Raw genomic sequence first — 114960 nt, forward strand, 5'->3', positions numbered from 1 at the left:
GGTTTCAGGCCTTTCGCCCCGGTCAGGAAGAAATCGTCCGCGCGGTGATTGCCGGGCGCGACACCCTGGCGATCATGCCCACGGGCGGCGGCAAGTCGCTGTGCTTCCAACTGCCCGCGCTGTGCCTGCCGGGGCTGACGGTCGTGATTTCTCCGCTGATCGCCCTGATGCGCGATCAGGTGCGCGCGCTGCGCGAGGCGGGGGTCGAGGCGGGCGCGCTGACCTCGGGCAATACCGAGGAGGAAACCGAGGCCGTCTTTCAGGCAATCGACGACGGGCGGCTGAAGCTGCTGTATATGGCGCCCGAACGGCTGGCATCGGGGGCGGCCACGGCGCTGTTGCGGCGCGCGGGCGTTGGCCTGATTGCGGTGGACGAGGCCCATTGCGTCAGCCAATGGGGCCATGATTTCCGCCCCGACTACCTGCGCATCGGTGAATTGAAGCGCGCGCTTGGCGTGCCATTGGCGGCCTTCACCGCCACCGCCGATGAAGAAACCCGCGCGGAAATCGTTACCCGGCTGTTTGATGGCGGCACACCCGAAACCTTTCTGCGCGGCTTCGACCGGCCTAATATCCATCTGGCGTTCGAGCCCAAGGACCAGCCGCGCCAGCAGATCCTGGCCTTTGCCGCCGCGCGCAAGGGCCAGTCGGGCATCGTCTATTGCGCCTCGCGCGCAAAGACCGAGGCGCTGGCCCGCGCCCTGTCCGAGGCCGGGCATTTGGCCTGCCATTACCACGGCGGGATGGAGGCCGAGGATCGCCGCATCGTCGAGGCCCGGTTTCAGCGCGAGGACGGGCTGATCGTCGTGGCCACCGTCGCCTTCGGCATGGGCATCGACAAGCCCGATATCCGCTGGGTCGCGCATGCCGATCTGCCGAAATCCATCGAGGGCTATTATCAGGAAATCGGCCGTGCCGGGCGCGATGGCGCGCCTGCCGAAACGCTGACCCTGTTTGGCCCCGAAGACATCCGCCTGCGCCGCACCCAGATCGACGAAGGCCTGGCGCCGCCCGACCGCAAGGCCGCCGATCACGCGCGGCTGAACGCTCTGCTGGGTCTGGCCGAGGCGACCGGCTGCCGCCGCCAGCAATTGCTGGGCTATTTCGGGGAAAAGGCCGAGCCCTGCGGCAATTGCGATCTGTGCGACACCCCGCCGGAACTGTTCGACGCCACCGACGCCGTGCGCAAGGCACTGTCGGCGGCCCTGCGCACCGAGGAAAGTTATGGCGCGGGGCATCTGATCGAAATCCTGCTGGGGGCGGCAAATGACAAGATCCGCGCGCGCGGTCACGACCGGCTGCCCACCTTCGGTGTCGGGCGCGATCTGACGCGGCAGCAATGGCAGGCGGTGTTCCGGCAGATGATGGGGCATGACCTGATCCGCCCCGAAGCCGCACGCCACGGTGCGCTGGTGATGACCGAACGCGCCCGCCCGATCCTGCGCGGCGAAGAACCAATCACGCTGCGCCTTGATCTGATCCGCAAGGCCAAGGCCCGGCCCGTCGTGCGCGCGCTGGTCTCGGACGAAGACGCGCCGCTTCTGTCGGCACTGAAGGCCAAGCGGCGCGCGCTGTCCGAAGCTGCGGGCCTGCCCGCCTATATGATCTTCCCCGACCGCACCCTGATCGAAATGGCCGAGGTGCGCCCCGGCACGCTGGACCAGATGGCGCGGATCACCGGGGTCGGCGCAAAGAAGCTCGACAGCTACGGCGCGGCCTTTCTGGAGGTGATCGCCGGGGCCGGGGCCGCGCAGCCAATGCACCCGGCGCGCAAGGCACTGGCCGGGCGCGAGGCCGGCGATCTGTTCGACCGGCTGGAGGCGGCGCAACTGGAACTGGTGCGCGGCCCCGAGGGGCACGACCGCTACCTGAGCTGCCCGCAAACCACCCTGCGCCGGATTGCCGAGGCAAAACCCCGCACGCTGGCCGATCTGGAACGGATCGGCGGGATGGGCGCGCAAAAGGTCGAACGCTTCGGCGCGGCCTTTCTGGAGGTGATCGCCGAGTTCTAGGCCCGGTCAGAGCGCGCCAGCTGCGCCCGCGGCCAGACCCCGCCCAGGGCGATCAGCGTCAGCACGACGATATTCATCACCACCGCATAGATCAGCCCCGGAATGGCCAGTTGCGGATCGTGCAGCAGGCTGCCCGCCACGAACAGCGTGATCGCGACGTTCTGCAGCGACACCTCGGTCAGGATGGTGCGCACGCCCGCAGGCTCGATCCCCATCGCCCGCCCGACCAGAACCGCCAGCACCGGCCCCGCAACCGCCAGCGCGATAACCGCCAGCCCGACCTCGGCAAAGGCACCCTGCATCGCGCCCCAGTTCTGCACGAAGGTCGCCAGCGCCATCAGCACGAACAGCGCCTTGGCCACCGGGGCCAGAACGCGCGCCAAGCCCGCCATCGCCCGCGGTGCCAGACGCGCCGCGCCCATCCCCGCCAGCATCGGCACGATCGCCACTGCCACCATGCCCAGCGAAATCTTCAGCAACGCGCCGGGCTGTGGCGCGGCCACCCCCGCCAGCGCCAACACCAGCGGCAAGGTCAGCGGCGCCAGCAGGCTCGTCGTCAGGGTCATCGCCACCGACAGGCCGACGCGTCCGCGCATCAGCAGCGTGGCGTAATTCGAGGTGACCCCGCCGGGCGATGCCGCCACCAGCATCAGCCCCGCCATCATCACCGGCGACAGACCGAAGCCGCGCCCGATACCATAGGCCAGAAGCGGCAGACCCACCACCTGCACCAGCAGCCCCGCAGGATAGGCGCGCGATGCGCGCAGCGCGCCGCCCAGAACCCGCCGGCCAAGCCCCAGCCCCAGCGTGAACATCAGCACCATCATCGCCACCGGCAAAAATGCCGCAAGGATCGCCGCCATCGTAACCCCCGTCTGTTTCGCACCTAGATGCGGCTTTCAGCCCGCGGTTTCCCTGATCAAAGTCAAGGCCCCCGCCGCCGCACCCCGCTAGGGTCGCGCAAAACAGACAGGATATGTCATGCTCACCCGACGTTTGCTTCTTCTGGGGTCCGTGCTGGCCCTGCCGCTGTTGCCCGCGACCATGGCCCTGGCCGATCACGCCGATCTGGAGCCCGCAGCCGACGCCCCCGTCGATCCGATGCCGCGCCGTTACATGATGGAAGACCTGTATGGCAATGTGACCACCAACGAGGATCTGCAGGGCAAATTCGTGCTGCTGTATTTCGGCTATACCGGCTGCCCCGACGTCTGCCCGACCTCGCTGTCGACGCTGGCCGATACGCTGGATCTGCTGGGCGATGCCGCCGAACAGGTCACGCCGGTCTTCGTGACTGTCGACCCCGAGCGGGATACCGCCAAGCTGATGCGCGACTATCTGGCGTTTTTCGACGAACGCATCATCGGCCTGCGCGGCCCCAAGATCTATACCGATCACATGGTGAAGGCGTTCAACGCGCGCTATGAAAAGCATGTCCCCGATCCGGCGCAGCCCGATCGTTATGCCATCGACCATACCGCCTCGATCGCGTTCCTTGATCCGCAGGGGGTGCTGATCAAACGCTATCCGCACGGCACCAGCGCCGAGGACATCGCCACCGACATGCGCGCCATCATGGACGCGACGCCGCAGTGAACGGACGGCCATCCCGGCGCGGGTTCCTGCTGGGCGCGGCGGCGCTGGCCCTGCCGATCCGCGTGCGCGCCGAAGCCGCCTTTGCCCCATCCGCCGCCACGCTGGCCCGCCCCGCCGCGCCGATCCGCGACGCGAACGGCCTGCAGATGCGTGACGGCGACGGCAGCCCGCGGCAGATTGACGAATTTGCCGGCAAGATCGTGGTGCTGAGCCTGTGGGGCCCGTGGTGCCTGCCCTGCCGGCGGGAAATGCCGTCGCTTGCCCGGCTGGCCGACCGGCTCGATCCGGGGCGGGCGGTGGTGCTGCCGCTGGCCTTCGACTGGCGGGGCGCGGCGGGGGTGCGGCGCTTCTATCGCGAAACCGCCATCACCAACCTGCCGATTCTGGTAGGCGAGGGCGACAATCTGAAGGCGGTTCTGGGGATCGAGAACCTGCCGACGACGGTCCTTCTGAATGCCACAGGCCAGATGATCGCCCGGGTCGAGGGCGAGGCGCATTGGGACGATGACGCCACGCTGGACTGGATCAGCGGCCTTGGCTAAGCGCCGCGGCGCTCAGACCAGATCACCGCGCGAAAACCGCCAGTATCCCAGGGCCGCCATAGCCAGCCCCAGCACGGTCGGATAGGCCATCGCCCAGGCGACATAGCCCGTCACCCCGAAATGATCGAGGATCACATAAGACGCCGGTCCCAACAGGATCAGCTGCGGGTCGAACAGGATCATCGACGCCGTGCGGAAACTTTGCAGCGGATTGGCCAGCGCAATGCCGATCACGAATTCGGGCACGAAATTCTGCTGGATCAGGATCGACAGCAGCAGCAGGTCCAGAAAGGCTACCAGTGCCAGCCAGATCAGCAGGCTTGCGCCCAGGGCGACCTCGGTCGAGCGGGACACGGCCGAAATCAGAAACCCGATCCCCAGGAAACAGGCGCTGAGCGCCGCGACCAGCCCGGAATACAGCCCGACATGCGCCCAGGGCACTGCGCGCCCCATCGCCACGCCATAGCCCGCCGCCAGTGCCAGCGCCACGCCGATCGGCGCCAGCACCAGCATCAACCGCGCCAGAAACCGGCCCCAATACCAGACCCGCAACGACACCGGGAAGGCCAGCATGTATTCCAGATTGCCCGCCTCGCGGTCGCCGACCATGGATCGCGCTGTGGTCACCACGATGAACAGCGGCAAAACCGCCATCATAATCTGGATATAGGTCACCAGCAGGCGCGACAGGCCAGTGAAGCCCAGCACACGGCTTTCGGAAATTCCGGTCACGATCAGCAGAAGCATCAGCCCGATCGCGACCACCGAATAGAAATGGAACCAGCGCGAGCGCAGCGATTCCGACAGCTCCAGCCGCAGCATCAGGCCAAGCCCCGTGCGGGCGGGCGCGACAGGGCGGGCGACCTGCGCCGGGGCGGTATCGCGCGTCACGGGGTCAGAGGTCATCGCGTTCATCCTTGCTGTCCTTCCGTCTCATCGCCCGGGTGGCACCGCCATGTCAAACCGCGCGCCAGAACCGCCACCCGCATCGCGGCAAAGTCAATGGTGTCAGACGCCGGATAGGCCACCGCCGCAAAGCCGTAATCCATCGGCGAAACCACCCCGGCGCGGTAATAGGCCTTGCGCGCATCAAGCCAGGCATCGCCCTTCATCCCGCTGTCGTAATCCATCACCCAGAATTCGACATCGGCGGCGTCTTTCCAGCCCTGTTCTTCCAGCCAATGCACCGCATCGCCGATGTCGTCGAATTTCACCAGCCTGCGGTCGGGGCCGCCGCGCACCTCGGCGGCGAAGTTCGGTTCGGAAATGATCATGCCGCAGATCTCGCAGGTCTCGCGGCCCCAGCGGATCGGCTCGGGGCCCTCGGTCTGCGGCTTGCAGGCGGCCAGCAGCGGCGCGGCGGCCAGCAGCGCGATCATCTGGCGGCGGTTCGGGCCATGGCAGCGGCGGCACATCTCAGTTCACCCTTTCCGGCGTCTGATCCAGCGAAAGGCTTTCGATCAGGCTGCCATAGCGGGCCAGCAGGCCCAGAAAACGGAACGTCTCGGCGGCGGGGACGGGGCCGGTGAACCGGGTGCCGGCGCCGTTGGCCGCGAACCCCCAAGCGGCCAGCGCCAACGCGAACGGGGCATGCGGCGCGTTCAGCACGATTTCGGCGCGGCGGAATTCGCCCGCCTTCAGTCGGTCCATCACCGCATCGTCCAGCACGACACGGCCACGGTCCATCTCGATCACGCGGTTGACCAGCGGCGCCACCTCTTCCAACCGGTGACTGGCGATCAGCATCGAGGCATCGCGCCGTTCCGCCAATAGGTCGATGAACACCGCCCGCGCCGCCGGATCGAGGTTGGCCGACGGCTCGTCAAAGATCATCAGATCGGCATTGCGCCCCAGGGCGACGGTCACCAGGATCTTCTGCTTCTGCCCGCCCGACAGGCGGTAGAACGGGCGCTTGCGCACCTCGTCCAGATCAATCCCCATCCGCTCGGCGATCTGGCCCATCAGCGCGCGGTCGGCCCCCGCGCCCTTTTCGGCAAAACTCAGCAATTCGCCCACCGGCATGCGCAGCGGCGGCGGCAGTTGCGGCACGAAGGCGATCCGCGACAGCGCCGTCGCATCGCGCCGCCCGCTTGCGGCACCGTCAAACCCCACCCGCCCTTCGTGGCGGTAATGGCCCAGCAGGCAACGAAACAGCGTCGTCTTGCCCGCCCCGTTCGACCCGATCAGCGCGATCCGGTCGCCCGCCGCGATCGACAGCGTCAATTCGTCCAGCACCGCGCGGCGGTCGAAGCGTTTGGTCAGGCGCTCGATGGTAATCATGATGCCCCCTCAGATGATCTTGTCGATGCCGCGCACGGTGAAGCTCAGCGCGTTCTGCGGACAGACATCGACACACAGCCCGCAGCGGGTGCAGTCGGGCCCGATATATTCGGTGGTGTCGGACGCATAGCCCATCTTGGTGATATCCAGCACATGAGGCACCAGGCACACCGCGCGGCATTCGCCCTCGTGGACGCATTTTTCCAGATCGTATTTGATCTGCACGGGCGCCACCGCCCCGGTGATGCCATAGGTCAGGCCGATCGGGCAGACATAGCGGCACCAGAACCGGCGCGAGAAAAAGATCTCGATCCCCAGCAGGAAGATCACCCAGACCACCGCCACCGTGGGCCCGTAGATCAACGCCCGGCTGACGATGCCGACCGGGTTGATGTATTCAAACACGGTGTAGCCGGTCAGGAAGGCCAGCGCCATGAACACGAACCACAGCACCAGGCGCAGCCCGCGGTGGAACGGGTGATCCTTGACCCAGCCGCGCCGCGCCAGAAACAGGTGGATCGCCTCGGCCCATTCGGCCAGCAGGTGATAGGGGCAGGCCCAGCTGCAAAAGGCGCGCCCGCCCACGACCCACCACAGCAAGATCACCGTGACGGTGCCGATCACCAGATTGAGCACCAGTTCCTTGAAGGCCAGAAACACCTGCAGCGCGGCGTTGGGGTCGGCCATGTGGAACCCTAAAAACCGCGAGGCGGTGAGCGAGCCTTCGACCAGTTGCACATCCCAGGCGAAGGACACGATGAACATCGCGTTGATCAGGATGATCGAGGCCCACCGCAGGTTGCGCCACTTGTGCCGCACGAGCGGAAATTCCAGTTCGTGTTCGATGATTTCCTTGCGCTTCTTGACCTGCTCGGGGGTTTTCTTGAGCTTCTTCATCGCGCGGGCGGCGTCGGTTTCCTCTTCCGGCGTGGCCTTGCGGCCTTCGGCGCCAAACATCATCGCCAGCTTGTGCAGGAACCACTTCATGCCTGTGCCTCCTTGGCAAATTCGGTGTCGATGACGATGGCGGCAGGCTCTGTCGGGCAGATCATCTCGCAGGTGCCGCAGCCGACGCAGGCGGGGTGCACCGTGGGCATGCGCCGCATATCGGCCGGATCATCGGACAGGGGTTCAAGCGTGATCGCGCCGCTGATCGGGCATTCGCGGACACACAGATCGCAAATTTCCAGATCATAGGGATAAGATGCCACGGGCTGCGGCTCCCAGCGGTCGATGTCTTCGTACCTCAGCAGGCCCTCGAAGTCATAACCGCGCGCCAGCCCGGTGAAGCCCTGCCCCTGCATCGCCAGACAGGCCTCGGGGCGGGCCAGCCGGGCGATGCCCATGGTGACCTCTTCCTTGGTGGCGATCGCGTGGCTCAGCGCGCCGGTCGGGCAGGCCAGAACGCATTGCACCGCATCGCAGGAAAAATCGCAGGCCTGCGCGCGCGCGTCGATATAGGGCACGCCCAGACCATAGCCTTCGTCGCCATCGGCCAGCTTGATCGCCTGCACCGGGCAGACCTGCACGCATTGCCCGCATTTGATGCAGGCGGCCAGGAATTCATCCTCGTCCAGCGCGCCGGGCGGGCGCAGGTGGTCGAACAGGCGGCGATAGACCGGATACCAGCCCACCAGCCCGGCGGTGACCGCCGCCACGCCCAACCCAAGGGTGCGCAGCAACAGCCGTCGGCGTTCCAGCTCGCGCCGGGACAGGCGGGGTTTTTTCGGGGTTTCGGGGATCGGGGTGTCGGAGGCATCGGTCATTGCGTCAGCATCTCCAGTGCGGATTTGGGTTTGTCGCTGCTGCGGGTCGCGGTCTGGGCGCGGGCCGCGTCATGGATGACGGGAGCCTCGAACGGGCGCTCTTCGCGCAACAGCAGTTGCGGTTCGGTGAAGGGGGCCAGCCGCTCGACGAAATCCAGCGCGGCCAGCGCGAACCCGCCGCGGAAGAACGACGCCGAGGGCACGTCCATCCACAGCCGGTCGGCATAGGTGTAAACTTCATAAGGCGCGTCACCGATGCCGTCGCCGTCGCGGTCAAAGCCGGCGTAGTCATCCCAGTAATTGCCGTGCCAGCCTTCTTTCAGCGCCGTGCCCCGCCCGCGCACCGAGACCTGCGTGAAGTTCGACAGGAAGTTGTTGTCCGAGAAATTGTTGCCCTGCCATTCGGTGTGGAACTGCACGCCGATGCCGTTATAGGCCACCTGGTTGCGGTGGAATTCATTGGTGGTGTCCGGGTCCCAAGGCGAGGGGTCAAGATAGATCCCCACCGCATTGCCCAGGATCACGTTATCCTCGACCACGGCGCTCGAGGTTTCCTTGAAGCCCACGCCCATGCCCGCCGCCCCCCAGGCGCGCAGGATCTGGTTGCCGCGCACGGTGATGTCATTGGCATACATCAGGAACACGCCCACCACGCAGTCCGAAATCTCGTTGCGTTCGACCGTGTTGTGATGGGCATACATGAAATGGATGCCATAGCGGCCGTGCTGGATGCGGTTGTCGCGGATCTGGTTGCCGCTGGAATACCACACGACGAAATCGCGGCTGTGTTCGATGTGGTTCTGTTCAAAGATATTGTCGTTCGAATACCAGATCCGCACGGAATCGCCGCGCATTTCCAAAGGCATGTCCTTCGAACTGATGTAGTTGCGGCGCAGCACGTTGTTATTGGCCTGCGTCAGATCCATGCCGAACAGGCTGTTTTCGATGCGCACATCGCGCACCACGTTGAAATTTCCCTTGATCCGCAGCCCGGCATCGACCTGATTGTGCAGCCGCCCCGAATTGCGGATCGTCAGGTTTTTCAGGGTCACGCCATCGGATTCGATCAGCACGACGGTGCCCTGCCCGCCGCCGTCCAGCACCGCCGCGCCCTGCCCGTCGATCACCACCGGATGACGGATCACAACCGGCCCGTAGGTGCCGGGATCAAGCACGATCTCGGCCCCGTCGGGGGCGGCGTCGATCCGCTCTTGCAGGGTCTGGGACAGGCCCGGCCCCGCAAGCGCGATCAACGTCAGGACAAGCGGCAAAAGGCGCATCACCGGCCTCACATCTTCGCCGCGGCGTCACCCGCAAGGCGCAACTGCTTGAACCGGATCAGCGCGGCCAGCGCCAGCAGCGCAGACGAGGCCACCATCAGGCCAAAGCCGATGGCAGGGTAGCTGTGCGTGGTGAACTGGGCGACCTTGCCGTCGCCGAACACGGTGGGCATGAAGGGCTTCAGCGTGAAGGCCCCCATCGCGTTCAGGCTGTGCCCATACCACCAGAGCCAGCCGGCATATTCCGCAAGAAACCCGATCGGCAGTGCCATCGGCACCAGCACCAGCAACCAGTAAAAGATCGACCGCGCCGAGAAGGCGGCAAACACCATCAGCGCCATGAACGCCAACACCACGACATACAGGACCTGCGCGACCGATGACATCGTGGCGACAAGCGGATCGTTGCGGGCGGGTTCATTGAACCAGCGCGCCAGCGACTTCGCGTAATGCCATTTGAACACCTGCATGATGGAGCCATTCCAGGCCACCTGCTCGTGCATCGGCTTCTTGCGCTCGTCGATGCCGTAATTGGCCTCCAGGTTGGCGATCAGCGCCGCGCGGTCATCTTCGCCGGTCACGGTCGGCTGTTCCTGCTGGGCACTTTCGGCCAGCGACTGTTTGAGCATCTTGACGATGGGTGAAAGGTTCTGGTCGTCCTCGACCTTGTCGGCGGTGCTGCCACCAAGCGAAACAACCAGCCCCTTGAGATAGCCAGTCGTGGTATAATTGATGCCGTTCTGGCCATACATCGCCAGCGTCATCCAGGCGGCGATCGCGCCATAGCCCACGACCGACACGGCGATCCGCGCGGTGCGGCCCGGGGCGGCGAAGGCCAGCGCCATCACGCCCAGCATTGCGAACAGGAAGGGCGAGAAGGCCTTTTCCACCGGCCCGCCCGAGGCGATCGGATACATGCCGACGTAATGGTTGATCGTGTCCATCTCGTGGACGCAATCCAGCGCCTCGTTTTCCTCGACTTCCTGGCTGGCGCGGATGTCGCAGCCGTTGCGCACCGAATCCATGTGAAACAGGATGCGGATGCCCTGCGGGAAGGTCGCTTCGGGATAGTTCGGCGCGGTCAGCGACACCCACCAGCCGGGGCTGACGAACGACGCGGCAATCAGACAGACGGAGATAAGCGTAAGCACGCGATACACGATACCGCGTTTGTCAGAGGGGGCCTTGTCCATGGGTGAGGTCCTGTAAGGCTATGATGTCGTGCCCGGGCGGGGAAAGCGTCTCCGCCCGGGACTGGCAGGCTTATTGATAATCCGGGTTTTCCCAGCCGGGTTCGGCCACCATCTCGGCCGGCGGCCGCAGCCGCGAGACATAGTCCAGCACCGCCGAGGTATCCTTGTCGGTGAAGCCCTGGATCTGCTGCACCATGTCGGGGTTGGCGTTGCGCCGCTTGCCTTCCTTGATCCACTGATATTGGCGCATCAGATAGTTGTAGTGCTGGCCGTGGATGCGCGGATAGAACTTGTCGTTGTCGCCCTCGCCGGTCTCGCCGTGGCAGCGCACGCAGTTCTCTTTATACAGCTGCTCGCCATGGGCCAGATCGTCGCCCGGACCGACCCCGTTTTCAGGGTTCATCGGCAATTTCGAGATGTATTCGGCCACATCGGCAATCGACTGCGAGCCGCCGATTTCCGAGGGCAGCGCGAAGGGATACATCGTCGGGTTATCGCGGTTGAGCGCGCGAATATCGGCCAGCTGCTTGATGATGACGGTGTAATGCTGACCTGCGATCTGCGGGAAGGTGCCGTCCGTCAGACCCCAGCCGTTCAGCTGGTGGCAGGCCGAACAGACCTCGTAGGTCTCGACCCCGTTTTCATGGTCGGGCGTCAGGTGCAGCGCCTCGTCCTGTTCGCCCCCGCCCTGGTTCCAAGACGAGGTGTCGACCGTGCCCTCGGCCAGCGCGGGCAGTGCCAGTGCGACCAAGGCTGCGGAAAGAAGCGTGATTTTCATGTGAGAATCCTTTCGTTATTCGGCAGCACGGTTGAGCTGCGACAGCCACGCCGACATCGCGATGATGTCTTCGTCGCTGGCTTTCTTGATCGTTCCGAACATCAGTTTCGACTGGCCGTTCACGCGCACCTTGTCGCGCATCTCGGTCATCTGGCGGGCCAGATATTCGGCATTCAGCCCGGCGATGAACGGGTAATTCTTGGCCGTGGGCTTCATGCCGTCCTTGCCGTGGCAGGACTTGCAGCCCAGGCTGTTATAGGCCTTTTCTCCGGCGGCCAGCAGGTCGGGCGCGGGCGGCGGGTCCATCGCCTTGGGCTTGCCGGGCGGCAGCTGCGACAGGTATTTCGCCACGTTTTTCAGGTCGTTGTCGTCGACCAGATGCATGATGTCGACCATGCCCTGAACATAGGGATGCCCCGTATCCGGGTCGTTCGAACCGACCCGCTTGCCCGCCTTGATGTCTTTCAGCTGGGTCAGCAGGTATTTTTCATTCTGGCCAGCCAGCATCGGATAGCTCAGCACCGGGCGGGCGCCCTTGATGCCGTGGCAGGCCATGCAGGTCTTGGTTTTATAGACTTTCTCGCCATCTTCGACGGCATCGGCCAGCGCGGGCAGAGCCGCGAGCGTCACGGCCGCAACGAGAAGGCTTTTGAAGATCGGGCGCATCGCGCGTTCCTTGCGAATAAAAGCTGGGATCGGGAAGCAGGGGCGGCGGCACAGGCCACCGCCCCCGGCGCGTGGTTACTGTTTCACAGCGCCATGCTCATCCAGGAAGGTCTTGGCACGCAGACCGATGTCGGCGGCCTTGACCTGATACTGCCACCACTGACCGGCCCAGAGGGTCGCGTTCTGCCAGTCTTCCTTGCCGGCGGCATCCTCGGCCTTGGCCTTGGCGTCGGCCGCAAAGTTCAGCTGGTCGGTCGCGTCTTCCACCAGCGACACAACTTCGGGGAAGTCCTTGAAGTTGCGTTCGGTGATGTAGGTCACGACCGAGTCGATGACTTCCTGCGTCGCCACGTTGTTCGCGGTCTGCTTGTCGTAGTCATCCTTGCTGTAGGTCTGGCCTTCTTCCGCCGTGCCCGCCTCTTCGACGTAACCCTTCGGCTTGACCGCGAGGAAGCCCGTCATCTCGAGGTGCAGCGCCGAGCAGAACTCGGTGCAGTAATACGAGAACACGCCGGGCTTGTCGGCGACGATCTTGGCCGTTGCGGTCTTGCCCGGTTCCAGCGACAGGTTGACGTTGTAGGTCGAGACCGAGAAGCCGTGGGTTTCGTCTTCGGCACGTTCCGAGTTGGTGATGATGAATTCGACCGTGTCGCCTTCGTTCACCTCGACGATTTCCGGCGTGAAGTGCGACCGGATCGCGGTCATGTAGACCTTCACGTTGGTGCCGTCGCGCTCGATCCGCTCTTGCCCCGGACGCACCGCGCCTTCGTGCTTCTCGCCGGTGCGCGAGTTGGTGCCGTATTTGTAACGGACCAGCGGCTGCAGTTTCTCGGCGGCGATGGCGGTCACATAGTGGGGCTCGCCCAGCGGGACCGGCATGTCATACAGCAGTTCCATCTTGTCGCCGGAAATGTCGATCAGCTGGTGGTTCTGCGGATGCAGCGGGCCCACCGGGTTGAACCGGTCGATCGCCAGCTTGTTCAGCGAAATCAGGTATTTGCCTGCCGGGTGAACCGACTCGCCTTCCATCGCGACCAGGTGGCCGACGTTGTAGTGGATCGACAGCTTGTCCAGAACCTTGCCTTCGCAATAGTCCCATTTCGCGATCTGGCTGTCGACGTAAAGCGAGGTGTAGACAACGCAGGGCTTGCTGTCGAACTGGTTGTGCAGCGGCCCGAGGCCAAGCGCGACCTGCGTATGGATCGCGTCTTCCATCGAGATCACCGGAATCCCGTAGGGATCGGTGCCGACGAATTTCTTGTCGGCAATCGCCTTCTGGATCTTCTCGAAGGAATAGACCGAGGCCTGAGTGTCGAGCTTGCCGCCGACCACGATATATTTGCCATCGGGCGAAACATCGACGCCGTGAGGCGATTTCGGCTCGGCGATCAGATAGACCAGACCTTCGTCGATCGCGGTCTGCATCGAGATCACCGGATGGTCGTTGATCATCGTGACCTTGCCGGCCTTGTAGACCTCTTCGGCCTTGCGCCAGTTGATGACGTGCAGATAGTCGGTGTCGTTTTGCGAACAGCCTGCCTCGAACGGCGGGCGGCCCGATTCAATGCCGCCGACATAACGCTCGGCGCAGAACGAGTTGGTGAAGGACCAGCCGTCCGACACCAGTTTGCCGGCATCCGACAAGTCCTGGCTATAGGGCGGCAGTTCGATCGAGAACGAATTCTCGGGTTCGATCCGGCCTTTTTCGCGGTTGAATTTCCAATAGGTCACGGCCCCGCGGAATTTCTCGTTGAACTGCGACAGCGGCGCGTAGCCGCGGCCCAGAACGCCCGGATATTGCGCGGCTTCGATCACATATTCCGAGTTCGGCGTGACGAAGGTGCCGCCGTGTTCGGATTGCAGGATCGGGTTCACGACGATCTGCTGGGTTTCGAAGTCATGCAGCGACACGACACCCACGCGCGGCGCGGATTTATCGTTGATGAACAGGTATTGCCCGTCCAGATCGCCGTTGGTTTCGGTGATTGCCGGGTGGTGGGTATCGCCCCACTGCAACTCGCGCCCGTCGATCTTGCCCTGATCCAGAACCGCTTTCGATTCCTCGTCGAAACCGAAGCCCTGCCACGGCTCGGGGGTGAACACCGAAACGTATTTCAGAATACGCATGGACGGCACGCCGTAGACCATGATCTGGCCCGATTGGCCGCCCGAGGAGAAGGCGATGAATTCATCGCGCCCGCCGGTGGGGGTGTAGGTTTTTGCCGCAGCGACCAGATCCTGCTGGGTCAGGCCGCGCCGTGCCATCACCTCGTCGAGCGATTCTGCAGAAGCGCTCATCGCCATGCCGAACGCCACGATTCCCGTCGTGGCCAGCAGGCGCTTGTGAATGGTCTTGACCATTTTTTGCCCTCGCTTATGGGCCGTTTTCGCAACATGCGTTTCCCGATGACGCAGACGGCCCTCAAGCTGCGCCGCGCCTGTCATCACATGTCGGTGAGGGGCACGCCTTGACATTTGTTAAGGCTGCCGCCGCGGGAATGTCGGAGTGTTCCGCAGGCCCGGCAGGGCATCGAAATAATGTTCCGCGAAAGGCTCAAGACATGAAACGTCGTTCTGTAATTCTGGGAATCGCGACGATGGCCGCCCTGAGCGCCACATCGCTGCAAGCCCAGCAGGCACAGGCCCCCGGGCTGGAGATCAGCGGGGGCTTTCTGCGTGCGGCGCCGATGGTATCGCGCACCGGGGCGGGGTTCATGATTATCCGGTCAACCGGGCCTGCGGACAAACTGCTCGCATTCCGGTCACCGGCCTGCACCCGGCCCGAACTGCACACCCATATCAACGACAACGGGATCATGCGAATGCGCGAGGTGCCCGAGATCGACGTGCCCGCAGGGGGCGAGGCACGGCTGCAACCCGGTGGCCTGCACCTGATGTTCATCGACCTGACGGCCCAGTTGACCGAGGGCGAAATGGTCCCGGTGACCCTGATCTTCGAGAAGGCAGGCGAGGTGCAGATCGAATTGCCGGTGAAAAGCCCCGGCGCGATGAACTGAGCGCTTCCAAGGACAACGGCCGCCGAAAACGGCGGCCTTTTTCATGCGGCAGGCTCAGCCCGCGACGACACCCACCAGAAGCAGCATCTGAAACAGCGCGGTCTGCGCCAGCAGCCGGTTCAGCCGCACCGACACCGGCCAGTGCCACATCGCATGCCCCAGCCACAGCGCCAGCACCGCCGCAGGCAGCAGCGCCACGCCGGGCGCCAGCCGGAATGCGACCGCCAACGCCCCCAGCAGCAGCGCGAAATACAGCAGTTTCGATGCCACCGGCCCAATCAGGATCGCCAGCGTGCGCCGCCCCGCGCGGATGTCCTGCGCCCGGTCGCGATGGTTATTCAGCAACAGCACCGCCGCCGCCGGTAGCCCGATCATCAGCCCCAGCGCCAGAACCCGCGGCCCCAAGGGCGGCACGCCCTGCAACCAGGCCGTGCCCGACACCGCCACCAGCCCGAAGAACACGATCACCAGCACCTCGCCAAACGGCAGGCCCGACATCGGATAGGGCCCCATCGAATACAGATACCCGAAAGCCAGCGAGGCCAGCCCGATCGCGATGATCGGCCAGCCGCCGATCCCCAGCAGGTAAAGCCCGGCCAGAACCGCCACGCCGAACGCGGCCAGCGCCCCGCGCCGCACCTGCGCCCCGTCCAGAAGCCCAAGCGCGGTCATCCGCGGCGGGCCCAGCCGGTCGTCGCGGTCCACCCCGCGCGCGGCATCGGCGGCATCGTTCCACAGGTTCGTGCCGATCTGAATGGCGCTGGCCGCCAGCATCGCCGCCAGCGTCACGTCGGGGCGCCACTGCCCGGCCTGCGCGGCCAGCCAACTGCCCGCCAGCACCGGCATCAGCGACAGGCTGACCGTCTTGAACCGCGCAGCGATGATCCACAACATCAGCCGCGGCAGGCCTGCAAGATGGTGTTTCAACTCGATCATGTTCCGGGTCATCAGGGTTTCTTCGCTATCTGCATGCGCGCGACCCCGAACACGAAGGCCCGCTCTTCAATCAGGGTCAGCCCCGCCGTGGCGATCTCGCGCGTCATATCGGCGCGCGCCGGGAAGCGTTCGATCGATTCGACAAGGTAGGTATAGGCGCCCGGATCGCGTGCGACCAGCGCACCCAGCCGCGGAATGACGTGCCGCGCGTGCAGCCCATAGAATGGCGCGAACCAAGGGTCGGGCTTGGAAAACTCCAGCAACACCAGATGCCCGCCCGGTTGCAACACGCGGGCAACCTCGCGCAGGCCCTGCGCCGGATCGGCCATGTTGCGCAGCCCGAAGGACAGCGTGACCATCGCCACCGACCCGCCGGGCAGGGGCAGATCCTCGCCCCCCGCCTGAATATACTCGAGGCTGTCACCCGCCCGTTCCCGCGCAACCGCCAGCATGCCCGCCGAGGGGTCGGCCACGATCACCCGCCGCACCGGACAGGCCCGGCGCAGCGCGATCGCCAGATCGCCGGTGCCGCCCGCCAGATCCAGCAGCGGCGCATCGCCCGGCGCCAGATGCGCCAGCGCCCGGCCCACCACCGTGCGTTTCCACAGCCGGTGGGTGCCAAAGCTCATCAGATCGTTCATCAGGTCATAGCGGGGGGCGATCCGGTCGAACAGCGCCGAGACCTCGGCCCGCCGCGTCTCGGGCGTGACAGAGGAATGCCCGAAACTGCGCCGCAGATCGTCAAGTTGGGTCGCGCGCGTCATGGTCCGCCCTTTGGTGACTCCGGTTTTGTGCGGGCACGCTAGCCGCGGCATCGCACCTGATCTTTGACTTTTCTCAACCGCGCCCCTCGGCCTCGTCGATCAGGCCACGCACCCAGCGGGCGGCGGCCCATGTGGCGGGCACCCCCAGCGGCACCGCCAGCAAAAGCGCCAGCTTCGGCGGGATCGCGGGCAGGCCGAGGCGTTGCCACATCAGCCCCACCATGAACAGATTGATCGCCACCGCCGCCGCCGTGAACGGGTACAGCAGCAGCGCCAGACGGCGCAGCCGCGGGCCCTGCGGGTCAGTGACTGGTGCCATCGTCGAAGGTGATCTTGTTCCAGACATTGTATTTCCCCGAAGGCTTGTTCATCGGCAGCCGGCGCACCTCTTCCAGCGTCTTCGCATCATAGACGATCACCGCGCCGTCCTCTTCCCAGATCGAGACGAGCGCATGACTGCCGTCGCGGGTGAATTCGGTATGTGCCACCGTCTTGCCCAACGCGGGATTGAGCGTGCGCACGATCTGCAGGCTCTGCTTGTCGATCACATGCATCTCGTCCTTGTGCGGGCCAAAGAACACATCCGCCCAGACATAGGGCGTCGCCTCGTGACTGCGCAAAAAGAACCCCGGGCCGTCGGTCTTGATCGTCTGCACCAGATGCCAGTCGGTCATGTCGATCACCGACAGCACGCCTTCCTGCAGGTGCGGCGTGGCCATCACCCGATGCCCGTCGCGCATCCAGCTGATGCCCGATCCCAGATGCGGCATCCCCGGCAGCGGCAGTTCGGCGATCTTGCGCCCGACATCAAGGTTGATCACCTCGCCCTTGGTGCCTTCGCGGTTGGTGCCGATCAGGTTGCGATAATCCGGCGAGAAGAAGAAATCGTCCAGCGGTTCGTCAATGTCGATGCGGCGGCGGGCAAACAGCCCCTCTTCGGCGCCAAGTGCCTCTTCCATGCTGGCTTCGTAGCTGTGCACGAACCCGTCATGGAACGGCCCCGCCGCCGGGTCTGTGGCGATTTCCCAGATTTCGGGCGCGTCCTTCAGCGCCAGCACGAAGCTATGCCGATCAGGCGCCTGATAGACGGCGGACACGCGGCTGGGCTGGCCCTTGCGGTCGATCACGTCGATCACCCGCACCACGCTCAGATCCGCCGTTGACAGGATGGTCAGCGTCTGCGGCAGATAGTTCGCCACCGCCAGCCATTGCCCGTCATGGCTCATCGCGATGTTGCGACTGTTCAGCCCGGCGCGGACCCGCCCCACCACCTGCAACGACCAGATGTCGTATTTCTGCACCCAGCCATCGCGCGACATCACGAAAACATAGCGCCCGTCGGGGCTGAACTTCGGACCGCCATGAACCGCAAAGGGCGTGGCAAAGCGGTCGAGCACCTCGAACGTGTCGCCGTCCAGAACCGATACATGGTGATCGCCGGTTTCCACGACCAGCGTGATATTCATCGGATCGCCCGAAAACACCGGCGCCGTGGCGGGCGTATAGGTGTCCGACATCTCGCGGCTGGTGTTGGCCATCTCGGCCGTCCAGACCGGAGTTTCGGCCAGCGGCGTGCCCAGCCAGGCGGCAATCGCGGTGATTTCCGGCGCGCTCAGCTGATCGGCGAAGCCCGCCATCTGCGTGGCCGGGCGGCCTTCGGCGATCACCTGTTCCAGCGCCGGGCCGAACATCCGGCCCAAGGTTTCGGGGATCAGCGCCGGCCCGGTGCCGCCCAGCCGGTTTTCGGCATGGCAGGCGGCGCAATGTTCGGCAAAAAGCGCGGCGCCATCGGGCCCGGCCTGCCCCATTCCCGGCAGCAGCGCCAGCATCACGGCCAGGACGCCTCCGGCGGGAGTATTTCTTCCAAGAAGAAGCGCAGGTCTTTCTTCTTGGCCCAAATACTCCCCGCGGAGCGTCCGGCGCGTGCCAGACGGGCGGCGGTCAGAAGAAGCGGTGCGCGGGATCATGGCTTTTGCCTCGGAACGGGGTAACGGTCAGGCGGTCTGTATCGGCCTCGATGCCGATCTCGGACGCGCCCAGATAGCAGGCGGGATCTTCGGCCCAGGGATCGCCCGAGACCTGCAACGCGCGGATGCGAGTATTGCCGCCGCACACCGCCTTGTAGGCGCAGGCCCCGCAGCGGCCCTTGAGCGGGCGCGGGCGGGTGCGCAGCGTGGCCAGCATCGGATCGGTGCCAATCCAGAGCTGCGAGAAGGGCACCTCTTTGACCGACCCCACGGTGTAATCGGACCAGTAGGTATCGGGATGCACCCGGCCCTGCGGGTCGATATTGGCCACACCCAGGCCAGAGGAGTTGCCGCCCCAGGCCTCCAGATGCGCACGGATATGCGCGGCTTTTTCGGGGAAATTGCGTTCCACCCAGCGCAGGAAATAGACCGCGTCGGCATCGTTGTTGCCGGTCACGATTTCCAGCGGCATTTCTTCGGCCACCGCCACCCAGGCACGGTCAATCAACTCGTCCATCGCCGCGCGGGTGCGCATGTGTTCGGTGTCTTCGCCCCGGTGCTTGTCGCCGCGCCCGGCATAGACCAGATGCGAAAGATAGAATTTATCCACGCCCTCGCGGTCGCACAGATCCATCATCGCGGGCAGCTGTTCGGCATTGTCTTCGGTGATGGTGAAGCGCAGGCCCACCTTGACGCCACGCGCCAGCAGTTCGCGCACCCCGCCCAAGGCCGCGTCGAAGGCGCCATCGAGCCCGCGGAACCAGTCGTTCGTGGCCCCGATCCCGTCAAGCGAGATGCCGACATAATCAAAGCCCAGATCGGCGATGCGCCCGGCGTTGTCGGCAGTGATCAGCGTGCCATTCGTGGACAGCGACAGATGCCGGAAGTTCAGCGCCTGCGCCCGCGCCGCCAGATCGAAGAAATCGAAGCGCGACAGCGGCTCGCCGCCCGACAGAATCAGCGCGGGAATGCCGAAGCCCTTCAGATCGTCCAGCACGCCCATCGCCTGTTCGTGGCTGAGCTCGCCCGGGAAATGCGTATCGGCCGAGGTGGTGTAGCAGTGCCGGCAGCGCAGGTTGCAGCGCCGCGTCAGGTTCCAGATCACCACCGGCTTGACCGGGCCGGAGCGGTGGCGCACCGGCGTTGGATGCACGAGTTCGCGCATGTATTGCGTCAGACGGAACATGGTTCAGGCCTCTCCCCGGATCCGCAATCCGGTTTTTTTCAGTATCCGGGTGGAATAGAGGATGTCGTTGCTGCGGCAGGCCGATCCCAGAAGGGTTGCGATTTCGGCGCGTTTGGCCTCGACCTCGTCCTTAGAGGTGCCGTGGATCATCGCGAACAGATTGTAGGGCCAGCCCTCGGCGCGGGGGCGCAGATAGCAATGCGACACGAAATCGAGCGCCCCGACCTGCGCGCCCAGTTCGGTGGCGCGCGCGTCCTCGACATCCCAGACCGACATGCCATTGGCCACCATGCCAAGGGCGTAATGGTTCGGCGCCAGGGCGATGCGCCGGATCACCCCGCTGTCCTGCATGGCCTGCATCCGGGCGATCACCTCGGCCTCGCTCAGGCGGATCTGACGCCCGATTTCGGCATAGGGCGCCGGGACCAGCGGCAGCCCGGCCTGGGTCGCTGCGATGATCCGTCTGTCGCTTGCATCCATTGTCATGCCGATACCCTGAAGCCGATGAAGAACTCTTCGAGCTTCGGGAAGCGGAGCACTTTCAGCCCCGTTTCCCGCTCGATCGCATCGGCCACCGGGGCGATCCCCTCGGGCGTTTCCGCCGCCAGCACGAACCACATGTTCAACCGATGTGTGCGTTCATAATTGTGCGCGACCTCGGGGTGGGCATTGACCAAAGTCATGACCCGTTCGAAATCCGCTGCGGGCACCTGCATCGCGCACAGGCAAAAGGCACCGCCCATCGCGGCCGCATCGTAAAACGGGCCGAAACGCGTGATGGCACCAATTTCGCGCAAATGGCGCAGCCGCTCGATCAGCGCGGTTTCGGACAGGTTCAGCGCGGCGCCGGCCTTGGCGAAAGGATGTTCACCGATCGGAAACCCGTCTTGCAGGGCGTTCAGGATATGGCGATCGCTCGGATCGAGCGCCTCGGGAGGAAGTGGCACACGTCTCATTCGGCGGCCTCCGGGGTGCGGGCGGGGCGGTGGTCGATCTGCGCGCCCGTCTGCTTGAAACACCGCACCGAAAACAGCACCTGCCGTTCGGCGCCGGACAGTTCCGGCAGCGCCGCCGCATCCGCGATCACCCCGGCGGCTTCGGCGCGGGATTTCGCATGGACCATGCAAAACAGCGTATGGTCCCAGTCGGGCGTGCCATGGCGTTCATAGCACAGCGTCACACCCGTTTGGCGCACCAATGCCTGCCCCGCCGCGGCGATCCGTGCATCGGGCAGTTTCCAGACCACCATCGCGTTCGAGCGCCACCCCAGCGCACGATGCCGCACGATAACCCCGATCCGGGTGATGATGCGCGCGGCCAGCAGCGCCTTGATCCGGGCGATGACCTCTTGTGCGCCAAGCCCCAGTTCCGCACCAAGCGCGGCAAAGGGTTCGCTGACCAGCGGCAGCCCTTCGGCCAGGCGTTGCAGCAGCTTGCGGTCTGCGGGCTGCAGCACCGACGTATCGGCGGGCTGATCGAGGCTCAGCGCATGGCGCGGCCCGGCCATCCGAAACCCCAGATCGACGTTGAAGGCGCGTTTCAGCGGAAGCTTGAGCACCCGCAGGCCGCTCTGCGTCTCGATCCGCGCCAGCATCGCCGCAAGTTCATCGGCATCCGCAGCGGTGGCGACAAACCAGATGTTCCAGTGGTGTTCACGCAGATAGGAATGGTTCACGCCAGGCTCGGCCCCGACGATCTGCGCGACTTCCTCGATCCGCCATTCGGGCACCGCCAGCGCGGCCAAAGTCGACACACCCACCGTATTCGGGCGGCATGTCGCCCCGACACGCGCCATTGTGCCGGCGGCACGCAGCCGCGCCAGATCGGCCAGCAATGTCTCCTCGTCACACTCCAGCGCCGCGGCCATCGTGGCGAAGGGGCGTTCGGTCAACGGCAGATCACGCTGCCAGTCATCCAGAATCCGCAGGTCGATCGGGGAAAGAAAGCTCATCGGTCAAAGCCCCATCCGGTGGGCGCGCGCGGTGAAAAAGATCCCCGAGGGGCTTTCGGCCGCGATCTCGCCAATAGGTTTCAGGGTGGTGGTGTCATAGATCACCACCTTGTTTTCATCCCGCACCGAGACCCAGGCCTCGGTGCCGCGTGCGGTGAATTCCATGTGCAAGACGGCCGGGCCCGGCACCATCTCGCCCACGATCTGATGGGTCATGGAATCGATCACCTGCACCGTGTCATTGTCAGGATGGGCAAAATTGACCCAGACCTGCCGACCGCCGGGGCGCGCCATGGCAAAGACCGGCTGGCCATGGGTCTGCGTGCGGCCGGTTTCCTCCAGCGTGCGCGCGTCGATCCACAGCACCTCGTGGTGGTGGATCGCGGGCAGCACGATCTGATCGCCCGCCTTCGCCCAGCCTTCCAGATGGGGCATCTTGTAGACCGGCATTTCCTGCTGGCCGCGCCCGTAATGCGGCAGGATGCGGCGGGCGGTCGGGGTCTCGTCCCACAGGTCGATCGCACTCAGCCCGTCCTCGCCGAACAGCCCGGCGATATAGGTGCGCCCGTCATCGGTGATCAGCGCGTCATAAGGCTCTGCCCCGATGTCGGTCAGCGTGGTCACCTTCGGCTCTGCCCCGGACATGTCGACGATGCGCGTTTCGCCCGTGTCCCAGACCGAGAAGACGAAACGCCGCCCCGGCGCATCTTCAAGCCCAAGCGCCTTGCCGCCCGCCGGGATAGCCGCCACCTGTTCCAGCGTGTCGGCATCGAAGATGTTCACGCCGCCCGGTGCGTAATTGGCCACCGCAACCAGTTTGCCGTCATCGGAAATCGCGCCGCCGATGGAATTGCCTGCCTGCACCACGCGCCCGACGATCTTCTGCGTCAGCAGATCCAGCTTTGTCAGCCCGCCATCGCGCCCGAAGACATAGGCAAAGCGTTCGTCGGGCGAAAACACGAGGCTTGCGTGGCTCAGATCGCCGAACCCCTCGACCCGGGCCAGTGCGGCATGATCGGACTGATCCACGATCAGCACGGACCCGGTCGCGCGCTCAACCACGACGCCCATGTCGCCGGTCGCGCGCAACTCTTGCGCGAGGCCCGGGGTGGCCAGAACAGAGCACATCAGGAAAGCAGCAAGGCGAGTCATTTTTTCACGTCTTTCAGCAGGTAATCGGCAATCCAGTAGGCTTCGGCCTCGGTCATCAGCGGGCGCCAGGGCGGCATCGCGGTATTGGGCACCCCGTCCAGAATGACCGTCGCGATCAGGTCGCGGTCCTGACCGGCCAGCGCCTCGGGGGTCAGCGGGCTGCCCAGGCCGCCCTTGCGCGTCAGACCGTGGCACGATCCGCAATCCTGCAGCACCAGATGTTCCAGCCGCCGGGCATCTGCCGGGCCGACCGCATCCTCCCCGGCGATGGCCGGGGCGGCGAGGCACAGCAGCGCCAGCAGCAGGGCGGCACGATCAGGCATGGGCCGCTGCCCCCATCCGGTCGAGCCAGTCGCCCAGCGGCAGGCCCGCGGGTTCTGCCACGGCCAGCGACACGACGCGACCGACGACAAACAGCACCGGCGCCTCCAGCCCCTCGGCCGCATCCGCCACCTGATCGAGCGGCGCAATCACCCGCCGTTCGCGCGACGTCGTGGCCGAGGCCACCGCCATCGCGGGCGTGGATGCGGGCAGGCCGCGCGCCGTCAGTTCGGCCGCGATCCGCGCCATGTTGGCCGCGCCCATATAGACCACCAGCGTGGTGTCGGGGCTGACCAGGCTGTCCCAGTCCAGATCGAGCGCGGCATCGCGCGCCCGGTGCCCGGTGACATAGCGCACGCCGGTCGCCAGCCCCCGATGCGTCAGCGGCACGCCGGTCGAACAGGCAGCGCCCTGCGCGGCGGTGATGCCGGGAATATATTCATAGCCGATACCGGCCGCGGCCAGTTCCTCGGCCTCTTCCGACCCGCGCCCGAAGATCAGCGGATCGCCGCCTTTCAGCCGCGCCACCCGCAGCCCCTGACGGGCCAGCTCCACCAGAATTTCGTTGATCCGCTCTTGCGGAACGCAGTGATGCCCGGCTTCCTTGCCCACCGCGATCCGCCGCGTGGCGGGCGGGATCAGGGCCATGATTTCGGGGGAAACCAGCCGGTCATAGACCACCACATCAGCGGTCTGCATCCGGTTCAATGCCTTGAGCGTCAGCAGTTCCGGGTCGCCGGGGCCTGCGCCGATCAGGGAAACCTTGCCTGTCTGTTTCATGCGCTTAACTCCGATAGGCGTTCCGGGAAGGGGGGTGGAAGGGGCCGCGCACGGCCCCCTCCGGTTTCGCACAACAAGGGATCAGTAGGTGTCCATCCGGGTGTTCAGCACGTTGAACTTGCCGGTGGGGGTAATCAGACGCGGGTCCTTGATGACCTGCTTCAGCTCCAGCGTCTTGTCGTCGACCACCACGATCGCGCTTTCCTTGTCCTTCGCGTTCCAGACCGAGAACCAGACCTCGGTGCCGTCCTTGTTGAACTCGGGCTGCACGACACGCGGCTGACCGTCGGGGATGCCCGCCCACTCGCCGATCGGCAGGGTGGTGAATTCGGGGTCCGTTTCGGTGTCGCCGGTCATCTTGCTGATGTCGAAGACCGCAACCGAGGACGAGACTTCCGCCTCGGGGTTCAGCGGCGCATCGACATACAGGTGGTTCGACACCGGATGCGTCTTGATGAACAGCGAACCGCCACCCAGCGCAAAGAAGCTGTCGACCAGTTTCCAGGCCTGATCGGGGTGCCCTTCAGGGTCGGTGCCGATCAGCGCGACCGAATCGTCGCCCAGGTGCGAGGTCGCCCAGACCGGCCCGAAGACCGGGTGGGTGAAGTTCGCGCCCCGGCCCGGGTGCGGGGTCTGGCCGCCGGTCTCGATCAGCGCGGTCAGCTTGTCTTCCTTGGTATCGACCACCGCAACCTTGCCGCGCGCGTTCGCCGCCACCAGGAAGTAGCGATGCGTGCTGTCGAAGCCACCGTCGTGCAGGAAGCGTTCTGCCTCGATTTCCACCGTCTTGAGGTTCTTCAGGTCGGTGTAGTCGACCAGCAGGATCTTGCCGGTTTCCTTGACGTTGACGATGAACTCCGGGTTGTAGTGCGACGCCACGATAGAGGCCACACGCGGTTCGGGGTGATACGTCTGCTCGTCATAGATGTTGCCGCGCGTCGACACGATTTTCAGCGGTTCGAGCGTTTCGCCATCCATGATCACATATTGCGGCGGCCAGTAGCTGCCCGCGATCGCGTATTTGTCTTCCCAGCCCTCGAATTTCGAGGTCTCGATCGAGCGCGCCTCGGAGCCGACCTTGATTTCGGCGACCGTCGCGGGGGTTTCCATCCACAGGTCGATCATGTTCACCTTGGCGTCGCGGCCAATCACGAACAGATAGCGGCCCGAAGCCGAAATCCGGCTGATATGCACCGCATAGCCGGTGTCGATGATCGCGCGGATTTCATAGGTTCCGCCGTCGATCAGCGCGATTTGCCCTGCGTCGCGCAGCGTCACCGACATCAGGTTGTCCAGGTCGATGTCGTTCATCTTCTGCGTCGGGCGGTCTTCGGGTTTGACCAGAACCTTCCAGCTGTCCTTCATCTCGGGCATGCCGAATTCCGGCGGCGCCGGCGGATCGAGCATGACATAGCGGGCCATCATGTCCACTTCCTGCTCGCTCAACTCGCCCGAGGTGCCCCAGTTCGGCATCCCCGCGGGCGAGCCGTAGGTGATGAAGCTTTGCACATGGTCATAGCCAAGTTCGCGGGTGATATCGGGGGTCAGCGGCTTGCCTGTCGCGCCCTTGCGCAACACGCCGTGGCAGCCCGCGCAGCGCTGGAAATAGATCGTCTTGGCGGCGTCGTATTCTTCTTGCGTCATCACCGGATCGCCGGGTTTGCGGCCCGGGATCTCGACGCTGATCTCGGCCAGCGTCGTCATCGAAGGCTCGTAGGCCGCAGCCGGACCATCTGCATGAGAGGCAGGCTTGTCCTCGGCCCAGGCGCCGGTAACGCCGAGGGTTAGGGCCAGTGCCGCGCTTGCAAGAAGCGTCTTCCTGGCTTTGTGCGCTTGGGTGTTCATTACGGGAATCTCCGTTCGCTGGTGAGGCAAGCGGACGATGCACGATTCCGTGAGGCCCCCACCTTGACTTTTGTTAATGCGCCTGAGGTTCCGTTTTTTCAGGTTGATAAGGTCCAGTTCGGGTATTCGATGCGTTTCTTCCCGCACCTCTTGTCCCTGACCGCACAGCGTGCGGCACCTGCCGCCCTGATCTTCGGGGCGGTTTTTCTTGCGGCCTGTCTGGGCGCAGTGTCGCAGGCGCACGCCTACCAACTGGGCACACCCACCGCGCATGGCGCAGGCGGCGTGGCCGCCGACGCGATAGAGGCTGCCCGCCCCGATGCCGCGCTTGCCGCACAGATGTTCGGCGTCAGCGGGCCGGTATCGCTCAGCTATTCGGAAGAGGGCGTGCCGGGCTGGACCGTGGTTTCGGCAAAGGGTCAGACGCTGGGCCATATCGGGTCGACCTGGGCGATTGCCGGATCGGTCGGCTATTCGGGGCGCCCGCTGGATGTTCTGGTCGCGGTGGACATGAGCGCGCGGATCGCAGGCGCGCGGCTGATGCGCCATTCCGAGCCGGTGCTGACGCTTGGCATCTCGGATGCGGACATCGCGGCCTTCGTCGGGGGGTTTGCGGGGCTGGATCTGAACGCGCCGCGCGATGCGATGCTGAAACCCGCCGCAGATGTGCCCGATGTGATCGCCCGTGCGACGGTGTCGACCGGGGTGATCCGCGACGGTATCCTGCGCACGGCGCGCACGCTGGCCATCGCGCGCGGGCTGATCGCCGATGGCGCAGGGATCGACCGGATCACCTATGCCCCCGCCGACTGGGCCGACCTGATCGCGCAAGGCGCGCTGGTCGGCGCCCGCCTGTCGATGACCGAGGCCAGCACGCAATTTGCCAATGCCAAGGTGCCGCTACCCACGGGCGACGGGGCCTTCGTGGAATTCTGGGCCGGTATCATCGACCCGCCCACGGTCGGCCAAAACCTGTTGGGCCAGCAACTTTATACGCAATCGGTCGGCGCGCTCGGGCCGCGGGACAGTGCGCTGATCGTGATCTCGCGCGGGCTCTATTCCCACCGCGGCACGGACTGGAAGCGCAACGGCACGTTCGAACGGCTGAGCATCGTGCAGGGCGCGACCCGACATCACCCCGCCGCCACCGACTATGCGCTGGTCAAGCGATTGCAGATCGCGGGTGCCCCCGATGTCAAGGAAATCAGCGTGTTTCGCCTGCCCGGCGATGTCATCGACCCGACGCAGCCGATGCGGATCGAACTGACCGCGACGCGGCCCGCACAGCACGGCGCGGATTTGCAGCTGACACTCGGCGCCGATTATACCCTGCCCGATGTCTGGCGTCTGGCGCCACCCGCGGAACCGGTGCCGCTGTGGCAGGAAATCTGGGCGCGCAAACGCCCGCAGACGATCTTTGTCGGGGTGATGCTGGGGGTTCTGACGCTGATCCTGTTTGCGCAGGAATGGATCGTGCATCGGCCCCGGCTGTGGCGCGGTCTGCGGCTGGGGTTTCTGGGCACGACCCTGCTGGGGCTGGGCTGGGGGCTGAACGGCCAGTTGTCGGTGGTGCAGGTGGTGGCCTTCGTGCAATCGCTGCTGACCGGGTTTCGCTGGGAAACCTTCCTGATCGAGCCGGTGATCTTCATTCTGTGGGCCTTCGTGGCCCTTGGTCTGCTGTTCTGGGGGCGCGGGGTCTATTGCGGCTGGCTGTGCCCGTTCGGCGCGCTGCAGGAATTGCTCAACGTCGCCGCGCGCCGCCTGCGCATCCGTCAGATCGCCGTGCCGCAGGCCCTGCACGAACGGCTTTGGGTGATCAAATACACGCTCTTCGTGGCGATTCTGGCGCTGTCTTTCTATTCGATGCATGACGCGCTGGTTCTGGCCGAGGCAGAGCCGTTCAAGACCGTCGTCTCGCTGCGCTTCCTGCGTGCCTGGCCGTTCGTGCTGTTCGCGCTGGCGTTGCTGACCGCCGGGCTGTTCATCGAGCGGTTCTATTGCCGCTACCTGTGCCCCTTGGGGGCGGCGCTGGCGATCCCGGCGAAACTCAAGATCTTCGACTGGCTCAAGCGGCGCCCGCAATGTGGCCGCGAATGCCGCTATTGCGAAACCCAGTGCACCGTCGGCGCGATCGACCCGCTGGGCCGGATCAACCCGAACGAATGCGTACTGTGCCTGCGCTGTCAGGTGATCCAGCATGACGAGACCGCCTGCATGATCCTCAAGCGCCGCGCCCGCGCGCAGAACGCCGCCAAAGGAGAGACAGCATGACCGCGCTGAAACGTCTGCTGGGCGAAGGGTTTCGCGTCTTCTTTCTGGCCGCGGGCCTATGGGCGGTTCTGGCGATGGCGCTGTGGGCGGTGTCGCTTGGGGCGGGCTGGTCGCTGCCGGGGACGATGGTGCCGCAATACTGGCACGCGCATGAGATGATCTTTGGCTACGGCGGCGCGGCGCTTGGCGGGTTTTTCCTGACTGCGGTGCCGAACTGGACGGGCGCCGCCGCCGCGCGGCATCTGTTCATCGGCACGGTGGCGGGGCTGTGGCTGGCCGGGCGGCTGGCGGTGGCGCTATCGGGCGTGCTGCCAGCCGCGCTGGTGGCCTTGGCCTGCCTCAGTTTTCTGCCGGTGCTGGGCGCCAAGATCGCGACGCAGCTGATCCGCCGCCCGAAACCGCAAAACCTGCTGTTTCTTGTGCTGCTTGCGCTGGTCTGGCTGGGCGAATGGCGGGTGCAGCTCGATCTGCTGGGCCTGCCCTGGGGCGACAGTGCGGCGGGGCTGCGCGCGGGGCTTTACGGTCTTGGCGCGATGATCGCGGTTCTGGGCGGGCGGGTCACCCCGGCCTTCACCCGCAATGCACTGATCCGCCAGACCCTTGCCGATACCGGGACAGAGCCCGCCCCCAAGACCCTGCCCCACACCCGCAAGCCGTTCGATCCGCTGGCGATTTCCCTGTCGATCGCGGTTGTCGTCGCGGTGCTGGCCGGGCTGCCCGATGCGCTGAGCGCGGTGCTGATGCTGGCCTTCGCGCTGGCGCAGCTGCTGCGTATGCGGCACTGGCGCAGCGATTTTGCCTTTCGCCAACCGATCCTGTGGGCGCTGCACCTGAGTTTTCTGGGCCTTGCGCTTGGCTATGCGATAACCGGGTTGGCCCTGCTGGGGATCGGCCCTGAAATCGGCGCGCTGCATGTCACCGCGATTGCCGGCATCGGCGGGATGACCCTGGCGGTGATGAGCCGTGCGACCCTTGGCCATACCGGGCGGCCGCTGATCGCGCCGCGCGCGGTGGTCTGGGCCTATGCGCTGCTGCCGGTGGCCACGGTGCTGCGCTGGATCGCGGCGTTGGCGCCCGATCTGTATCTGCCTGCAATCCTGAGCAGTGCGCTGGCGTGGTGCGTGGCCTTCGGGCTGTATGTCGTGGCGCTGTGGCCGGCCTTCTGGCGGCCCCGTTTGCCGCGCACCGGGGGGTCGCAATGAACCGCCGTCGGTTTCTGTGCCTCGCGGCCGCCGCCGCCACGCCGGTTCTGGCCGAAACCGGCGCGCCCCTGACGCAGGTCTGGCAGGGCACCGCGATGGGCTCGGCGGCGCGGATCACGTTGTCCGGGGTGGAGGGCCCGCGCGCGCAGCGGATATTTGCGCAGATCGCGCGCGAGCTGGACCGGATCGAAGCGGTGTTTTCCCTGCACCGCGACAGCGCACTGACGCGGCTGAACCGCGACGGACGGCTGAACTGGCCGGGCGCGGACATGCTGGCGGTCTTCGCGCTGTCCGACCGGGTGCACCACGCGACCGGCGGTGCCTTCGACCCGACGATCCAGCCACTGTGGCAGGCGCTGGCCCGGGGCCAAGACCCGCAGCCGGCCCGCGCACTGTTGGGCTGGCCCGACATCCGCGTTGCGCAAGACGAAATCCGCCTGCCGCGCCCCGGCATGGCGCTGAGCTTCAACGGCGTGGCGCAGGGCTATGCCGCCGACCGGATCGCGGCGCTGATGCGCGGCGCAGGCCTGCGCGATGTGCTGATCGACACCGGCGAGATTTCGGCCCTGGGCACCCGCCCAGACGGCACGCCCTGGCGCGCGCGGATCGAAACGCCCGCGGGCGCCGCGCTGCGCGACGTGGCGCTGCGCGACCGGGCGCTGGCGGTGTCGGCCCCTTCGGGCACCCGGATCGGACCGCAGGGCACACAGGCGCATATCCTCGACCCGCTGGGGCGGGCCCCGCGCTGGACCCTTGCGGCAGTGGCCGCTCCCTCGGCGGCGCTGGCCGATGCGCTGTCCACCGGGCTGTGCGTGATGGACCGCCCGGCAATCGCAACGGCCCTCGCCGCGCTGCCCGACGCCGAAATTCTGGCACTTATCTGAGCAATCAACCCGGGATTGACTTTCGTTAAGGCGAGTCGGTTCACGGAAATGCGATCAGAATTCCACCGATCAACCGCTCCGAAACAAGGAGAGCGCAATGCGCGAAGTCATGACCAAGAGCATGGCACGCAATATCTTTTATGGCGGGTCACTGTTCTTCATCATCATCTTTGTGGGTCTCTCGGCGCAAAGCCACCTTTACATCCGTTCCACCTCGACCAACGAGGCGACGCTGACCGACTCGGTCAAGGCGGGCAAACGGATCTGGGAAGAGAAGACCTGCATCAACTGCCACACGATCCTGGGCGAAGGCGCGTATTTCGCCCCCGAGCTGGGCAATGTGATGACCCGCTGGGGCGTTGCGCCGGAGGATCACGCCGGGGCGATGGAGTCGCTCAAGGCCTGGATGGACGCGATGCCCACCGGCATCGAGGGCCGCCGCCAGATGCCGCAATTCAACCTGACCGACGAGGAATATCAGAACCTCGCCGATTTCCTGCTTTGGGTTGGCACGATCAACACGCAGGGCTGGCCGCCCAATGATGCGGGCTGAGGGGGACAGATCATGAAATACGAAACACAAAAGATCGCGCTGGCGTATATGGCCGTGGCGCTTGGGCTGTTCCTGATTCAGGTGCTGATGGGTCTGATCATCGGCTGGGTCTATGTGCAGCCCAACTTCCTGTCGGAACTGCTGCCGTTCAACGTGGGGCGCATGCTGCACACCAACGCGCTGATCGTCTGGCTGATTACCGGCTTCTTCGGCGCGGCCTATTTCCTGATCCCGGAAGAGGCCGAGCGCGAAATCCATTCCGCCAAGCTCGCCTATATCCAGCTGGCGATCCTGGTGGTCGGCACGCTGGGTGCGGTCATCACCTATACCTTCAACCTGTTCGAGGGGAACATCCTTCTGGGCAAGGAAGGCCGCGAGTTCCTGGAACAGCCGGTCTGGGTCAAGCTTGGCATCGTCGTCGCCGCGCTGATCTTCCTGTTCAACGTCTCGATGACGGTGCTGAAGGGGCGCAAGACCGCGATCACCAATATCCTGCTTCTGGGCCTGTGGGGGCTGGCGCTGCTGTTCCTGTTCGCCTTCTACAACCCGTCGAACCTGGCGCTCGACAAGGAATACTGGTGGTATGTCGTCCACCTGTGGGTCGAAGGTGTGTGGGAACTGATCATGGCCTCGATCCTGGCCTATCTGATGCTCAAACTGACCGGCGTCGACCGCGAGGTGGTGGAGAAATGGCTGTACGTCATCGTCGCCGCCGCGCTGTTCTCGGGCATTCTGGGCACGGGGCACCACTACTACTGGATCGGGATGCCGGGCTACTGGCAGTGGATCGGGTCGATCTTCTCCTCGCTCGAGGTGATCCCGTTCTTCGCGATGATGGCCTTTGCCTTCGTGATGGTCTGGAAGGGCCGCCGCGACCACCCGAACAAGGCCGCCCTGCTGTGGAGCCTGGGCTGCGCCACGCTGGCCTTCTTCGGCGCGGGTGTCTGGGGCTTCCTGCACACGCTGCACGGGGTGAACTTCTATACCCACGGCACGCAGATCACCGCCGCGCATGGCCACCTTGCCTTCTTCGGTGCCTATGTCTCGCTCAACCTCGCGATCATGTCCTATGCGATGCCGATGCTGCGTGGGCGTGACCCCTACAACCAGGTGCTGAACATGGCCTCGTTCTGGCTGATGTCGGGCGGCATGACCTTCATGACCTTTACCCTGACCTTCGCGGGCACGGTGCAGACCCATATGCAGCGCGTTCTGGGCGAAGGCTTCATGGATGTGCAAGACCAGCTGTGGGTGTTCTACGTCATGCGCTTCGGCTCGGGCGTGGCGGTTGTGCTGGGCGCGATCCTGTTCATCTATGCCCTGGCCTTCCCGCGCCGCGAAGTCGTGACGCCCGGCCCGGTCGAACGCACGCGCATGGTCAATGACCCCGACCACATGGCCGCGGAGTGACCCCGATGAACGCACATACCAGCATGGAGGGGGCCGACGCCCCCTTCTACCTGCCCCAGGGCGATGAATGCGGCATCTTCACCGCCGCGGCCAGCGCCAACCTGCCGGTGCTGCTCAAGGGGCCCACGGGCTGCGGCAAGACCCGCTTCGTGGCGCATATGGCCGCGCGGCTGGGGCGCCCGCTTTATACCGTGGCCTGCCATGACGACCTGTCCGCCGCCGATCTGATCGGGCGTTATCTGCTCAAGGGCGGTGAAACCGTCTGGGTCGACGGGCCGCTGACCCGCGCGGTGCGCGAAGGCGCGATCTGCTATCTCGACGAGGTGGTCGAGGCGCGCAAGGATGTGACCGTCGTGCTGCATCCGCTGACCGACGATCGCCGCATTTTGCCGATCGACCGCACCGGCGAAGAACTGCAGGCGGCGCCGGGGTTCATGCTGGTTGCCAGTTACAACCCTGGCTACCAGAATATTCTGAAAACCCTGAAACCATCGACGCGGCAACGGTTTGTCGCGCTGGAATTCGATTTTCCTGGCGCCGCGCATGAAACCCATGTCGTCGCGCGCGAATCCGGGCTGGGCGAAGACCGGGTGAAACCGCTGGTGCGTCTGGCGGGCAAGCTGCGCGCGCTGAAAGGTCAGGATCTGGAAGAGGGCGTGTCGACCCGTCTGGTCGTCTACGCCGCCACGCTGATCGCGCAGGGCATGCCGGTCGAGCGGGCGATCAATGCCGCGATGATCGAACCCTTGTCCGACGACGAGGATGTGAAACGCGGGCTCCGCGATCTTGTAACGGCCATTTTCGGGTGAGGCCGGCCGTGACCAGGATCGACTTCGAGCCATGGGAACCCGAAGAAAGCGTCGGGAAACTGTGGCACGCCCTTGCCAGCCGTCTTGATGCCCCAGAGGCGTATGACGGAGCCCGTGTCGACCTTGCAGAGGTCGGCGGACGGCTGGCAGTCTTTTTCCGTGCATTGGGGGGCGGGGCATCGTGCGAAATCCGCCCCGTTTCGGAAGAGGTCAGCCGACACCGGCTGTCCTTTCTGCGCCGCCTCGGCACCGAGGCGGAAACCATTCCCCGCGCCAGTTTCGACGGAGAGGCGCTGCGCCTGCCCGCCTCGCTGGCGCTGTATCCTGCGCGCGAGGCCAATGCCGCCGCCTATGTCTGGCTGGCGGCGATTGCCACGCAGGCCCCCGCCACCGCCACGGCGCCGCAAGATCCGTTGCAGGCCGATCTGGCGCATCTGCATCATGCCCGCGCGATGGTCGCCGCCACCCTGACCGAGGCGCCGGGATTTGCCAGCCTGTATGCCGATCTGTGCGCCGCGCTGCTGGTATTGCGCCCCACGCCCGCCCTGCCCGCCGCAGAGGCCGCGGTCGAGGCGATGATCCGCGCCAGTCTGGGCGATGACGCACCGCTGCCGCCACTTGCGCAAACCTATGAGGACGCGCTGGCGCAGGGCCACTGGGCCACGCTGCAGGCGCCGCGTGGCTATCAACCGGCGCGGCCGGTGCCGCTGTGGCCCGATCTGCGGGGCCGCCAGACATCGGCAAAGGACACGGTTGAAACCCGCCCGGCCGAGGGCTCGACCGAGGAAAACACCAGCGACAAGACCCATCGCGCGCGCCGCCGCAAGGCCGATCAGATCGAACGGCGCGACAGCTTCATCCTGCACAAGTTCGAGGCGATCCTCAGCTGGGCCGAATTCATCAACCTCAACCGCCGCGTCGATGACGACGACCCCGACAGCGCCAAGAAAGCCGCCGACGATCAGGACGAAATCGGGCTGGGGCAGGTGTCCAAGGCGCCGGCCACGCGGCTGAAGCTGCATCTGGATCTGGCGCCCGAGGATGTGGATCGCGAACGGCTGTCGGGCCGCTTCCTGTACCCGGAATGGGATGTGCGCACCGGGGCCTATCTGGCCGATCACTGCTGCGTTCTGGCCAGCCCGGCCGCACCCAGCCCCGACGCCCCCACCTTTCACACCGATCCGCAGGCCGCCCGCCGCATCCGCGCCGTGAAGCGCCAGTTCGAGGCGCTGCGCCCCGGGCGGGTCAGCACCGCGGGCCATCTGGATGGCGACGATCTGGACATGGAGGCCGCGGTGCGCGCGCAGGTCGAACTGGCCGCCACCGGCACCGCGCGCGATCGGATCTGGCGCCAGACCCGGCCGCAAAAGCGCGATCTGGCGGTGTCGATCCTGCTGGACGTATCGCGATCGACCGAAAGCGCGGTCTCGGGGCGCGCCGTGATCGACATCGAACGCGAGGCGCTGGCGGCGCTGGCCTGGGGGCTGGACGCCTGCGGCGACGATTTCGCGATCCATGCGTTTTCGTCGCTCAAGCGCGACCGGGTCTATATGCTCGGCTGCAAGGAATTCGGCGAGCCGATGGGCGCCGGCGTCGAAAGCCGCATCGCCGCGCTGCGCCCCGGCTTTTATACCCGGCTGGGCGCCGCGATCCGCCATGCCTCGGCCGATCTGGCGGGGCAGGCGCGCAAGCGGCGCCTGCTGCTGGTCATCACCGACGGCAAGCCCAACGACCTGGACCATTACGAGGGCCGCCACGGCATCGAAGACAGCCGCATGGCCGTGCAAGAGGCCCGACGCGCCGGCCAATCGGTGTTCGGCATCACCATCGACCGCGAGGGCAAGGCCTGGTTTTCCCGGATCTTCGGTCGGGGCGGGTTTGCGGTGATCCCGCACCCCGACCGGCTGAGCGCGGCGCTGCCGGAAATCTACCGCCAACTGGTGGGCGCATGAGCACACCCGAGCACCACCCTGAACTGCATCCGCTCGATCAGTTGCCCGGCGATCTGATGATGTGGGTGCTGATTGTCTCCGAACTGCTGGTGTTCGGCGCGGGGCTTGCGGCCTTTCTGGGGGTGCGGATCACCGACCCGGCGGGCTTTGCCGCCGCGCAGGACCATCTGCATCGCACCGCCGCCGGGATCAACACGCTGGTTCTGGTCACCTCGGGCTTCTTCGCGGCCCGTGCCCTGCGCGCGGCCGAGGCGGCAAATCCCGCGCGCACCCGGCTGTGGCTGGCCGCCGCCGCCCTGCTGGGCGGGGTGTTTCTGGCAATCAAGGGGATGGAATACGCCGAAAAGGCCCGTCAGGGCATCGGGATCGAGACCGACACATTCTTCACCTTCTATTACCTGCTGACCGGGTTTCATGCCGCCCATGTGGTCGCGGGGATCGTGATTTTGGGGCTGGTGGGCATCCGCTGCGCGCCGCGCACGGTCGAGGTTGGCGCCGCCTTCTGGCACATGGTCGATCTGGTCTGGGTGCTGCTGTTTCCCGTGATCTATCTGCTGAGGTAAGCATGCATCCCGACACCATCACCCGCGCCTGGATCTGGCTGGTGGCGCTGTCGCTCGGCTCGACCGCGATTGCGGCCACGGTCAGCGCGGGGCAGGTTTCGGGGCCGGGTGTGACGCTGGCGGGAAGTGCGATCCTGGCGCTGGCCTGGGCCAAGGCGCGGATCATTCTGGCGCGCTATCTGGGGCTGGCGCAGGCGCCGTTCTGGCACCGCGGGTTTTCCGTGGTGCTAGGGCTTTACTGTATCATCCTGCTGGGGCTTTACCTGATCGGCTGAGGCTCAGGCCTTGGTCCAGGCCATCGCAGGGTCTTCATCGGCATAATCTCGCAGCACGGCGATGTCGTCGATCACCGCCACGTTCTGACGAATCCGCACCCCCTGATCGCGCAGCTTGGCGAAAGCGCGGCTCAGGCTTTCGGGTTTCATCCCCAGACGTCCGGCGATCAGCACCTTGTCATAGGGCAGCACCACCTCGCAGGCGCCTTCCGCGCAAGACGCCAGATCCAGCAGGAATTCGGCCACGCGCTGCGCACCGGTCTGCGCCTTGAGCTGTTCGATCTGCGATACCAGACGGTGCAGATGCAGGAAGGTCGCGGACAGCAGCGAAACTGCCAGCTCGGGTTCCTCGCGGATCAGCCGCACGATCACATCCGCCTCGATCCGCACAAGCGTGCAATCTGTCGCACATTCGGCCGAGACCGGGTAGGGATCGGATTTGAAGGCCACCGCCTCGCCGAAACTGTCGCCACGGGTAAAGACGCCCACCACCGCCTCGGCCCCATTGGGCGCGATGCGATAAAGCTTCACCCAGCCTTCGGCCACGATATAGATCGCCGTCGCGGTTTCGCCTTGCAGGAACACCGTTGCGCCCCGGTCCATCGTGCGCAGCCGGGCGTGCGCCATGATGCGTTCCAGCGCCGCTTCGGGAACGTTCGACAACAGCAACGACTGCCGGACAACGGGCTGAAGTGCATGCACCATGGGAAAGACCTCTCGCATCAAACCTTTGGCAAGGGTCACATCCTTTGTTCCCTGCGCGCGACACCCCGACGTTGCGATGTGGTGCCCGGCATGGTTATCGCCCGATATGGAACGCACTGCAAGCTGCGGCGTTCCCGCGGGCGGGAAAGGTCCGGCGCGGCAGCCTTGGAATAGCGGTCATGCGCAAACCGCCCCTTGGAATGCTGCACTGCAGCGATATGTAGACGCCGGGGAGGATCACACGACAGGAGGCTGTAGATGGCACAGATTGCGCCGCTTGCCGACCCCCTTGAGGGCGCCCCGCGTCCGGTTGATCCGCTACCCGATCCGCCGCGCCCGCGCGCGCGGCGCTGGCCCCATGCCCGGCTGGGCCGGGTTCTTGCCCCGTTCTGGCATCTGGGCGACCACCCGCCCGCACAATCGGCCGGGGCGGTTCCGATCAACGCGCTGGCCCCGTCCGACATCGGCTTGCTGATCGTGCATTATGCCCTGCTGGGCGCCGAGGACCGTAAGGCCCGGTTCCGCAGCAACCTGAGTTTCAGCGCACTCAGCCACCGCTATCACACGCTCGACTGGGGCGCGTTCCGCTTTCTGGGCGCGCGTGTCGGGCAGCGTCTGGTCGCGGTGGCCGAACTGGCCCCGCTGCCCGACGGTATCGGGCCGGGGCGTGAACTGGCGCTGTCGGTTCTGGGGCCGTGGCAACACAGCGGAATTGGCGAACGGCTGATGCAGGCCGCGATGCGCTTCGTCTGCACCGAGGAACGCCAGCCGCTGATGCTGTTCGTGCGCCCGGACAACAAGCCGATGGTGCGGCTGGCACGCAAACTGGGCGGCGCCTGTCAGGCCGAGAATGGCGATTACAGCTTCGTCTTCCCCGCCGCCTGAGCGGATCGGGCGGGGCCTGCGCGGCCCCGCCCGTCCATCTTAGCTTTGCAGATCCATCGTGCGCGCCTGATCGCGCAACACGAATTTCTGCACCTTCCCGGTCGAGGTTTTCGGCAGCGCGCAGAACACCACGCTTTTGGGCGCCTTGAAATGCGCCATGTTCTGACGGCAGAAGGCGATCAGCTCGGCCTCGGTCACGCTGGCACCAGCGCGCAGCGTCACGAAGGCGCAGGGGGTCTCGCCCCAGCGTTCATGCGGGCGGGCGACCACGGCGGCCTCCATCACATCGGGGTGCTTGTAAAGCACGTCCTCGACCTCGATCGACGAGATGTTCTCGCCGCCCGAAATGATGATGTCCTTCGAGCGGTCCTTCAGCTCGATATAGCCATCGGGATGCATGACACCCAGATCGCCCGAGGCGAACCAGCCACCCTCGAAGGCTTCGTCGGTGGCGGTCGGGTTTTTCAGATAGCCCTTCATCACGTTGTTGCCGCGCATGAAGATCTCGCCGATCGTCTCGCCATCGGCGGGCACCGGCTGGCGCGTTGCCGGATCGCCCACCATCAGCCCCTCGGCCGCCAGGTTGCGCACGCCCTGCCGCGCCTTCAACCGGGCGCGTTCGGCCGGGCTTTGCACATCCCATTCGGGGTGCCAGGCGCAGGTCACCGCCGGGCCGTAGGTTTCGGTCAGACCGTAGCCGTGGGTCACGTCAAAGCCCAGAGCCTCCATCTTCTCGATGATGATCGCGGGCGGCGGCGCGCCGCCGGTCAGCACCTTGATCCCGGTCTGCAACCCGTCCTTCATCTCTGCGGGCGCGTGCACCAGCATCGCCAGAACCACGCTCGCGCCGCAGAAATGGGTCACGCGCTCTTGCTTCATCAGCCGCAGGATCGGCTCGTCGCGCACCGCACGCAGGCACACGACCGTGCCCGCCGCCGCCGCGATCGTCCAGGGGAAGCACCAGCCGTTGCAATGGAACATCGGCAGCGTCCACAGGTAAACCGGGGTTTCCCCCATCTGCCAGGTCGCAATGTTCGACAGCGAGTTCAGATGCGCGCCGCGATAGTGATAGACCACGCCCTTCGGGTTGCCGGTGGTGCCCGAGGTGTAGTTCAGGCTGATCGCATCCCATTCGCTGGCGGGCGGCGACCACTGAAACGCCGGGTCGCCCGCCGCAACCAGTTCGTCATAGCTGTGCTGCCCGATCCGGCGACCACCGTCATAGCTCGGGTCCAGAATGTCGATCACCAGAATGTCGCGCCGCCCCGAGATATGCACCGCGCGTTCGGCCACTTCGGAAAATTCCGGGTCGACCAGGAAGACCTTGGTTTCCGCATGCGTCAGGATGAAGGCGATCGCCTCGGCATCCAGACGGGTGTTGATGGCGTTCAGAACCGCCCCCGCCATCGGCACCGCGAAATGCGCCTCATAGATTTCGGGGATATTGGTGGCGATGATCGAGACCGTATCGCCGGCCCCGATCCCGCGCGCGGCCAGCGCACTGGCAAAGCGGCGGCAACGGTCATAGGTTTCTGCCCAGGTGCGGCGCACGTCGTTATAGACGACCGCGGTGCGCTGCGGAAAGACCGTCGCGCTGCGCGCCATGAAGCTGACCGGGGTCAGCGGCACATAGTTGGCCGGGTTCTGGTCGAGCCCGATATCATAGATGTTGTGTTTCATCCGGTTACTCCTCCTGAGGCGTGCTGTATCTTTCACCGCACGGCTGTATTTGCATGTGAAACGTCACGTCCTGAGCGGTTTTCCCGTGCGCAGCATGTGACCGATCCGCGCCAGCGTCAGCGGATCGCGCGCCAGCGCCATGAAGGCCGCCCGCTCCAGCACCCGCATCGCGTCTTCGTCGATCTCGGCGCCCGGGGTGGCCTCTGCCCCGCCGGTCAGCACCGTGGCAATGGTCGCCGCCACGGACAGATCGGCCGCAGACAGATCACCCGCGGCATGGCGCGCCTGCAACGGCGCCAGAAGCGTGTCTGCCGCCTCTGCGCCTGCCGTGTGCAAAGACACCGGCGCGGGCGGGGCGTAGCCCGCGATCAGGCTTTCGGCCAGCGCGACCGCAGTGTCGAACGTATCGCCGGGATGCATGACCACCGGGCTGTCAGGCGCCAGCAGCCCCAGCGCCACGGCCTCGCGCGCCGAATCCGCAGGGCGCTTCAGACGCAGCGCCGCGAAGGCGTGCTGCAACTCGCCCCGGGCATCCCCATGGGCCTGCGCCCGCGCCAGAAGCCGCGTGCAGCCGCCCCAGGCCGGCAGCAGGCCCACCGCATATTCGGGCAGCGACAGTTTTGCCTCGGCATGGGCCACGCTGGCCGAACAATGCAATGTCAGCTCGCAACCGCCGCCAAGCGCCAGCCCGCGCAGGGCCGCCACCACCGGAACCGGCGCTGCGCGCAGCCCGGCATAAAGCCCCTGGCCGCGGGCCACGAAGGCCTCCAGCGCGGCCCAGTCGCCCGCCTCGATCAGCGCGGCCATCGCCGCCAGATTGGCCCCGGCCGAAAATGCGCGCGGATCGTGATTGCCGATCACCAGCGCCCGGATACGCCCGCCCACGCAGTCCAGCGTGGTCGCGATCATGTCGAGCGCGCCGCTGTCGATCGCGTTCATCTTGGTGCGCAGTTCCAGACAGGCGATGCCATCGCCCAGATCCCACAGCGCGGCCGAGGCATTCTCGGTAATCGACGACGCCCGGGCCTTGGCCTGTGCCAGCCGATCCTGCGCCGCCGAGGCAAGACCCGGGGTCGCAGGCGTGCGGGTCAACCCGGCGTCCAGCGCGGCCAGGCCCGCATCGCTCAGCCCGTCGCGGATCTTGAAGGGCCCGCGACGCCACGCATAGCCCAGCTCCATCGCCACGTCGATGTCGGCCGGGCGGTCGGCGATGGCCTCTGCATGATCCTGCGCATAGCGCAACACCGTGCCCAGCACCGCGCGGGCATAGGCGCCAAGCGCGGTCTGGTCTGCCAGCAGCGCCTCCAGATCACGGCCGCCGCCGGGCAGATTGGCCGCACCAAATCCGGTAAGGGCCATGTAATCGCCCGTCGCCGGGTCGATCACCTGCATCTGCCCGTCCGCGCCCTTGCGGTAGAACCCGGCCCCCGCCTTGCGCCCGAACCGCCCCGCGGCGATCATCGCCTGCACCAGCGCCAGTCCCGGCAGATCGAAACGGTTGATTGTGTCATCCGCCGGCAGCGCCTGCATCAGCGAGCCCCAGATCGACGGGATCATGTCGATACCCACCAGATCGGCCAGCCCGAAGACGCCGGTGCGCGGCACGCCGAACGCCTGATGCACCGCATCCGCCTGTTCGATGCTGACCCCCAGGCGGATCGCCTCGACCATCGCCACCGACATCCAGGTGCAGCCGATCCGGTTTGCGATGAAGCCGGGCGTGTCGCGGCACGCGATCGTGGTCTTGCCAAGCGCCATGCGCCCGGCCTGCGCGGCGAACCCGACGGCGGGGCTGCCCGCCGGGGCGACCAGTTCCAGCAGCGCCATGTGACGGGGCGGGTTGAAGAAATGGCTGATGATGAAGGCCTCGGCAAAGGCGGGGCGGCGGCCTTCGATCAGCGCGGCGCGCGGGATCGTCGAGGTGTTCGACGACACCACCGCGCCGGGTTTCAGCAACGGCTCGATCCGGGCGTAGAGGTCGCGCTTGACGGCAAGGTTCTCGATCACCGCCTCGATGATCCAGTCGGCCTCGGCCAGACGCCCCAGGTCATCTTCGACATTGCCCGCCCGCACCAGCGCGACCGGGTCCGCACCCATGAAACCGCCTGCCTTGATCTGATTGGCAATCCCCGCTTCGGCCCGGGCATTGCGGGCCTCGGGGGCGGGAATGTCCAGCAAATCAACGCTGACCCCGGCATTGGCGAATTGCGCGGCGATGCCCGCGCCCATGCTGCCCGCGCCGATCACCGCCGCCCGCAGACAGCCCGTTTGCGCAACGCCCTCTGCCAGTCTTACCGCCGCCATTACCGCACCTCCGGCATCGTCACGGCAGTCGTGCCGTGACTTGCAGGATTTTCAACGATCAGGACATCGGTTCTCATTTGTATCTCTCGTTTCTTGGGAGGAGGAAATCATCATTTCGCCAGCACATAGCGGCCCGGGGCATCCTCGATGACCTTCAGGCCACCTGTGCCGGGCTGGCGTGCAGGCACGCGCGGCGCGCCATCATGTGCGTCGATCCATTCGGCCCAGACCGGCCACCACGAGCCGGAATGCTGGGTTGCACCCGCCAGCCATTCATCCGGGGTGGCGGGGTAATCGTCGCGCAGCCAGTAGCCGTATTTCGGACGGCCCGCAGGCGGGTTGATCACCCCCGCGATATGGCCCGAGCCACCCAGCACGAATTTCACCTCGCCGCTCAGCAACCCCGTCGTCGGGTAGATCGAGGTCCAGGGCGCGATGTGATCTTCCTTCGTGGCCAGCACGAAACAGGGCACCTCGATCTTCGACAGATCAATCGGCGTGCCGTCCAACGTCAGATGCCCGGGCTTGCGCAACCCGTTCTCGATGTAGATCTTTTCCAGATACCACAGCAGCATCGCAGCGGGCAGGCGGGTGCTGTCGGCGTTCCAGAACAGCAGATCGAAGGCCGGGGGCTTTTGCCCCATCAGGTAGTTCATCACATGGAACGACCAGACCAGATCGTTCTCGCGGATCATCGAGAACATGTCCTGCAAGTGGTGGTTTTCCAGATAGCCGGTCTCGGCGGTATGGGTGCGCAGCGCGGCCAGCTGATCGCGGTCGATGAACACGCCGATCTCGCCGACATTGGTGAAATCGACCATCGTCGCCAGCGTGGTGGCGGTGGCGATCCGCTTGTCGCCGCGCGCCGCCAGCCAGGCCAGCGTCGCCATCACCAGAATCCCGCCGATGCAGAAGCCCAGAATGTCGAACTGCTTTTCGCCCGTGGCCTTCTGCATCGCATCCAGCGCGGCCAGCGGCCCGAGCTTCATGTAATCCTCGAAGCTCATCTGCGCGTGCTCGCGCGTCGGGTTCACCCAGGAAATCAGGAACACCGAATGCCCCTGTTCCAGCATGAACTTCACCAGCGAATTATCGGGGCGCATGTCGAAGATATAATATTTGTTGATCCACGGCGGCACGAACAGCAGCGGGCGCTTGCGCTGCGTTTCGGTCTGCGGATCGTATTGGATCAGCTGCATCAGCGCGTTTTCATACACCACCTTGCCCGGCGTCACCGCCAGATCGCGGCCCACGACAAAGGCCGCCGCATCGTTGGTGTTGATGTCCAGACGCCCCTCGCCGCGTTCCAGATCCTCGACCAGGTTGCGCAGCCCATCCAGCAGGCTCTGGCCTTCGGTTTCCAGCAGACGGTCGCGCGCCGCCGGGTTCAGCGCCAGAAAATTCGTGGGCGCCAGCGCGCTCAGCATCTGCCGGGTGTAGAATTTCACCCGCAGGCTGTCCTTGGTGCCTTCGGGCAGCAAAGACAGGAAGTCTTCGGTCGCGCGTTCCAGCGCCAGATGGCTGTCGCGCAGACCGCGGTTCACCGGGTCGGCATTCCAGCGCCGGTCGCGAAACCGCTTGTCGGCGACCTTTTCGCCCTCGCCGGTCCAGGCATTCGCCCAGGCCTTGCCCCAATCGAGCCAGAACCGTTGCATGTATTCCAGCGATTCAACCGGCCGTTCCCAGATCGCAGGCAGGGCGCGCAGATAGGCCTCGGCCACGCCGCGATAATCGACGATCGAGAAATCCGCGCCCGAGATCTTGGCGCTTGCCGTCTCTTGCGCGCGCTGCATCACCGTCTGCAGACGGGTCATCAATTCCATGAACTCTGCCGCGTGTTGCGCCAGCGTCTCGGGGTCCATCTGTCCTTTACCGGGGGTCATCGTAGGCTGATCGTTCATTGGGGGCTCCTCCCTGAAACTGTCGCTCACATCATCAGATGAACCGGGACCATTGCACCGCGCCCTCGTCATCGGAGGGCGCGGTGCGTTCGATCAGTGCGCCACCCCCAGATCGGCGGGGCTCAGCGCCAGAATGGTCTCGGCACCCTGCGTCACCTGAGCATGCAACGCCTGCGCCTGCGGGAAAACCTGCGTTCTGTAGAATTCTGCAATTCGCAGTTTCGAGCGCAGGAATGCCGCAGCGTCACCGGCGTCGATTCGCGCCTGCGCCGCCAGCGCCGCATCCGCCATGGCCCAGGCGCCCAGGCAAATGCCCGACAGCTCCAGCATCGCAGCGGCCGCGGCCTGCGGCAGCAGCGCGTTGCGCGCCCCGCTGTCCAGCAGCCATTGCGTCGCGCTGTCCAGCATGTCGGCGGCCTGGCCCACCATCGCTGCCTGCGCGGCCCAATCCAGCGCATCGCCCGTGGCCGTCGCCAGCCGCTCCTGCGTCGCGCGCAGATCAGCGATCAGTTCGGCCATTGCCCGGCCCTTGTCGCGCGCAATCTTGCGCCCGATCAGATCCAGCGCCTGAATGCCGGTGGTGCCTTCGTAGATCGTGGTGATCCGGGCATCGCGCAGATGCTGTGCCGCGCCGGTTTCCTCGATATAGCCCATGCCACCATGCACCTGCACCCCCAGCGAGGCCGAGACATTGCCCATCTCGGTGGACCAGCCCTTGACCACCGGGATCAGCAGATCAAGCCGCCGCTGTGCCTTGGCCGCGGTCTCGGCATCGGGGCTGCGACTGGCGACATCCGCCGCCGCCGCCGCGCGATAGGCCAACACCCGTGCGGCCTGCGTGCGCGCCTTGATCAGCCCCAGCATCCGCCGCACATCAGGGTGCGCGATGATCGCGACCGACCCTTCGACCCCGGCCTGACCGCCCTGCTTGCGCTCGGCTGCATAGGCCACGGCGTGCTGGCCCGCGTGCTCGGCAATGCCGATGCCCTGCAGACCCACGCCCAGACGCGCGCTGTTCATCATCGCGAACATGTATTGCAGGCCCTGATGCGGCTGCCCCACCAGATAGCCGATCGCCCCGCCATTGTCGCCAAAGGCCAGCGTGCAGGTCGGGCTGGCGTGGATGCCCAGCTTGTGCTCGATCGAGACGCAGCGCACATCGTTGCGCGCGCCAAGGCTGCCATCCGCGTTCACCATGAACTTCGGCACCACGAACAGCGAGATCCCCTTCACCCCCGCCGGTGCATCGGGCAGACGCGCCAGCACCAGATGGATGATGTTCTCGGCCATGTCATGTTCGCCGTAAGTGATGAAGATCTTCTGCCCCGAGATCCGGTAATGCGCGCCCTCCGGCACGGCCTTCGAGCGGATCGCCGCCAGATCGGACCCGGCCTGCGGTTCGGTGAGGTTCATCGTGCCGGTCCAATGGCCCGAAACCAGATGCTCCAGATAGGTCTGCTGCAGGCTTTCATCGGCATAATGCGAGATCGCCTCGATCGCGCCCTGGGTCAGCAACGGGCACAGCTGGAACGCCGTATTCGCACCGTTGAACATTTCCTGAATGCAGGCGTTCACGGCGGCGGGCAGGCCCATGCCGCCATGTTCGGGCGCGGCGGTGGGGCTGTTCCAGCCCATCTCGACCAGTTGGCGATAGGCCTCTTTCCAGCCCGCGGGCGTGGTGACCTGCCCCGCGTCAAAGCCCAGACCGGCCGCGTCGCCCGTGGGGTTGAGCGGCGCCAGAACCTCGCCCGCGAATTTCGCGGCTTCTTCCAGAATCGCCGAAACCGTGTCGGGCGTGGCATCCTCCAGCCCCGGCAGGGCCGACAGATCGGCCAGACCGCACAGCTCTTCGAGCACGAAAACCATGTCTTGCAACGGTGCCTGATAGCTCATCTCTGCTCTCCTGCGATCAGATTTTCTGGGTCAGTTCCGGGACAGCCTGGAACAGGTCTGCGACGAGTCCGTAGTCTGCGACCTGGAAGATCGGGGCTTCTTCGTCCTTGTTGATGGCGACGATGATCTTGCTGTCCTTCATCCCCGCAAGGTGCTGGATCGCGCCCGAGATGCCGCAGGCGATGTAGAGCTCCGGCGCCACGACCTTGCCGGTCTGCCCGACCTGCCAGTCGTTCGGTGCAAAGCCCGAATCCACCGCCGCGCGCGACGCGCCGACAGCGGCGCCGAGCTTGTCGGCCAGGCCCGCGATCAGTGCGAAATCGGCCTCGCTGCCCACGCCGCGGCCGCCCGAGACCACGATCTTCGCCGAGGTCAGTTCCGGGCGGTCGGAGGCCGCCACCTTGTCCTCGACCCAAGTGCTCAGGCCCTTGTCGCCGACCGCAGCCGCGGCCTCGACCGGGGCCGAACCGCCCGCGCCCGCCGCCTCGAAAGCCGTCGCGCGGATCGTGGCAACCTTGATCTTGTCCGAGGATTTCACCGTCTGGATCGCGTTGCCCGCGTAGATCGGGCGCTCGAACGTGTCGGCATCGACCACGCCGATCACATCCGAGATCACCATCACATCCAAGAGCGCGGCCACGCGCGGCAGCAGGTTCTTGGCATCGGCCGTCGCCGGGGCCACGATATGGGTGAAGCCACCGGCGAGCGACACGACCAGATCGGCCAGCGGCTCGGCCAGGCCATGCGCATAAGCCGCGTCATCGGCGGTCAGCACCTTGGCCACGCCATCGAGCGCCGCGAACGGCGCCGCATCGACGCCCGCACCGGCCACCAGCACCGTCACCGGGCCCATCTTCTTGGCCGCGCTCAGCGCCTTGGCGGTCGCGTCGAGGCTGTTCACTTCAGCAATCAGAAGAACCGACATCACAGAACCCCCGCGTCTTTCAGTTTCGCCACCAGCTCGTCGACCGAGCCCACCTTGATGCCAGCCGAACGGCCCGCCGGTTCGGCGGTTTTCACGACGCTGAGGCGCGGCGTGACATCGACGCCGTAATCGGCCGCGGTCTTTTCCTCGAGCGGTTTTTTCTTGGCTTTCATGATGTTGGGCAGCGAGGCATAGCGCGGCTCGTTCAGGCGCAGGTCGGCCGTCACGATCGCCGGCAGCTTGACCGAGATCGTCTGCAACCCGCCATCGACCTCGCGCGTCACTTTCGCGCTGTCGCCGGCAATCTCGACCTCGGAGGCAAAGGTCGCCTGACCCCAGCCCAGCAGCGCCGCCAGCATCTGGCCCGTCGCGTTCATGTCATTGTCGATCGCCTGCTTGCCCGCGATCACCAGGCCGGGGGCCTCGTCAGCCACCACTTTCGCCAGGATCTTGGCCACCGCCAGCGGCTCGATATCCTGATGCACGTCATCGGCGGCCACCACCAGGATCGCCCGGTCCGCGCCCATCGCCAGCGCCGTGCGCAGCGTTTCCTGCGCCTGTTTCACGCCAACCGAAACCACCACGATCTCGGACGCGGCGCCCTTCTCTTTCAACCGGATCGCCTCTTCAACGGCAATCTCGTCGAACGGGTTCATCGACATCTTTACGTTCGCAAGATCGACACCGCTACCGTCCGCCTTCACACGAACCTTCACGTTATAGTCGATCACGCGCTTGACCGGGACCACGATTTTCATCGGTTGAGACTCCATTCAAAGGCAGTGCGCCGGGCCCGAAGGCCCGGCGTCAGATCAGAAAGAGCGGCGGATGAAGGCGCGCAATTCGCCCACCACACCGCGCCGGAAAGACAGCACACAGGTCACGAAGATCACCCCCAGCACCACTGGCACCCAGGCCGCGAACGGCCCCGAGGCGAGGTAGTTCTGCAGCGCGATGATGATACTGGCGCCGACCGCGGGCCCCGCGATGGTGCCAAGGCCGCCCAGCAGGGTCATCAGCACGACCTCGCCCGACATGTGCCAATGCGCATCGCTGAGCGAGGCAAGCTGGAACACCACAGTCTTCGTGGCCCCCGCCAGACCCGCCAGCGTTGCCGACAGCACAAAGGCCAGCAGCTTGTAGCGTTCGATGTCATAGCCCAGCGAACGCGCGCGATCTTCGTTATCGCGGATCGCGCCCAGCACCTGACCGAAGGGCGAATGCACGGCGCGCGCGATCAGCAGGAAGCCGCCCAGACAGATCGCCAGCACGAAGAAATACATCGTGCGGTCGTTGCTCAGGTCGAACATGCCCAGCGCCATGCCGCGCGGCACACCCTGCAACCCGTTTTCACCGCCGGTGAAGGGCGCCGAGATGAAGAAGAAATAGGCCATCTGCGCCATCGCAAGGGTGATCATCGCGAAATAGATCCCCTGACGGCGGATCGCCAGCAGGCCGATCGCCAGCCCCAGCAGGCCTGCGCCCGCAGTGCCCGCCAGAATGCCCAGTTCGGTGGGCAGCCCCCAAGCCTTGAGCGCGTGGCCGGTGAAATAGGCCGCGCCGCCGAAGAACGCCGCGTGACCGAAGCTCAGCAGCCCGCCATAGCCTAGGATCAGGTTGAAGGCCGAGGCGAACAGCGCAAAGCACAGCAGCTTCATCAGCAGCACGGGATAGACCACGAAGGGGGCCGCCAGTGCCAGCGCAAGAAGGATCAGGTATCCGAAGGTCTTTTTCATTTCAAACTCCTTCACGCGGTCTTGCCGAACAGCCCGGCCGGACGCAGCACCAGGACGATGGCCATGACGAGGAAGATCACGGTCGAGGAGGCCTCGGGCCAGAACACCTTGGTCAGCCCTTCGATCACGCCCATGCTCATGCCGGTGATGATGGCGCCCATGATCGATCCCATGCCACCGATCACGACCACGGCGAAGACGACAATGATCAGGTTCGAACCCATCATCGGATTGACCTGCGTGATCGGCGCGGCAAGCACCCCCGCGAAGGCCGCCAGACCCACGCCGTAGCCATAGGCCAGCGTCGTCAGCAGCGGCACGTTCACGCCGAAGGCCTGCAGCAGGCGCGGGTTTTCGGTGCCCGCGCGCAGATAGGCGCCGATCTTGGTGCGTTCAAACAGGTACCAGGTAGCCAGGCACACAGCGAGCGAAGCCACGACGACCCAGCCGCGATACCAGGGCAGGAACATGAAGCCCAGATTGACGCCGCCCTGCAGTTGCGAGGGCGCGGCATAGGGAATGCCCGAGGCGCCGAAGATCTTGACGAACACGCCCTCGATCACCAGCGCCATCCCGAAGGTCAGCAGCAGGCCGTAAAGGTGGTCGATCCCCGCCAGACGGCGCAGAAGCACGCGTTCGGCCAGAATGCCGATGGCGCCGACGATGACCGGTGCCAGGATCAGCGCGCCCCAATAGCCGATGCCCAGATACTGGGTCAGGCCCAGCGTGGCGAAGGCGCCCAGCATGTAAAGCGCGCCATGCGCGAAATTGACGATGTTCAGCAGGCCAAAGATGACGGCCAGGCCAAGCGATAGAACCGCGTAAAACGCGCCGTTGATCAGGCCCAGCAGCAACTGGCCGAAAAGCACTTGCGGGGGAAAGCCCAGCAGATCCGTCAGCATAGGGTGAATCCTTGTATCCTTTGCCGGAGACGCCACCGGGAACCTTGCGGCCCCCGGTGGATGCATCTCGCATTACTTCGTGGGGCAGGTGCTTTCAGAGAGAGGGCCGAAAGCCTCTTCACCGGGGATAGTGCGCACGATCTTGAGGTAATCCCACGGCCCGGAGGATTCGGCCGGGGATTTGACCTCTGCGAGATACATGTCGTGGACCATGCGGCCATCGGTGCGCAGCACGGCGTTATGGGCGAACATGTCTTCGACAGGCATTTCACGCATCTTCGCAACGATGATGTCGGTATCGTCCGAGCCGGTAGCCTCGATCGCCTTCAGGTAATGGCGCACCGCAGAATAGGTGCCCGCCTGAATACCCGTCGGCATCTTGCCGGTCTTGTCGAAGAAGCGTTTGGACCATTCACGGGTCTCGTCGTTCATGTCCCAATAGAAGCTGACGGTCATCTGCAGACCCTGCGCGGTTTCAAGGCCAAGCGCATGCACGTCCGACAGGAAGACCAGCAGACCGGCGATCTTCTGGCCGGCGTCGACGATGCCGAATTCCTTGGCCGCCTTGATCGCGTTGATGGTGTCGCCACCTGCGTTGGCCAGACCGATGACCTTCGCGCCCGAGGCCTGCGCCTGCAGCATGAAGGACGAGAAATCCGAGGCCGGGAACGGATGCTTGACCGACCCCAGAACCTTGCCGCCCGCAGCCTCGACCACTTTGGACACGTCGTTCTGCAGCGATTCACCAAACGCATAATCGGCGGTCAGGAAGAACCAGCTGTCGCCGCCCTCGGCCACGACGGCCGAACCGGTGCCCACGGCCATCGCGCGGGTGTTATAGGTCCAGTGCAGGCCGGTCGGGATGCAGGCGTCGTTGGTCAGCGGCGAGGATGCCGCGCCCGACACCAGCGCAATCTTGTTCTGCTGCTTGGCGACTTCGAACACCGCCATCGCAACCGAGGTGGTCACCAGTTCCGCGAAAGCGTCGACATTCTCGGTATCGCCCCACTGACGCGCCTTGTTGGCCGCGATGTCGGCCTTGTTCTGGTGATCGGCCGAGACCAGCTCGATCGGGGCGCCGGCCACGGTGCCGCCGAATTCCTCGATCGCCATTTCGGCGGCGGTCACGGTGCCCGGGCCGGCCACGTCCGAATAGGTGCCCGACATGTCGGTCAGCAGGCCGATCTTGACCACGCCGTCGCTGATTTCAGCGCTCGCACCGCTGGCCAGCAGGGCCAATGCCGAGGCGCTGGCTGCAAGTTTCTTGAACAGTTTCATAAAGTTCCTCCTCGTTGGTCGTGCTCTGGCGCCCTCCTCAGACGCTCAGATATTCGTCAAAGATGTGCTGTTTGCTCTCCAGCTCGTCGTGATTGACGGTCGCCACGATCTTGCCGTGGTCCATCACGAAATGCCGGTCGGCCAGGGGCGCGGCGAAGCGGAAGTTCTGTTCGACCAGAACCACGGTATAGCCGCGGGTTTTCAGCGCGATCAGCACCTCGCCCAGCTTGTCGACGATCACCGGGGCCAGCCCTTCGGTGATCTCGTCCAGCAGCAGCACATTGGCGCCGGTGCGCAGGATGCGGGCCATCGCCAGCATCTGCTGTTCGCCGCCCGACAGGCGCGTGCCCTGGCTGCGGCGGCGTTCGGCCAGGTTGGGGAACATCTCATACAGTTCCTCGACCGACATGCCGCCTGCTGCCACGCGCGGCGGCAGCATCAGGTTTTCCTCGACCGACAGACGCGAGAAGATGCCGCGTTCCTCGGGGCAATAGCCAACCCCCAGATGCGCGATCACATGCGGCTGGGCGTGGATCACCTCTTCGCCCTTGAGCATGATGGAACCGGTGCGATGCCCGATCAGCCCCATGATCGCGCGCAGTGTCGTCGTCCGCCCCGAGCCGTTGCGGCCCAGCAGCGTGACCAGCTCGCCCTGATAGACCGTCAGGTCGATGCCGTGCAGCGCGTGGCTTTCGCCGTAAAACGCGTGCAGGTCCTGAATCCGCAACTCTTCGATGCGTTCGGACACATGCTGCCCGCCGAGTTCGTGGTTTTCGATCACCGCGCTCATGCCGCTTTCCCCATGTAGGCTTCTTTCACCCGCGGATCGGCGGACACTTCGGCATAGGTGCCTTCGGTCAGCACCGCCCCGCGCTGCAGCACCGTGATCGCGTCGCACAGCGTGGACACGACGCCCAGGTTGTGTTCGACCATCAGGATCGTGCGGTTGGCCGAGACCTTGCGGATCAGTTGCGTCACCAGTTCCACATCCTCGCGGCCCATGCCCTGCGTGGGTTCATCCAGCAGCATCATTTCAGGATCGAGCGCCAGCGTGGTCGCGATTTCCAGCGCGCGCTTGCGGCCATAGGGCAGATCGGCCACCACGGCGTCGGTGAACCGCTCCAGCCCGACCATGGCCAGCAATTCGTCGGCCCGGTCGTTGAGCTTGTGCAGGCTGCGTTCGGACCGCCAGAAATGGAACGAGGTGCCCAGCTTGCGCTGCAGCGCCACGCGCACGTTTTCACGCGCCGTCATATGCGGGAACACCGCCGAAATCTGGAACGAGCGCACCACGCCCATGCGCGAAATCTCGGCCGGTTTGGCAGCGGTGATGTCGCGCCCGTTGAAGGCGATGGTGCCGCGCGTCGGCGTCAGGAATTTGGTCAGCAGGTTGAAGACCGTGGTCTTGCCCGCGCCGTTCGGCCCGATCAGCGCGTGGATGGTATGGCGGCGGATGCGCAGATCCACGTCGCTGACCGCGGTGAAGCCCTTGAATTCCTTCGTCAGGCCCCGGGTTTCCAGGATGAAATCGTCAGGTTTGTTCATGATACTCGCTCTGCGGACGGGGGCTCATTCGGGCCCGTTCAGCGCGCGAGCCTGATCGCGCAACACGAATTTCTGCACCTTGCCGGTCGAGGTTTTCGGAAGCATCCCGAAGACCACGCTGCGGGGCGCCTTGAAATGCGCCATGTGCTGGCGGCAAAAGGCGATCAGCTCGGCCTCAGTCAGATCCTGCCCCGGCTTCAGTTCCACAAAGGCGCAGGGGGTTTCGCCCCATTTGGGATCGGGGCGCGCGACGACGGCGGCCTCCATCACGGCGGGGTGCTTGTAAAGCACATCCTCAACCTCGACGGACGAGATATTCTCGCCCCCCGAAATGATGATGTCCTTCGAGCGATCCTTCAGTTCGACATAGCCATCGGGATGCATCACGCCCAAGTCGCCCGATGCGAACCAGCCACCGTTGAACGAGTCATCCGTGGCCGAGGGGTTCTTCAGATAGCCCTTCATCACGTTGTTGCCGCGCATGAAGATCTCGCCCATCGTCACACCGTCAGCGGGCACCGGCTCCAGCGTCTCGGGGTTGGCGACCATCAGACCCGACAGCGCCAGGTTCTTGACGCCCTGCCGTGCCTTCAGCCGCGCGCGTTCCTCGGGGGCGCGGTCGTTCCACATGCCCTTCCAGGCGCAGACGACCGAGGGACCGTAGGTTTCGGTCAGCCCGTAGACATGCGTCACCTCGACGCCCATCGCTTCCATCTTCTCGATCACCGCGGCGGGCGGAGAGGCCCCGGCGGTCATCACCTTGACCTGATGGCTGAAATCCTTCAGCGCGTCGGGCGCGTTGGCCAGCATGTTCAAAACGATCGGCGCGCCGCAGAAATGGGTGACCTTCTCGGTGCGGATCGCTTCGAAGATCGGCTCGACCCGCACCGCGCGCAGGCAGACGCAAACGCCCGCATTGGCGGCGATCGTCCAGGGGAAGCACCAGCCGTTGCAATGGAACATCGGCAGCGTCCAAAGGTAGCGCGAATGATGCGGCATGCCCCAGGTCATGATGTTCGACATCGCATTCAGCGCAGCGCCGCGGTGGTGATAGACCACGCCTTTCGGGTTGCCGGTGGTGCCCGAGGTGTAGTTCAGGCTGATCGCATCCCATTCGGTCGCCGGGGGAACATAGGCAAAGGCGGGATCGCCCTCGGCCAGAAGCGCATCATAGGTGACCGATCCGATCCGGTGGCCGCCCTCATAGCTCGGGTCTTCGATGTCGATCACCAGCATGTCGCGGCGGCCGCTGATCTTGACGGCCCGCTCCACCACATCGGCGAATTCCGGGTCGACGAAGACGGCCTTTGCCTCGGCATGGGCCAGGATGAAGGCAATCGCCTCGGCATCCAGACGGGTGTTGATGGTGTTCAGGACGGCGCCGGTCATCGGCACGGAAAAATGCGCCTCGAACATCTCGGGGATATTGGCGGCGACGATGGAAACCGTGTCGTCCTTGCCGATCCCGCGCGCAGACAGGGCGCTGGCGATGCGGCACATCCGCTCATAGGTTTCGCCCCAGCTGCGGCGCAGATCGCCATACACGACTGCGGTCAGTTCCGGGTAAACCGCCGCCGTGCGCTCGGCAAACGACAGGGGCGTCAGTGCGGCGTAATTGGCCGCAGTCACATCCAATCCACTTTCGTAGATGCTGTGTTTATTCATGCTGTAAGTCCTCCGGTGCGACACAGATCCCCTCCGATCCGAGTCAGCGCTTCGAACTTACGCATGGTGATATTGCTTAATTTTCCATCAATTGTATCCAATTGTGACATTCCGGGAATTACCCTTGGGAAACGCGCAGGCCTAGCGCATCGTAAGGGCCGCTACCCATCTGCCGTCTGGATCACACCATGCACGACACATCATCGGACCCTGGGCTTTCGGACCTTGTGCTGCAGGGGTTGGGGCAACTTGAACAGGGAATCACGATCTTCGATTCCCAGCTGCATCTGGTGGCATGGAACGCGCAGTTCCTTGAAATGTATGGATATCCTGCGCGGCTGGCATTTCAGGGCGCCGAGTTTTCCAGCTTCATCCGCTACAATGCCGAACGCGGGGAATACGGGCCGGGCGACCACGAGGCGCAGGTGGCCGAACGTGTCGCCACCGCCCGGCGCTTCGAACGTCATCAGGTCGAACGGCTGCGTCCGAACGGGATGATCCTGCAGGTCACCGGCACGCCGCTGCCCGGCGGCGGGTTTGTGACGACCTATACCGACATGACCGCGCGCCGCAATCAGGAGGCCCGTCTGCAGGAACTGGTGAACGAACGCACCCATGCCCTGCAACTGAGCGAGGCGCGGCTGAAACTGATCGCCGACGAGGTGCCCGCCGGCATCGCCCATATCGACCGCGACCTGACCCTGCTGTATGCCAACAAACGCTTTGCCGCGGCCTATGGCCGGCGCCCCGAAGAGGTGATCGGCCTGAACGCCGCCGAGGTGCTTCACCCGCGCACGCTGAGCGAATCCGCGAAATTCTTCGAACAGGCGCGGCGCGGTGCGCTGGTCGATTTCGAAATGCGCATCGAGCTGCCGGACGGGCGGATCAAGGACATCCGCACCCTGCTGCGCCCCGAACGGCCCTCATCCGGCGAGGTGATCGCCTTTTACCTGCTGTCGATCGACGTGACCCGCCGCAAGGCCACGATGTCGGCGCTGATGGGGTCGCAAAAGATGGACGCCCTAGGCCGGATGGCCAGCGGCATCTCGCATGATTTCAACAACCTGCTGACCATCATTCTGGGCAATCTGGTGCCATTGGCCGAAGAACTGGGCGATGGCGATCTGGTGTCGGAATACCTGACACCGGCGATTTCGGCAGCGCGGCGCGGGTCGGCGCTGACCCAGCGTCTGCTGACCCTGGCGCGGCGCGAACAATTCGCCCCCGAACCGACTGACATTGTGGGCGCCGTGGACGAGATCTGCACCCTGCTGCGCTCGTCGCTGCCGCGCGGCTTGCAGATCGTGCAGCGCAGTCGCGCACAGGTGCCCGCGGCGGTCGTGGACCGTGCGCAGCTGGAAATGGCGCTGCTGAACCTGGCCATCAATGCCAAGGACGCGACCGAGGGCAAGGGCCGCATCCTGATCGAAATCGCGCCCTACGATCTGCCCCCGGAAGAGGCCGACCTGCTGCATCTGCCCGCCGGGCCCTATGTGCGCATCCTGTTTTCCGACGATGGCTGCGGGATGTCGGCCGAACAGACCGAACGGGTGTTCGAACCCTTCTACACCTCGAAGGCGGCGGGGGCCGGGTCGGGGCTCGGGCTGTCGATGGTCTATGGCTTCGTCAAGCAATCGAACGGCGCGATTGCGGTGCAGTCGACACCCGGGCAGGGCGCGACCTTCACCATCCTGCTGCCCAGTGTCGAACTGACCGCCCCACAGCCCGCCGACCAGCCCGGGCCCGCAGCGGGCCCCGTAACAGCGGTGGACCCGGACGCGCCGCTGCCGCTGATCCTGCTGGTCGAGGACGATCAGGACGTGCGCCGCACGATCCGCCGCAAGATCGCCGCCATCGGACACCCGCTGATCGAAGCGGACAATGCCACCGAGGCGCTGCACCTGCTGCGCCGGATCGACGCGGTCGGGATTGTGCTAAGCGACATCGACATGCCCGGCGAAATGGACGGCTATGCGCTGGCACGGCGGATCGACAGCGACTATCCAGACGTCAGCGTTCTGCTGATGAGCGGTCAGGCCAGCCTGAGCGCGCGCGACAGTTCCGGCACAACCGGCGTGCCGCTGCTGCGCAAACCGTTCAGCGATGCGCAACTGGCCAACGCGCTGGCACAGGTCTGCCCGGCGCCGCGACAGACAGACCTGGCGAAAGCCCCGGGAAGGAAAGATCTGGCACAATGACGACGCTGGTTTATCTGCTGGAAGACGATCTGGACATCAGCCGCCTGATCGAACGCAGCCTGGCCCAACAGGGCATGACCACCCGCGCCTTCCGGCGTCTGGCCGAATTCGAACGCGAACTGCGCCGCCAGACGCCCGACCTGTGCCTGATCGACCTGTCCTTGCCCGATGGCGACGGGCTGAGCCTGATCAACGGCAATGCCCTGCCCGACACCATGCCGCGGGTCATCGTGACCGGGCGCGGATCGGTGACCGACAAGGTGGTCGGGCTGGAAATCGGCGCGGATGACTACATCACCAAACCCTTCGAGCCGCGCGAACTGGTTGCCCGGCTGCGCGCCGTGCTGCGCCGCAGCCGCCGCACACGGGCGACCGCCGGCGAAAGCACCCGCGAAATCGCCATGTTCGGGGACTGGACCGCCGATCTGACCGCCTGCACGCTGATCCATACCGACGGGCGCAAGGTGACGCTGAGTTCGTCGGAAAACAGCCTGCTGGAAGCGTTCCTGCGCGCGCCAGGGCGGGTGCTCAGCCGCTCCAACCTGCTGGATGCAACGCAGGGCCGATCCAACGAGCCCTTCGACCGCAGCATGGACGCCCGGATCTGCCGCCTGCGCCGGAAGATCGAGAAAAGCCCCAAGGACGCCGAACTGATCCGCACCGTCTATGGGGCCGGCTATATCTTCACTGCAGATGTGGACTGGCGCTGAGCCCGGGGCGCGGCCTGCGCCCCGGTTCGCTCAGAAATCGAGGTTTTCGACACTCAGCGCGTTTTGCTGGATGAACTCGCGGCGGGGTTCGACCACATCGCCCATCAGCTTGGTAAAGATGTCGTCGGCTTCGGCCACATCCTCGATCCGCACCTGCAACAGGGTCCGCGCCGCCGGATCGAGCGTGGTTTCCCAAAGCTGCTCGGGGTTCATCTCGCCCAGGCCTTTATAGCGCTGCAGCGTCAGGCCCTTTTCGCCTTCCTGCAGGATCGCAGCCAGCAGTTCCAGCGGCCCGTGGATCAGTTGCTCGCGATCCTTTCGGATCAGCCTGGCGGGGGTGTCATACACTTCTTTCAACGTGTCGGTGTGCTGCGCCAGACGCCGCGCCTCGCCCGAGCGCAGAACCTGACCGTCCAGCAGACGGGCCTCTTCGACGCCGCGCAGGCTGCGCGTCAGGCGCAGGCCGTGGTCCTGCGTCGGTCGACCCTGCCAGCCGCGTTCGTATTCCAGCGCTACCAGATCCAGCCGCGCGGCCACCGCATCGGCCACCGCCTGCGCATCGGCATCCAGCCGCCCGGGTACCAGCGCGCCCGCGATCGCGGCCTGTTCCAGAATGCGCTGCGGGTAATGCGTGGGGAAGGCCTGCAGGATGCGGCGCACCACGCGGGCCTCTTCGACCAGCCGTGCCAGATCCTGCCCGGCGATTTCACTGCCATCGCCCAACCGCAGCAGCGCACCCTCAACCCCCTGATGGATCAGGAAATCTTCAAGCGCGGCCTGATCTTTCAGATAGACCTCGGACTTGCCGCGCGCGACTTTGTACAGCGGCGGCTGCGCGATATACAGATAGCCCGCCTCGATCAGTTCGGGCATCTGCCGGAAGAAGAAGGTCAGCAGCAGCGTGCGGATGTGGGCGCCGTCGACGTCCGCATCGGTCATTATGATGATCTTGTGATAGCGCAGCTTGGCCAGATTGAATTCGTCGCGCCCGATGCCGGTGCCAAGGGCCGTGATCAGCGTGCCGATCTGGTCGGAACTCAGCATCCGGTCAAAGCGCGCGCGCTCGACGTTCAGGATCTTGCCGCGCAACGGCAGCACGGCCTGGTTCTTCCGCTCGCGCCCCTGTTTGGCCGACCCACCGGCCGAATCCCCTTCGACGAGGAAGACTTCGGACAGGGCGGGGTCTTTCTCTTGGCAATCGGCCAGTTTCCCGGGCAGCGAGGCCACATCCATCGCCGTCTTGCGCCGGGTCAGCTCGCGCGCCTTGCGGGCGGCTTCGCGGGCCAGCGCCGCCTCGACGATCTTGCCGACGATCTGCTTGGCCTCGGCGGGGTGTTCCTCGAACCACTCGGCCAGCTTTTCGTTCACCAGGTTTTCGACCGCGGGCCGCACCTCGGACGAAACTAGCTTGTCCTTGGTCTGGCTGGAAAATTTCGGATCCGGCACCTTGACCGACAGCACGCAGGTCAGGCCTTCGCGGGCATCGTCGCCGGTGAAATCGACCTTCTCTTTCTTGGCGATCCCCGAGCTTTGCGCATAGGCGTTGATGGTGCGCGTCAGCGCGCCGCGGAATCCCGCCAGATGGGTGCCGCCGTCGCGTTGCGGGATGTTGTTGGTGAAGGGCAGCACGTTTTCATGGTAGCTGTCGTTCCACCACATCGCCACTTCGACACCAATGCCGCGCACCTCACCGACCATATAGATCGGCTCTGGCATCACCGGCGATTTCGAACGATCCAGGTATTTGACGAATTCCTTCACGCCGCCCTCATAGAACAGCTCGCTTTTCAGCGGCTCGGCGGGGCGTTCGTCTTCCAGGATGATCCGCACCCCCGAGTTCAGGAAGGCCAGTTCGCGCAGACGCGTTTCCAGCGTCTTGAAGTTGTAGTCGAGGTTCGAGAAAGTGCCCTCGGGGTCATGCGTCTTGGACGACGCCATGAAGCGCACCTCGGTGCCCTTTTCGCCGGGGGCATCGCCGATCTCATGCACATGATCCGTGCATTCGCCCTTTTCGAACTTGGCGTAATAGATCTTGTCGTTGCGCCAGACGCGCAACTCCAGCCAGTCGGACAGCGCATTCACCACCGACACGCCCACGCCGTGCAGACCGCCCGACACCTTGTAGGCATTGCCGCCCTCGTCAGTGTTGTTGAATTTGCCGCCCGCATGCAGCTGGGTCATGATGACCTCGGCGGCAGAGACCCCCTCTTCGGGGTGCAGATCGACCGGAATCCCGCGCCCGTTGTCACGCACCGAAACAGAGCTGTCGGCGTGAATTTTCACATGCACATAGTTGGCATGGCCCGCCAGCGCCTCGTCGATACCGTTATCGACGACCTCATACACCATGTGATGCAGGCCCGAGCCATCGTCGGTGTCGCCGATATACATGCCAGGCCGTTTGCGCACAGCCTCCAGGCCCTTGAGAACCTTGATGGATTCGGCGCCGTATTCAGCTTTCTTCGGGGTGGTCTCGGTCATGCCTGCCTGTCCTGTAAATCACTGCCGATTTATAGGGGGTCGGCGCGGCAATGTCACGCCAAAGACACAAGATTTGGGGGCTCAGCCCGGGGCCGGGATCTGCAACGTGCCATCCGCCGTCAAGGGCCAGAACGGATTCATCGCCACCTCCCAGACGTGGCCGTCCGGGTCGGCGTAATAGCCCGAATAGCCACCCCAGAAGACCGCCTCGGGCGGCTTGAGCCCCTGCGCCCCCGCCGCCAGCGCGGCCTGATAGGCGGCGTCGACCTCGGCCTCGGTTGCGAAGTTCTGTGCCAGTGTGATCGCGCCGGTTCCCAGCTCCGCTCCCGGCCGGCCCTGATCCGCCGCCAGATCGGCGCGCCCGAACAGGCCCAACACCAGCCCGGCCATCTGATAGAAGACCACCGCCGCTTCGGCCTGAACCGGCACCCAGCCGAGGGCCTCGTAGAAGCGACGCGCGCGTGCAATATCCTCCACTCCCAGCGTGATCAGCGTGACGCGTTGCACAGGATAGGCCATCACTCCACCCTTTCGGTTACGACCGAGGTGCCCGCCACTTCGGTCACCTCGAAATACTGCCCCCGAGGGCCAAGGCTTTCAAACAATTCCGCGCCGGTGCCGGTCATCACGACCTGCGCCTCCAGCGCGCAGATTTCATTATAGAGCGCCGCGCGCCGCGCGCTGTCCAGATGGGCCGCGGCCTCGTCCAGCAGAACAACGGTGTTTTCGCCCTTCAGCGCCCGCGCATTGGCCAGGATCAACGAGATCAGCAGCGCCTTCTGCTCGCCTGTCGAACATTGCGCGGCGGGCACATTCTTTTCGGCGTAAACCGCAGCCAGATCGGCGCGATGCGGGCCTTCCAGCGTGCGCCCCGCCGCCATGTCGCGCCGCCGTCCTTCGACCAGCGCCTGCGCCAGATCGGCAGGCCCCGCGTTTTCAATCGCCAGATGCGCGGCGGGAAAGGCGGTCGCCGCGCCCTCTTGCGCGGCGGAAATCCGTGCCAGCGCCTCGGTGCGATGCGCGGCGATCAGCGCGCCTGCCTCGGCCATCTGCCCCTCCAGCGCATGATACCAGCGCGCGTCCTGCACCATGTCCTTCAACAGCCGGTTGCGTTCGCGCATCGCCTTTTCATAGGCAAGGGTGGCTTCGGCATGGGCCGGACAGAAGCTCAGCGTGATCCGGTCCAGAAACCGCCGGCGCCCCTCGGCGCCCTCGATCCACAGCCGGTCCATCGCGGGCACCAGCCACAGCACCCGCAAGATCCGCCCCAAGGCCACCTGCGGCGCGGCCTTGCCGTCGATCAGAACCTCGCGCGCGCATCCCGGCAGCGCCGAAGTTTCCAGTTCATGCATCTCGGTCTCGGCGCGGATTTTCCAGCCCACCGCCTCGGCACGCCGCATCAACTCGTCTGCAGTGGCCCTGCGCAATCCGCGCCCGGGCGACAACAGCGAAATTGCCTCCAGAATATTGGTCTTGCCCGCGCCGTTGGGCCCATAAATCGCCACCGGCCTGCCATCAAAGACCAGATGGGCACGCCGATGCGAACGGAACTGCAAAAGCGTCAGTTCGCGCAGCATCGGCCCCTCTTCTTCTTGGCAAAAATACTCCCGCCGGAGGCGAGCGACCGCGTCACACGCGCATCGGCATCACGACATAGACCGCCGAGGTATCATTCCCCTCGCGCATCAAGGTCGGATCGCCCGAGGAGTTGAACAGGAACACCGCATTTTCGCGATCCACCTGGCTGGCGATTTCCAGCAGGTATTTGGCATTGAAGCCAATTTCCAGCCGTTCGTCGCCATAGGCCACGGCAAGTTCTTCCTCGGCGGCGCCCGCGTCGGGGGCGTTGACCGACAGCACCAGACGGTCTTCGTCCAGACTCAGCTTGACCGCGCGCGAACGTTCCGACGACACCGTGGCCACGCGGTCGACCGCCTTGGCAAATTCGCTGGCGTCCACTTCCAGACGGCGGGTGTTGCCCATCGGAATGACGCGCGTGTAGTCGGGGAAGGTGCCGTCGATGACCTTCGAGGTCAGCGTGATGACCGGGGTCGCGAAGCGCACCTTGGTTTCCGACACCGACACCGCGATCTGCGCGTCGTCGTCATCCAGCAGCTTGCGCAATTCATTCACCGTCTTGCGCGGCACGATGACGCCGGGCATGCCCTGCGCGCCATCGGGCAGGGGCGCGTCGATCCGCGCCAGACGGTGCCCATCGGTCGCCACGCAGCGCAGCACCGGGCCATCCTCGCCGGTTGCGACATGCATGTAGACGCCGTTCAGATAATAGCGGGTCTCTTCTGTCGAAATCGCGAACTTCGACTTGTCGAACAACCGTTTCAGCACGCCTGCCTTGGCCGCGAAATTCGCGGTATATTCCGAGCTGGCCATCACCGGGAAATCTTCGCGCGGCAGCGTAGCCAGGTTGAAGCTCGACCGTCCTGCCTGAATCGTCACACGCCCCGCCGCCGGATCGTCCGACAGCGAAATCAGCGCGCCATCGGGCAGTTTGCGCACGATTTCATGCAACATCACCGCCGAAACCGTGGTGGCACCGGCACGTTCGACCTGCGCGGGGGCCTTGTCGACCACCTCGATGTCCAGATCGGTTGCGCGGAACGACACGGTGTCGCCCTCGGCTTCGATCAGCACATTCGCCAAAATCGGAATCGTGTTGCGGCGTTCGACAACCGATTGCGCTTGGGCGACGGCTTTCAGAAGCGCGGCGCGTTCGATGCTGATCTTCATTTCCATCCCTCACGGCTGCCTTGACGCGGAAAGGTAACACCCTTCCGCGCAGGCTCAAGATTTTTCAGGACATTCGGCCGCTTTGGCCGGAGCGTCAAGACTCAGGACTCAAGAAGACGCCGCAGCAGGTCAATATCTTCGGCCAGTTGCCGATCTGCGCCTTTCAGCTCTTCGATCTTGCGGATGCCATGCATGATCGTGGTGTGGTCGCGCCCGCCGAAGCGGCGCCCGATTTCGGGCAGGCTGCGGGTGGTCAGCTGCTTGGCCAGATACATCGCCACCTGACGCGGCCGGGCGATGGTACGCACCCGTTTCGGGCCGATCATGTCCGACAGACGGATGGTGTAATGTTCGGCCACCTTGCGCTGAATTTCCTCGATCGTGACCTTGCGGTCCGAGGCGCGCAGGATATCGGTCAGGCATTCCTGCGCCAGATCGAGCGTGATTTCCCGCCCGACCAGCGAGGCAAAGGCGAACAGACGGGTCAGCGCGCCTTCCAGCACGCGGACGTTGGTGGTGATCCGATGCGCCAGGAATTCCAGCACCCCATCAGCCAGCACCAGACCCGGATATTGCGTGCGGTAGGCTTCGGTCTTGGTCTGCAGGATGCCCAGACGCAATTCGTAATCGGTCGGGTGCAGATCGACGACCAGACCGCATTGCAGACGCGACTTGATCCGGTCTTCCAGATCCTTGATCTCGCCCGGGGCCCGATCGGCGGAAATCACGATCTGCTTGCCCTGATCCACAAGCGCGTTGAACGTGTGGAAGAATTCTTCCTGCGTGCTGTCCTTGCCCGCGATGAACTGCACGTCATCGACCATCAGCACATCGACCGAGCGGAACATCTCTTTGAAATCCATGATCTGACGTTCGCGCAGCGCCTGCACGAAGCGATACATGAACTGTTCTGCCGACAGATACAGCACACGCAGATCGGGGCGGCGGGCCTGCAGCTCATGCGCGATGGCGTGCATCAGGTGGGTTTTACCCAAGCCCACCCCACCGTAAAGGAACAGCGGATTGAAGGTGACCGGCCCGCCCTCGGCCACGCGGCGCGCGGCGGCATGGGCCAGTTCGTTGGGCTTGCCGACCACGAAACTGTCGAAGGTGAAGCGCGCATCCAGCGGCGCGCCCGGCAGGTCGGCATCGTCGGCGGCGCGCACCGGTTTGCGCGGCTTGGCCGGGGCGGGATTGGCCACGGCCGCGACCGGAATCGCCCGCAATTCGGGCACGCGAATGTCGATCCGCTCGGCGGTGACGCCAGCCTGACGCAGCTCGCGCAGGATCGGTTCGGCAAAGTTGCGCGACACCCAGTCGCGCATGAATTTCGTCGGCGCCTCGAACGAGACGATCCCGTCGGACAGTTCGATCAGCCGAAGCGGCGCGATCCAGCTTGTGAAATTGTTTTTCCCAACAGTCTTAAGAAGTTCATTGCACACCCGCCCCCAGGTTTCGTCCGTCATGTTCTTGCCTATTCATCCCAAACTGTCAGCCGACCTCGCACCGCCCAGACAAAAGGGAACCGCCCAGCCGATCGGCCGGGATCTCCCCCCAGTTTCAAGGACACAGAAGCCGACCCGGCAGACCGGGCGTGGCATCACCTGCCGAAGCTGGGGGCGCAGCACCCCCGAGAATCGGATTCGCATCTTCCAGACCGGCAGATCCGGCTTTTTTTCTTTGTCGTGGCAGACTTTACGCCCGCTGCGGCCAGAGAAAGATGCGTCATGTCCCCCTAGGCGACGTGAATCGCAAGGTGACGCTAGCAAGCTCTCGGGGCCGCACGCAACCGAACTTCACTCTTGACGCACAATTCACGGTTACGAATCTGATTCACGGGGACGTGATTGCAACACCACAAATCAACCCATTGATTCATATGAAAAAAACAAAAAGACGCCCGCAAGCGGACGTCTTTTCGAAGTGCTGAATTTTCAGCCGCTTATCAGGCCTGCAGCGCTTTCACGCGCGAGGACAGGCGCGACATTTTGCGCGCAACGGTGTTCTTGTGCAGCACACCCTTGGTGATGCCACGGGCCAGTTCCGGCTGTGCAGCGCGCAGCGCAGCGACGGCAGCTTCGGAGTTCCCCGAGGCGATCGCTTCTTCGACTTTGCGCAGGTAGGTGCGGATGCGCGAACGACGGGCCTTGTTGATGTCGTTGCGGCGCTCGTTCTGACGGGCGCGTTTCTTGGATTGGGGCGTATTGGCCATGTTTTTCCGAATTCCCGGGTCTGTTACATTTCGATTGCGCAACGGGCCCGGTCGTCCCAACGAACCGGATGATTCTAGCCTGAGCGGGCTCCACGCGCATGTGAGGGCGGTCCATACGGCAAAAGAGGCTGAAAGAAAAGCCTCTTTTGCCGCAAAACCTGGATTTCCGGCTTACTTGTCGCGGAACTGGGGCTGGCGTTTTTCAAGGAACGCCGACATCCCCTCTTTCTGATCTTCGGTCGCGAACAGCGCGTGGAACAGGCGGCGTTCATACAGCACGCCTTCGTGCAGCGTCATCTCGTAGGAACGGTTCACCGCCTCCTTGATGGCCAGAACCGACAGCGCGGATTTCTCGGCGATCTTTTGCGCGGCGGCGATCGCTTCGGGGATCAGCTTGGCCACCGGCACGACCCGGCTGACCAGACCCGAGCGCTCTGCCTCGGCGGCATCCATGAAGCGGCCGGTCAGGTGCATGTCCATCGCCTTGGACTTGCCGACGAAGCGGGTCAGACGCTGCGTGCCGCCCATGCCGGCCATCACGCCCAGGTTGATTTCGGGTTGCCCGAATTTGGCGTTTTCCGCGCAGATCAGGAAATCGCACATCATTGCCAATTCGCAGCCGCCGCCCAGGGCATAGCCCGCAACGGCGCCGATGATCGGCTTGCGGGTGCGCAGCAGCGAGTCGGTTTCGGGGCCGAAGAAGTCCGACGTGAACATGTCCACGAAGGATTTCTCGGACATTTCCTTGATGTCGGCACCAGCCGCGAAGGCCTTTTCCGAGCCGGTGATGACGATTGCGCGCACCTTGTCGTTGTCATCCGCCGCTTTCAGCGCATCCGCCAACTCGCCCAGCAGGGTCGAATTCAGGGCGTTCAGAGCTTCGGGACGGTTGAGCCGGATCAGGGCGACGTAGTCTTCGATCTCGACGATCAGGGTCTGGTAGGCCATGTGGCTTTGCCTTTCCTTGTTATGAGCAGGAGTCCTAACAGGACCGGGGCGATTATCAAGTCGCTTTCGCAGGTGCGGCAAAGCTAGCGTTGGCAGACCGGGCAGAAGAAACTGGAACGCCCCGACTGCACGATGCGGCGGATCGGGGCGCCGCAGTGGATGCAGGGTTCGTCCTCGCGGTCATAGACCCGGAAGGCATGCTGGAAATAGCCCAGCTCGCCGTCGGCCTGACGATGGTCGCGCAGGCTCGACCCGCCCGCCTCGATCGCCTCGGTCAACACGGCGCGGATGACCGGGACCATCTCGGCCACCCGTTTCGCCGCGATCCGCCCGGCCTGACGGCGCGGGTCGATGCCCGCGCGAAACAGCACTTCGGACACATAGATATTGCCCAGCCCCGCGATGATCCGCTGATCCAGAAGCGCCGCCTTGATCGGCGTGGCACGCCCTTTCAGCCGGGCGACCAGGTAATCTTCGTGAAAATCATTGCCAAAAGGTTCGGGCCCCAGCCCCGCCAGCAGCCAATGCGCCGCCTCGCGGTCGGTGCGCACCAGATCCATTGCGCCGAACCGGCGCGCATCGTTGAAGGTCACGCGCGCACCGCCTTCCATGTGCAGCACCACATGGTCATGTTTCTGCGGCGCGGGGTGATCCAGATGAAAACCGCCCAGCATCACCCCCGACACCAGCATCCGCCCCGACATGCCCAGATGGATCAGCAGGCTCTCGCCCGTGTCCAGATCGGCCAGAATGTATTTCGAGCGTCGCCGCAGTTGCACCACCCGCGCGCCGGTCAGCCGGTCGGCCATACCCTCGGGCAGGGGCCAGCGCAGATCGGGGCGGTTGACCTCGGCACGGGCGATCCGCACCCCTTCCATCGCGGGCAAAAGCCCGCGACGCACGGTTTCAACCTCGGGCAGTTCGGGCATCTGATGTTCCTGTCGCATTGTCATGGCCGCCGGGGCCCCTATAAGAAGGGGGACATTTCCAGATCGGCAAGGGCCCCCGAGCAAATGACGCGCACGGATCAGAACAAGACCACGCATTTCGGCTTCAAAACCGTGGACGAGGGTGAAAAGGCCGGCATGGTGCACGGCGTGTTTTCGCGGGTGGCCTCGAAATACGACATCATGAACGATCTGATGAGCCTGGGCATCCATCGCGTCTGGAAGGATGCGATGATGGATTGGCTGGCGCCGCGCCCGGGGCAGAAGCTGCTGGATGTGGCAGGCGGCACCGGCGACGTGGCCTTCCGCTTCCTCAAACGCGCACCCGGCGCCACCGCGACCGTCTGCGACATGACGGAATCGATGCTGATCGAAGGCCAGAAGCGGGCCGAGGCCGAAGATATGGCCGATCGCCTGCAATGGGTCGTGGGGGACGCGATGGCCCTGCCCTTCGCCGATAACAGCTTCGACGTTTACACGATCTCGTTCGGTATTCGAAACGTGACCCGCATCCCCGATGCGCTGCGCGAGGCCTACCGCGTGCTGCGCCCCGGCGGGCGGTTGATGGTGCTGGAATTCAGCCAGATCCCGAATGACATGCTGCAATCGCTTTATGACGCCTATTCGTTCAACGTGATTCCGGTGATGGGGCAGATCGTGGCGAACGACCGCGACAGCTATCAATATCTGGTGGAATCGATCCGCAAGTTCCCCAATCAAGAGATCTTCGCCTCGATGATCCGCGAGGCGGGGTTCGACCGGGTCAAATACCGCAACCTGTCGATGGGCATCGCCGCGCTGCATTCCGGCTGGAAGGTGTAAGATGCGCGGTCCGCACAACATCTGGCGGCTGATCCGCACCGGCGCCACGTTCGAACGCACCGGCGCGATGAAAGTCGCGCTCGAAGCGGTAGAGGCCCCCCCGCGGCTGCGCCTGGTGGCGCGGATCATGGGCTGGCCGTTCAAATGGCTGGGCTACAAGGGCGACCCGAACCTGCCGCCGGTGACACGGGCAATCACCGCACTGGGACCGGCCTATATCAAATTTGGTCAGGTGCTCTCGACCCGGCCCGATGTCGTGGGCCAGGAATTGGCCGATCAGCTGCGCGTGCTGCAAGACAAGCTGCCGCCATTTCCGACGGCGATTGCCCTGCGCACCGTCGAAGAGGAACTCGGCCGCCCGGTTTCCACGATTTTCAGCGAATTTTCCGAGCCTGTCGCGGCCGCCTCGATCGCCCAGGTTCATTCCGCGATTCTGGCCGAAACCGGCGAGCGCGTGGCGGTCAAGGTGCTGCGCCCCGGGATCGAACGCGCCTTCCGCCGCGATCTGGACGCGTTTCATTTCGCCGCGGGCATGATCGAACGGCTTTCGCCGGCCTCGCGCAGGCTGCGCCCGACCGACGTTGTCAAACATTTCGAGGGCGTGGTTCTAGGGGAACTCGATCTGCGGCTCGAGGCCTCGGCCGCCTCGCAATTCGGCGCCAATACGGCGGGTGACGCGGGCTTCACCGTGCCGCAGCCGATCTGGGCCTATTCCGGCCGTCAGGTGATGACGCTTGATTGGGCCGAGGGGCTGCCGATGGGCGACGCGGCCGCGATCCGGGCCGCAGGGCACGATGTCGTGGCCCTGTCCGAACGGGTGCTGCAGCTGTTTCTCAGCCATGCGCTGCGCGACGGCTATTTCCACGCCGACATGCATCAGGGCAACCTGAAGGTCGCCGCGAACGGCAATATCATCGCCTATGATTTCGGGATCATGGGGCAGATCGACGAATATACCCGCCGGGTTTACGCCGAGATCCTGATGGGTTTCATCAAACGCGACTATCGCCGCGTGGCCGAGGTGCATTTCGAGGCCGGCTATGTGCCCGCCGACCGCGATGTGAACGAATTCGCGCTGGCCCTGCGTGCGGTGGGCGAACCGATTTTCGGCATGAATGCCACGCAAATCTCGATGGCGCGACTGCTGGCCTACCTGTTCGAGGTAACCGAACGCTTCGGCATGCAGACCCGCACCGAACTGATCTTGCTGCAGCGCACCATGGTCGTGGTCGAAGGTGTCGCACGGTCGCTGAACCCGGCGATCAACATGTGGGAAGCCGCGCAGCCTGTCGTCGAGACCTATATTCGCGGCGCGCTCGGCCCGCGAGCGGCATTGCACGATCTGATGCGCACGATACAGGTTCTGCATCAATTCGGCCCGCGCTTGCCCGGCTTGCTGCAAGCCGCGCTTGAACGTCAGGCCGATCCGCAACCGGCGCCAGAATCGCCCCGACGGCTGCATCGGGTGGCATTGTCCCTGGCCGGCCTGGCCCTTTTGGGATCTGGCATTGCGATCGGCTGCGTGATCTGAGCGTCATCCCGCATCGCGCAGCGCGGTCACATCGCCCGTGTCGATCGTCGTGCCGCCGCGCAAGACCAATGCGGTGCCTGCGCCCGTGCCCTGTGCCTCGACGATCCGGTTGTAGGTTTCGACGGTCTCGATCGAAAGCAGGCTGCCGCTGTTGTAGCATTCGAGCTTGAACGTATAGAGCCCGGTGGGCAATTCATTGCCACTTGTGCCGACCCCGTCCCAGGTGATCGGATCGGCCGAAACTGCAACCGCCTCACGCGACACCTCTGTCCCGGCAGCGTCATAGGCGACCAGAACCGCCTGATCGGAACCGGCTACCGGGTTCGGTGCCACTGTGACCGGTGTGCCATCGTAATAGGCCGGGGCATCCGAACGCGCCTCCATCCCGACCCAGCCCGCAAACTGTGTCATCCCCATGACCCCCATCTGCGTGGCGAGGGATTCCAGCAGATCGTTGGTTTTCACCTGCTGCTCGACCCCGGAAAACGTCGCCAGCTGCACAGCATAATCCGAACTCTCGATCGGATTGAGCGGGTCCTGATTTTGCATTTGCACCGTCAGCATCTTGAGAAAAGTCTCGAAATCAGAGCTGATCGCAGAGGTCGAACGCGACGTAGTGCTGGAAACCGTGCTGGCGGTCGTTGTGGCAGCGGTCACTGTGGTCATCTGTCAGTCCTTTCACATGCGCAAATCCAGCCCGCCCTGCGACTGCCGGGCGCCGGACACCCTGAGGTCAGGCGCAAGGCTCTCCCCATTGGCGGGCTCTGTGGTATCTTGCCGTGTCGCCGCAAACGCGGTCATCGGTTGGTCGTTCTGACGCCGGGAGTCGTTTCCGAAATCGAAGGCAATCGATGCATAGCCCTGATCGCGGAAGTCGCGTGCCAGCAGGTCGATATTGCGGCGCATAAGGTCAAGCGTTTCAGGGCGTTCGGCATGGATCGCCACGGTGATCCCCGCCTCGGACGTATGCAGCGTCAAACGCACGCGCCCCAACTCCTCGGGGGCGAGGGTCAACTCGACCGGCCCATCCGCAACCCTGGCTGCGGCATGCGCGACCTGCTGCGTGATGGCCTGTGGCAATACGGCCTGCGGCCCGACCGCAACGCGCACAGGATTGGGCGACGTTCCAACCGCGTCGGCTGCCATCTCGCGCCCGCTGAGCATACCCGGATCACTCTCGACCTCAGGCATCTGGTGCGGCGCCCTGACCCGCAAAAGCTCCGGCACCTCGATCGCCCTTGCGCGGTTTTGGGGCGGTTGCCCCTCTGCACGCGTCTCGTTCATCAACCGCACATCCCGCGAGTCAATTCGGCTGTCCTCCCCGGCCTCAGCCGGAACCACGATGTCCGGGGACGAAGCTTGCGCCATGACGGGGGGCACCGGCGCAGCGCCTGACATCGACTCAGAAAGCTGACGCGCGGGGAAAGTGGCAGCCGGTTCGCGTTTTTCGGATACAGGCGCACCTTTGTCCTCCATTGGAGCCCCGGCTGCACCGTTAACATCCTCAGGCGCCGCTGGTGTAAGCAGGGCAGGACCCTCGCTAAGCGGCAACTCTGCCTCCGCCGCATCGGCAGCCGCCCAGACGGGCACGGCACTTGCCGGCAAATACCGCAGATGGATATCCGCTGCCACGCTGGAGCTACCGGGCCGGCCCTGAGGCGCGGGCGGCTCAATATCGTGCCGCCCGGCGGCTGCAACGGTCAGCGCCCCCGCCTGCAACGCCGCGGTGTCCGGCTTTGCGCGCTGTGTATCGGACTGGGCTTGCGGTCCGCCCTGCGCAGGGGCAACGACTTTCGTTGCTTCCGTCACATCGGACCGGGCTCGCGGCACATCTTCACTTCTGTTTTCGAACTGCGGCTTTGACACACCAAGCAAGCTCTGGGCGCCCCCTTCCCGGGCGGTCTGAGCCTGCAATCGAGACGGGTCTTTCGGCGGTTGTCGCGCCTCCGCAACAACTGGGGCCGGACCGGGCCAGGTTTCAGGCATATCCTTGGTCTGAACTGGCATTTCAGCCCGTTCGGATTGTGGCACCGAAGGTGCGCCAAGGAATCCGGGCGCTTGCGGCAGCACACTTGACGAATCCACCACGCGGCCATTTCCGACAGCGGCGGGCCGCACCGCCATACCCGTCTCGGATGGCGCCCCGGCAGCAATCGCCGACATGACGCCCTTCTGGCCAGTCGGCAGTGACAGTACGGCTCCCTCGGACGAAATCACCGTCTTTGGCATCACAATCGCCTCGGCCCGTGGCATCGACAACGATGAAGCCAAAGCGGCCTCTGTGGCAGCTATATGTTGATGGGTCGTGCCCCCAGCCGGGGCTTGTGCATCTGCGGTTTCGAATTTTTGCTCCGGCGCGAAGGACGGCGGCATTCGGGGGCCCGTTTCATACTGCGAATCTGGGAGTGACGTCGCTGCCATCTCGGCATCCAGCGGCGAAGCCATTGCCGCCGTTTCCTGACCGAACCCCCACCACCCCGGCGCATGGCCGAACGACGAAAGAATCGGCGCGAATTCACCGGCCACCAGCGGCAACGCACCTTCCGTCGTCACCATAGGTTCCGCGAGTGCAAGGCAAGGACTTCCGGTTTCGCCTTCTACGAGCGCATCGAACAGAACCCCCGAATCGTCAGGGGTATCAGCCAGATCACCGCCCATAGCGCGGGAAACGCCAGCAGGGGCGGGGATCAGAAATTCGGAAAATGCAACGCGGTCCATGGTCCTCACGACTTCTGCCCGGGATCGTCAAACCATGACAGAAGGAGGTTACCGCTTCTTTACCGCCTTATGCCCATACTCGTGGAAATCGCTTCAATTGGAGGTTTCTCATGTCCATCCCTGCCGGCCTGAACGCCGTGCCCCCGCCAACGATGAACACGGCGCCGCAGCGGGACGCGGTGCTGCGCCAGAGGGCCGTGCAACTCGAAGCGGCGTTCCTGTCGGAAATGCTCAAGCACGCCGGCTTCGGCGCGGCGCGCGACAGTTTTGGCGGCGGCATTGGCGAAGAACAATTCGCCTCCTTCCTGCGCGACGAACAGGCCGGGAACATGGCGCGCGCCGGAGGTGTCGGCCTTGCCGAAACGATTTTTCACGCCTTGCAGAAAGGAGAACGCGATGCATGACGCCATGGAACAGACAACCGAAGCTCTGATGGATCTTCTGCGGGCCGAACGCCATGCGATCACCCATGGCGAGTTTGAGGCCATCCTTCAGACCGCGCGACGCAAAGAATCCCTGATGGCAGCACTGGCCGACGCCCCCGACGCGGAACTCGGCAAGATCCGTGAAATGGCGCATGAAAACCAGCGCCTTCTGAATGCCGCCCTGAAGGGTATCCGGGCGGCACAACGGCGGTTGAAAATCATCATGGGCGCCTCGAAAAGCTTCAACAGCTATGACGGTCAGGGGCGCGCGCGCACGATCAACCCCGACACCGGATCGGTGGAGCGGCGCGCGTAAAGCATTCTTCGAAAATCTGAATGACTTGGGGCCGGCCACAGAGCCGGCCTTAGCGTTCTGTTAGGGCTTGTAGTGCAAGGATCAACCCGCATCCGACGGGATGGCACGGAAAGGCAGGGTCCAGATCCGTATCGGTCAGAACGCCACGAGCGCCGCGTTGAACCGCGGCAAATGAAACCCGGCGCAAAGCGCCGTTTCTGTTAAGGATCTGATATGTCTAGCATTCTTACCAACACCAGCGCGATGGTTGCGCTGCAGACGCTCAAAGGCATCAACTCGAATCTCGCAACGACCCAGTCGGAAATCTCGACGGGCAAATCCGTCGGTTCGGCCAAGGACAACGCTGCCGTCTGGGCCATCTCGAAAGTGATGGAATCGGATGTGAAAGGCTTCGCGGGCATCTCGGACAGCCTCGCGCTTGGCGATTCGACCGTCGCCGTGGCACAAAACGCCGCAGAAACGATTACCGATCTGCTGACAGACATGAAAAGCAAGATCGTTGCCGCGCAGGAATCGAACGTCGACCGTGACAAGATTCAGGCCGATATCGTGGCATTGCGCGAACAGATCAATTCGGTCGTCGGCGCAGCCCAGTTCAACGGTCTCAATCTGATCGAAGGCACCGATGCGATCACGGTTCTTTCGTCGCTCGACCGGCAGACTGACGGCTCCGTTCAGGCCGCGCATATCAATGTGGCGCGCCAGGATCTGACGGCCTCGGCTGGTATCGCTGGCACGACGGCACTGTCGGGCATGACCGTTGCCGACCTGGGCACGATCACCGACGCCAACGGCGCAACGGTCACCGCCACCTCGGTCGCAACCGGCTCGGTGGCGCAGCTGCAATTTGCGGGCACCGCTGCAGACGGAAACGTGTATTCGATCGACATCGGCGGCAATACCGTGAGCTACACCGCGGATGTCACCGGCGGCGACACCGACACGACGATCCGCGATACGCTGCAAGGCATGATCAATGCCCTTGGGATCGAGGGCATCACCGCGACGGCAGGCACCAACACCGGTGAACTCGTCATTTCCAACACCAGCAGCTTCGAAGGCATGAATATCGGGGTTCAGGCCCCTGCTTCGGGCGGAACCCTCGTGATCGAAGAGCTGAACGGTGTGACCGGCCTCACCGCCACGTCGGGAACGATCGCGCAGCGCGCCGAAACGATCGACTTCTCGACGGCGGCCGCCGTGAACGATGGCGACACCTACAAGGTCACCGTTGCGGGACAGTCTTTCAACTATATCGCCGGTGCTGGCGAGACCATGGAAGATGTGGCCAAGGGGCTGAAAACCGCGATCGATTCGAACGCGCCGAGCGGCGTGACCACCCAGACGCAGTACAACGAAAGCACGGGCCAATGGTCGCTCGCGATCGACGATTCGACCGGCGGGCGGGCGCTGTCGCTCAACGTGACGACGGGTGGCACCGCTTCGGGCGGCCTTTTCGGTCTCGACAATATCGACGTGACCACCGACGCCGGGGCCGAAGCCGCGTTGGCCAATATCGAAACGATGATCGACACCGCCACCGAAGCGGCGGCGTCGTTTGGCTCCGTGGCCGGGCGCATCGAAACGCAGTCCGCCTTCATCAGCAACCTGTCGGACTCGATGAAAGCGGGCATCGGGGCGCTGGTCGATGCCGATATGGAAGAGGCGTCGGCGCGGCTGCAAGCCCTGCAAACCCAGCAACAGCTGGGCATTCAGGCCCTGTCCATCGCGAACCAGCAGCCCCAGAACATCCTGTCGCTGTTCAAATAACACGGAAGAAGGCGCCCTTGGGGGCGCCTTCGCCCCCCGCGGCAAAGCCGCGTCTTGATGCACTCAGCCACAGGAAGGATTTCCCGTGAACGCGACGACCATGGCCAAAACGGCTTATGCAAACCCAAGTCAACCGATCCGCACCTTGCGCGGAACCGAATACGAGCTGTTCGCTCGCATCACACACCGCCTCAAACAGGCCAGTACCGACGGGAAAGGCAGCTTCAACACGCTCGCCCGGGCTGTCTATGAAAACCGCAGGCTCTGGACCACATTGGCGGCGGATGTTGCCTCACCCGACAATGGCCTGCCTGCACAGCTCCGTGCGCGGCTTTTCTATCTCAATGAATTCACACAGGCACATAGCCGAAGGGTGCTCGCCGGCGAAGCCTCTGCAGCCATTCTGGTGGACATCAACACCTCGATCATGCGCGGCTTGCGGCAGGAAGGTGGCAGCGAATGACAGGTCTCGTCCTGAAGCTTGCCCCGAAAGAGCGCGTTCTCATCAACGGCGCGGTGATCGAGAACGGGGAGCGGCGATCACGCCTCGCGATCATGACGCCCAACGCACATATCCTGCGCCTGCGCGATGCAATCCACCCCGAAGAGGTCAACACCCCCGTGCGGCGGGTCTGCTACATTGCGCAACTGGTCCTGTCCGGCGATGCCGATGCGGATGAAGCGCGGATGCAACTGCTTCGCGGGATCGAACAACTGAGTCAGGTGCTAACCGACCACGACAGCCGCATCCAGCTCGGGCAGGCGACGACCGCCGTTCTGGAGGATCAGCATTATCAGGCGCTCAAGGCGCTGCGCAGCTTGCTGCCGCGCGAAGAACGCCTGCTGGCGGCGGGTCGGGCATGAGCTACACCCCCATCGTGCCTTTGGGCGGTTACGCTGGGTGGGCATTCCTGAACCGAACCATGGACTCGCAGAAGGCGGCCTTTGCCGCCTCTGCCGATTTGCAGAACCGCGAATCCTATTTTCGCGACAAGATCGGAAGTATCACCACGGCGGAAGAGTTGGTGAATGATCGGCGCTTGCTGAGTGTCGCCCTGGGGGCCTTCGGTCTCGATGACGATATCAGCAACCGCTATTTCATCCGCAAAGTTCTGGAAGAAGGCACCCTGGACACGGGCTCTCTGGCCAACAAGCTCAGTGACAAGCGCTACCTTGCGCTGTCCAAAGCCTTCGGCTTCGGCGATTATTCAACTCCGCGCACCGTCCTGTCGGACTTTCCGGATGAAATCCTCCAGAAATACGAAGAGCATCAGTTTGAAATCGCAGTGGGCAACAGTGATGAGACCATGCGCATGGCGCTGACCGTTCAGCGCGAACTGCCCGAACTGGCCGGAAAGCCGACTTCAGAAAACACGAAATGGTATTCTATCATTGGTTCGAAAACCTTGAGCGTGGCGTTCCAAACCGCCCTCGGATTGCCGTCGAGCATGGGTTCAATGGACATCGATCAGCAGGTTTCGATCTATCGTCAGAAGGCGGAAACCGTGTTCGGATCGGCCGATCCTGCGCAGTTCACGGAACCTGACACGCTGAACAAGCTTGTCAAACTTTACCTTCTCCGCAGTGAGATGGCATCGGTCAGTTCGCAAAGCGGCCAATCCATTGCGCTGCAACTGCTGCAAGGTCGGGGATCGAGTGGAGCGATCTCTTTGCTCCTGTGATCCCGGAAGACCGGGTTGTCTTTTGCCACGGCGCCCGGGCTCGATGCTCTTGCGCTTCCCCTGCATGCCGTCAGATCCACGACATCGCGCAGAACAATTGTGGACGTATAACGGGCCGCCCGCATCCTGCAACACGGCCAAAACATGCAATGGGGCGCGGCCGATACCGCGCCCCTGCTCTTCATCAGAACTTCGCTTCAAGCTTGACGTAGACGGTCCGCCCCGGCTCCATCACCCGCGTCATGGTGCTGTCAAAGACGTTCGAGCGGCTCAGATGGTTCGAATAGGCCTTGTCGAAGACGTTATCGACGCCCGCAAACAGCATCGCCTTCTCGCTCAACGCATAACCGCCGAACACATCGAGCGTTGCCCAACCGGCGCTGACACCCGGATCGCGCGACGGGTCGATGCGGGTCTGGCTCGACGCGAAATTCACACGCCCACCGGCGTGCCACAGGTCGGCCGCATAAGTGGCGCTGACCGAACCTTCAAGCGGCGGAATTTGCGCAAGCGGGCGGTCATCGGTGCGGTTCTGACCGTAGGTGTAGGTCACGTCCCCCGCCAAGGTCCAGTTACCCGATTGCAGGCTGCCGCCCAGTTCCACCCCCGCCAGCGTGGCGGAAACGTTGCGATAGGTGGTAACGCCGGGAATGGTGAACTGATCGCGCAGGATGTAATCGTTGACGCGATCGGCGAAGGCGGTCGCGGTAAAGGCCCAGGCCTTGCCCTCGGCCTCCAGCCCCACATCGATCTGGTGATGTTTCTCGGGCGCGATATCGGGGTTGCCGATCCAGTTGGACCGCGCAAAGGCCCGCTCACTCGCATCCGCCGTGCGCACCGAGCGCGACAGGCCCGAGAACAGCGTCACCCCGGGCGACAGTTCGTATTCCAGCCGCACCAGACCGCCGAAGTTATCCTCGGTCCGGGCCTCGTCGAAGGTGGTCCCATAATAGGTAGTGTAGAGCGTGTTCGGCGCGGGCGCGGGCGCCCCGGCAACGCCATCGGCAAGCCCTGCACTCGCCCGCACATGATCGTAGCGCGCCCCGAATTTCAGCGTTGTTCTGGCATCCAGCTTGGTTTCGGTTTCGGCATAAAGCCCGGTCTGTGAGATGGTCACATCGGGCCAGGACACCGAGGTCAGCCGCGAGACGTCACCCGCCTCGATCAGCGCCAGCATGCTGGCCGGACCGCCATAGCCGAAGGCCACACGATTGTTCGACTGGTAATCCAGACCGATCCTGGCGGTGGTCGTGCCGAAATCGAACTGCCCTTCGACCTTGCCACCATGGGTATCCGAGGTGGTGGGCGAGCGCATCAGCATCATCCCCGGCGTGCGCAGCGTGTAGTTGTCCATCTCGTGGTCAACTTCGGTCACGAACAGGTTGCCCTCGATCCGCGTCAGCGGACCCATGCCAACATCCATCCCACCACGCAGGCGATAGATCTTGGTATCCGACAGCGGGCTGTCCATGCCCGCGCCCGCAAACAGCACATCTTCGGCCTTGTCGCGTTCGATATCCAGCGCGATCTCGGCGCCTTCGGTCTTGTAGCCGAAGGTCACACCGGCGTTCTTCTGGGTATAGGCGCTGCGCTCCTCGCGGCCGTCGCCATCTTCGTAATTGTCGGCGTCCTTGTATTCGGCCCCCGCTTCCAGATAGAAGCCGCCGCCCAGATCCACCGCGATCGTGCCGCCGATTTCCTTGGTGTTGCCATTCGTGCCCAGCGCCGTGATCAAAGACCCGCTGACCTTCTTGCCCTCTTCGAATTCGGGGGCCTCACGCTCCAGCCGCACGGTCCCGCCCGAGCCGCCCGGGCCGTTCGTCACGCTGGCATAGCCTTTTTCCACGATGATCGTATCGGCCCGGTTGAGCGACAGCGTCGAGGTCGGCGGGTCCATCCGGTTCGGACAGCCGCCATAGGTGAACGAACCGGAATCGATCACATTCAGCTGGTTGGCCTGCTGGCCCCGGATCACGATGTCGAGCCCATGCCCGCCCATCCGGTTGATCGAGACGCCCGGGACCGAATTCAGCAGCGCCCCGCCATCCGAGGCTGGCGCGGCCTCGATGTCCATCGGCGTGAATTCATAACGCCCCGCCGTCAGGCGCGCGCGTTCGCGCAGCACATAAATCGGGTCGAGCGCGGTAACCGCGTCGGCGTCTTGCGCGAAGGCCGCCGGAGAAAGTGCGCACAGCAGCGCACCAGAGGCGCCAAGACGCGCCAAAGTCGTAAGTTTCATTGTCACTATCCTTTGAATATTCGCAGCCACGGGGTCCGCGTCTGTGCGCGGCACACGCCCGGGCATTTGGGTGTCAGCGAAAGATCAAAGGGCGCGAGGCGGCGCGCGTGCGGCCTGTTCGCGATGCAGCCGGAGCGGCGCAACCGACAGATCGGCCACATGTTCCGCGGGCACGAAATGGAATGTTGCGGCAAACTGCGGCGGCGTGAACACCGGCGCCAGCAAGGCCGCGCCCACCACACAGAAGGGGCAGCGATCCTGCACCGTTTGCGTTGGGGTGATCTCGACCTCGCCGGTCGCAAGGTTGATGGTGACGGTCTGGAACCCGTCGACACCACAAATGACCGAGCGGATATGGCCGGCTTCGAGCGGTGTGTCGAGGGCGACATAGCTCATCGCAACCTGGGCAGACAGCAACAGGCTCAGGACCGCCGCCAATGCGCGCGTCAGAACGTCCCGAATTTTGCTTTGCCTCACCATGGCTTCACGATCTGCGCCAAAAATTTAGGCGAAGCAACACGTTTGCGTGACCTGCGCGCTGCGGCAAATTATTTCCCCGCGCAGCGTTGCCGCCCCGCATCGCCCATGCCAGAAGTTGGCTACAGAACCCTTGACTGCCACGACGTCAGACGAAACAAGGACCCACGGGTCCCGGGCCCGAAGCGCGCAGTGGCGGCTGGAGTTCGGGGATGCGCAGTCGGCCACATCTGCTGTTTTTCCGATAGGAGAACGTCATGAAATTCCGCTTCCCCATCGTAATCATCGACGAAGATTTCCGCTCGGAAAACTCGTCCGGGCTGGGCATTCGCGCCCTGGCCGAAGCCATCGAAAACGAGGGCTTCGAAGTGCTGGGTGCCACCAGCTACGGCGATCTGTCGCAATTCGCGCAGCAGCAATCGCGCGCCTCGGCCTTCGTTCTGTCGATCGACGACGAGGAATTCAGCCCCGGCCCCGAGCTTGACCCGGCGGTCGAGAAACTGCGCGCCTTCATCGAGGAGGTGCGCTGGAAAAACGCCGACGTGCCGATCTATGTGCATGGCGAAACCAAGACCTCGCGCCACTTGCCCAATGATATCCTGCGCGAGCTGCACGGCTTCATCCACATGTTCGAGGATACGCCCGACTTTGTGGCAAAACACATCATCCGCGAGGCGAAAAGCTATCTGGAAAGCATCCAGCCGCCGTTCTTCCGCGCGTTGCTGGATTACGCCGAGGACGGGTCCTATTCGTGGCACTGCCCGGGGCATTCAGGCGGCGTGGCCTTCCTGAAAAGCCCGATCGGGCAGATGTATCATCAGTTCTACGGCGAAAACATGCTGCGCGCCGATGTCTGCAACGCGGTCGAGGAACTGGGCCAGTTGCTGGATCATAACGGCGCGATCGGTGCGTCGGAACGCAATGCCGCGCGGATTTTCAATTCCGACCATTGTTATTTCGTGACCAACGGCACCTCGACCAGCAACAAGATGGTGTGGCATCACACCGTGGCGCCCGGCGATGTGGTGGTCGTGGATCGCAACTGCCACAAGTCGATCCTGCATTCGATCATCATGACCGGCGCGATTCCGGTGTTTCTGAAACCCACGCGCAACCATCACGGCATCATCGGCCCGATCCCGTATAGCGAATTCGAGATCGACAGCATCAAGGCCAAGATCCGCGCCAACCCGCTGTTGGCCGGGGTCGACCCGGAAACCGTCAAGCCGCGGATCATGACGCTGACGCAATCGACCTATGACGGGGTTCTGTATAATACCGAGGTCATCAAGGGCCTGCTGGACGGCTATGTCGACAACCTGCATTTCGACGAGGCCTGGCTGCCCCACGCCGCCTTCCATCCCTTCTATGGCACCTATCACGCGATGGGCCGCAAGCGCGCGCGCACCAAGCATTCGGTGACCTATGCCACCCAGTCGATCCACAAGCTGCTGGCCGGGATTTCGCAGGCCAGCCACGTTCTGGTGCAGGACAGCGAGGATACCAAGCTGGACCGGCATCTGTTCAACGAAGCCTATCTGATGCACACCTCGACCAGCCCGCAATATTCGATCATCGCCAGCTGCGACGTGGCGGCGGCGATGATGGAACCCCCGGGCGGCACCGCGCTGGTCGAGGAAAGCATCCTCGAGGCGCTGGATTTCCGCCGCGCGATGCGCAAGGTCGATGAAGAATTCGGCGAAGACGACTGGTGGTTCCAGGTCTGGGGCCCCGAGGAACTGGAAGAAGAGGGCATCGGCCGCACCAAGGACTGGGTGTTGCGCCGCACCGACGAAGACGGCGTGCATCTGGCCGATGGCGAGGACAGCTGGCACGGCTTTGGCGACATGGCACCTGGCTTCAACATGCTCGACCCGATCAAGGCCACAATCATCACCCCCGGCCTGAACCTGGACGGCCGGTTCGAGGACACCGGGATTCCGGCCTCGATCGTCACGAAATATCTGGCCGAACATGGGGTCGTGGTCGAAAAGACCGGGCTTTACAGTTTCTTCATCATGTTCACCATCGGCATCACCAAGGGCCGCTGGAACACGCTTCTGACCGCGCTGCAACAGTTCAAGGATGACTACGCCAAGAACCAGCCGATGTGGCGCGTGATGCCCGAATTCTGCGCGACGCAGCGGCGCTATGAACAGATGGGCCTGCGCGATCTGTGCCAGCATGTGCATACGCTTTATGCCAAATACGACGTGGCCGTGCTGTCGACCGAGATGTATCTGAGCGACCACACCCCCGCGATGACGCCGACCGATGCCTTTTCGCATATCGCGCGCCGCACCACGCAGCGGGTGCCGATCGACGAGTTGGAAGGCCGGATCACCACCAGCCTCGTGACCCCCTATCCGCCGGGGATTCCGCTGCTGATCCCGGGCGAGGTGTTCAACCGCAAGATCGTGGAATATCTGAAGTTCAACCGCGAATTCGCCCGCGAATGCCCGGGGTTCGAGACCGATATCCACGGTCTGGTGCAGGAAACCGGCGCCGACGGGCAGAAGGTCTATTTCGCGGATTGCGTGGCCGAATAACGGCCCGAAAGGCAATCCGACAACAAAAAGCCCCCGCGCCGGATCGGATCGGCGCGGGGGCTTTTCTGTCCCGGGGCTCAGCGCGGGCTGCGCTTGGCCAGAATGCGCTGAAGGGTGCGGCGGTGCATGTTCAACCGACGCGCGGTTTCCGACACATTGCGGTCGCACAGCTCATAAACGCGCTGAATATGTTCCCAACGCACGCGATCCGCGCTCATCGGGTTTTCGGGCGGCGGCGGCAAGGCCTCGCCCCGCGCCAGCAATGCGTTGGTGATGTCGGTCGCATCGGCCGGTTTCGACAGGTAATCGGTGGCGCCGATCTTGACCGCGGCGACCGCCGTCGCAATCGCGCCATAGCCGGTCAGCACGACGATGCGCGCCTCGGGGCGGCGTTCGCGCAGCGCTTCAACCACATCCAGACCATTCCCGTCTTCCAGCCGCAGATCGACCACCGCATAGGCGGGCGGGCGACTTTGCGCGATGGCCTTCCCCGCGGCGACCGTTTCGGCCGTCTCGGTTTGAAAGCCGCGTTTCTCCATCGCACGGGCCAGCCGGGTCAGAAACGGAACATCGTCATCGACCAGCAAAAGCGTGCGATCGGGCCCCAGTTCCGCGAATTCATCCTCGGCCATTGTGCTCCCCCGCATGGTTCCTTGAAAGGTTCTAAGCGTTCAGAGAAAAATGGTCAATTTCTGCATCATGTTTGCCAGGGGCTTATTTGGCACCCTTCCAGGCATCGACAAAGCAGGCCACGCGGTCGGCCATCTCTTCGGCGCTGGTGTCGCGGTTGAAGAAATCGACGAAGCCGATTTCGGGGAACACCAGATAGGTCTGGGTCGAATGGTCGATCAGGGTGTAGGGGTCGCCCGGGCTTTGCACCTTGAAATAGGTGCGATAGGCCTTGGAAGCCGCCGCCACCTGCTCGGCCGAGCCGGTCAGCCCGATCATCCGCGGGTGCATGATATCGGTGAATTCCCGCAGCAGTTCGGGCGTGTCGCGTTCGGTGTCGACCGAAACGAAAACCGGCGTCACGTCATAGCCGCGTTCATCCAGCAGCATCGTCGCCTCGGCGTTGCGGGCATTGTCCAGCGGGCAGACATCGGGGCAATAGGTATAGCCGAAATAAAGCAGGCTGGGCTTGGTGAAGACATCCTTGTCGGTCACCGTCTCGCCGGTTTCGGAAACCAGTGTGAACGGCCCGCCCAACTGCCCGCCGCCCCCCACGACCCCGCGGCGGCACTGTGCGAACATGTCGTCGCTGGGGCCTTGCGAGGCGAACCACATGCCGCCAAGCGCCAGAATGGCAACTGCGGTGGCCGCGATGGCTGCGGTGCGGGGAGAAAGGGACATGGCGTTTCCTGTTCGTCGTCAAGCATTGATTGCACGCGGTGAGGCTACTATCAAATAGTCCACAGGTGAATGTGACAACCAGACCTATTTCGGTCTGATCGCGGAGGAAGAATGCCCGACCGTTTCGAGGCGGGGCCACGACTGGCCGAAGCCCACCACGATTGGGTTCGCCTGCGCACCCTGATCTTCCTGCGCTGGACCGCGATCATCGGGCAGATTGCGGCGATTTTCGTTGCATGGTGCTGCTATGAAATCGCGCTGGATCTGGCGCTGTGTCTGGCGACCGTCGGGGCCTCGGTCGCGGCGAATATCGTTGCGATCTTCCTGTTTCCCGAAAGCCGGCGGCTGAGCCAGGCCGAGGTGACGGCCACCCTGCTGTTCGACTCAGCGCAACTGGCGGTCCTGCTGGCGCTGACGGGCGGGCTCAACAACCCGTTTGCGCTGCTGATTCTGGTGCCGGTGACCATCGCCGCCACCGCATTGGAACGGCGCCCGACGATCCTGCTGGGGGTGGCAACGATTGCCATGATCACGCTGGTCAGCTGGTTTCACCTGCCGCTGGTGACCCTTTCGGGCGAGGTGATCGCGATGCCAACGGTGGTCGAATTCGGCTTCTGGCTGGCCATCGTGATCGGCGTGGCCTTCCTGGGGGCCTATGCTTACCGGATTTCGAGCGAGATCCATTCGATGGGCGACGCGCTGCTGGCAACGCAACTGGCCCTGGCGCGCGAACAGAAGCTGACCGATCTGGGCGGCGTGGTGGCCGCCGCCGCGCATGAACTGGGCACGCCGCTGGCGACGATCAAGCTGGTGTCTTCGGAACTGGCCGATGAACTGGGCGACCGCCCCGAACTGCACGACGATGCGATGCTGATCCGCGAACAGGCCGACCGCTGCCGCGACATCCTGCGGTCGATGGGGCGGGCGGGAAAGGATGACCTGCATCTGCGCACCGCGCCCCTGCTGGCGGTGCTGCGCGAAGCCGCCGAACCGCATATGGATCGCGGCAAGGACATCTATTTTGACGTTGGTCCGGGCCCCGGCGGCAGCGATCGCCAACCGATGATCTATCGCTACCCCGAATTGATCCATGCGCTGCGCAACCTGATCCAGAACGCCGTCGATTTCGCGCAAACCACGGTCTGGGTCGATGCGGAATGGACCGACAAGACAATCACCGTGCGCATTGCCGACAATGGCCGGGGCTATGCTCCGGGCGTGCTGGGACGTATCGGCGATCCGTTCCTGCATACGCGCGGCGGCGACCGCGACCAGCGCCCGGAATATGAAGGCATGGGCCTGGGCCTGTTCATCGCCAAGACCCTGCTGGAGCGCACCGGTGCGCGGCTGCGATTCACCAATGGCGCCGATCCGTTTCTGAACGACCCCGAACACCCTGTCCGCTCGGGCGCGATCGTCGAGGCGGAATGGCCCGCCAACAGGCTGCTCTCGGCCGATATCGGTGCCTTGGGACAAAATCAGCCGATCGCCTGAGCCGGAGCACCCCTCTCGCCCGGCTGTTTTATCAGCCTTAACGGCACATTAACCATTCTCCGCGAAGCTCGGTCTCGGGACAGAGGCAAAAAGGCTGCGCAAATGCAGGTTGAATGGATTCAGGCACTCATCATCGTCGTCACCTCGGTCGGCTCGGCGCTGATCGCGCTGTTGTTGCTCTCGGTCTGGACCCATCGCAGGGCGGCGGCCCCCGGGGGCCTTGGGCTGGCGCATCCGGTGCTTGAACAGACCGTGTTTCTGTTCGACGATCAGGAATTGGTCGACGCGACCGGCCCGGCCCGTGCGCTGCTGGATGCCGCGCCGATGGCGGCCAGCGAATGGGCCCGGCTGTCGGCCTTCCTCGCACCTCGCTTTGACGGCTTTGCCAGGGCGATGTCGGCGCTGGCCGAACGCGGGCATATCGAACTTTGCTCCAGCCCCGGCGCCGAAGATCACGGCCAGCTCAAGCTGATCGCCGAGGATGTGAACGGTCTGGCGCGGATCACCCTGATCGACCCCGAGGCCGAGGGCCGCGGCATTCTGGTCGACGGCCTGTCGCAACGCGCGCTCGAAGATGAACTGGACCTGCTGCGCCTGACGCTCGATCATTCCCCCGCTCTGGTCTGGCGCGAAGATGCCAACGGCACGCTGACCTGGGCGAACCGGGCCTATATCCTGCGCTCTGGCGCGCTGGAGGATACCGAAGAAGCGCTGGTCTGGCCGCTGCCGCGACTGTTCAACCTTGATACAGCCACCACGCTGGGCGGTTCGCGGCGGATGCGGCTCGATGGGGCGGAGGACAAGCCCGCCTGGTTCGATTGCCACAGCTTCCCGCTGGAAGGGGGTGCGCTGCATTTCGCCCTGCCCGCCGATGCCACCGTGCGCGCGGAAAAAGCGCTGCGCGATTTTGTGCAGACGCTGACCAAGACCTTTGCCGATCTGCCCATCGGCCTTGCAATCTTCGACCGTCAGCGCCAGTTGCAACTGTTCAACCCCGCGCTGATCGACCTGTTGCAGCTGGGCCCTGAATTCCTGTCTGCACGCCCCACGCTTTACGCCTTTCTCGACCGGCTGCGCGAGGCGCGGATGATGCCGGAGCCGAAGGATTATCGCAGCTGGCGGCTGCAGATGACCGAGTTGGAACAGGCTGCCGCCGCCGGGTTTCATTCCGAAACCTGGACCTTGCCTTCGGGCCAGACCTATCGCGTCACCGGGCGCCCGCACCCCGACGGCGCCGTGGCCTTCCTGTTCGAGGATATTTCTTCGGAAGTGTCGCTGACCCGCCGCTTCCGCGCCGAACTGGAAATGGGGCAAGAGGTTCTGGACCTGATGTCCGAGGCCGTCGCGGTCTTTCTGCCCTCGGGCGAACTGGCCCTGTCGAACCGCGCCTATGGCCGGCTTTGGGGGGTCGAACCCGACACGACGCTTGGACGCGTCACCATGACCGATGCCCTGCGAATCTGGCAAAGTCAGTGCGAAAGCAGCCCTGTCTGGGCCGACGCACGCGACTTCTCGGCAAGGGTGGGCACTCGCCAGCCGATTGCCGACACGGTGACCCTGCTGGACGGGCGCAGCCTGAGCTGCCGTTTCCTGCCGATGAGCGGCGGTGCGATGATGGCCAGTTTCGCCCTGCCGCCGGGCCCTGTGATAGCCGGGCATCCGCCGCCGCCGGGGGCAGACCTGCGCGCAACGGCCCAAAGCGCGCGCTGATACAGCTTGCGGCAGGCCATGGGCGCGGTAAAACTGCGCCCATGTCTCAGCCCTTCCTGTTCCTCGATCTTCCCGATGCCGATGCGACCGCATATCTGGCGCAGCAGATGGCGCCCGCGCTGCAGGCCGGGGATGTGCTGCTGCTGGAAGGTCCGATCGGCGCCGGCAAGACCCATTTCGCGCGCAGCCTGATCCAGTACCGTCTGGCCATGCTGGGGCGCCATGAAGACGTGCCTTCGCCCACCTTCACGCTGGTGCAGGTCTATGATGCCGGAACCGAGATCTGGCACGCCGACCTGTACCGCCTGAGCCACCCCGACGAGGCGCTGGAACTGGGCTTCGACGAAGCTTTCGAAACGGCAATCTGCCTGATCGAATGGCCCGACCGTCTGGCCGGGCTCGCGCCCGACACCGCACTGACCCTGCGCTTTGAAACAACCGACGAGGGCGCCGCCCGGCGTGTCGCGTTTTCGGGCGATGCGGTCTGGCAGGACCGGCTGCGGCATATCCTGGACGCACCTGATGGATAAGACCGGCGCCTTCCTGACCGCCGCAGGCTGGGGCACGGCGCGGCGCAGCCCGCTGGCAGGCGATGCCTCGGCGCGTCGCTATGAACGGCTGTCACGCGGGGCCGAGCGTGGGGTTCTGATGATCAGCCAGCCGGGCGACGAGATTCAGCGGTTTGTGCGACTTGCCCGATGGTTTCACGGCAATGGCCTGTCCGCCCCCCGGATTCTGGCCGATGGCACGGCGCAGGGGCTGCTCCTGCTAGAGGATCTGGGCGACGATCTGGTTTCGCGGCTGATCGCGCAGGACCCGGCCCGTGAAGCCCCGCTTTACGATGAAATCACCGCATTTCTTCTGGATCTGCACCGCCTGCCGCCCCCCGATTTCGTGGCGCCGCTGGACGGGCCCGGCCTGGCCGAACTGGTGCGCCTGACCCCCGACTGGTATCCCTGCACCTCTGCCGCGGCGGCCGAGGACCTGGCGCATGCCATCGGCGCCCTCTACACGCAACTGAATTGCGAAGCCCCGGTGCTGAGCCTGCGTGATTTCCACGCCGAAAACGTGCTCTGGCTGCCAGGACGGGCTGGCGCCGCGCGGCTTGGGCTGCTGGATTTCCAGGATGCGGTGGCCACCCATCCGGCCTATGATCTGGTTTCGGCCCTGCAAGATGTCCGGCGCGATGTGTCGGGCACGATCGAGGCCCGGCAATGCGCGGCCTATGCGCAGGCACGCGGGCTCGACCCTGAACGGTTCGGCGCGATCTATGCGCTGCTTGGCCTGCAGCGCACATTGCGGATACTGGGCGTTTTCGCCCGCCTCTGCCGCGCGATGGGCAAGGCGCAGTATGTCGCGCTGATGCCCCGTTGCTGGGCCCATATCGAACGCAACCTTGCCCACCCCGCCCTGCAGGATCTGACAAGAACCACGCGCGCGGCCTTCCCGGCGCCCACAGCAGAAATCATGCAAAGGATTCAGGACCGATGCGGCAAAGACCCGATGCATTGATGTTGTTTGCCGCAGGCTTCGGCACGCGGATGGGGGAACTGACCAGATCGCGCCCCAAGCCGCTGGTCCAGGTCGCCGGGCGGCCCCTGATCGAGCACGCACTCGATCTGGCGCGCGCGGCCGATGTCGGGCCCATCGTGGCAAATGTGCATTACCTTCCCGATCAGATCATCACGCATCTGGCCGGACAGGATGTGCTGATTTCCGATGAACGCGACCGCATTCTGGAAACCGGCGGCGGGTTGCGCAAGGCGCTTGGCCTGCTGGGCGCCGGTCCGGTGATGACGCTGAACACCGATGCCGTCTGGAGCGGCCCCAATGTGATCACACAGCTGCGCGAGCAATGGCAAGGCGCACGAATGTCGGCGCTGTTGGCTCTGGTTCCGGTCGAGCGTGCCCTTGGTCACACCGGCAAAGGCGATTTCGCGCTGGCCCCGGATGGCCGGATCAGCCGTGGCACGGGTTATGTCTATACCGGGGCGCAGGCCCTGAATCCTGCTGGAATAGAGACGATTCCAGAGGCGGTTTTCTCTCTCAACCTGCTTTGGGACCGGATGATTTCCGAAGGGCGTGCCTATGGCACCGTCTATCCCGGACGCTGGTGCGACGTCGGGCGCCCGGACTGCATTCCCCTGGCCGAAGCGATGCTGGGTGCGGCCGATGGCTGAGCCGCGGATCTTTGCCCTGCCCCCCGGGGTCGATTTCGCCCGGGAGCTTGTGGCCGGTCTGATCGCCCGCATGGCAGATCGCCCCCCCGAGGCAATGGCGCGGGTGCAGCTTTACCTCAACTCGGGCCGCACCCAACGCCGCGTGCGCGAGGAATTCGACCGTCACGGCGCGCGGTTCCTGCCCCGGCTGCGTCTGGTAACGGACCTTGGGCGCCAGCCTTTGCTGGGCGTGCCCCAAGCAGTGCCTGCGTTGCGCCGCAGGCTTGAACTGGCCCAGCTGGTCGCGCTGCTGACAGAGCGCCTGCCGGGGTTCGAGACCGGCAGCAATATCTTCAGCCTCGCAGACAGCCTTGCCGAGTTGATGGCCGAGATGCAAACCGAAGGGGTGCCGCCCGCGGCACTGGAGCGGCTCGACATCGACGACACCCACGCGCGGCATTGGCAATACAGTCTCGAATTCATCAAGATCGTCGCCCATTTCTTCGAAGCCGACACCGCCCCAGACCCGGACGCGCGCCAACGCCGCATCGTCGAGGCGACGATTGCCCAGTGGCGCCATAATCCGCCGCAAGATCCGATCATCGTTGCGGGGTCCACCGCCTCTCGTGGCACCACCTCGCTGCTGATGGAGGCGGTTGCGCAACTGCCGAACGGGGTGATCGTTCTTCCCGGGTTCGACTTCGATATGACGGAATCGGGCTGGAATAGTCTCTGTTCGGGGCCGTTTCCGAACGAAGACCACCCACAGTTCCGGCTGCACGCTTTGCTGCAGCGGCTTGAACTTTCTCCCGGTGCGTTGCCGCGCTGGACCAACGCCACACCGCCGTCGCCGCAGCGCAATGCGCTGATGTCTCTGGCGCTGCGGCCAGCCCCGGTGACCGACCAATGGATGACCGAGGGCCGCACCCTGGGGGATCTGCGCCCGGCGTGCGAGCAGGTGACACTGCTGGCTGCCCCCGATGCGCGGCGCGAAGCGCTGGCACTGGCACTGATCCTGCGCGACGCGGCCGAACGCGGCGTGAAGGCCGCACTGATCACGCCCGACCGGATGCTGACGCGCAGGGTTAGTGCCGCGCTGGAGCGGTGGGGCATCGTGCCCGATGACAGCGCGGGGGAGCCGCTCCACCAGACTGCGCCGGGGCGCCTGTTGCGCCATGTCGCGGCGCTGCGGGGGCGCAAACTGGCCCTGGAATCGCTGCTTGTGCTCTTGAAGCACCCACTGACGGCCACCGGATCGAACCTGCGCGGGGCGCATCTGCGCTTCACCCGCGAAATCGAGCTGGAGTTGCGCCGCAACGGGCCGGCTTTCCCCGAAAACGCCGATTTCCTGCGTTGGGCAGGCGGCGAAGACCCGGATCGGCACGCCTGGGCTATCTGGCTTGGCGCGGCGCTACAGGGATTTGAAAATACCGCAGAGGCCCCACTTTCCGCCTGCGTAGAGACACATTTGCAGATAATCGAGGCGCTGGCCGCCGGCCCCGGCGGAACCGCCGAAACCAGCGGGCTGTGGCGCGAAGAAGCCGGCGAGCAATGCCGCCTGCTGTTTGCCGAGCTGCGCGAAGAGGCATCTCACGGCGGGATCTATTCGCCCGCAGCCTATGCGGATCTGGTCAATCGTCTGCTGCAAACCGGCACCGTGCGGCAGACCCGCGAAGCGCATCCACATATCGCGATGCTGGGCACGCTGGAGGCCCGTATCCACGATGCCGAACTGGTGCTTCTGGCCGGCCTGAACGAAGGCATCTGGCCTGAATCCCCGTCCCCGGACCCGTGGCTGAGCCGCAAGATGCGGCTCGATTCAGGCCTTTTGCTGCCGGAACGCAAGATCGGCCTCTCGGCGCATGATTTCCAACAGGCCGTTGCCGCGCCGCAAGTCGTGCTCAGCCGGGCGCGACGCAGCTCCGAGGCCGAGACCGTGCCATCGCGCTGGCTCAATCGGTTCACCAACCTGCTGAACGGTCTGCCGGATCAGAACGGTCCGGCGGCCTTGCAGGCGATGGAGGCGCGCGGGGACGATTGGCTGCGGCTGGCCGAAGCCGTCAGCAGGCCGCGCGAAACCCTGCCCTCGGCGCCGCGGCCATCGCCCCGGCCCCCGGTCGCGGTGCGCCCCCGCGAATTGCCCGTCACTGCGATCAAGACCCTGATCCGCGACCCCTACGCCGTCTATGCGCGGCGCATTTTGCGCCTTGCGCCGCTCGACCCGCTGCGCCCGGAACCCGATCCGCGGTTGCGCGGACAGGTCTTGCACAAGATCGTCGAGCATTTCGTCAGGGAACGCCCCCCGGGCGAAACCCAGGCCAAGGGCGAAGCGCGGCTGTTGCAGATATCGCGCGAGGTTCTGGCCCACGAGATCGCCTGGCCCAGTGCGCAACATCTGTGGCACGCACGGATTGCCCGGATCGCGGCGAAATTCGTCGCGGACGAGGCACAGCGTGCCGCCGAGGGAGCGCCTGCGATCATCGAGAAAAAAGGCTCTGTTGCACTGGAAAACCTGGGATTCCTGCTGACGGCCAAGCCCGACCGGATCGACATTCTGCCCGATGGCACCACCCATGTTTACGATTACAAATCCGGGACGCTGCCCAGCGACAAAGAGGTTTTGTATTTCGACAAGCAGCTGCCACTGGAGGCCGCGATGGTCGAGCGCGGCGCTTTTGCGGCAATCGGCCCCCGAGCGGCCGGGCCGATGACCTATATCCGCTTGGGCGGCGATGGCGAAACCCGCACGCTGGCGATGAAAGAGGAAACCATCGCGCAGATCTGGGACAAGCTGAAGCAGCTGATCGCCGCCTATCAGCGCCCCGATCAGGGCTATACCGCGCGCCGGGCGCTGCAAAAGGAAACCGATGTCAGCGATTACGACCACCTCTCGCGCTATGGCGAATGGGAAATGAGCGATCCGGCCAAAGCGGAGACACTGGAATGACCCGGCGCGACCCGGCAAGCGAACGGCAGGTTCAGGCCGCCGCGCCCAGCGACTCGGTCTGGCTGTCGGCCAATGCGGGTTCGGGCAAGACCAAGGTGCTGACCGATCGGGTCGCGCGCCTGCTTTTGGCTGGAACAGAGCCGCAAAAGGTGCTGTGCCTGACCTACACCAAAGCCGCCGCAACCGAGATGCAGAACCGCCTGCTGAAGCGTCTGGGCGCCTGGGCCATGCTGGGCAACGCTGAACTGCGGCAACAACTGACCGATCTGGGCGAAGACGGTGTGATCACAGATGCGCATCTGGCGCAGGCCCGGCGGTTGTTCGCCAAGGCAATTGAAACGCCGGGCGGCCTGAAAATCCAGACCATTCATTCGTTCTGTGCCGCACTGCTGCGTCGGTTCCCACTGGAATCCGGGGTGCCCCACGGGTTTGCCGAAATCGACGATCGCTCGGCTGCGGTGCTGCGCGCCGACATTCTGGAAGAACTGGTGCAGGGCCCGGATGCCCCGCTTTTCGACGCGGTCGCGCGGTATTTTTCGGGCAGCGACATTGCCGACCTATTGGCCGAAATCAGCCAGCACAGAGACTGTTTTTCTGCCGATCTGAACCTTTCGGACATGCTCGAGGCCTTCGGTCTGCCGCGGGATTACACGCCCGCGTCGCTGCCGCAGATCGCCTTCGACGGGTCCGAGGCCGATCTGGTACAAAGCGTGGCGCCGGTGCTGATGGGCCAAAGCAAGACCATGCAGGATCTGGCCCGCAACCTGCAGGCAGTGGACTGGACCGCGCCGGACGCCGGGACCTTCGACACCCTGTTCAACCTGTTTCTTTACAAGGACGGCGGTTTGCCCCGGGCCGAGGCAAAAACCGCCAGCATCCCGACGAAAAAGGCCGTCGAAGCACTGGGCGAAGATCTGACAGAGGCGTTTCACGCCTTTATGGAGCGGATCGCACGGGCCCGCGGCGCGCAACTGGGTTTTGCCGCCGCCCAACGCAGTTTTGCCCTGCACCAATTCGCCCGCAGTTACCTGCCCCGGCTGGCTGCCCGCAAGGCGGCACGCGGCTGGCTGGATTTCGACGATCTGATCGAGCGCGCCGCGGCGCTGCTGTCGAACCCTTCGGTCGCGCAATGGGTCTTGTTCCGCATTGATGGCGGGATCGACCACATTCTTGTCGATGAGGCACAGGATACCAGCCCCGGACAATGGACGGTGATCGAGCGGCTGACCGACGAATTCACCGCGGGCGAAGGGGCCCGGGGCGAACGCCGGACGATCTTTGTCGTGGGCGACCGCAAGCAGTCGATCTATTCCTTTCAGGGTGCCGATCTGCTGCGTTTTGAGGCGATGCAGAGACTGTTTTCGGAAAAATTCGCCGCTGTGGAGCGTCCGCTTCTTGGCGCCGATCTGCTGCATTCGTTCCGCTCGTCCTATGCGATCTTGCGGTTGACCGACCTGACCTTCAGCGCGCTGGAAAATGATGGATTGGGCGGTGCGCCGGAACATCTGGCCTTCCATGACCGGCTGCCCGGTCGGGTCGACCTGTGGCCGCCTGTTCCGAAATCCGAAAAGCCCGCGGAAACGGACTGGGAAAACCCGATTGACCTGCGCAGCGAGCACGAAGAACGCGTCGTTCTGGCCCGCAAGATCGCCGCCGAGATCCGCGCGATGATCGACAGCGGCACGCAGATTCCGCTGCAAACCGGCCAGCGCCCCGTGCATGAGGGGGATTTCCTGATCCTGGTGCAGCGGCGTGGGCCGTTGTTTGCCGAGATCATCCGCGCCTGCAAGGCCGCGGGACTGACGATTGCCGGCGCGGACAGGCTCAAACTCGGGGCAGAGCTGGCCGTGAAGGACATTCGCGCCGTTCTGACGTTTCTGGCAACGCCCGAAGACGATCTGGCGCTGGCAGAGGCGCTGCGCTCGCCTCTGTTCGGCTGGACCGAGGCCGAGCTTTACCGTCTGGCGCAACCGCGCAAAGGCTATCTGTGGCAAGCCCTGCGCGAGAATGACGCGATCCATCCCGGCACGCTCGAAATCCTGCAGGATCTGCGCGATCGTTCTGATTTCCTCCGCCCGTTCGACCTGATCGAGCGGCTGTTGAACAACCATCGTGGGCGTGACCGGCTGATTGCGCGGCTGGGGCGCGAGGCTGAGGATGGCATCGACGAACTGGTCACCCAGGCCCTGAGCTATGAACAGACCGAGGTGCCCAGTCTGACCGGGTTTCTAGTCTGGCTTGCGGCCGATGACGTCGAGGTCAAACGCCAGCTGGAAGGCGGCGGTCGGGCGATCCGGGTGATGACCGTGCATGGGGCCAAGGGGCTGGAGGCGCCGATCGTCATTCTGCCCGACACCGCGAAGGGCCGCGGCCCGCGGTCGCACGAGATCTACCCGATCGCGCCGGGAATGGCGGGCTGGCACAGTTCGGCCGCGCTCGCCCCCGAAACCTTGCGCGGCGTGCAGGAACTGGAAGCGCAGCGCCTGCGCGAAGAAAAGATGCGGCTGCTGTATGTGGCTCTGACGCGGGCCGAAAAATGGCTGATCGTTGCCGCGGCAGGTGAGACCGGGAGTGGCGAGGACAGCTGGTATGCGCTGATCGAAGAGGGCATGAAAAAGGCAGGAACAGAGACTGTTCATGCCCAATCTGCCGCCGTGCAGGAGCTCGGCCCCGTGCAGCGTTTCAGCCATGGCTCCTGGCCCGAAGCGGGTGCGGCAGCCGTCGAAGATGCGCCGGAGCCCGCGCCGCCGCTGCCTGATTGGCTTGACAGGCACGCTCCCCGCCCCGCCCCGCCCCTTGCGCCGCTTTCACCCTCGGATCTGGGCGGGCCAAAGGCGCTGCCGGGTGAAGAAAACACTCTGGACCAAGACGCCGCAAAACGCCGTGGGCGCCTGTTGCACAGCCTGCTTGAACACCTGCCCTCCTGGCCCCGGGCCACCTGGCCGGACCTAGCCCGCGAGCTGTTGTCTGGCGGTGAAGACCGTGCGACTTCTGACGAAATAGAGACGTTTCTGGCAGACGCTGTGCGGATCCTGACATTGCCGGAGATGGCCGATTATCTGGGCCCCGACGCCTTGGCAGAGGTCGAAATCACCGCCCCGATTGCAGAACTGGACGGGCGCCAGATCCACGGCATCATCGACCGGCTTGTGATCACACCCAATCGCATCCGTGTGCTGGATTACAAATCGAACGCCGTTGTGCCCGCTACGGCACAAGAGGTGCCCCCGGGGATCGTGCGGCAAATGGCAGCTTATCGGGCGGCCTTGCAGCAGATTTATCCACAGCATGCCATCGACTGCTGCCTGCTGTGGACGGCGACGGGCCAGATCACCCGCCTGACCGACACACAGCTAGATGCGGCACTTCGCAGCGCCACACCATCTTGACGACCCCGGGGGGGCGCCCTACCTTCACCGCAACCCATCATTCAGGAGTTTCCAATGGCCACCGTTGCTGTCACCGACGCCACCTTTGACGAAGAAGTCCGCAAATCCGATGTGCCCGTCGTCGTCGATTTCTGGGCGGAATGGTGCGGCCCGTGCCGTCAGATCGGCCCGTCGCTGGAAGAACTGGCCAAGCAGTTCGAAGGCAAGGTGAAAATCGTCAAGGTCAACGTCGACGAGAACCCCGACAGCCCGGCCGTTCTGGGTGTGCGCGGCATTCCGGCGCTGTTCCTGTTCAAGAACGGCCAGGTCGTCTCGAACAAGGTTGGCGCGGCCCCGAAAGCGGCGCTGCAATCCTGGATCGAATCGGCTCTCTGAGGCCGCTTCGCCCGGATCAAGCGAAAGGCGCCTTCGGGCGCCTTTTATATTGGCCATCCATGATCCCGCAGCGCGGTCAGGATCTGTGCCTCGCACTCCGCCCGCCCTGCGTTGATCGCGCGCTGCTGCAAGAACCAATACAGATAGCGGTCGAAGTCCGGGGCTGCTTGCAGCGCCGCAAAGGCCCCCTCCACCCCGTCACGGGGCACCGACCCCGCGATGTGATGAAAGTCACTGCGGGCGAACAGAACCGCAGGCTTGCGCAGGAAATACCCCTCGAACGCCAGACCACTGTTTTGCGTGATCACAAAACTGCACGCGCGCAGGGCCTCGGCCGACTCTCCACGATAGATCCTGAAACGCGGGTGCCGCTGCGCCAGGTCCTGCAAGGCCGCGATTTCCTCTGCGGTGTAAATCTCTTTCGGATGCAGGCTGGCGACCAGCGGCAGCCCGGTCTGCGCCAGTGCCAGCTCGATCATCGCGACCGGGCTCATCGCCTGAAAACTGCGGTGCGCCCGCAACTGACCTTGCAGCGGAATGAAGGCAAAACCTTCGTCAGAGGGCAAAAAACCGGCAGGATAGAGACGTTTTTTCCAATTCTGAACAAAATGCTGTGCCTGCACCGGATCAATTGTCTCGGGGTCGAAGACCTCTTGCGCGACTGGCCAGAGCCAGCGTTCGGCCTGTGCCTCGATATGCCAGAAGGCGCCGACGTAGGTCCGCCGACAGGTCAGCGCGGCGGGATGGGTTGGCGGCTCCATATGAAACAGCGCGAATCCCTCTTTCGCAGGGGCCTCAAGCCGCGCCGACAGGGTGCTTTCAGCCAGGCTGACCTGCCAGCCCTGCGCTGTGATCACATCCATCAGACGGCGGAAAAAATTATGCCTGCCCGCGGTCACGACCGACAGGGTCGGGGCGTCAAGATAGATCGTCAGACACTGCGGCGCGCTCATGTCCGCACCCTAGCGCTGGCAGGGATCGGCGGGCAAGGGTTGCATGCGCGGGCCGGGCTGCTCATATCTGCACCAAACGGAGGACCCTATGGCGGACGATAAATTTCCGGGCTGGCACGGCACGACAATCATCGGTGTGCGAAAGGGCGGCCGCGTCGTGGTTGCAGGTGATGGGCAGGTCAGCCTGGGGCAGACCGTCATCAAGGGCACCGCGCGTAAGGTGCGCCGGCTGAGCCCCAGCGGGCATGACGTGGTGGCGGGGTTTGCCGGATCGACCGCCGATGCGTTCACCCTGCTTGAACGGCTGGAGAAAAAGCTGGAGGCCGCGCCGGGGCAATTGTCGCGCGCCTGTGTCGAGCTGGCGAAAGACTGGCGCATGGACAAATATCTGCGCAACCTTGAAGCGATGCTGATCGTGACCGATGGCCGCGATCTGTTCGTTCTGACCGGCGCGGGTGATGTGCTGGAGCCGGAACACGACATCGCCGCCATCGGGTCGGGCGGGAATTACGCGCTGGCCGCGGCCCGCGGGCTGATGGAAACCGATCTGGACGCCGAAGCGATCGCACGCAAGGCGATGGCGATTGCCGCGGATATTTGCGTCTACACCAACGGCAATCTGACGGTGGAAACGATTTCCCGCTAAGGGCCGCCCCCTTCTTATTTGGAGTGATCCATGACCGACCTGACCCCCCGCGAAATCGTGTCCGAACTGGACCGGTTCATCATCGGCCAGAACGACGCCAAGCGTGCCGTTGCCGTGGCGCTGCGCAACCGCTGGCGGCGCAAGCAGCTGTCGGCCGAGCTGCGCGAAGAGGTGTATCCCAAGAACATCCTGATGATCGGCCCGACCGGCGTCGGGAAAACCGAAATCAGCCGCCGTCTGGCAAAACTGGCCCGTGCGCCGTTTCTGAAGGTCGAGGCGACGAAATTCACCGAGGTCGGCTATGTCGGGCGCGATGTCGAACAGATCATCCGCGATCTGACCGACGCCGCGATGATCGAAACCCGCGAACGGATGCGCGAAGAGGTCAAGGCCCGCGCGCACAAAGCCGCTGAAGAGCGGGTGATCGAGGCGCTGGCGGGCACCGATGCGCGCGACTCCACCCGCGAGATGTTCCGCACCAAGCTCAAGAAGGGCGAGCTGGACGACAAGGTGATCGAACTGGAAATCGCCGATCAGCCCAGCGCCCCGCCGATGATGATGGGCGGCCCCGGAATGGAGCTGCAGATGCAGGGGCTGCAAGACCTGTTCAAGGCCTTTGGCGGCGCCCGGCGCACGCGCAAGAAACTGACCGTGGCGGAAAGCTATGAAGTCCTGATCTCGGAAGAGGCCGACAAGCTGCTGGACGATGAAACGGTCAAGGCCGCCGCGCTGGAGGCCGTGCAGCAATCCGGCATCGTCTTCATCGACGAAATCGACAAAGTCGCCGCGCGCGCCGAAAACCGCGGCGCCGATGTCAGCCGCGAGGGCGTGCAGCGCGACCTGTTGCCGCTGATCGAGGGCACGACGGTCTCGACCAAATACGGGCCGGTCAAGACCGACCACATCCTGTTCATCGCTTCGGGCGCGTTCCACATTGCCAAACCGTCCGACCTGCTGCCCGAACTGCAGGGGCGCCTGCCGATCCGGGTCGAGTTGCAGGCCCTGACCGAGGACGATTTCGTCCGCATCCTGACCGAAACCGACAATGCCCTGACGCTTCAATACAGTGCGCTGATGGCGACCGAAGAGGTGCAGGTGAACTTCACCCCCGACGGGATCGCCGCGCTTGCCCGGATCGCGGCCGAGGTCAACCGCAGTGTCGAGAATATCGGCGCCCGCAGGCTCTATACCGTGATTGAGCGGGTCTTCGAAGAGCTGTCCTTCAGCGCGCCGGATCGGTCTGGCGAAGCGGTCAGCATCGACGCGGCTTTCGTCGAGAAACATCTGGGCGATCTGTCCCGCTCGGCCGATCTGAGCCGTTACGTCTTGTAATCGTCACTGGCGGCGCGATCTGCTTTTTGCTATTCTGCGCATAACCTTGAAGGGGTGCGATGCGCAGGCTTTTGATGATTGCCTTGGTCTTGGTATCTGCCTGTGCGCCGCGCGGGCAGATCGCCTATGCACCGGACCCGACGGTAGAGGCGCGGCCGATTTTCGTAGGCTCGACCCGGGCCGAACTCACGACGAACCCGCCAACCCGGACCGAAACGCTGCGCCTGGCGCGTTATGACGTCACCATACCGCCCGATCGCCAACCTGGCGACATCGTCTATGCCAGTGCCGACCGGCCCGTCGATCCGCAGACGCAGTTTCTGGTCGCGCGATCCGAAAGCTACCCGGATGACCGTGATTTCCGCGCCGACCTGCGCCAGGCGCTTGCCCGCAACAACAACGAGGCGATCGTCTTTGTTCACGGCTTCAACACCACCTTCGCCGAAGGCCTGTATCGGCTGGCGCAGCTGGGGGCCGATTTCGATCTGCCCGGCGTTCTGGTGCACTATGCCTGGCCCTCGCGCGGGCATGTAATGGGCTATGCCTATGACCGCGATTCCGCACTGTTCGCCCGCGACGGGTTTCAGGATCTGCTGGTCGAATTGCGCAAGGCAGGCGCCCGCAGAATCCTGATCGTCGGGCATTCGATGGGGGCCGCGCTTTCCATGGAAACCATGCGCCAGATCGTGATTTCCGGCGATACCGAGACATTATCGCGCGTCTCGGGTGTGGTGCTGATCTCGCCCGATCTGGATGTCGACGTGTTCCGTGCGCAGGCCCACAAGATCGGCGACCTGCCGCAGCCCTTCATCATCTTCACCTCGCAGCGCGACAAGGCACTGTTGCTGGCCGCGCGGCTGAGTGGCGAGCCCTCCCGGCTGGGCAACCTGGAGGATGTGTCGCGCGTCGCCGATCTGCGCGTGACGCTGGTCGATGTCGGTGCTTTCAACACCCGCGAGGGGCACTTCAACGTGGGCAATTCGCCGGCGCTGATTGCGCTGCTGGGCAAGACCGGGCAGATCGCGGCCGTTCTGGAAGGCGAACAGAGGGGGCGCACCGGGCTGATCTCGGGGGTGGTGATTACCGTGCAGAATGCCACCCAGGTAATCCTTGCCCCGATAGAGGGCTGATCAGCGCAGGCGCCGCAGATAGACGTAATAGGCGCCCGATCCGCCATGTTTCAGATGCGCCTGATCGACCCGCATCACCACCGCGCCCAGGGGCGGCAGACGCAGCCACTGCGGCACCTGATGGCGCAATACGCCCTGCCGCTGCGGGATCGGCCCGTCGTCCAGCCCCTTCTTGCCCTTGCCGGTAATCACCAGAACCAGCCGCCGCCCGTTGTCCTGCGCATTCAGGATGAACCGGATCAGTTCGGGATGCGCCTGGGCCAGGGTCATGCCGTGCAGGTCGATCTTGGCCTCGGGCTCCAGTTTGCCGCGGGTCATCGCGCGATGCGCCTTGCGGTCCATCACCACGGGCTGCCGCGCCAGATGTTCGGCAATCGAGGGGGCCAGATCGTGCCGGAAGGCGAAATCCGGGCTGGACTGGCCAATCCTGAAATCCTTCACCTCGGGGCGCGGCACCTTGGGCGCGGGCTTGGACGCTTTCGGATCAGGCTCTGTTTCAGCGGAAACCGGGCGTTTGGGATGAAACGGCGTGGTCGAGGCCGCGACCCGCGACCACAGTTCCCGCTCTTCCTCGGTCAGCTTGCGGCGACGGCTCATGCGCGCCTCCGCAACCAGATCATCCGGCCATGATCGTTGATCGCCCCGGCCTCGGCCCCCGCCTCAGGCCCCGTGCCGCAGAAAATGTCGCCCCGGCCCGGCCCCTTGATGGCCGATCCGATGTCCTGCGCGACCATCAGCCGGGGCGTCCGCCCGGGGCAGTCGGCCCAGACCGGGCTGCCAAGCGGGATCACGTCGGGGTCGACCGCCAGGCTGCGCCCCGCGGTCACCGGCTGCCCCATGGCCCCGATCGGGCCGCTGTCTTCGGGCAGATCAAGCACCTGAAAGAATACGAAAGAGGGGTTGTGGTTCAGCAGATCCTGCACCTGCCCGGGGTTTTCGGCGCACCAGCGGCGGATCACGTCGGGGGTGATCGGCGCTGCCACGCCACGCCGTGCCAGCTCTGCCCCGATCGACCGGTAAGGTTGGCCATTCTTTGCGGCAAACCCCAACCGCAGGCTGCCGCCCTCGGCCAGACGCAACCGGACAGAACCCTGAACCTGCGCCAGAAACGCCTCGATCGCGGTTTCGACATAGGCAATTTCGTGCCCGGACAGCAGATCACCCGCAACAATCTCGGCGCGGGCATGCCATGGCTGCGAAAGGTCCAGCCCCGGGGGCGTGCTATAAAGCGGGTGCGAAAACGCCGCGTTGCGCTGGCGCGAGGCGGGCAATTCAGGCTCGTAATATCCGGTGAAATGCGCGGTGCCGGCGGGCACCACCTCGACCGGATCGAAATTTTCTTCGAAAAACGCGCGCGGGTCCGATGGGGCAACCGGCGCATCGGCAGTCAGCGAAAACGCCGCCCAGGCGGCGGCGTGATCATCGGCGCTCCAGCCGTCCAGCTCTGCCCATGATACCGGGCGCACGGGCTCAGCCGCCCGTTGCGACAAGCTGCCAGTTCGGATCGGCACTGCCCATCTTGCGCGCGAAGGTCCAGACGTCGCGTTGCTTGCGCGGGTTGCGCGGATCGCCCTCGACCACATCGCCCGCGGCATCGCGCGCGACCGAGATCAGCTCGGCCCCGAAGCGCACCGTCAATTCCGCCTCTTGCGTGGCCGGATCGAAGGTGGCCTCTTGCAGCGCCAGTTCGCGCAGACCCAGGAATTCGGCCTGCACCTCCAGCCCGCGCGCGACACGCGACTGCACCGCACTGTCGAAGGCGTCATAAACCTCGGGGGCCAGGAACGGGCGCACCTTGTTCAGATCGCCGGTCTCGAACGCCATGACGATCATCTCATAGGCGCCGCGCGCGCCCTGCAGGAAGGTGTTGACGCTGAACGCCGGCTCCACCCGTTTCATCGCAGCCAGCGCAAGCGCCGCATCCGAACCTTCGGGGACATGATCGGTGATGTCCTGATCGGGCCCGCCTTCGATCACCTCGAAGTTGCGGCGCGCGACGGGGGCATCGGCATCGGGGGGCGTCAGCGGCGCCTCATAACCATCCCGCGTGCCCAGCACGCTTTTGAGGCGCAAAATCAGGAACACCGCAATCCCGGCAAGAACGATCAGCTGAATAACGGCATTGGACATCGGGGACCCTTGAAAGACGGCTGGCTTGGTATTTCGTTGCACTCCACTTATGTAAGTCACCGGCGCAATCAAGTCCACCTGCGCGCCTGGAGTTAGAAAGACCCTGGGAGGGGCCGTAAATGTGGATTTTTCTGGCCTTTCTGGCCGTGCCGATGATCGAAATCGGGCTGTTCATCCAGGTTGGCGGGCTGATCGGCCTGTGGCCGACGCTGGGTGTCGTGCTGCTGACGGCGGTGATCGGCACTGTGCTGGTGCGCTCGCAAGGGGCGCAGGCGCTGGCCGATTTGCGCACCTCGATGAATGAGATGCGCGACCCAACCGCGCCCCTGGCCCATGGCGCGATGATCGTCTTTGCCGGCGCGCTTTTGCTGACGCCGGGGTTTTTCACGGATGCCTGCGGTCTTGCCCTGCTGATCCCGCAGGTGCGCCGTGCGGTAATCCGCTATGTCGCCGCCCGCGTTCAGGTGACAGGCTTTGCCGCCCAAGGCAGCGCATCCGGCACGGTGTTCACCCAGGATGGCCGCCCCACCATCATTGACGGCGATTTTCAGGAAATAGACCCCGAAAACCTGCCCCCGCGCGGCCCCTCGGGCTGGACCCGGCATTGAGACATGGGGGCCGGGGTGCTAAACCCGTGCCCAAATCGAGTTTGGAGAAACCTATGACCGACGAAACCAACGGGGCCGCTGCCGCGCAGCCGCAGATGAAAATGAACATCCTCGCGCAGTTCGTGCGCGATATGTCGTTCGAAAACGCGGTGGCGCAGAAGGGCCTGCAATCGGCCGATGTGCAGCCCGAAATGCAGGTGCAGGTGAGTCTGGACGCCCGCAAGCGCCCGCAGGAACACCAGTATGAGGTGATCACCAAATTCAAGGTGACCGCAACGAACAAGGCGACGAATTCGCCGCTTTACCTGCTTGAAGTCGATTACGGCGGGATCTTCCACATCGAAGGCATCCCGGAAGAGCAGATGCACCCCTTCCTGCTGATCGAATGCCCGCGTCAGCTGTTCCCCTTCGTGCGCCGTATCGTTTCGGACGTGACCCGCGACGGCGGTTTCCCGCCCTTCAACCTCGACATGGTTGATTTCGTCGCCCTTTACCGCGCCGAGCTGGCCCGCCGCGCCGAAAGCCAGCGGCCCGCGGATGCGCCCGTTTCCTGAGCATTTGCCCGCATCCTGCCAGCGCGGGGCGCGGCAAGCTGCCTCAGGGACAAGGTGACCACATGACATTGGACGCCGCCGTGCAACATGCTACGGCGGCGTCTTCGGTTTTCGGTTCGGGTTACATGAACGATCAGATCCCCGCTTGGGTCGGCGACAAGCTGACCCCGATGGACAAGATGGAGGTCCATCGCCAAGGGCTCCGCCACAAGGCGGTGTCGATTTTTGTCGTGGACGGCGAAAAAGTGCTGATCCAGCGCCGGGCCTTGGGCAAATACCACTCGCCCGGCCTGTGGTCGAACACCTGCTGCACCCATCCGCACTGGAACGAACGCCCCGAGGAATGCGCCGTGCGCCGCCTGCGCGAGGAATTGGGGATTTCCGGGCTTTACCCGGCACATGCAGATCGGCTCGAATATCGTGCTGATGTCGGTCAAGGGCTGATCGAACACGAGGTGGTCGATATCTATCTGGCCTATGCCCGGCCCGACATGCCGCTGGCCCCGGACCCGTCCGAAGTGGATGCCGTGCGCTGGATCGGGCTTTACGATCTGGCCGCCGAGGTGCGCCGCCACCCCGAGAGGTTCTCGCGCTGGCTGGCGATCTATCTGTCAAGCCACATGGACCGCATCTTCGGCGCACTCCTGCGCAGCTGAGCCGGCAGACCGCGATCACTTTTCCGCCGAGCGAACCGAAAACCCGACCAATGCGGTCCGTCCCCACTGGAATTCCCGGCATAATGCTGCGACTTTGGCCGGGATTAGGGCGAGGTGGTTTGGTGCGGGTAATCGGGACAATCTGCGGTGGGCTCGTCATGGCCGTGGCCATGGCGCAATCGCTTGTGGCCCTTGATTTCAGTTTCGAAACCCCCGGCGCCAGCGAGGATCTGCGCGCGATCCTGCGCGGCGCTTCGCTGACGCGCGAGGCCAGCCAGGCCAAAACCCCGGATGCGCAGGATCTGTTCGCCTCGGCCCGCGCCGATTACGCCCGCCTTCTGGGCGCGCTTTACGATCAGGGCTATTATTCGGGGCGCATTTCGATCCGTGTCGACGGGCGCGAAGCGGCGGCGATTGCGCCAATGGATGCCCCCGACACGATCAACGCGATCCGTGTCACGATCGAGCCGGGCCCGCAGTTCCACTTCGGCGTGGCCGAGATTGCGCCGCTTGCGCGCGACACCGAACTGCCGCAGGGCTTTGCCACCGGGGCCAGCGCCCGTTCGGGGCTGATCGTCGAGGCGGCAACCACAGGCGTCGAGGGCTGGCGCAACCAGGGCCACGCCAAGGCCAAGGTCAGCAGCCAGTCGCTGACCGCCGATCATCGCACCCAGATCCTTGATGCTCATATCGGGCTGGCGCCCGGCCCGCAGCTGAGTTTCGGCAAGATGTCGATTGACGGCTATGAACGGCTGCGGCCCAAGCGCCTGGTGGAAATCGCAGGCTTCCCGACCGGCGAACGTTTCGACCCCGCCAAGCTGGAAGAGGTGCGCGCACGGCTGCGGCGCACCGGGATTTTCAGCTCGGTCACCCTGACCGAGGATGAGGCGATCGGCCCGGGAAACACGCTCGACGCCTCGCTGAGTGTGGTCGAGGACAAGACCCGCCGCATTGGCTTCGGTGCCGAACTCGCCAGCCTAGACGGGCTGACGCTGAATGGTTACTGGCTCCATCGCAACCTGTTCCACGGCGGCGAACGGTTCCGCGCAGAGGCCGACGTCAGCGGCATCGGCGGCTCGACCGGCGGGCTGGATTACACGCTGGGCGCACGGCTTGACCGGCCCGCGACCCTGTCCCCGGACACCTCGGCCTATCTTGAAACCGAAATGAGCCGGCTCAATCAGGATGATTACACCGAAGACGCCTTCAGCTTTGGTCTCGGGTTCGATCACATCTTCAACCCGCGGCTGACCGGATCGGCCGGGGTGGAATATGGCTGGTCCAGGGTCGAGGACAGCCTCGGCACCACGATCTTCCGGCAGATCGCCGTGCCGCTCGCCCTGACCTGGGACAACCGCGACACTGTCACCGATGCCACCCGCGGCTATTACGGCAAGGCAACGCTGACCCCCTTCGTGGGGCTTTCGGGCACCGGATCGGGCGCACAGATGACGGGGGATTTTCGCGCCTACCGGGGCTTTGGCGCCGAGGATCGCTTCGTTCTGGCGGGGCGGCTGCAATTGGGCGCGGTCTTCGGGCCCAGTCTCGAAGACACACCGCGCGACTATCTGTTCTATTCGGGTGGCGGCGGCACCGTGCGCGGCCAACCCTATCAGTCGCTGGGCGTCAGCATCCTCAACGGCGGCACCCAGCGCACAGGAGGCACCCAGTTTCTGGGCCTGTCGGGGGAATTGCGCGGGGGCGTGACCGACACGATCGGCCTTGTCGGATTTTACGACGCCGGATTCATCAGCGCCGATGGCCCCTCGGGCACCGTTGACGACTGGCACGCGGGCGCAGGCATCGGGCTGCGGTACAAGACCGGGATCGGCCCGATCCGGCTTGACGTGGCGGCCCCGGTCGGCGGCGACACGGGCGAAGGCGCACAGCTTTATCTTGGGATCGGACAGGCGTTCTGATGCGTAAACATCTGGCCATTCTGCTGTTGTCTCTCTGGCCGCTAGGCGCGCCGGCGCAAGAGGCCGTTCTGCCCGAGGCGATCGCACCCGAACAGACGGCGCGTGACCGATCCTATCTGACCGGGCTGATCGAGGACAATCTGTCCGGCGCGGGGCGCACGATCCTGCTTGAAGGCTTCGCGGGGGCCCTGTCCTCGCGTGCCACTTTCACCTCACTGACCATCGCCGATGATCAGGGCGTCTGGCTGACGATCCGCGATGGCACTCTGGCGTGGAATCGCAGCGCGATCCTGAGGGGGCAGATCCAGATCGACGAACTGACCGCCGCCGAGATCGACCTGCCGCGGCTGCCCGTCGGCACCGCTTCGGATGGTGTCACGCCCGAAGTCAAACCCTTTGCCCTGCCCGATTTGCCGGTTTCCGTCGACATCGGCACGATCAGCGCCAGGAAGGTGACGCTGGGCGCGCCGCTGCTGGGCGAAGCGGTCACGCTGTCGCTGGATGGCAAGATGCAGCTTGCCGATGGCGAGGGGCAGGCACGGCTGAACATCACCCGCACCGACGGCAAGAAGGGCACGGTCGCGCTGGAAGGGTCTTATGGCAACGTCTCGCGGCAATTGGCGCTGGATCTGCTGGTCGAAGAGGGCAAGGACGGGATCGCCGCGCGGATGATCGGCCTGCCCGGGCAGCCCGCGATCACGCTGGCCGTGGCCGGTGCGGGGCCGATAGACGATTTCATCGCCGGCATCGCACTGAGCAGCGACGCGCAACCGCGACTGACCGGCGAGGTCGGCGTGAAGGCGGTCACCGACCCGAAGGCGCCTGCGGGCACCCGCCCCGAGCGACAGTTCCACGCCACGCTCAAGGGCGACATCGCGCCGCTTCTTCCGGCCGAATATCGTGGCTTCTTCGGCGATCAGGTCGCGCTGGAAGCCACGGGCGCACGCAAGCCGAGCGGCGCAACCAGCCTGTCGGACCTGCGCATCGACAGCGAGGCGCTCAAAGTCAGTGGCGCGCTCGAACTTCTGCCTTCAGGGCTGCCCGAACGGTTCGATCTGAGCGCCAAGGTCGGCTTGCCGAATGGTGAAGAGGTGCTTTTGCCGCTGTCGGGCGACAAGACCTGGCTGCGGGCGGGCACGCTGACGCTGGGCTATGACAAGGCCAGATCCGAAGGCTGGACGCTGGACGCGCACCTGACCCAACTACGCCGCCCCGAGGCCGAGATGCTGAGCCTGCGACTTGCCGGATCGGGCCGGATCGGCACCCCTTCGGGGCAGGCCCCGACGGTGGGTGGCACGCTCAGCCTGACCGCCAGCGGCGTTAAAATGCTTGATCCGGGGCTGGATGCCGCCGTGGGTCCGTTCCTTACCGGCAAGACGGTGTTTTTCTGGCAGCAGGGCGCGCCGTTGCGCCTACCCAAGCTGCAGGCGATTGGCCGCACCTATGGGCTTGATGGCACCCTGACCATCGCCGAGCCGGACAAGGGCGTGACGGTCTCGGGCAAGGTCGATCTGCGGCACTCGGATCTGAGCACGCTTTCCGCACTGGCGGGCCGCCCCCTTGACGGTTCAGTGGCGGGGCAGATCAAGGGCGAATATACGGTGCTGACGGGCGCCTTCGACACCGAGGCACAGCTCACCGGGCAGAATATCACACTCGGTCAGCCCGAACTCGATGCCGCGTTGGCCGGGCAATCGCAGATTTCGCTGTCCGCCAAACGCGACGAAACCGGCGTCACCCTGCGGGCGCTGAACGCCACGGCAAAGGCCTTGGTCGCGCAGGCCTCGGGTACGCTGAACAGCGGCGCCAGCGATCTGCGGGCGACGGCGCAACTGCCCAATCTGGCCATTCTGGGCGGCGGGCTGCGCGGCAAGATCGACGCCAGCGCACAGCTGACCGAAGCCGATGGCGCGCAGTTGATTTCGGTCACGGCCACCGGCACCGGGCTGGGCACCGCGCAACCGGAACTGAACCGGATTCTGGCGGGACAGAGCCTGCTGGAGTTGAACGCCGAGAACCGCGATGGCCGTATCCGGCTCCAGAAGCTGAGCCTGAAGAACCCGCAGGTCACAGCCGAAGCGCAGGGTGTCATCGAAGATGCGCTGCGGCGGATCACCCTGTCGGCGCGGCTGGCCAATGCGGCCTTGCTAGCCCCCGGCTTCCCTGGGCCCGTCACGCTGGACGGCACCGTGACAGACGACGGCACGGCCTATGCGGTGGATCTGGCGGGCAGTGGGCCGGGCAACAGCCGCGCCACCGTGAAAGGCCAGGTCGCGCTGGATTTCGCCAGCACCGATCTGGCGATCTCGGGCAGCACCGAAACCGCACTGATCAACCCGTTCATCGCGCCGCGCGCGGTGTCGGGCCCGCTGAATTTCGATCTGCGGATGCAGGGCAAACCCGGGCTGTCTGCGCTGTCGGGTCAGGTGCAGGCCAATGGCGCGCGGCTGATCGCGCCGACGCTGAACATGACGCTCGAAGATCTGGCGGTGCGTGCCGATCTGGCGGGCGGACGCGCGCAGATTTCCACCACCGGGCGGTTGGGCAGCGGCGGACAGCTGAGCGTGACCGGGCCTGTCTCGCTCAATGCGCCTTATGCCGGAGACCTGCGTGTGGTGCTGGATCGCGCCCGGCTGCGCGACCCGGAACTGTATGACACCCGGCTTTCAGGCGCGATTTCGGTCAACGGGCCGCTGACGGGCGGTGCGCAGATTTCCGGCGATCTGGTGCTGGACGATACCGAACTGCGCGTGCCCTCGACCGGCCTTGGCGGAATCGCCGCGATCCCCGACATCGACCACCGCAACGAACCCGCCGCTGTGCGCGAAACCCGGGCGCGGGCGGGGCTTTTGGCCGAAACAGAGACGAAATCCGGCAGCGGCAAGGCATTTCCGCTGGACGTCACCGTGTCCGCCCCGCGGCAGATCTTCGTGCGCGGGCGCGGGCTTGATGCTGAACTGGGCGGCAGCCTGCGGCTCGGCGGCACCACCAATGACATCGTGCCGATCGGCGAATTCAACCTGATCCGGGGGCGGCTGGATGTGCTCGGCAAGCGCTTCACCCTGAACGAAGGGCAGGTCGCCCTGCAGGGCGCGATGGTGCCCTGGATCCTGTTCAGCGCCACGACCGAACAAGGGGATTACACCATCACCCTGACGCTGGAAGGCGAGGCATCGGAACCGGCACTGAACATCACCTCATCCCCCGAATTGCCCGAAGAAGAGGTGCTGGCCCGGCTGCTGTTCGACCGCGGCCTGACCACGCTATCCCCGCTGCAAGCGGCACAGCTGGCCTCGGCCGTGGCAACGCTGGCCGGCAAGGGCGGCGAGGGCATTGTGGCCAAGCTGCGCAGCGGGATCGGCCTGGACGATCTGGACATCGGCACCGACGCCGAGGGCAACGCCACATTGCGCGCGGGCAAATACCTGTCGGAAAACCTTTATTCCGACGTGGCGGTCGATAGCAGCGGCAAGACCGAGATCAACCTGAACCTCGACATCACGCCAAACCTGACCGCGCGCGGATCGGTCGGATCGGATGGCAACAGCGGAATCGGGGTCTTCTTCGAAAGGGACTACTGAGCCGCCGCCTGCGCGATCCAGTCGCGAAACGCCACCAGCGCGGGCGATAGGGGCACGTCCTCGGGCCAGACCAGTTCGTAACGTCCGACGCCTGACACCACGTCGCCAGGGGTGCGCACCAGCCGCCCTTCGGCGATCTCTGGCAGGGCCAGAAACTCGGGCAGCAGGGCGACGCCTACACCATGCACGGCGGCCTGCATCATCGGCGCGAACTGATCGAACATCATGCCTTGCAGATGGGGGGCTTCCAGCCGGTGATGGGCGAACCATGCCCCCCAGGCATTTGGACGCGATTCCAGCTGTAACAGAGACTGATTTTGTACGTCTTCGGGGTTCTGCATCGGGTTCGCCGCAGCGAATTCGGGCGAGCAGGTGGCGACCACGCGTTCCTCGAACAGGGGCAGATGCGCCGCCCCGGGCCAGCTGCGCGTGCCGAAATGAATGGCGGCATCAAACGGCTCGGTCGCGAAGTCGAAGGGCCGCATCCGGGTGCCCAGATTGAGCGTCACACCCGGGTTCGCATCCAGAAACCCCGCCAACCGCGGCGCCAGCCAGCGCGTGCCGAAGGTGGGCAGGATCGCCAGCCGCAGCACCCCGCCGCCCGGATTGGCCCGCAGCCCCAGCGAGGCCCGCGCGATCAGATCCAGCGCCTTGCGCACATCGCGCGCGTAGGCCAGCGCGGGTTCGGTCGGTTTCAGCCGCCGCCCTTCGCGCCGAAACAGATCCACGCCCAGTTGCCCTTCGAGGTTTTGCACCAGACGACTGACCGCGCCTTGTGTCAGGTTCAGTTCACGCGCGGCGGCGGCGGTCGAGCCCAGACGCACGACCGCCTCGAAGGCGGCCAGCAGGGAAACCGAAGGGATGTAGCGCCGTTGCAGGCTCATATATGTGTTCCATGCATATTATTTGGCCAGAATAACGGTGGATTGCACGAATAAACAGGCCCATAAAGCATCAAACCAAGGAGATTGCCGATGACCCTGCCCCCGAGCCTGAAAGCCAAGGACGCCCCCGACCTGTCGCGTTTCGACTGGGAAGATCCGTTCCGTCTGGACCTGCAACTGACCGAAGAAGAGCGGATGCTGCGCGATGCCGCCCGCGCCTATGCGCAGGAAAAGCTGCAACCGCGTGTGATCCGGGCCTTTGCCGAGGAAACCACCGATCCAGCGATCTTCCGCGAAATGGGCGAAATGGGCCTGCTGGGCGTGACGATCCCCGAGGAATACGGCGGCATCGGCGCAAGCTATGTTGCCTATGGTCTGGTCGCGCGGGAAATCGAACGCGTCGATTCGGGCTATCGCAGCATGATGTCGGTGCAATCCAGCCTGGTGATGTATCCGATCTATGCCTACGGCAGCGAGGAACAGCGCAAGAAATACCTGCCGAAACTCGCCTCCGGCGAATGGATCGGCTGTTTCGGCCTGACCGAGCCCGACGCGGGTTCCGACCCGGCCAGCATGAAGACCACGGCGAAGAAAACCGCCAATGGCTATGTGCTGAACGGCTCGAAGATGTGGATTTCGAACGCGCCCTTCGCCGATGTCTTCGTCGTCTGGGCGAAATCCGAGGCGCATGGCGGCAAGATCCGCGGTTTCGTGCTCGACAAGGGCATGAAAGGTCTGTCGGCACCGAAGATCGGAGGAAAGCTCTCACTCCGGGCTTCGGTGACCGGCGAGATCGTGATGGACAATGTCGAGGTCGGCGAAGACGCGCTGTTGCCGAATGTCGAGGGGCTGAAAGGGCCGTTTGGCTGTTTGAACCGGGCGCGCTATGGCATCGCCTGGGGCGTGATGGGCGCGGCAGAATTCTGCATGGGGGCCGCGCGGCAATATGGCCTGGACCGCAAACAGTTCAACAAACCGCTGGCCCAGACCCAGCTGTATCAGCTGAAACTGGCGAATATGCTGACCGAAATCAGCCTCGGGCTGCAGGCCTGCCTGCGCGTCGGCCGGTTGATGGACGAGGCCAATGCCGCCCCCGAGATGATCTCGATCATCAAGCGCAACAACTGCGGCAAGGCGCTGGAAGCGGCGCGTCACGCCCGCGACATGCACGGCGGCAACGGCATTTCCGAGGAATTCCAGGTGATCCGTCACATGGTCAACCTGGAAACCGTCAACACCTATGAAGGCACGCATGACGTGCACGCGCTGATTATCGGGCGCGCGATCACCGGGCTTCAGGCGTTCTTCTAAGGGCGTTTTTGGCTGGAATAGAGCCTATTTCTGAACTGGCGGCCGTCGACTGGCCGCCAGTTCCGCATTCAGCGCCGCCCCCAGCAGAACCGAAAATGCGCTGAGATAAAGCCACATCAGCAACGCGATCACAGCCCCGATCGATCCGTAAACCTTGTTGTAGCTGCCGAAGTTGGTCAGGTAATAGGTAAGCGCCAGCGAGGCGATCCCCCAGACCAGCGTCGCCAGCACCGCTCCCAAGGTCAGGATCGGATCGCGCGCCCCCCGCGTATTGGGGCCGTAGCGATACAAAATCCCCAACGCCGACAGCATCAGCAGCAACATCCCGCCCCAGGGCAGCCCCGACAGCAGCCAGCCCGTCAGCGCGTGAAACGGCAGGAAATTCACCGCAATCGGCACCACGACGACGGTCGCCATCGCCAGCAGCATCACCGCGACAAGCGCCAGCGTCATCACATAACCGAACAGAAACGACAGCAGCGTATTGCGCGGGCGGGTGCCGTGAATCACGTCAAGCCCAAGCACCAGCGCCCCCACGCCCGCCCGCGCCGAGAACAGCGCAACAGCGACCGACAGCACCGTTCCCCAACCAATTGTTGTGCGCGGCCCCTGCAAGAGCAACAATATCTGCTCTGTCAGAATCGCAAAGGCCTCGGGTGGAATGAAATCATCCGCGACCGCCAAGTAAGAGCCGATCACCGCCGGATCGGCAAAGGCGCTCCAGATCGCGATGAGCGCCGAAAGGCCGGGGAACACCGCCAGCATCGCATAGAACGCAACCCCTGCCGCGATCAGGCTGATGTTGGTTCTGGCCAGTCTGCCCAGAAATCTCAGACCGAATTTTGCGATATGTTTCACGGGTGCCCCCCTTTTCCTTAGCATCCCGCAACCCGCGCCCGAGCGCAACTTGCCCGCGCAGGGCCGATGTGTTCTGTTTCCGCTAACAGGGGATGAAAATGCGGGCCAAAATCAAACAAAGTGCAGGGGGCCGGGGGGGGATCGGCGTGGGTCTGGCGCCCGGCATGGCGGCGGGGGCGGCAATCGCGCAGTCGCCCTCTTTGCCCCAGCCCCTGACAGAGGCCGATTTCACGCCCCCAGATCGGCTCCGGCAAGACCGAGCCGTTCGAGACCCACACGCCAACGGCATGGCGGTTTGGTCCGGGCATCGCGCGCCACCAGCCCCCACTGCACGGTCGTATCTTCAAAGCGACAGTCCCCCAGACCGCGAAACAACAGGTTGGGTGCAACCCGCAGCCCCGGTCCGGTCGGCAAGAGCGGCTTGAAAACCTGTGGAACCGCTTTGTCTGACAGCGCCACGGGCCGGGAAACCGGCCCGTTTCCTTTCGCGGCTTGGCTTTTTTCGCCTTAACCTGTATCCCGGCCTGCGGCAGACCGGCCCCTTCCCATTCGGGCCGGACATCCAGACAGGAACGATGAAGCAGACCGTTTCGGCCCCTCCCGGAACGGCAAGGGGCAGGACTTGGGCATTTCCTTCGACAGCTACCGCCGCCAGTGGACCGGGAACATCCGGGCCGATGTGCTTTCGGGTCTTGTGGTCGCACTGGCGCTGATCCCCGAGGCGATCGCCTTTTCGATCATCGCTGGCGTCGACCCGAAAGTGGGGCTTTACGCCAGTTTCTCGATCGCGGTGATTACCGCCATCACCGGCGGGCGCCCGGGGATGATTTCGGCGGCAACGGCGGCAACGGCGGTGCTGATGGTCACGCTGGTGCGCGACCACGGGCTGCAATACCTGCTGGCCGCGACCGTCCTGACCGGGCTGCTGCAGATCGGCGCGGGGCTGCTGCGGCTGGGTTTCGTGATGAAATACGTCTCGAAATCGGTGATGACGGGGTTCGTGAACGCGCTGGCCATTCTGATCTTCATGGCGCAATTGCCCGAGCTGGACCCGAGCCGCGTGCCCTTCCTGACCTATCCGTTGGTCGCCGCGGCGCTGGCCATCATCTATCTGTTCCCGCGGATCACCCGCGCGATCCCCTCGCCGCTGGTCACGATCATCGTGCTGACAGCGGCCAGCATCGCCTTCGGCTGGGATGTGCGCACGGTGGGCGATATGGGCGCGCTGCCCGATACGCTGCCGGTGTTCCTGCTGCCCGATGTGCCGCTGAACCTTGAAACGCTGCGGATCATCTTTCCTTATTCGGTGGCGGTGGCGGTGGTCGGCCTGCTGGAAAGCCTGATGACGCAGAACCTGGTGGACGAGCTGACCGACACGCCGTCTGACCGCAATCAGGAATGCATCGGGCAGGGCCTGGCCAATACCGCCACCGGCTTCATCGGTGGCATGGCGGGCTGCGCGATGATCGGGCAGTCGATGATCAACGTGAAATCGGGCGGGCGCGGGCGGTTGTCGACCTTCACCGCGGGGGTGATGCTGCTGGTTTTTTGCGTGATGCTGGGCGACTGGGTCAGCCAGATTCCGATGCCCGCGCTGGTGGCGATCATGATCATGGTCTCGATCGGCACGTTTTCGTGGTCCTCGATCCGCGATCTGCGCAACCATCCCAAATCTTCCTCGGTAGTGATGATCGCGACGGTGGTCACCGTGGTCTGGACGCATAACCTTGGCATCGGGGTTCTGGTGGGGGTTCTGCTGTCGGGCATCTTCTTTGCCGCCAAGATCGCGCAGCTGTTCCGCGTGACTTCGGAACTGTCGCAAGACGGTCGCGCGCGCACCTATTTCATCGAAGGACAGCTGTTTTACGCCTCGGTCGAGGCGTTCATGCGCGCCTTCGATTTCCGCGAGGCGCTGGAGCGCGTGACGATCGACGTCAGCCGCGCGCACATCTGGGACATTTCCTCGATTGCGGCGTTGGACATGGCGGTGTTGAAATTCCGGCGCGATGGCGCCGAAGTCGCGGTTGTCGGGCTGAATGAGGCTTCCGAAACGCTGGTAGACAAGCTAGCGATACACGACAAACCCGGCGCCGCCGACAAGCTGCTGGCGCATTGAGAGGACGGACATGAGCACCAAGATCATCGCCTTCGTCGACGGTTCGATCTATTCGGCCAGCGTATGCGAACATGCCGCCTGGGCGGCGAAACGGCTGGGCGTGCCGGTCGATCTGCTGCATGTTCTGGGTCGTCGTGAAGCGGTGGAGCAGCCCGATCTTTCAGGCTCGATCAAGCTGGGCGCGCGCACCACGTTGATGGCGGAACTGGCCGCGCTGGATGAACAGCGCGCCAAGCTGGTGGCCCATCGCGGCCGGGCGATCCTGGACGATGCGCAGGCGCTGCTGACCAAAGCGGGCGTGACCGAGGTCACGACGCACCTGCGCCACGGCGATCTGATCGAAACCCTGGGCGAGCGCGAGGCCGAGGCCGAGCTGATCCTGATCGGCAAGCGGGGCGAGGCGGCAGATTTCGCCATTGGGCACCTTGGCTCGAATCTGGAGCGCATCGTGCGCGCGGCGCATCGCCCGATTCTGGTCGCCGCGCGGGCCTTCACCCCGATCAAGAAGGTGCTGATCGCCTATGACGGCGGCACATCGGCGATGAAGGCGGTGGATTACATCGCCCGCTCGCCCCTGTTCGCCGATCTGGAAATCTCGGTCGTGGCGGTGGGCACCAAGAACCCCGCCACCGAAAAGGGACTGGCCGATGCGGCGTCGCTGCTGCGCGCGGCGGGAATTGTGGCCCAAACCGCCATCGCCCCCGGCCAGCCGGAAACCGCCCTGGGCAAGCTGGTGGAAGAGGCCGGCTATGACATGGTGGTGATGGGCGCCTATGGCCATTCGCGCATCCGCAGCCTGATCATCGGATCGACCACCACGGCGATGGTGCGCTCGTGCAAGGTGCCGATCCTGTTGATGCGTTAATCAAGCGTCTGGCGGAACCGGCTGAGCGCAAGCACCGAGAAAACCACCACAAAACCCGCCAGCGCGGCCATTGGCTGTGCCACCGCCTGCAGATCGGCGCCCTTCAGCATGACCGCCCGGATCAGCCGCAGGAAATGCGTCAGCGGCAGGATTTCCCCGATATATTGCGCCCATTGCGGCATGCCCCGGAACGGGAACATGAAGCCCGACAGCAGGATCGAAGGCAGGAAATAAAAGAAGGTCAGCTGCATCGCCTGCATCTGCGTGCGCGCGGCGGTGGAAAACACATAGCCCAGAATGACCAGCGCCATCACATAGATGAAAACCCCCGCCAGCAGCAGCGGCAGCCCGCCCACGAAGGGCACGCCAAAGATCACCCGCGCCGCAATCAACACCACGCTGACCTGCACCGCGCCGACCACGAAGAACGGCAAGACCTTGCCCAGCATGATCTCGATCGGGGTGACCGGCATCGACAGCAGGTTTTCCATCGTGCCACGTTCGTTTTCGCGGGTCAGGGCCATTGCCGTCATCATCGTCATCGTCATCTGCAAGATCACCCCCAGAAGCCCGGGCACGATATTGTATTGCGTCACGCCTTCGGGGTTGTAGCGGCGATGCACGACGACATTCAGGCGGCTGGCCTCGGCCAGGGCGGCTTCGGCCTCGGTGCCGGATTCGCGCAGCAGCGCATCGGCCGCAACCGTGCTGAGCGTGTTGATCGCGCCAGAGGCCACGGCCGGATCGGTCGCGTCCGCCTCGATCAGGATCTGCGGATGATCGCCGCGTTCCACCCGACGCCCGAAATCGGCGGGCACGGTGACAACGAAACTGACATCCCCCGCCGCGATCAGCGCCTCGGCCTCGGCCGCGGTCGCATCGGGATGGGTAAAGCGGTAATAGCCGGTCAGCTCCAGCGCAGAAACCATCGCCCGGCTGAATCGATCCTGCGTCGGCGTGACCAGCGCCGCGGGCAGGCCCTTCGGGTCATTGTTGATCGCGAAACCGAACAGCATCAGCTGCATCATCGGCACGCCCAGCATCATTGCAAATGTGATCCGGTCGCGCCGCATCTGGATCGCTTCCTTGCGGATGATGGTGAACAGGCGGCGCAGTGACAGAATACGGTTCATGACATGTTATCCGTTGAGGCGCCCATCAGCTGGATGAACACATCTTCCAGACTGGTTTCGGCGTCGTGCATCCGGCTTTGCGTGGCCTGTGCCACCTCGGCCGCAGAATGGCGCAGCGCGGGCCCGTCGGCGCCGATCACATGCAGATCCATGCCATAGGGCGCAACCTGATCGACGCCCGGCATACCGTGCAACATCCGTTGTGCCTGCGCGATACGTGGGCCCTGCAGGATGACGGTGGTCAGGCCCGCAGCCCGCACCACCTCGGGCACGGTGCCATGGGTGATCAGCTTGCCATAAGAGATGTAATTGATCCGGTGGCAGCGCTCGGCCTCGTCCATGTAATGGGTCGAGACCAGCACGGTCAGACCATCCGCCGCGCGCTGGTGGATCTCGTCCCAGAATTCTCGCCGGGCCTTGGGGTCGACGCCGGCGGTGGGTTCATCCAGCATCAACAGCTGCGGGCGGTGCATGATGCAGGCCGCCAGCGCCAGTCGTTGCTTCCAACCGCCCGACAGCGCGCCCGCAAGCTGCGCCTTGCGCGAGGTCAGCCCCAGATCGGCCAGCGTGTCGGCCACCTCGCGCCGCCCCAGCCCGTAGATGCCGGCCACGAAATTCAGGTTCTCCTCGATCGTCAGATCCTCGTAGAAGCTGAATTTCTGGGTCATGTAGCCGACTTCGCGTTTGATGGCGCGACCCTCGTGACGGATGTCATGG

General features: G+C 64.6%; 102 protein-coding genes (2 of these 102 cut by a window edge). 44 read left to right on the top strand and 58 right to left on the bottom strand.

The annotated features are described in order from the left end of the window. Nucleotides 1–2012: the 3' portion of a DNA helicase RecQ gene (gene recQ / locus P2G62_RS09900; RefSeq protein ID WP_275734730.1), read on the top strand. 64 nt of this gene lie to the left of the window's left edge; only the last 2012 of its 2076 coding nucleotides appear in the window; its start codon lies off the left edge, out of view; it ends in the stop codon at nucleotides 2010–2012. Here recQ and P2G62_RS09905 read toward each other — a convergent pair. Further along, nucleotides 2009–2875 (bottom strand): hypothetical protein, encoded by an 867-nt coding sequence (locus tag P2G62_RS09905; RefSeq protein ID WP_275734731.1) that lies wholly within the window; start codon nucleotides 2873–2875, stop codon nucleotides 2009–2011. The genes recQ and P2G62_RS09905 overlap by 4 nt on opposite strands. 118 nt (nucleotides 2876–2993) lie before the next feature. Here P2G62_RS09905 and P2G62_RS09910 point away from each other — a divergent pair, with 118 nt between their 5' ends. Together P2G62_RS09910 and P2G62_RS09915 are read left to right on the top strand one after the other, a co-directional pair. Next, entirely contained in the window at nucleotides 2994–3608 is a 615-nt protein-coding gene (locus tag P2G62_RS09910) for an SCO family protein (RefSeq protein WP_275734732.1), read from the top strand. Further along, nucleotides 3605–4150, top strand: coding sequence for a TlpA disulfide reductase family protein (locus tag P2G62_RS09915; protein ID WP_275734733.1), 546 nt, complete (start codon nucleotides 3605–3607; stop codon nucleotides 4148–4150). Before P2G62_RS09910 ends, P2G62_RS09915 begins: the two co-directional genes overlap by 4 nt. 12 nt (nucleotides 4151–4162) lie before the next feature. Here the strand turns inward: P2G62_RS09915 and P2G62_RS09920 are convergent, their stop codons facing one another. The 10 genes from P2G62_RS09920 to nosZ form a co-directional block, all read right to left on the bottom strand. Further along, entirely contained in the window at nucleotides 4163–5056 is an 894-nt protein-coding gene (locus tag P2G62_RS09920; protein WP_275734734.1) for an ABC transporter permease, read from the bottom strand. Between the two features lie 5 nt (nucleotides 5057–5061). Then, nucleotides 5062–5565 carry a nitrous oxide reductase accessory protein NosL gene (locus P2G62_RS09925; RefSeq protein ID WP_275734735.1) on the bottom strand — a complete coding sequence of 168 codons (504 nt, stop codon included), beginning with the start codon at nucleotides 5563–5565 and terminating at the stop codon, nucleotides 5062–5064. A 1-nt stretch (nucleotide 5566) separates the two neighbouring features. Further along, on the bottom strand, nucleotides 5567–6430 hold the full coding sequence (locus P2G62_RS09930; RefSeq protein ID WP_275734736.1) for an ABC transporter ATP-binding protein: 864 nt from the start codon (nucleotides 6428–6430) through the stop codon (nucleotides 5567–5569). Between the two features lie 9 nt (nucleotides 6431–6439). Continuing rightward, nucleotides 6440–7417, bottom strand: a complete 978-nt coding sequence (locus P2G62_RS09935) for a NapH/MauN family ferredoxin-type protein (RefSeq protein ID WP_275734737.1) — start codon at nucleotides 7415–7417, stop codon at nucleotides 6440–6442. Beyond that, nucleotides 7414–8196, bottom strand: coding sequence for a 4Fe-4S dicluster domain-containing protein (locus P2G62_RS09940; RefSeq protein ID WP_275734738.1), 783 nt, complete (start codon nucleotides 8194–8196; stop codon nucleotides 7414–7416). The genes P2G62_RS09935 and P2G62_RS09940 overlap by 4 nt, the downstream gene beginning before the upstream one ends. After that, nucleotides 8193–9476 carry a nitrous oxide reductase family maturation protein NosD gene (locus P2G62_RS09945; RefSeq protein WP_275734739.1) on the bottom strand — a complete coding sequence of 428 codons (1284 nt, stop codon included), beginning with the start codon at nucleotides 9474–9476 and terminating at the stop codon, nucleotides 8193–8195. Before P2G62_RS09945 ends, P2G62_RS09940 begins: the two co-directional genes overlap by 4 nt. 8 nt (nucleotides 9477–9484) lie before the next feature. Beyond that, nucleotides 9485–10669 carry a hypothetical protein gene (locus P2G62_RS09950; protein ID WP_275734740.1) on the bottom strand — a complete coding sequence of 395 codons (1185 nt, stop codon included), beginning with the start codon at nucleotides 10667–10669 and terminating at the stop codon, nucleotides 9485–9487. A gap of 70 nt (nucleotides 10670–10739) precedes the next feature. After that, nucleotides 10740–11447: a c-type cytochrome gene (locus P2G62_RS09955; RefSeq protein ID WP_275734741.1), complete on the bottom strand. Its 708-nt coding sequence runs from the start codon at nucleotides 11445–11447 to the stop codon at nucleotides 10740–10742. A 15-nt stretch (nucleotides 11448–11462) separates the two neighbouring features. After that, nucleotides 11463–12113 (bottom strand): c-type cytochrome, encoded by a 651-nt coding sequence (locus P2G62_RS09960; protein WP_275734742.1) that lies wholly within the window; start codon nucleotides 12111–12113, stop codon nucleotides 11463–11465. A 75-nt stretch (nucleotides 12114–12188) separates the two neighbouring features. Next, nucleotides 12189–14474: a Sec-dependent nitrous-oxide reductase gene (gene nosZ, locus P2G62_RS09965; RefSeq protein WP_275734743.1), complete on the bottom strand. Its 2286-nt coding sequence runs from the start codon at nucleotides 14472–14474 to the stop codon at nucleotides 12189–12191. 200 nt (nucleotides 14475–14674) lie between these two features. Here nosZ and P2G62_RS09970 point away from each other — a divergent pair, with 200 nt between their 5' ends. After that, nucleotides 14675–15130: a copper chaperone PCu(A)C gene (locus tag P2G62_RS09970; RefSeq protein ID WP_275734744.1), complete on the top strand. Its 456-nt coding sequence runs from the start codon at nucleotides 14675–14677 to the stop codon at nucleotides 15128–15130. Nucleotides 15131–15184: 54 nt separating this feature from the next. Here P2G62_RS09970 and menA read toward each other — a convergent pair whose 3' ends face one another. The 12 genes from menA to P2G62_RS10030 form a co-directional block, all read right to left on the bottom strand. After that, nucleotides 15185–16078 carry a 1,4-dihydroxy-2-naphthoate octaprenyltransferase gene (gene menA / locus P2G62_RS09975; protein ID WP_275734745.1) on the bottom strand — a complete coding sequence of 298 codons (894 nt, stop codon included), beginning with the start codon at nucleotides 16076–16078 and terminating at the stop codon, nucleotides 15185–15187. After that, nucleotides 16078–16830, bottom strand: a complete 753-nt coding sequence (locus P2G62_RS09980; protein WP_275734746.1) for a ubiquinone/menaquinone biosynthesis methyltransferase — start codon at nucleotides 16828–16830, stop codon at nucleotides 16078–16080. Before P2G62_RS09980 ends, menA begins: the two co-directional genes overlap by 1 nt. Nucleotides 16831–16903: 73 nt before the next feature. Continuing rightward, nucleotides 16904–17149: a hypothetical protein gene (locus tag P2G62_RS09985; RefSeq protein WP_275734747.1), complete on the bottom strand. Its 246-nt coding sequence runs from the start codon at nucleotides 17147–17149 to the stop codon at nucleotides 16904–16906. Beyond that, a complete protein-coding gene (locus P2G62_RS09990; protein ID WP_275734748.1) occupies nucleotides 17133–18659 on the bottom strand; it encodes a nitrite reductase in 1527 nt (508 codons plus the stop codon). Before P2G62_RS09990 ends, P2G62_RS09985 begins: the two co-directional genes overlap by 17 nt. 112 nt (nucleotides 18660–18771) lie before the next feature. Then, complete coding sequence (gene nirJ / locus P2G62_RS09995) at nucleotides 18772–19983, bottom strand: heme d1 biosynthesis radical SAM protein NirJ (RefSeq protein WP_275734749.1); 1212 nt, start codon at nucleotides 19981–19983, stop codon at nucleotides 18772–18774. A gap of 3 nt (nucleotides 19984–19986) precedes the next feature. Further along, nucleotides 19987–20469 (bottom strand): AsnC family transcriptional regulator, encoded by a 483-nt coding sequence (locus P2G62_RS10000; RefSeq protein ID WP_275734750.1) that lies wholly within the window; start codon nucleotides 20467–20469, stop codon nucleotides 19987–19989. Further along, on the bottom strand, nucleotides 20466–20939 hold the full coding sequence (locus tag P2G62_RS10005; RefSeq protein ID WP_275734751.1) for an AsnC family transcriptional regulator: 474 nt from the start codon (nucleotides 20937–20939) through the stop codon (nucleotides 20466–20468). Before P2G62_RS10005 ends, P2G62_RS10000 begins: the two co-directional genes overlap by 4 nt. Then, entirely contained in the window at nucleotides 20936–21934 is a 999-nt protein-coding gene (locus tag P2G62_RS10010; RefSeq protein ID WP_275734752.1) for an Lrp/AsnC family transcriptional regulator, read from the bottom strand. The genes P2G62_RS10005 and P2G62_RS10010 overlap by 4 nt, the downstream gene beginning before the upstream one ends. Nucleotides 21935–21937: 3 nt before the next feature. Continuing rightward, a complete protein-coding gene (locus P2G62_RS10015; protein WP_275734753.1) occupies nucleotides 21938–23086 on the bottom strand; it encodes a cytochrome D1 domain-containing protein in 1149 nt (382 codons plus the stop codon). Continuing rightward, entirely contained in the window at nucleotides 23083–23409 is a 327-nt protein-coding gene (locus tag P2G62_RS10020; protein ID WP_275734754.1) for a cytochrome c, read from the bottom strand. The genes P2G62_RS10015 and P2G62_RS10020 overlap by 4 nt, the downstream gene beginning before the upstream one ends. Then, nucleotides 23402–24187: a uroporphyrinogen-III C-methyltransferase gene (gene cobA, locus P2G62_RS10025; protein WP_275734755.1), complete on the bottom strand. Its 786-nt coding sequence runs from the start codon at nucleotides 24185–24187 to the stop codon at nucleotides 23402–23404. The genes P2G62_RS10020 and cobA overlap by 8 nt, the downstream gene beginning before the upstream one ends. A gap of 81 nt (nucleotides 24188–24268) precedes the next feature. Next, complete coding sequence (locus P2G62_RS10030; RefSeq protein WP_275734756.1) at nucleotides 24269–26032, bottom strand: nitrite reductase; 1764 nt, start codon at nucleotides 26030–26032, stop codon at nucleotides 24269–24271. Between the two features lie 129 nt (nucleotides 26033–26161). On the opposite strand from P2G62_RS10030, the gene P2G62_RS10035 reads away from it, so the two are divergent. The 9 genes from P2G62_RS10035 (at nucleotide 26162) to P2G62_RS10075 (ending at nucleotide 35951) form a co-directional block, all read left to right on the top strand. Then, nucleotides 26162–28303: a NosR/NirI family protein gene (locus P2G62_RS10035; RefSeq protein ID WP_275734757.1), complete on the top strand. Its 2142-nt coding sequence runs from the start codon at nucleotides 26162–26164 to the stop codon at nucleotides 28301–28303. Further along, on the top strand, nucleotides 28300–29505 hold the full coding sequence (locus tag P2G62_RS10040) for an NnrS family protein (RefSeq protein ID WP_275734758.1): 1206 nt from the start codon (nucleotides 28300–28302) through the stop codon (nucleotides 29503–29505). Before P2G62_RS10035 ends, P2G62_RS10040 begins: the two co-directional genes overlap by 4 nt. Continuing rightward, nucleotides 29502–30389, top strand: coding sequence for an FAD:protein FMN transferase (locus P2G62_RS10045; protein WP_275734759.1), 888 nt, complete (start codon nucleotides 29502–29504; stop codon nucleotides 30387–30389). The genes P2G62_RS10040 and P2G62_RS10045 overlap by 4 nt, the downstream gene beginning before the upstream one ends. A gap of 97 nt (nucleotides 30390–30486) precedes the next feature. Continuing rightward, a complete protein-coding gene (locus tag P2G62_RS10050) occupies nucleotides 30487–30942 on the top strand; it encodes a cytochrome c (RefSeq protein ID WP_275734760.1) in 456 nt (151 codons plus the stop codon). A 12-nt stretch (nucleotides 30943–30954) separates the two neighbouring features. After that, on the top strand, nucleotides 30955–32352 hold the full coding sequence (locus P2G62_RS10055) for a cbb3-type cytochrome c oxidase subunit I (RefSeq protein ID WP_275734761.1): 1398 nt from the start codon (nucleotides 30955–30957) through the stop codon (nucleotides 32350–32352). Between the two features lie 5 nt (nucleotides 32353–32357). Further along, a complete protein-coding gene (locus P2G62_RS10060; protein ID WP_275734762.1) occupies nucleotides 32358–33161 on the top strand; it encodes a CbbQ/NirQ/NorQ/GpvN family protein in 804 nt (267 codons plus the stop codon). A gap of 8 nt (nucleotides 33162–33169) precedes the next feature. Further along, a complete protein-coding gene (locus P2G62_RS10065; protein ID WP_275734763.1) occupies nucleotides 33170–35113 on the top strand; it encodes a nitric oxide reductase D protein in 1944 nt (647 codons plus the stop codon). Continuing rightward, the gene (locus P2G62_RS10070; protein ID WP_275734764.1) at nucleotides 35110–35676 is read left to right on the top strand and encodes a cytochrome c oxidase subunit 3; all 567 of its coding nucleotides are present in this window, start codon (nucleotides 35110–35112) and stop codon (nucleotides 35674–35676) included. The genes P2G62_RS10065 and P2G62_RS10070 overlap by 4 nt, the downstream gene beginning before the upstream one ends. A gap of 2 nt (nucleotides 35677–35678) precedes the next feature. Next, nucleotides 35679–35951, top strand: a complete 273-nt coding sequence (locus P2G62_RS10075; RefSeq protein ID WP_275734765.1) for a nitric oxide reductase F protein — start codon at nucleotides 35679–35681, stop codon at nucleotides 35949–35951. A 3-nt stretch (nucleotides 35952–35954) separates the two neighbouring features. On the opposite strand, the gene P2G62_RS10080 is transcribed toward P2G62_RS10075, so the two are convergent. Beyond that, nucleotides 35955–36656 (bottom strand): Crp/Fnr family transcriptional regulator, encoded by a 702-nt coding sequence (locus P2G62_RS10080; RefSeq protein ID WP_275734766.1) that lies wholly within the window; start codon nucleotides 36654–36656, stop codon nucleotides 35955–35957. A 258-nt stretch (nucleotides 36657–36914) separates the two neighbouring features. Between P2G62_RS10080 and P2G62_RS10085 the strand changes: the two genes are divergently transcribed. Continuing rightward, entirely contained in the window at nucleotides 36915–37541 is a 627-nt protein-coding gene (locus tag P2G62_RS10085) for a GNAT family N-acetyltransferase (RefSeq protein ID WP_275734767.1), read from the top strand. Nucleotides 37542–37580: 39 nt separating this feature from the next. On the opposite strand, the gene P2G62_RS10090 is transcribed toward P2G62_RS10085, so the two are convergent. The 12 genes from P2G62_RS10090 to P2G62_RS10145 all read right to left on the bottom strand — a co-directional run bounded on the left by P2G62_RS10090 (nucleotide 37581) and on the right by P2G62_RS10145 (nucleotide 53370). Then, nucleotides 37581–39221 (bottom strand): acyl-CoA synthetase, encoded by a 1641-nt coding sequence (locus P2G62_RS10090; RefSeq protein ID WP_275734768.1) that lies wholly within the window; start codon nucleotides 39219–39221, stop codon nucleotides 37581–37583. A 63-nt stretch (nucleotides 39222–39284) separates the two neighbouring features. After that, nucleotides 39285–41525 (bottom strand): 3-hydroxyacyl-CoA dehydrogenase/enoyl-CoA hydratase family protein, encoded by a 2241-nt coding sequence (locus P2G62_RS10095; RefSeq protein WP_275734769.1) that lies wholly within the window; start codon nucleotides 41523–41525, stop codon nucleotides 39285–39287. Nucleotides 41526–41635: 110 nt separating this feature from the next. Beyond that, complete coding sequence (gene phaC, locus P2G62_RS10100; RefSeq protein WP_275734770.1) at nucleotides 41636–43426, bottom strand: class I poly(R)-hydroxyalkanoic acid synthase; 1791 nt, start codon at nucleotides 43424–43426, stop codon at nucleotides 41636–41638. Nucleotides 43427–43519: 93 nt separating this feature from the next. Continuing rightward, nucleotides 43520–45319, bottom strand: coding sequence for an acyl-CoA dehydrogenase (locus tag P2G62_RS10105; RefSeq protein WP_275734771.1), 1800 nt, complete (start codon nucleotides 45317–45319; stop codon nucleotides 43520–43522). A 16-nt stretch (nucleotides 45320–45335) separates the two neighbouring features. Beyond that, nucleotides 45336–46244 carry an FAD-binding protein gene (locus P2G62_RS10110; protein ID WP_275734772.1) on the bottom strand — a complete coding sequence of 303 codons (909 nt, stop codon included), beginning with the start codon at nucleotides 46242–46244 and terminating at the stop codon, nucleotides 45336–45338. Continuing rightward, a complete protein-coding gene (locus P2G62_RS10115; RefSeq protein ID WP_275734773.1) occupies nucleotides 46244–47002 on the bottom strand; it encodes an electron transfer flavoprotein subunit beta/FixA family protein in 759 nt (252 codons plus the stop codon). The genes P2G62_RS10110 and P2G62_RS10115 overlap by 1 nt, the downstream gene beginning before the upstream one ends. Nucleotides 47003–47056: 54 nt before the next feature. Then, a complete protein-coding gene (locus tag P2G62_RS10120) occupies nucleotides 47057–47980 on the bottom strand; it encodes a branched-chain amino acid ABC transporter permease (RefSeq protein ID WP_275734774.1) in 924 nt (307 codons plus the stop codon). An 11-nt stretch (nucleotides 47981–47991) separates the two neighbouring features. Next, nucleotides 47992–48882, bottom strand: coding sequence for a branched-chain amino acid ABC transporter permease (locus P2G62_RS10125; protein ID WP_275734775.1), 891 nt, complete (start codon nucleotides 48880–48882; stop codon nucleotides 47992–47994). Nucleotides 48883–48954: 72 nt separating this feature from the next. Further along, entirely contained in the window at nucleotides 48955–50160 is a 1206-nt protein-coding gene (locus P2G62_RS10130) for an ABC transporter substrate-binding protein (protein WP_275734776.1), read from the bottom strand. Nucleotides 50161–50197: 37 nt separating this feature from the next. Continuing rightward, nucleotides 50198–50950: an ABC transporter ATP-binding protein gene (locus P2G62_RS10135; RefSeq protein WP_275734777.1), complete on the bottom strand. Its 753-nt coding sequence runs from the start codon at nucleotides 50948–50950 to the stop codon at nucleotides 50198–50200. Further along, nucleotides 50947–51705 (bottom strand): ABC transporter ATP-binding protein, encoded by a 759-nt coding sequence (locus P2G62_RS10140; protein WP_275734778.1) that lies wholly within the window; start codon nucleotides 51703–51705, stop codon nucleotides 50947–50949. Before P2G62_RS10140 ends, P2G62_RS10135 begins: the two co-directional genes overlap by 4 nt. A 24-nt stretch (nucleotides 51706–51729) precedes the next feature. Further along, nucleotides 51730–53370, bottom strand: a complete 1641-nt coding sequence (locus P2G62_RS10145) for an acyl-CoA synthetase (RefSeq protein ID WP_275734779.1) — start codon at nucleotides 53368–53370, stop codon at nucleotides 51730–51732. A gap of 188 nt (nucleotides 53371–53558) precedes the next feature. Between P2G62_RS10145 and P2G62_RS10150 the strand changes: the two genes are divergently transcribed. Next, entirely contained in the window at nucleotides 53559–55568 is a 2010-nt protein-coding gene (locus tag P2G62_RS10150) for a PAS-domain containing protein (protein ID WP_275734780.1), read from the top strand. After that, nucleotides 55565–56278: a response regulator transcription factor gene (locus P2G62_RS10155; RefSeq protein ID WP_275734781.1), complete on the top strand. Its 714-nt coding sequence runs from the start codon at nucleotides 55565–55567 to the stop codon at nucleotides 56276–56278. The genes P2G62_RS10150 and P2G62_RS10155 overlap by 4 nt, the downstream gene beginning before the upstream one ends. A gap of 30 nt (nucleotides 56279–56308) precedes the next feature. Here the strand turns inward: P2G62_RS10155 and gyrB are convergent, their stop codons facing one another. The 8 genes from gyrB to mutM form a co-directional block, all read right to left on the bottom strand. Next, complete coding sequence (gene gyrB / locus P2G62_RS10160; RefSeq protein WP_275734782.1) at nucleotides 56309–58759, bottom strand: DNA topoisomerase (ATP-hydrolyzing) subunit B; 2451 nt, start codon at nucleotides 58757–58759, stop codon at nucleotides 56309–56311. Between the two features lie 81 nt (nucleotides 58760–58840). After that, entirely contained in the window at nucleotides 58841–59278 is a 438-nt protein-coding gene (locus P2G62_RS10165; protein WP_275734783.1) for a VOC family protein, read from the bottom strand. Further along, nucleotides 59278–60336, bottom strand: coding sequence for a DNA replication/repair protein RecF (gene recF / locus P2G62_RS10170; protein ID WP_275734784.1), 1059 nt, complete (start codon nucleotides 60334–60336; stop codon nucleotides 59278–59280). Before recF ends, P2G62_RS10165 begins: the two co-directional genes overlap by 1 nt. Nucleotides 60337–60388: 52 nt before the next feature. After that, on the bottom strand, nucleotides 60389–61507 hold the full coding sequence (gene dnaN, locus P2G62_RS10175) for a DNA polymerase III subunit beta (RefSeq protein ID WP_275734785.1): 1119 nt from the start codon (nucleotides 61505–61507) through the stop codon (nucleotides 60389–60391). Nucleotides 61508–61608: 101 nt separating this feature from the next. After that, a complete protein-coding gene (gene dnaA, locus P2G62_RS10180) occupies nucleotides 61609–62973 on the bottom strand; it encodes a chromosomal replication initiator protein DnaA (RefSeq protein WP_275734786.1) in 1365 nt (454 codons plus the stop codon). A gap of 479 nt (nucleotides 62974–63452) precedes the next feature. Beyond that, nucleotides 63453–63719, bottom strand: a complete 267-nt coding sequence (gene rpsT, locus P2G62_RS10185; RefSeq protein ID WP_275734787.1) for a 30S ribosomal protein S20 — start codon at nucleotides 63717–63719, stop codon at nucleotides 63453–63455. Between the two features lie 171 nt (nucleotides 63720–63890). Then, a complete protein-coding gene (locus tag P2G62_RS10190; protein ID WP_275734788.1) occupies nucleotides 63891–64667 on the bottom strand; it encodes an enoyl-CoA hydratase in 777 nt (258 codons plus the stop codon). Between the two features lie 83 nt (nucleotides 64668–64750). Continuing rightward, a complete protein-coding gene (mutM, locus tag P2G62_RS10195) occupies nucleotides 64751–65596 on the bottom strand; it encodes a bifunctional DNA-formamidopyrimidine glycosylase/DNA-(apurinic or apyrimidinic site) lyase (RefSeq protein ID WP_275734789.1) in 846 nt (281 codons plus the stop codon). Nucleotides 65597–65680: 84 nt separating this feature from the next. On the opposite strand from mutM, the gene ubiE reads away from it, so the two are divergent. Continuing rightward, a complete protein-coding gene (gene ubiE / locus P2G62_RS10200) occupies nucleotides 65681–66436 on the top strand; it encodes a bifunctional demethylmenaquinone methyltransferase/2-methoxy-6-polyprenyl-1,4-benzoquinol methylase UbiE (RefSeq protein ID WP_275734790.1) in 756 nt (251 codons plus the stop codon). 1 nt (nucleotide 66437) lies between these two features. Beyond that, nucleotides 66438–67967, top strand: coding sequence for a 2-polyprenylphenol 6-hydroxylase (gene ubiB, locus P2G62_RS10205; protein ID WP_275734791.1), 1530 nt, complete (start codon nucleotides 66438–66440; stop codon nucleotides 67965–67967). Between the two features lie 3 nt (nucleotides 67968–67970). Here the strand turns inward: ubiB and P2G62_RS10210 are convergent, their stop codons facing one another. Further along, nucleotides 67971–68633 carry a flagellar hook capping FlgD N-terminal domain-containing protein gene (locus P2G62_RS10210; protein WP_275734792.1) on the bottom strand — a complete coding sequence of 221 codons (663 nt, stop codon included), beginning with the start codon at nucleotides 68631–68633 and terminating at the stop codon, nucleotides 67971–67973. 12 nt (nucleotides 68634–68645) lie between these two features. Continuing rightward, a complete protein-coding gene (locus P2G62_RS10215; protein ID WP_275734793.1) occupies nucleotides 68646–70685 on the bottom strand; it encodes a flagellar hook-length control protein FliK in 2040 nt (679 codons plus the stop codon). 152 nt (nucleotides 70686–70837) lie between these two features. Here P2G62_RS10215 and P2G62_RS10220 point away from each other — a divergent pair, with 152 nt between their 5' ends. The 6 genes from P2G62_RS10220 to P2G62_RS10245 all read left to right on the top strand — a co-directional run bounded on the left by P2G62_RS10220 (nucleotide 70838) and on the right by P2G62_RS10245 (nucleotide 74878). After that, the gene (locus P2G62_RS10220) at nucleotides 70838–71089 is read left to right on the top strand and encodes a rod-binding protein (RefSeq protein ID WP_275734794.1); all 252 of its coding nucleotides are present in this window, start codon (nucleotides 70838–70840) and stop codon (nucleotides 71087–71089) included. Continuing rightward, nucleotides 71082–71426, top strand: a complete 345-nt coding sequence (locus P2G62_RS10225; RefSeq protein ID WP_275734795.1) for a hypothetical protein — start codon at nucleotides 71082–71084, stop codon at nucleotides 71424–71426. Before P2G62_RS10220 ends, P2G62_RS10225 begins: the two co-directional genes overlap by 8 nt. A gap of 213 nt (nucleotides 71427–71639) precedes the next feature. After that, nucleotides 71640–73196: a flagellin gene (locus tag P2G62_RS10230; RefSeq protein ID WP_275734796.1), complete on the top strand. Its 1557-nt coding sequence runs from the start codon at nucleotides 71640–71642 to the stop codon at nucleotides 73194–73196. Between the two features lie 85 nt (nucleotides 73197–73281). Further along, a complete protein-coding gene (gene flaF, locus P2G62_RS10235; protein WP_275734797.1) occupies nucleotides 73282–73659 on the top strand; it encodes a flagellar biosynthesis regulator FlaF in 378 nt (125 codons plus the stop codon). Next, nucleotides 73656–74060 (top strand): flagellar biosynthesis repressor FlbT, encoded by a 405-nt coding sequence (flbT, locus tag P2G62_RS10240; RefSeq protein ID WP_275734798.1) that lies wholly within the window; start codon nucleotides 73656–73658, stop codon nucleotides 74058–74060. Before flaF ends, flbT begins: the two co-directional genes overlap by 4 nt. Continuing rightward, on the top strand, nucleotides 74057–74878 hold the full coding sequence (locus tag P2G62_RS10245; RefSeq protein WP_275734799.1) for a DUF1217 domain-containing protein: 822 nt from the start codon (nucleotides 74057–74059) through the stop codon (nucleotides 74876–74878). Before flbT ends, P2G62_RS10245 begins: the two co-directional genes overlap by 4 nt. Nucleotides 74879–75062: 184 nt before the next feature. Here P2G62_RS10245 and P2G62_RS10250 read toward each other — a convergent pair whose 3' ends face one another. Together P2G62_RS10250 and P2G62_RS10255 are read right to left on the bottom strand one after the other, a co-directional pair. Next, complete coding sequence (locus P2G62_RS10250; RefSeq protein WP_275734800.1) at nucleotides 75063–77117, bottom strand: TonB-dependent receptor; 2055 nt, start codon at nucleotides 77115–77117, stop codon at nucleotides 75063–75065. A gap of 84 nt (nucleotides 77118–77201) precedes the next feature. Then, entirely contained in the window at nucleotides 77202–77594 is a 393-nt protein-coding gene (locus tag P2G62_RS10255) for a hypothetical protein (protein ID WP_275734801.1), read from the bottom strand. Nucleotides 77595–77851: 257 nt separating this feature from the next. Between P2G62_RS10255 and P2G62_RS10260 the strand changes: the two genes are divergently transcribed. Then, the gene (locus tag P2G62_RS10260; protein WP_275734802.1) at nucleotides 77852–80143 is read left to right on the top strand and encodes an arginine/lysine/ornithine decarboxylase; all 2292 of its coding nucleotides are present in this window, start codon (nucleotides 77852–77854) and stop codon (nucleotides 80141–80143) included. Nucleotides 80144–80220: 77 nt separating this feature from the next. On the opposite strand, the gene P2G62_RS10265 is transcribed toward P2G62_RS10260, so the two are convergent. Together P2G62_RS10265 and P2G62_RS10270 are read right to left on the bottom strand one after the other, a co-directional pair. Further along, nucleotides 80221–80775, bottom strand: coding sequence for an ActR/PrrA/RegA family redox response regulator transcription factor (locus P2G62_RS10265; protein WP_275734803.1), 555 nt, complete (start codon nucleotides 80773–80775; stop codon nucleotides 80221–80223). A gap of 82 nt (nucleotides 80776–80857) precedes the next feature. Continuing rightward, entirely contained in the window at nucleotides 80858–81493 is a 636-nt protein-coding gene (locus P2G62_RS10270) for an SCO family protein (RefSeq protein WP_275734804.1), read from the bottom strand. A gap of 111 nt (nucleotides 81494–81604) precedes the next feature. Between P2G62_RS10270 and P2G62_RS10275 the strand changes: the two genes are divergently transcribed. From P2G62_RS10275 to trxA, 8 genes are all read left to right on the top strand, one after another. Next, nucleotides 81605–82987, top strand: coding sequence for an ActS/PrrB/RegB family redox-sensitive histidine kinase (locus tag P2G62_RS10275; RefSeq protein ID WP_275734805.1), 1383 nt, complete (start codon nucleotides 81605–81607; stop codon nucleotides 82985–82987). A gap of 102 nt (nucleotides 82988–83089) precedes the next feature. Next, nucleotides 83090–84697 (top strand): PAS-domain containing protein, encoded by a 1608-nt coding sequence (locus P2G62_RS10280; protein ID WP_275734806.1) that lies wholly within the window; start codon nucleotides 83090–83092, stop codon nucleotides 84695–84697. A 41-nt stretch (nucleotides 84698–84738) separates the two neighbouring features. Continuing rightward, nucleotides 84739–85227 (top strand): tRNA (adenosine(37)-N6)-threonylcarbamoyltransferase complex ATPase subunit type 1 TsaE, encoded by a 489-nt coding sequence (gene tsaE / locus P2G62_RS10285; RefSeq protein ID WP_275734807.1) that lies wholly within the window; start codon nucleotides 84739–84741, stop codon nucleotides 85225–85227. Further along, nucleotides 85220–86209: a phosphotransferase gene (locus P2G62_RS10290; protein WP_275734809.1), complete on the top strand. Its 990-nt coding sequence runs from the start codon at nucleotides 85220–85222 to the stop codon at nucleotides 86207–86209. The genes tsaE and P2G62_RS10290 overlap by 8 nt, the downstream gene beginning before the upstream one ends. Beyond that, a complete protein-coding gene (locus P2G62_RS10295) occupies nucleotides 86185–86877 on the top strand; it encodes a nucleotidyltransferase family protein (protein WP_275734810.1) in 693 nt (230 codons plus the stop codon). The genes P2G62_RS10290 and P2G62_RS10295 overlap by 25 nt, the downstream gene beginning before the upstream one ends. Continuing rightward, a complete protein-coding gene (gene addB / locus P2G62_RS10300; RefSeq protein ID WP_275734811.1) occupies nucleotides 86870–89803 on the top strand; it encodes a double-strand break repair protein AddB in 2934 nt (977 codons plus the stop codon). Before P2G62_RS10295 ends, addB begins: the two co-directional genes overlap by 8 nt. After that, nucleotides 89800–93192, top strand: coding sequence for a double-strand break repair helicase AddA (gene addA / locus P2G62_RS10305; protein WP_275734812.1), 3393 nt, complete (start codon nucleotides 89800–89802; stop codon nucleotides 93190–93192). The genes addB and addA overlap by 4 nt, the downstream gene beginning before the upstream one ends. Nucleotides 93193–93246: 54 nt before the next feature. Further along, complete coding sequence (gene trxA, locus P2G62_RS10310) at nucleotides 93247–93567, top strand: thioredoxin (protein WP_275734813.1); 321 nt, start codon at nucleotides 93247–93249, stop codon at nucleotides 93565–93567. Between the two features lie 44 nt (nucleotides 93568–93611). On the opposite strand, the gene P2G62_RS10315 is transcribed toward trxA, so the two are convergent. Continuing rightward, complete coding sequence (locus tag P2G62_RS10315) at nucleotides 93612–94520, bottom strand: hypothetical protein (protein ID WP_275734814.1); 909 nt, start codon at nucleotides 94518–94520, stop codon at nucleotides 93612–93614. 88 nt (nucleotides 94521–94608) lie between these two features. On the opposite strand from P2G62_RS10315, the gene hslV reads away from it, so the two are divergent. The 3 genes from hslV to P2G62_RS10330 all read left to right on the top strand — a co-directional run bounded on the left by hslV (nucleotide 94609) and on the right by P2G62_RS10330 (nucleotide 97628). After that, complete coding sequence (gene hslV, locus P2G62_RS10320; protein ID WP_275734815.1) at nucleotides 94609–95166, top strand: ATP-dependent protease subunit HslV; 558 nt, start codon at nucleotides 94609–94611, stop codon at nucleotides 95164–95166. Nucleotides 95167–95196: 30 nt separating this feature from the next. After that, nucleotides 95197–96498 carry an ATP-dependent protease ATPase subunit HslU gene (gene hslU / locus P2G62_RS10325; RefSeq protein WP_275734816.1) on the top strand — a complete coding sequence of 434 codons (1302 nt, stop codon included), beginning with the start codon at nucleotides 95197–95199 and terminating at the stop codon, nucleotides 96496–96498. A 74-nt stretch (nucleotides 96499–96572) separates the two neighbouring features. Then, nucleotides 96573–97628: an alpha/beta fold hydrolase gene (locus tag P2G62_RS10330; RefSeq protein WP_275734817.1), complete on the top strand. Its 1056-nt coding sequence runs from the start codon at nucleotides 96573–96575 to the stop codon at nucleotides 97626–97628. On the opposite strand, the gene P2G62_RS10335 is transcribed toward P2G62_RS10330, so the two are convergent. From P2G62_RS10335 to P2G62_RS10345, 3 genes are read right to left on the bottom strand one after another with little or no spacing between them, the layout of a single operon-like run. Beyond that, nucleotides 97629–98225 carry a Smr/MutS family protein gene (locus P2G62_RS10335; RefSeq protein WP_275734818.1) on the bottom strand — a complete coding sequence of 199 codons (597 nt, stop codon included), beginning with the start codon at nucleotides 98223–98225 and terminating at the stop codon, nucleotides 97629–97631. It lies immediately after the preceding gene. Continuing rightward, on the bottom strand, nucleotides 98222–99094 hold the full coding sequence (locus P2G62_RS10340; protein ID WP_275734819.1) for an MltA domain-containing protein: 873 nt from the start codon (nucleotides 99092–99094) through the stop codon (nucleotides 98222–98224). Before P2G62_RS10340 ends, P2G62_RS10335 begins: the two co-directional genes overlap by 4 nt. A gap of 4 nt (nucleotides 99095–99098) precedes the next feature. Further along, nucleotides 99099–99758, bottom strand: a complete 660-nt coding sequence (locus P2G62_RS10345) for a Tim44/TimA family putative adaptor protein (RefSeq protein ID WP_275734820.1) — start codon at nucleotides 99756–99758, stop codon at nucleotides 99099–99101. Between the two features lie 119 nt (nucleotides 99759–99877). Between P2G62_RS10345 and P2G62_RS10350 the strand changes: the two genes are divergently transcribed. The 5 genes from P2G62_RS10350 (at nucleotide 99878) to P2G62_RS10370 (ending at nucleotide 107076) form a co-directional block, all read left to right on the top strand. Further along, nucleotides 99878–100366: an FxsA family protein gene (locus P2G62_RS10350; RefSeq protein WP_275734821.1), complete on the top strand. Its 489-nt coding sequence runs from the start codon at nucleotides 99878–99880 to the stop codon at nucleotides 100364–100366. A gap of 53 nt (nucleotides 100367–100419) precedes the next feature. Next, nucleotides 100420–100920: a protein-export chaperone SecB gene (gene secB / locus P2G62_RS10355; protein WP_275734822.1), complete on the top strand. Its 501-nt coding sequence runs from the start codon at nucleotides 100420–100422 to the stop codon at nucleotides 100918–100920. Nucleotides 100921–101045: 125 nt separating this feature from the next. Beyond that, the gene (gene idi, locus P2G62_RS10360; RefSeq protein ID WP_275734939.1) at nucleotides 101046–101576 is read left to right on the top strand and encodes an isopentenyl-diphosphate Delta-isomerase; all 531 of its coding nucleotides are present in this window, start codon (nucleotides 101046–101048) and stop codon (nucleotides 101574–101576) included. A 158-nt stretch (nucleotides 101577–101734) separates the two neighbouring features. Next, nucleotides 101735–103495 carry an autotransporter assembly complex family protein gene (locus tag P2G62_RS10365; RefSeq protein ID WP_275734823.1) on the top strand — a complete coding sequence of 587 codons (1761 nt, stop codon included), beginning with the start codon at nucleotides 101735–101737 and terminating at the stop codon, nucleotides 103493–103495. Next, the gene (locus P2G62_RS10370; RefSeq protein ID WP_275734824.1) at nucleotides 103495–107076 is read left to right on the top strand and encodes a translocation/assembly module TamB domain-containing protein; all 3582 of its coding nucleotides are present in this window, start codon (nucleotides 103495–103497) and stop codon (nucleotides 107074–107076) included. Before P2G62_RS10365 ends, P2G62_RS10370 begins: the two co-directional genes overlap by 1 nt. Here the strand turns inward: P2G62_RS10370 and P2G62_RS10375 are convergent. Further along, the gene (locus P2G62_RS10375) at nucleotides 107070–107960 is read right to left on the bottom strand and encodes a LysR family transcriptional regulator (protein WP_275734825.1); all 891 of its coding nucleotides are present in this window, start codon (nucleotides 107958–107960) and stop codon (nucleotides 107070–107072) included. The genes P2G62_RS10370 and P2G62_RS10375 overlap by 7 nt on opposite strands. A gap of 90 nt (nucleotides 107961–108050) precedes the next feature. Here P2G62_RS10375 and P2G62_RS10380 point away from each other — a divergent pair, with 90 nt between their 5' ends. Then, complete coding sequence (locus P2G62_RS10380) at nucleotides 108051–109271, top strand: acyl-CoA dehydrogenase (protein WP_275734826.1); 1221 nt, start codon at nucleotides 108051–108053, stop codon at nucleotides 109269–109271. 24 nt (nucleotides 109272–109295) lie between these two features. Here P2G62_RS10380 and P2G62_RS10385 read toward each other — a convergent pair whose 3' ends face one another. Beyond that, nucleotides 109296–110129: a YihY/virulence factor BrkB family protein gene (locus P2G62_RS10385; protein WP_275734827.1), complete on the bottom strand. Its 834-nt coding sequence runs from the start codon at nucleotides 110127–110129 to the stop codon at nucleotides 109296–109298. A gap of 628 nt (nucleotides 110130–110757) precedes the next feature. Between P2G62_RS10385 and P2G62_RS10390 the strand changes: the two genes are divergently transcribed. Then, complete coding sequence (locus P2G62_RS10390) at nucleotides 110758–112245, top strand: SulP family inorganic anion transporter (protein ID WP_275734940.1); 1488 nt, start codon at nucleotides 110758–110760, stop codon at nucleotides 112243–112245. A gap of 10 nt (nucleotides 112246–112255) precedes the next feature. Beyond that, a complete protein-coding gene (locus P2G62_RS10395) occupies nucleotides 112256–113110 on the top strand; it encodes a universal stress protein (RefSeq protein WP_275734828.1) in 855 nt (284 codons plus the stop codon). On the opposite strand, the gene P2G62_RS10400 is transcribed toward P2G62_RS10395, so the two are convergent. Together P2G62_RS10400 and P2G62_RS10405 are read right to left on the bottom strand one after the other, a co-directional pair. Further along, entirely contained in the window at nucleotides 113107–114243 is a 1137-nt protein-coding gene (locus tag P2G62_RS10400; protein WP_275734829.1) for an ABC transporter permease, read from the bottom strand. The genes P2G62_RS10395 and P2G62_RS10400 overlap by 4 nt on opposite strands. Beyond that, a protein-coding gene (locus P2G62_RS10405) for an ABC transporter ATP-binding protein (protein WP_275734830.1) crosses the window boundary here: on the bottom strand, nucleotides 114240–114960 show its 3' portion. The gene runs 200 nt beyond the window's last position; 721 of the gene's 921 nt are visible here — the last part of the coding sequence; its start codon lies off the right edge, out of view — the gene reads right to left on this strand; the stop codon is at nucleotides 114240–114242. The genes P2G62_RS10400 and P2G62_RS10405 overlap by 4 nt, the downstream gene beginning before the upstream one ends.

The organism is Paenirhodobacter sp. CAU 1674, from assembly GCF_029222945.1.
Lineage (GTDB): Bacteria > Pseudomonadota > Alphaproteobacteria > Rhodobacterales > Rhodobacteraceae > Rhodobacter.

Coding starts and splice junctions, on each gene's coding strand:
- P2G62_RS09905 (WP_275734731.1), bottom strand. CDS start 2,875: ATGGCGGCGATCCTTGCGGCATTTTTGCCGGTGGCGATGATGGTGCTG.
- P2G62_RS09910 (WP_275734732.1), top strand. CDS start 2,994: ATGCTCACCCGACGTTTGCTTCTTCTGGGGTCCGTGCTGGCCCTGCCG.
- P2G62_RS09920 (WP_275734734.1), bottom strand. CDS start 5,056: ATGACCTCTGACCCCGTGACGCGCGATACCGCCCCGGCGCAGGTCGCC.
- P2G62_RS09925 (WP_275734735.1), bottom strand. CDS start 5,565: ATGTGCCGCCGCTGCCATGGCCCGAACCGCCGCCAGATGATCGCGCTG.
- P2G62_RS09930 (WP_275734736.1), bottom strand. CDS start 6,430: ATGATTACCATCGAGCGCCTGACCAAACGCTTCGACCGCCGCGCGGTG.
- P2G62_RS09935 (WP_275734737.1), bottom strand. CDS start 7,417: ATGAAGTGGTTCCTGCACAAGCTGGCGATGATGTTTGGCGCCGAAGGC.
- P2G62_RS09940 (WP_275734738.1), bottom strand. CDS start 8,196: ATGACCGATGCCTCCGACACCCCGATCCCCGAAACCCCGAAAAAACCC.
- P2G62_RS09945 (WP_275734739.1), bottom strand. CDS start 9,476: ATGCGCCTTTTGCCGCTTGTCCTGACGTTGATCGCGCTTGCGGGGCCG.
- P2G62_RS09950 (WP_275734740.1), bottom strand. CDS start 10,669: ATGGACAAGGCCCCCTCTGACAAACGCGGTATCGTGTATCGCGTGCTT.
- P2G62_RS09955 (WP_275734741.1), bottom strand. CDS start 11,447: ATGAAAATCACGCTTCTTTCCGCAGCCTTGGTCGCACTGGCACTGCCC.
- P2G62_RS09960 (WP_275734742.1), bottom strand. CDS start 12,113: ATGCGCCCGATCTTCAAAAGCCTTCTCGTTGCGGCCGTGACGCTCGCG.
- nosZ (WP_275734743.1), bottom strand. CDS start 14,474: ATGGTCAAGACCATTCACAAGCGCCTGCTGGCCACGACGGGAATCGTG.
- P2G62_RS09970 (WP_275734744.1), top strand. CDS start 14,675: ATGAAACGTCGTTCTGTAATTCTGGGAATCGCGACGATGGCCGCCCTG.
- menA (WP_275734745.1), bottom strand. CDS start 16,078: ATGACCCGGAACATGATCGAGTTGAAACACCATCTTGCAGGCCTGCCG.
- P2G62_RS09980 (WP_275734746.1), bottom strand. CDS start 16,830: ATGACGCGCGCGACCCAACTTGACGATCTGCGGCGCAGTTTCGGGCAT.
- P2G62_RS09985 (WP_275734747.1), bottom strand. CDS start 17,149: ATGGCACCAGTCACTGACCCGCAGGGCCCGCGGCTGCGCCGTCTGGCG.
- P2G62_RS09990 (WP_275734748.1), bottom strand. CDS start 18,659: ATGCTGGCGCTGCTGCCGGGAATGGGGCAGGCCGGGCCCGATGGCGCC.
- nirJ (WP_275734749.1), bottom strand. CDS start 19,983: ATGTTCCGTCTGACGCAATACATGCGCGAACTCGTGCATCCAACGCCG.
- P2G62_RS10000 (WP_275734750.1), bottom strand. CDS start 20,469: ATGACAATGGATGCAAGCGACAGACGGATCATCGCAGCGACCCAGGCC.
- P2G62_RS10005 (WP_275734751.1), bottom strand. CDS start 20,939: ATGAGACGTGTGCCACTTCCTCCCGAGGCGCTCGATCCGAGCGATCGC.
- P2G62_RS10010 (WP_275734752.1), bottom strand. CDS start 21,934: ATGAGCTTTCTTTCCCCGATCGACCTGCGGATTCTGGATGACTGGCAG.
- P2G62_RS10015 (WP_275734753.1), bottom strand. CDS start 23,086: ATGACTCGCCTTGCTGCTTTCCTGATGTGCTCTGTTCTGGCCACCCCG.
- P2G62_RS10020 (WP_275734754.1), bottom strand. CDS start 23,409: ATGCCTGATCGTGCCGCCCTGCTGCTGGCGCTGCTGTGCCTCGCCGCC.
- cobA (WP_275734755.1), bottom strand. CDS start 24,187: ATGAAACAGACAGGCAAGGTTTCCCTGATCGGCGCAGGCCCCGGCGAC.
- P2G62_RS10030 (WP_275734756.1), bottom strand. CDS start 26,032: ATGAACACCCAAGCGCACAAAGCCAGGAAGACGCTTCTTGCAAGCGCG.
- P2G62_RS10035 (WP_275734757.1), top strand. CDS start 26,162: ATGCGTTTCTTCCCGCACCTCTTGTCCCTGACCGCACAGCGTGCGGCA.
- P2G62_RS10040 (WP_275734758.1), top strand. CDS start 28,300: ATGACCGCGCTGAAACGTCTGCTGGGCGAAGGGTTTCGCGTCTTCTTT.
- P2G62_RS10045 (WP_275734759.1), top strand. CDS start 29,502: ATGAACCGCCGTCGGTTTCTGTGCCTCGCGGCCGCCGCCGCCACGCCG.
- P2G62_RS10050 (WP_275734760.1), top strand. CDS start 30,487: ATGCGCGAAGTCATGACCAAGAGCATGGCACGCAATATCTTTTATGGC.
- P2G62_RS10055 (WP_275734761.1), top strand. CDS start 30,955: ATGAAATACGAAACACAAAAGATCGCGCTGGCGTATATGGCCGTGGCG.
- P2G62_RS10060 (WP_275734762.1), top strand. CDS start 32,358: ATGAACGCACATACCAGCATGGAGGGGGCCGACGCCCCCTTCTACCTG.
- P2G62_RS10070 (WP_275734764.1), top strand. CDS start 35,110: ATGAGCACACCCGAGCACCACCCTGAACTGCATCCGCTCGATCAGTTG.
- P2G62_RS10075 (WP_275734765.1), top strand. CDS start 35,679: ATGCATCCCGACACCATCACCCGCGCCTGGATCTGGCTGGTGGCGCTG.
- P2G62_RS10080 (WP_275734766.1), bottom strand. CDS start 36,656: ATGGTGCATGCACTTCAGCCCGTTGTCCGGCAGTCGTTGCTGTTGTCG.
- P2G62_RS10085 (WP_275734767.1), top strand. CDS start 36,915: ATGGCACAGATTGCGCCGCTTGCCGACCCCCTTGAGGGCGCCCCGCGT.
- P2G62_RS10090 (WP_275734768.1), bottom strand. CDS start 39,221: ATGAAACACAACATCTATGATATCGGGCTCGACCAGAACCCGGCCAAC.
- P2G62_RS10095 (WP_275734769.1), bottom strand. CDS start 41,525: ATGGCGGCGGTAAGACTGGCAGAGGGCGTTGCGCAAACGGGCTGTCTG.
- phaC (WP_275734770.1), bottom strand. CDS start 43,426: ATGAACGATCAGCCTACGATGACCCCCGGTAAAGGACAGATGGACCCC.
- P2G62_RS10105 (WP_275734771.1), bottom strand. CDS start 45,319: ATGAGCTATCAGGCACCGTTGCAAGACATGGTTTTCGTGCTCGAAGAG.
- P2G62_RS10110 (WP_275734772.1), bottom strand. CDS start 46,244: ATGTCGGTTCTTCTGATTGCTGAAGTGAACAGCCTCGACGCGACCGCC.
- P2G62_RS10115 (WP_275734773.1), bottom strand. CDS start 47,002: ATGAAAATCGTGGTCCCGGTCAAGCGCGTGATCGACTATAACGTGAAG.
- P2G62_RS10120 (WP_275734774.1), bottom strand. CDS start 47,980: ATGAAAAAGACCTTCGGATACCTGATCCTTCTTGCGCTGGCACTGGCG.
- P2G62_RS10125 (WP_275734775.1), bottom strand. CDS start 48,882: ATGCTGACGGATCTGCTGGGCTTTCCCCCGCAAGTGCTTTTCGGCCAG.
- P2G62_RS10130 (WP_275734776.1), bottom strand. CDS start 50,160: ATGAAACTGTTCAAGAAACTTGCAGCCAGCGCCTCGGCATTGGCCCTG.
- P2G62_RS10135 (WP_275734777.1), bottom strand. CDS start 50,950: ATGAGCGCGGTGATCGAAAACCACGAACTCGGCGGGCAGCATGTGTCC.
- P2G62_RS10140 (WP_275734778.1), bottom strand. CDS start 51,705: ATGAACAAACCTGACGATTTCATCCTGGAAACCCGGGGCCTGACGAAG.
- P2G62_RS10145 (WP_275734779.1), bottom strand. CDS start 53,370: ATGAATAAACACAGCATCTACGAAAGTGGATTGGATGTGACTGCGGCC.
- P2G62_RS10150 (WP_275734780.1), top strand. CDS start 53,559: ATGCACGACACATCATCGGACCCTGGGCTTTCGGACCTTGTGCTGCAG.
- P2G62_RS10155 (WP_275734781.1), top strand. CDS start 55,565: ATGACGACGCTGGTTTATCTGCTGGAAGACGATCTGGACATCAGCCGC.
- gyrB (WP_275734782.1), bottom strand. CDS start 58,759: ATGACCGAGACCACCCCGAAGAAAGCTGAATACGGCGCCGAATCCATC.
- P2G62_RS10165 (WP_275734783.1), bottom strand. CDS start 59,278: ATGGCCTATCCTGTGCAACGCGTCACGCTGATCACGCTGGGAGTGGAG.
- recF (WP_275734784.1), bottom strand. CDS start 60,336: ATGCTGCGCGAACTGACGCTTTTGCAGTTCCGTTCGCATCGGCGTGCC.
- dnaN (WP_275734785.1), bottom strand. CDS start 61,507: ATGAAGATCAGCATCGAACGCGCCGCGCTTCTGAAAGCCGTCGCCCAA.
- dnaA (WP_275734786.1), bottom strand. CDS start 62,973: ATGACGGACGAAACCTGGGGGCGGGTGTGCAATGAACTTCTTAAGACT.
- rpsT (WP_275734787.1), bottom strand. CDS start 63,719: ATGGCCAATACGCCCCAATCCAAGAAACGCGCCCGTCAGAACGAGCGC.
- P2G62_RS10190 (WP_275734788.1), bottom strand. CDS start 64,667: ATGGCCTACCAGACCCTGATCGTCGAGATCGAAGACTACGTCGCCCTG.
- mutM (WP_275734789.1), bottom strand. CDS start 65,596: ATGCCCGAACTGCCCGAGGTTGAAACCGTGCGTCGCGGGCTTTTGCCC.
- ubiE (WP_275734790.1), top strand. CDS start 65,681: ATGACGCGCACGGATCAGAACAAGACCACGCATTTCGGCTTCAAAACC.
- ubiB (WP_275734791.1), top strand. CDS start 66,438: ATGCGCGGTCCGCACAACATCTGGCGGCTGATCCGCACCGGCGCCACG.
- P2G62_RS10210 (WP_275734792.1), bottom strand. CDS start 68,633: ATGACCACAGTGACCGCTGCCACAACGACCGCCAGCACGGTTTCCAGC.
- P2G62_RS10215 (WP_275734793.1), bottom strand. CDS start 70,685: ATGGACCGCGTTGCATTTTCCGAATTTCTGATCCCCGCCCCTGCTGGC.
- P2G62_RS10220 (WP_275734794.1), top strand. CDS start 70,838: ATGAACACGGCGCCGCAGCGGGACGCGGTGCTGCGCCAGAGGGCCGTG.
- P2G62_RS10225 (WP_275734795.1), top strand. CDS start 71,082: ATGCATGACGCCATGGAACAGACAACCGAAGCTCTGATGGATCTTCTG.
- P2G62_RS10230 (WP_275734796.1), top strand. CDS start 71,640: ATGTCTAGCATTCTTACCAACACCAGCGCGATGGTTGCGCTGCAGACG.
- flbT (WP_275734798.1), top strand. CDS start 73,656: ATGACAGGTCTCGTCCTGAAGCTTGCCCCGAAAGAGCGCGTTCTCATC.
- P2G62_RS10245 (WP_275734799.1), top strand. CDS start 74,057: ATGAGCTACACCCCCATCGTGCCTTTGGGCGGTTACGCTGGGTGGGCA.
- P2G62_RS10250 (WP_275734800.1), bottom strand. CDS start 77,117: ATGAAACTTACGACTTTGGCGCGTCTTGGCGCCTCTGGTGCGCTGCTG.
- P2G62_RS10260 (WP_275734802.1), top strand. CDS start 77,852: ATGAAATTCCGCTTCCCCATCGTAATCATCGACGAAGATTTCCGCTCG.
- P2G62_RS10265 (WP_275734803.1), bottom strand. CDS start 80,775: ATGGCCGAGGATGAATTCGCGGAACTGGGGCCCGATCGCACGCTTTTG.
- P2G62_RS10270 (WP_275734804.1), bottom strand. CDS start 81,493: ATGTCCCTTTCTCCCCGCACCGCAGCCATCGCGGCCACCGCAGTTGCC.
- P2G62_RS10275 (WP_275734805.1), top strand. CDS start 81,605: ATGCCCGACCGTTTCGAGGCGGGGCCACGACTGGCCGAAGCCCACCAC.
- P2G62_RS10280 (WP_275734806.1), top strand. CDS start 83,090: ATGCAGGTTGAATGGATTCAGGCACTCATCATCGTCGTCACCTCGGTC.
- tsaE (WP_275734807.1), top strand. CDS start 84,739: ATGTCTCAGCCCTTCCTGTTCCTCGATCTTCCCGATGCCGATGCGACC.
- P2G62_RS10290 (WP_275734809.1), top strand. CDS start 85,220: ATGGATAAGACCGGCGCCTTCCTGACCGCCGCAGGCTGGGGCACGGCG.
- P2G62_RS10295 (WP_275734810.1), top strand. CDS start 86,185: ATGCGGCAAAGACCCGATGCATTGATGTTGTTTGCCGCAGGCTTCGGC.
- addB (WP_275734811.1), top strand. CDS start 86,870: ATGGCTGAGCCGCGGATCTTTGCCCTGCCCCCCGGGGTCGATTTCGCC.
- addA (WP_275734812.1), top strand. CDS start 89,800: ATGACCCGGCGCGACCCGGCAAGCGAACGGCAGGTTCAGGCCGCCGCG.
- trxA (WP_275734813.1), top strand. CDS start 93,247: ATGGCCACCGTTGCTGTCACCGACGCCACCTTTGACGAAGAAGTCCGC.
- P2G62_RS10315 (WP_275734814.1), bottom strand. CDS start 94,520: ATGAGCGCGCCGCAGTGTCTGACGATCTATCTTGACGCCCCGACCCTG.
- hslV (WP_275734815.1), top strand. CDS start 94,609: ATGGCGGACGATAAATTTCCGGGCTGGCACGGCACGACAATCATCGGT.
- hslU (WP_275734816.1), top strand. CDS start 95,197: ATGACCGACCTGACCCCCCGCGAAATCGTGTCCGAACTGGACCGGTTC.
- P2G62_RS10330 (WP_275734817.1), top strand. CDS start 96,573: ATGATTGCCTTGGTCTTGGTATCTGCCTGTGCGCCGCGCGGGCAGATC.
- P2G62_RS10335 (WP_275734818.1), bottom strand. CDS start 98,225: ATGAGCCGTCGCCGCAAGCTGACCGAGGAAGAGCGGGAACTGTGGTCG.
- P2G62_RS10345 (WP_275734820.1), bottom strand. CDS start 99,758: ATGTCCAATGCCGTTATTCAGCTGATCGTTCTTGCCGGGATTGCGGTG.
- P2G62_RS10350 (WP_275734821.1), top strand. CDS start 99,878: ATGTGGATTTTTCTGGCCTTTCTGGCCGTGCCGATGATCGAAATCGGG.
- secB (WP_275734822.1), top strand. CDS start 100,420: ATGACCGACGAAACCAACGGGGCCGCTGCCGCGCAGCCGCAGATGAAA.
- idi (WP_275734939.1), top strand. CDS start 101,046: ATGAACGATCAGATCCCCGCTTGGGTCGGCGACAAGCTGACCCCGATG.
- P2G62_RS10365 (WP_275734823.1), top strand. CDS start 101,735: ATGGCCGTGGCCATGGCGCAATCGCTTGTGGCCCTTGATTTCAGTTTC.
- P2G62_RS10370 (WP_275734824.1), top strand. CDS start 103,495: ATGCGTAAACATCTGGCCATTCTGCTGTTGTCTCTCTGGCCGCTAGGC.
- P2G62_RS10375 (WP_275734825.1), bottom strand. CDS start 107,960: ATGAGCCTGCAACGGCGCTACATCCCTTCGGTTTCCCTGCTGGCCGCC.
- P2G62_RS10380 (WP_275734826.1), top strand. CDS start 108,051: ATGACCCTGCCCCCGAGCCTGAAAGCCAAGGACGCCCCCGACCTGTCG.
- P2G62_RS10395 (WP_275734828.1), top strand. CDS start 112,256: ATGAGCACCAAGATCATCGCCTTCGTCGACGGTTCGATCTATTCGGCC.
- P2G62_RS10400 (WP_275734829.1), bottom strand. CDS start 114,243: ATGAACCGTATTCTGTCACTGCGCCGCCTGTTCACCATCATCCGCAAG.